General features: G+C 66.5%; 103 protein-coding genes, 3 tRNA genes and 2 pseudogenes (1 of these 108 only partly in view). 68 read left to right on the top strand and 40 right to left on the bottom strand.

Features of this window, described 5'->3' with window-relative positions; all coding sequences use genetic code 11:
* Together htpG and SB786_RS13155 are read right to left on the bottom strand one after the other, a co-directional pair.
* A protein-coding gene (htpG, locus tag SB786_RS13160; RefSeq protein WP_410727848.1) for a molecular chaperone HtpG crosses the window boundary here: on the bottom strand, positions 1–1,503 show its 5' portion. It extends 396 nt beyond the left edge of the window; the window shows 1,503 of its 1,899 coding nt (coding positions 1–1,503); the start codon lies at positions 1,501–1,503; its stop codon lies beyond the left edge, outside the window.
* Positions 1,504–1,658: 155 nt separating this feature from the next.
* Positions 1,659–3,119 carry a PLP-dependent aminotransferase family protein gene (locus SB786_RS13155; RefSeq protein ID WP_166724888.1) on the bottom strand — a complete coding sequence of 487 codons (1,461 nt, stop codon included), beginning with the start codon at positions 3,117–3,119 and terminating at the stop codon, positions 1,659–1,661.
* Positions 3,120–3,335: 216 nt separating this feature from the next.
* On the opposite strand from SB786_RS13155, the gene SB786_RS13150 reads away from it, so the two are divergent.
* The 7 genes from SB786_RS13150 (at position 3,336) to SB786_RS13120 (ending at position 11,728) form a co-directional block, all read left to right on the top strand.
* A complete protein-coding gene (locus SB786_RS13150; RefSeq protein ID WP_410727847.1) occupies positions 3,336–4,028 on the top strand; it encodes a VOC family protein in 693 nt (230 codons plus the stop codon).
* A 66-nt stretch (positions 4,029–4,094) separates the two neighbouring features.
* On the top strand, positions 4,095–5,003 hold the full coding sequence (locus SB786_RS13145; protein ID WP_410727846.1) for a DMT family transporter: 909 nt from the start codon (positions 4,095–4,097) through the stop codon (positions 5,001–5,003).
* A 151-nt stretch (positions 5,004–5,154) separates the two neighbouring features.
* On the top strand, positions 5,155–6,336 hold the full coding sequence (locus tag SB786_RS13140; RefSeq protein WP_006752872.1) for a PLP-dependent aminotransferase family protein: 1,182 nt from the start codon (positions 5,155–5,157) through the stop codon (positions 6,334–6,336).
* Positions 6,337–6,380: 44 nt separating this feature from the next.
* The gene (locus SB786_RS13135; RefSeq protein ID WP_410727844.1) at positions 6,381–6,839 is read left to right on the top strand and encodes a RidA family protein; all 459 of its coding nucleotides are present in this window, start codon (positions 6,381–6,383) and stop codon (positions 6,837–6,839) included.
* 22 nt (positions 6,840–6,861) lie between these two features.
* Positions 6,862–7,743 carry a PhzF family phenazine biosynthesis protein gene (locus tag SB786_RS13130; protein ID WP_410727843.1) on the top strand — a complete coding sequence of 294 codons (882 nt, stop codon included), beginning with the start codon at positions 6,862–6,864 and terminating at the stop codon, positions 7,741–7,743.
* Between the two features lie 227 nt (positions 7,744–7,970).
* Positions 7,971–10,310, top strand: a complete 2,340-nt coding sequence (locus SB786_RS13125; protein WP_410727842.1) for an EAL domain-containing protein — start codon at positions 7,971–7,973, stop codon at positions 10,308–10,310.
* A 209-nt stretch (positions 10,311–10,519) separates the two neighbouring features.
* Complete coding sequence (locus SB786_RS13120; RefSeq protein WP_410727841.1) at positions 10,520–11,728, top strand: chromate transporter; 1,209 nt, start codon at positions 10,520–10,522, stop codon at positions 11,726–11,728.
* Between the two features lie 33 nt (positions 11,729–11,761).
* Here the strand turns inward: SB786_RS13120 and SB786_RS13115 are convergent, their stop codons facing one another.
* Positions 11,762–12,208, bottom strand: coding sequence for a multidrug/biocide efflux PACE transporter (locus tag SB786_RS13115; RefSeq protein WP_410727839.1), 447 nt, complete (start codon positions 12,206–12,208; stop codon positions 11,762–11,764).
* A gap of 113 nt (positions 12,209–12,321) precedes the next feature.
* Between SB786_RS13115 and SB786_RS13110 the strand changes: the two genes are divergently transcribed.
* Positions 12,322–13,206, top strand: a complete 885-nt coding sequence (locus SB786_RS13110) for a LysR family transcriptional regulator (RefSeq protein WP_410727838.1) — start codon at positions 12,322–12,324, stop codon at positions 13,204–13,206.
* Between the two features lie 55 nt (positions 13,207–13,261).
* Here the strand turns inward: SB786_RS13110 and SB786_RS13105 are convergent, their stop codons facing one another.
* The 5 genes from SB786_RS13105 to SB786_RS13085 form a co-directional block, all read right to left on the bottom strand.
* Complete coding sequence (locus tag SB786_RS13105) at positions 13,262–13,720, bottom strand: CopD family protein (RefSeq protein ID WP_410727836.1); 459 nt, start codon at positions 13,718–13,720, stop codon at positions 13,262–13,264.
* Positions 13,721–13,964: 244 nt separating this feature from the next.
* A complete protein-coding gene (gene parC, locus SB786_RS13100; RefSeq protein WP_410727834.1) occupies positions 13,965–16,286 on the bottom strand; it encodes a DNA topoisomerase IV subunit A in 2,322 nt (773 codons plus the stop codon).
* 61 nt (positions 16,287–16,347) lie between these two features.
* Positions 16,348–18,330, bottom strand: coding sequence for a DNA topoisomerase IV subunit B (locus tag SB786_RS13095; protein WP_410727833.1), 1,983 nt, complete (start codon positions 18,328–18,330; stop codon positions 16,348–16,350).
* 274 nt (positions 18,331–18,604) lie between these two features.
* Complete coding sequence (locus SB786_RS13090; protein ID WP_410727831.1) at positions 18,605–20,590, bottom strand: ATP-binding cassette domain-containing protein; 1,986 nt, start codon at positions 20,588–20,590, stop codon at positions 18,605–18,607.
* Positions 20,591–20,786: 196 nt separating this feature from the next.
* The gene (locus SB786_RS13085) at positions 20,787–21,191 is read right to left on the bottom strand and encodes a DUF4399 domain-containing protein (protein ID WP_410727829.1); all 405 of its coding nucleotides are present in this window, start codon (positions 21,189–21,191) and stop codon (positions 20,787–20,789) included.
* A 197-nt stretch (positions 21,192–21,388) separates the two neighbouring features.
* Here SB786_RS13085 and SB786_RS13080 point away from each other — a divergent pair, with 197 nt between their 5' ends.
* From SB786_RS13080 to SB786_RS12955, 26 genes are all read left to right on the top strand, one after another.
* On the top strand, positions 21,389–21,571 hold the full coding sequence (locus SB786_RS13080) for a rubredoxin (protein WP_012364402.1): 183 nt from the start codon (positions 21,389–21,391) through the stop codon (positions 21,569–21,571).
* Positions 21,572–21,717: 146 nt separating this feature from the next.
* Positions 21,718–21,792 (top strand) — tRNA-Arg (locus SB786_RS13075).
* A gap of 175 nt (positions 21,793–21,967) precedes the next feature.
* Entirely contained in the window at positions 21,968–23,185 is a 1,218-nt protein-coding gene (locus SB786_RS13070) for a tyrosine-type recombinase/integrase (RefSeq protein ID WP_410727828.1), read from the top strand.
* A gap of 9 nt (positions 23,186–23,194) precedes the next feature.
* Positions 23,195–23,956, top strand: a complete 762-nt coding sequence (locus SB786_RS13065; RefSeq protein WP_410727827.1) for a hypothetical protein — start codon at positions 23,195–23,197, stop codon at positions 23,954–23,956.
* Between the two features lie 104 nt (positions 23,957–24,060).
* Positions 24,061–24,321 (top strand): helix-turn-helix transcriptional regulator, encoded by a 261-nt coding sequence (locus SB786_RS13060; RefSeq protein ID WP_410727936.1) that lies wholly within the window; start codon positions 24,061–24,063, stop codon positions 24,319–24,321.
* A 3-nt stretch (positions 24,322–24,324) separates the two neighbouring features.
* Positions 24,325–25,047 carry a Rha family transcriptional regulator gene (locus tag SB786_RS13055; RefSeq protein WP_410727825.1) on the top strand — a complete coding sequence of 241 codons (723 nt, stop codon included), beginning with the start codon at positions 24,325–24,327 and terminating at the stop codon, positions 25,045–25,047.
* Positions 25,044–25,280 (top strand): transcriptional coactivator p15/PC4 family protein, encoded by a 237-nt coding sequence (locus tag SB786_RS13050; RefSeq protein WP_410727823.1) that lies wholly within the window; start codon positions 25,044–25,046, stop codon positions 25,278–25,280. Before SB786_RS13055 ends, SB786_RS13050 begins: the two co-directional genes overlap by 4 nt.
* A gap of 152 nt (positions 25,281–25,432) precedes the next feature.
* Positions 25,433–25,699 (top strand): XRE family transcriptional regulator, encoded by a 267-nt coding sequence (locus tag SB786_RS13045; protein ID WP_410727821.1) that lies wholly within the window; start codon positions 25,433–25,435, stop codon positions 25,697–25,699.
* Complete coding sequence (locus tag SB786_RS13040; protein ID WP_410727820.1) at positions 25,696–26,049, top strand: hypothetical protein; 354 nt, start codon at positions 25,696–25,698, stop codon at positions 26,047–26,049. The genes SB786_RS13045 and SB786_RS13040 overlap by 4 nt, the downstream gene beginning before the upstream one ends.
* On the top strand, positions 26,046–26,345 hold the full coding sequence (locus SB786_RS13035; protein WP_410727819.1) for a hypothetical protein: 300 nt from the start codon (positions 26,046–26,048) through the stop codon (positions 26,343–26,345). The genes SB786_RS13040 and SB786_RS13035 overlap by 4 nt, the downstream gene beginning before the upstream one ends.
* A complete protein-coding gene (locus tag SB786_RS13030) occupies positions 26,338–26,553 on the top strand; it encodes a hypothetical protein (protein WP_410727817.1) in 216 nt (71 codons plus the stop codon). The genes SB786_RS13035 and SB786_RS13030 overlap by 8 nt, the downstream gene beginning before the upstream one ends.
* Entirely contained in the window at positions 26,546–26,947 is a 402-nt protein-coding gene (locus tag SB786_RS13025) for a hypothetical protein (protein ID WP_410727816.1), read from the top strand. The genes SB786_RS13030 and SB786_RS13025 overlap by 8 nt, the downstream gene beginning before the upstream one ends.
* Positions 26,947–29,340 (top strand): AAA family ATPase, encoded by a 2,394-nt coding sequence (locus SB786_RS13020; RefSeq protein WP_410727815.1) that lies wholly within the window; start codon positions 26,947–26,949, stop codon positions 29,338–29,340. Before SB786_RS13025 ends, SB786_RS13020 begins: the two co-directional genes overlap by 1 nt.
* Complete coding sequence (locus SB786_RS13015) at positions 29,337–29,825, top strand: hypothetical protein (protein ID WP_410727813.1); 489 nt, start codon at positions 29,337–29,339, stop codon at positions 29,823–29,825. The genes SB786_RS13020 and SB786_RS13015 overlap by 4 nt, the downstream gene beginning before the upstream one ends.
* A 174-nt stretch (positions 29,826–29,999) precedes the next feature.
* A complete protein-coding gene (locus SB786_RS13010) occupies positions 30,000–30,371 on the top strand; it encodes a single-stranded DNA-binding protein (protein WP_410727935.1) in 372 nt (123 codons plus the stop codon).
* 7 nt (positions 30,372–30,378) lie between these two features.
* Complete coding sequence (locus tag SB786_RS13005; RefSeq protein ID WP_410727811.1) at positions 30,379–31,065, top strand: hypothetical protein; 687 nt, start codon at positions 30,379–30,381, stop codon at positions 31,063–31,065.
* Positions 31,066–31,206: 141 nt separating this feature from the next.
* Positions 31,207–32,190, top strand: coding sequence for a hypothetical protein (locus SB786_RS13000; protein ID WP_410727809.1), 984 nt, complete (start codon positions 31,207–31,209; stop codon positions 32,188–32,190).
* Positions 32,191–32,546: 356 nt separating this feature from the next.
* Entirely contained in the window at positions 32,547–34,199 is a 1,653-nt protein-coding gene (locus SB786_RS12995; protein ID WP_410727807.1) for a hypothetical protein, read from the top strand.
* Positions 34,200–34,207: 8 nt separating this feature from the next.
* Positions 34,208–35,389: a hypothetical protein gene (locus SB786_RS12990; RefSeq protein WP_410727805.1), complete on the top strand. Its 1,182-nt coding sequence runs from the start codon at positions 34,208–34,210 to the stop codon at positions 35,387–35,389.
* Positions 35,390–35,428: 39 nt separating this feature from the next.
* The gene (locus SB786_RS12985; protein ID WP_410727803.1) at positions 35,429–37,183 is read left to right on the top strand and encodes a phage tail tip lysozyme; all 1,755 of its coding nucleotides are present in this window, start codon (positions 35,429–35,431) and stop codon (positions 37,181–37,183) included.
* Positions 37,184–37,186: 3 nt separating this feature from the next.
* The gene (locus SB786_RS12980) at positions 37,187–38,263 is read left to right on the top strand and encodes a tyrosine-type recombinase/integrase (protein WP_410727801.1); all 1,077 of its coding nucleotides are present in this window, start codon (positions 37,187–37,189) and stop codon (positions 38,261–38,263) included.
* 244 nt (positions 38,264–38,507) lie between these two features.
* Complete coding sequence (locus tag SB786_RS12975) at positions 38,508–39,101, top strand: hypothetical protein (protein ID WP_410727799.1); 594 nt, start codon at positions 38,508–38,510, stop codon at positions 39,099–39,101.
* Between the two features lie 63 nt (positions 39,102–39,164).
* A tRNA-Met gene (locus tag SB786_RS12970) sits at positions 39,165–39,241 on the top strand.
* A 353-nt stretch (positions 39,242–39,594) separates the two neighbouring features.
* Complete coding sequence (locus SB786_RS12965) at positions 39,595–40,569, top strand: ImmA/IrrE family metallo-endopeptidase (RefSeq protein WP_410727797.1); 975 nt, start codon at positions 39,595–39,597, stop codon at positions 40,567–40,569.
* Between the two features lie 20 nt (positions 40,570–40,589).
* Entirely contained in the window at positions 40,590–41,213 is a 624-nt protein-coding gene (locus SB786_RS12960; RefSeq protein ID WP_410727796.1) for a hypothetical protein, read from the top strand.
* A 336-nt stretch (positions 41,214–41,549) separates the two neighbouring features.
* Positions 41,550–42,347, top strand: coding sequence for a DUF6602 domain-containing protein (locus SB786_RS12955; protein ID WP_410727795.1), 798 nt, complete (start codon positions 41,550–41,552; stop codon positions 42,345–42,347).
* 221 nt (positions 42,348–42,568) lie between these two features.
* On the opposite strand, the gene SB786_RS12950 is transcribed toward SB786_RS12955, so the two are convergent.
* From SB786_RS12950 to SB786_RS12935, 4 genes are all read right to left on the bottom strand, one after another.
* Positions 42,569–43,291 carry an O-methyltransferase gene (locus SB786_RS12950; RefSeq protein ID WP_410727794.1) on the bottom strand — a complete coding sequence of 241 codons (723 nt, stop codon included), beginning with the start codon at positions 43,289–43,291 and terminating at the stop codon, positions 42,569–42,571.
* 97 nt (positions 43,292–43,388) lie between these two features.
* Entirely contained in the window at positions 43,389–43,685 is a 297-nt protein-coding gene (locus SB786_RS12945; protein WP_410727793.1) for a 4Fe-4S dicluster domain-containing protein, read from the bottom strand.
* Positions 43,686–43,687: 2 nt separating this feature from the next.
* Positions 43,688–43,996, bottom strand: a complete 309-nt coding sequence (locus SB786_RS12940) for a hypothetical protein (RefSeq protein WP_006761686.1) — start codon at positions 43,994–43,996, stop codon at positions 43,688–43,690.
* A 12-nt stretch (positions 43,997–44,008) separates the two neighbouring features.
* Complete coding sequence (locus SB786_RS12935) at positions 44,009–44,590, bottom strand: RNA polymerase sigma factor (RefSeq protein WP_410727792.1); 582 nt, start codon at positions 44,588–44,590, stop codon at positions 44,009–44,011.
* Between the two features lie 173 nt (positions 44,591–44,763).
* On the opposite strand from SB786_RS12935, the gene SB786_RS12930 reads away from it, so the two are divergent.
* Together SB786_RS12930 and SB786_RS12925 are read left to right on the top strand one after the other, a co-directional pair.
* Positions 44,764–44,840, top strand: a tRNA-Met gene (locus SB786_RS12930).
* Positions 44,841–45,050: 210 nt separating this feature from the next.
* On the top strand, positions 45,051–45,383 hold the full coding sequence (locus SB786_RS12925; RefSeq protein ID WP_410727791.1) for a hypothetical protein: 333 nt from the start codon (positions 45,051–45,053) through the stop codon (positions 45,381–45,383).
* Between the two features lie 53 nt (positions 45,384–45,436).
* Here SB786_RS12925 and SB786_RS12920 read toward each other — a convergent pair.
* Positions 45,437–46,071: pseudogene (locus SB786_RS12920) on the bottom strand (SDR family oxidoreductase); the annotation flags it as partial.
* A complete protein-coding gene (gene eco / locus SB786_RS12915) occupies positions 46,014–46,514 on the bottom strand; it encodes a serine protease inhibitor ecotin (protein ID WP_410727790.1) in 501 nt (166 codons plus the stop codon). The gene eco and the pseudogene SB786_RS12920, both read right to left, overlap by 58 nt.
* A 144-nt stretch (positions 46,515–46,658) precedes the next feature.
* Here eco and SB786_RS12910 point away from each other — a divergent pair, with 144 nt between their 5' ends.
* Positions 46,659–46,988, top strand: a complete 330-nt coding sequence (locus SB786_RS12910) for a hypothetical protein (RefSeq protein ID WP_410727789.1) — start codon at positions 46,659–46,661, stop codon at positions 46,986–46,988.
* Between the two features lie 201 nt (positions 46,989–47,189).
* On the opposite strand, the gene SB786_RS12905 is transcribed toward SB786_RS12910, so the two are convergent.
* Positions 47,190–47,591, bottom strand: a complete 402-nt coding sequence (locus SB786_RS12905; RefSeq protein ID WP_041491238.1) for a hypothetical protein — start codon at positions 47,589–47,591, stop codon at positions 47,190–47,192.
* A gap of 117 nt (positions 47,592–47,708) precedes the next feature.
* Between SB786_RS12905 and SB786_RS12900 the strand changes: the two genes are divergently transcribed.
* A complete protein-coding gene (locus SB786_RS12900; RefSeq protein WP_175696672.1) occupies positions 47,709–48,089 on the top strand; it encodes a DUF5594 family protein in 381 nt (126 codons plus the stop codon).
* Between the two features lie 188 nt (positions 48,090–48,277).
* On the top strand, positions 48,278–49,645 hold the full coding sequence (locus tag SB786_RS12895; RefSeq protein WP_410727787.1) for an MFS transporter: 1,368 nt from the start codon (positions 48,278–48,280) through the stop codon (positions 49,643–49,645).
* 25 nt (positions 49,646–49,670) lie between these two features.
* Here SB786_RS12895 and SB786_RS12890 read toward each other — a convergent pair whose 3' ends face one another.
* The 3 genes from SB786_RS12890 to SB786_RS12880 form a co-directional block, all read right to left on the bottom strand.
* Complete coding sequence (locus SB786_RS12890) at positions 49,671–50,252, bottom strand: AAA family ATPase (RefSeq protein ID WP_410727786.1); 582 nt, start codon at positions 50,250–50,252, stop codon at positions 49,671–49,673.
* Complete coding sequence (gene otsA / locus SB786_RS12885) at positions 50,245–51,666, bottom strand: alpha,alpha-trehalose-phosphate synthase (UDP-forming) (RefSeq protein ID WP_410727785.1); 1,422 nt, start codon at positions 51,664–51,666, stop codon at positions 50,245–50,247. Before otsA ends, SB786_RS12890 begins: the two co-directional genes overlap by 8 nt.
* Before the next feature lie 150 nt (positions 51,667–51,816).
* On the bottom strand, positions 51,817–52,014 hold the full coding sequence (locus tag SB786_RS12880) for a hypothetical protein (RefSeq protein WP_410727784.1): 198 nt from the start codon (positions 52,012–52,014) through the stop codon (positions 51,817–51,819).
* Between the two features lie 285 nt (positions 52,015–52,299).
* Between SB786_RS12880 and SB786_RS12875 the strand changes: the two genes are divergently transcribed.
* Together SB786_RS12875 and SB786_RS12870 are read left to right on the top strand one after the other, a co-directional pair.
* Positions 52,300–52,851 (top strand): hypothetical protein, encoded by a 552-nt coding sequence (locus SB786_RS12875; protein WP_034177115.1) that lies wholly within the window; start codon positions 52,300–52,302, stop codon positions 52,849–52,851.
* Positions 52,848–53,342, top strand: coding sequence for a hypothetical protein (locus SB786_RS12870; RefSeq protein ID WP_410727783.1), 495 nt, complete (start codon positions 52,848–52,850; stop codon positions 53,340–53,342). Before SB786_RS12875 ends, SB786_RS12870 begins: the two co-directional genes overlap by 4 nt.
* 73 nt (positions 53,343–53,415) lie before the next feature.
* On the opposite strand, the gene SB786_RS12865 is transcribed toward SB786_RS12870, so the two are convergent.
* Together SB786_RS12865 and SB786_RS12860 are read right to left on the bottom strand one after the other, a co-directional pair.
* Positions 53,416–54,753, bottom strand: a complete 1,338-nt coding sequence (locus tag SB786_RS12865) for an AAA-associated domain-containing protein (RefSeq protein WP_410727782.1) — start codon at positions 54,751–54,753, stop codon at positions 53,416–53,418.
* Between the two features lie 22 nt (positions 54,754–54,775).
* Entirely contained in the window at positions 54,776–56,533 is a 1,758-nt protein-coding gene (locus SB786_RS12860; protein ID WP_410727781.1) for an ABC transporter permease, read from the bottom strand.
* 500 nt (positions 56,534–57,033) lie between these two features.
* Here SB786_RS12860 and SB786_RS12855 point away from each other — a divergent pair, with 500 nt between their 5' ends.
* Entirely contained in the window at positions 57,034–57,300 is a 267-nt protein-coding gene (locus SB786_RS12855; RefSeq protein ID WP_410727780.1) for a hypothetical protein, read from the top strand.
* A 34-nt stretch (positions 57,301–57,334) separates the two neighbouring features.
* Here SB786_RS12855 and SB786_RS12850 read toward each other — a convergent pair whose 3' ends face one another.
* Positions 57,335–58,651, bottom strand: a complete 1,317-nt coding sequence (locus SB786_RS12850; RefSeq protein ID WP_410727779.1) for an ATP-binding protein — start codon at positions 58,649–58,651, stop codon at positions 57,335–57,337.
* On the bottom strand, positions 58,635–59,360 hold the full coding sequence (locus tag SB786_RS12845; protein ID WP_012364426.1) for a response regulator: 726 nt from the start codon (positions 59,358–59,360) through the stop codon (positions 58,635–58,637). The genes SB786_RS12850 and SB786_RS12845 overlap by 17 nt, the downstream gene beginning before the upstream one ends.
* Before the next feature lie 220 nt (positions 59,361–59,580).
* Between SB786_RS12845 and SB786_RS12840 the strand changes: the two genes are divergently transcribed.
* The gene (locus SB786_RS12840; RefSeq protein WP_212100187.1) at positions 59,581–60,132 is read left to right on the top strand and encodes a periplasmic heavy metal sensor; all 552 of its coding nucleotides are present in this window, start codon (positions 59,581–59,583) and stop codon (positions 60,130–60,132) included.
* 70 nt (positions 60,133–60,202) lie between these two features.
* On the opposite strand, the gene SB786_RS12835 is transcribed toward SB786_RS12840, so the two are convergent.
* The gene (locus tag SB786_RS12835) at positions 60,203–60,901 is read right to left on the bottom strand and encodes a pirin family protein (protein WP_410727778.1); all 699 of its coding nucleotides are present in this window, start codon (positions 60,899–60,901) and stop codon (positions 60,203–60,205) included.
* A 360-nt stretch (positions 60,902–61,261) separates the two neighbouring features.
* Here SB786_RS12835 and SB786_RS12830 point away from each other — a divergent pair, with 360 nt between their 5' ends.
* The 4 genes from SB786_RS12830 to SB786_RS12815 all read left to right on the top strand — a co-directional run bounded on the left by SB786_RS12830 (position 61,262) and on the right by SB786_RS12815 (position 64,463).
* Positions 61,262–62,038: an ABC transporter substrate-binding protein gene (locus SB786_RS12830; protein ID WP_410727777.1), complete on the top strand. Its 777-nt coding sequence runs from the start codon at positions 61,262–61,264 to the stop codon at positions 62,036–62,038.
* 229 nt (positions 62,039–62,267) lie between these two features.
* Positions 62,268–62,957 (top strand): ABC transporter permease, encoded by a 690-nt coding sequence (locus tag SB786_RS12825; RefSeq protein ID WP_410727776.1) that lies wholly within the window; start codon positions 62,268–62,270, stop codon positions 62,955–62,957.
* Positions 62,954–63,667: an ABC transporter permease gene (locus tag SB786_RS12820; RefSeq protein WP_410727775.1), complete on the top strand. Its 714-nt coding sequence runs from the start codon at positions 62,954–62,956 to the stop codon at positions 63,665–63,667. Before SB786_RS12825 ends, SB786_RS12820 begins: the two co-directional genes overlap by 4 nt.
* Before the next feature lie 16 nt (positions 63,668–63,683).
* A complete protein-coding gene (locus SB786_RS12815; protein WP_166724205.1) occupies positions 63,684–64,463 on the top strand; it encodes an ABC transporter ATP-binding protein in 780 nt (259 codons plus the stop codon).
* Between the two features lie 68 nt (positions 64,464–64,531).
* Here SB786_RS12815 and SB786_RS12810 read toward each other — a convergent pair.
* A pseudogene (locus SB786_RS12810) lies at positions 64,532–64,744 on the bottom strand (GNAT family N-acetyltransferase); the annotation flags it as partial.
* A 559-nt stretch (positions 64,745–65,303) separates the two neighbouring features.
* Here SB786_RS12810 and SB786_RS12805 point away from each other — a divergent pair.
* On the top strand, positions 65,304–66,389 hold the full coding sequence (locus SB786_RS12805; RefSeq protein WP_410727774.1) for a porin: 1,086 nt from the start codon (positions 65,304–65,306) through the stop codon (positions 66,387–66,389).
* A gap of 157 nt (positions 66,390–66,546) precedes the next feature.
* Here the strand turns inward: SB786_RS12805 and SB786_RS12800 are convergent, their stop codons facing one another.
* Positions 66,547–66,885, bottom strand: coding sequence for a P-II family nitrogen regulator (locus SB786_RS12800; RefSeq protein WP_006398637.1), 339 nt, complete (start codon positions 66,883–66,885; stop codon positions 66,547–66,549).
* 83 nt (positions 66,886–66,968) lie between these two features.
* Positions 66,969–68,711, bottom strand: coding sequence for an NAD+ synthase (locus tag SB786_RS12795; protein WP_410727773.1), 1,743 nt, complete (start codon positions 68,709–68,711; stop codon positions 66,969–66,971).
* 109 nt (positions 68,712–68,820) lie between these two features.
* Between SB786_RS12795 and SB786_RS12790 the strand changes: the two genes are divergently transcribed.
* Positions 68,821–69,999 carry a GNAT family N-acetyltransferase gene (locus SB786_RS12790; RefSeq protein WP_410727772.1) on the top strand — a complete coding sequence of 393 codons (1,179 nt, stop codon included), beginning with the start codon at positions 68,821–68,823 and terminating at the stop codon, positions 69,997–69,999.
* Between the two features lie 71 nt (positions 70,000–70,070).
* Here the strand turns inward: SB786_RS12790 and SB786_RS12785 are convergent, their stop codons facing one another.
* Entirely contained in the window at positions 70,071–72,317 is a 2,247-nt protein-coding gene (locus tag SB786_RS12785) for a glycoside hydrolase family 3 C-terminal domain-containing protein (protein WP_410727771.1), read from the bottom strand.
* A 149-nt stretch (positions 72,318–72,466) separates the two neighbouring features.
* Here SB786_RS12785 and SB786_RS12780 point away from each other — a divergent pair, with 149 nt between their 5' ends.
* Positions 72,467–73,501, top strand: coding sequence for a helix-turn-helix domain-containing protein (locus tag SB786_RS12780; RefSeq protein ID WP_410727770.1), 1,035 nt, complete (start codon positions 72,467–72,469; stop codon positions 73,499–73,501).
* Positions 73,502–73,550: 49 nt separating this feature from the next.
* Positions 73,551–74,384, top strand: coding sequence for a GIY-YIG nuclease family protein (locus tag SB786_RS12775; RefSeq protein ID WP_410727769.1), 834 nt, complete (start codon positions 73,551–73,553; stop codon positions 74,382–74,384).
* A 55-nt stretch (positions 74,385–74,439) separates the two neighbouring features.
* Here the strand turns inward: SB786_RS12775 and ppa are convergent, their stop codons facing one another.
* On the bottom strand, positions 74,440–74,967 hold the full coding sequence (gene ppa / locus SB786_RS12770; protein WP_006753432.1) for an inorganic diphosphatase: 528 nt from the start codon (positions 74,965–74,967) through the stop codon (positions 74,440–74,442).
* 208 nt (positions 74,968–75,175) lie between these two features.
* Between ppa and SB786_RS12765 the strand changes: the two genes are divergently transcribed.
* The 3 genes from SB786_RS12765 to SB786_RS12755 all read left to right on the top strand — a co-directional run bounded on the left by SB786_RS12765 (position 75,176) and on the right by SB786_RS12755 (position 78,899).
* Positions 75,176–76,615, top strand: coding sequence for an aldehyde dehydrogenase family protein (locus tag SB786_RS12765; RefSeq protein WP_410727768.1), 1,440 nt, complete (start codon positions 75,176–75,178; stop codon positions 76,613–76,615).
* 74 nt (positions 76,616–76,689) lie between these two features.
* On the top strand, positions 76,690–77,448 hold the full coding sequence (locus SB786_RS12760; protein ID WP_126228310.1) for an SDR family oxidoreductase: 759 nt from the start codon (positions 76,690–76,692) through the stop codon (positions 77,446–77,448).
* A 146-nt stretch (positions 77,449–77,594) separates the two neighbouring features.
* Positions 77,595–78,899, top strand: a complete 1,305-nt coding sequence (locus tag SB786_RS12755; protein ID WP_410727767.1) for an MFS transporter — start codon at positions 77,595–77,597, stop codon at positions 78,897–78,899.
* 276 nt (positions 78,900–79,175) lie between these two features.
* Here the strand turns inward: SB786_RS12755 and SB786_RS12750 are convergent, their stop codons facing one another.
* Genes SB786_RS12750 through hemC form a run of 3 tightly spaced genes read right to left on the bottom strand, consistent with a single transcriptional unit; the run spans position 79,176 to position 83,319 of the window.
* A complete protein-coding gene (locus tag SB786_RS12750) occupies positions 79,176–80,363 on the bottom strand; it encodes a heme biosynthesis protein HemY (protein WP_410727766.1) in 1,188 nt (395 codons plus the stop codon).
* 2 nt (positions 80,364–80,365) lie between these two features.
* The gene (gene hemDX, locus SB786_RS12745; RefSeq protein ID WP_410727765.1) at positions 80,366–82,333 is read right to left on the bottom strand and encodes a fused uroporphyrinogen-III synthase HemD/membrane protein HemX; all 1,968 of its coding nucleotides are present in this window, start codon (positions 82,331–82,333) and stop codon (positions 80,366–80,368) included.
* Positions 82,333–83,319: a hydroxymethylbilane synthase gene (gene hemC, locus SB786_RS12740; RefSeq protein WP_410727764.1), complete on the bottom strand. Its 987-nt coding sequence runs from the start codon at positions 83,317–83,319 to the stop codon at positions 82,333–82,335. The genes hemDX and hemC overlap by 1 nt, the downstream gene beginning before the upstream one ends.
* Positions 83,320–83,536: 217 nt before the next feature.
* On the opposite strand from hemC, the gene ppc reads away from it, so the two are divergent.
* Positions 83,537–86,533, top strand: coding sequence for a phosphoenolpyruvate carboxylase (ppc, locus tag SB786_RS12735; RefSeq protein WP_410727763.1), 2,997 nt, complete (start codon positions 83,537–83,539; stop codon positions 86,531–86,533).
* Positions 86,534–86,684: 151 nt separating this feature from the next.
* Here ppc and SB786_RS12730 read toward each other — a convergent pair whose 3' ends face one another.
* Positions 86,685–87,437: a class I SAM-dependent methyltransferase gene (locus tag SB786_RS12730; protein ID WP_410727761.1), complete on the bottom strand. Its 753-nt coding sequence runs from the start codon at positions 87,435–87,437 to the stop codon at positions 86,685–86,687.
* 182 nt (positions 87,438–87,619) lie between these two features.
* Between SB786_RS12730 and SB786_RS12725 the strand changes: the two genes are divergently transcribed.
* A complete protein-coding gene (locus tag SB786_RS12725; RefSeq protein WP_059680463.1) occupies positions 87,620–88,429 on the top strand; it encodes a helix-turn-helix transcriptional regulator in 810 nt (269 codons plus the stop codon).
* 6 nt (positions 88,430–88,435) lie between these two features.
* On the opposite strand, the gene SB786_RS12720 is transcribed toward SB786_RS12725, so the two are convergent.
* On the bottom strand, positions 88,436–89,431 hold the full coding sequence (locus SB786_RS12720; protein ID WP_410727760.1) for a spore coat protein U domain-containing protein: 996 nt from the start codon (positions 89,429–89,431) through the stop codon (positions 88,436–88,438).
* Between the two features lie 298 nt (positions 89,432–89,729).
* On the opposite strand from SB786_RS12720, the gene SB786_RS12715 reads away from it, so the two are divergent.
* From SB786_RS12715 to SB786_RS12695, 5 genes are all read left to right on the top strand, one after another.
* Positions 89,730–90,266: a spore coat U domain-containing protein gene (locus tag SB786_RS12715; RefSeq protein WP_410727758.1), complete on the top strand. Its 537-nt coding sequence runs from the start codon at positions 89,730–89,732 to the stop codon at positions 90,264–90,266.
* Between the two features lie 6 nt (positions 90,267–90,272).
* Positions 90,273–90,986 carry a molecular chaperone gene (locus SB786_RS12710; RefSeq protein WP_410727757.1) on the top strand — a complete coding sequence of 238 codons (714 nt, stop codon included), beginning with the start codon at positions 90,273–90,275 and terminating at the stop codon, positions 90,984–90,986.
* A gap of 25 nt (positions 90,987–91,011) precedes the next feature.
* A complete protein-coding gene (locus SB786_RS12705) occupies positions 91,012–93,402 on the top strand; it encodes a fimbria/pilus outer membrane usher protein (RefSeq protein WP_410727756.1) in 2,391 nt (796 codons plus the stop codon).
* A gap of 109 nt (positions 93,403–93,511) precedes the next feature.
* On the top strand, positions 93,512–94,921 hold the full coding sequence (gene argH / locus SB786_RS12700; protein ID WP_006762488.1) for an argininosuccinate lyase: 1,410 nt from the start codon (positions 93,512–93,514) through the stop codon (positions 94,919–94,921).
* A gap of 94 nt (positions 94,922–95,015) precedes the next feature.
* On the top strand, positions 95,016–95,699 hold the full coding sequence (locus tag SB786_RS12695; protein WP_410727755.1) for an HAD family hydrolase: 684 nt from the start codon (positions 95,016–95,018) through the stop codon (positions 95,697–95,699).
* An 89-nt stretch (positions 95,700–95,788) separates the two neighbouring features.
* Here SB786_RS12695 and SB786_RS12690 read toward each other — a convergent pair whose 3' ends face one another.
* The 5 genes from SB786_RS12690 to apbC all read right to left on the bottom strand — a co-directional run bounded on the left by SB786_RS12690 (position 95,789) and on the right by apbC (position 101,505).
* Positions 95,789–96,619 (bottom strand): lysozyme inhibitor LprI family protein, encoded by an 831-nt coding sequence (locus tag SB786_RS12690; RefSeq protein ID WP_410727754.1) that lies wholly within the window; start codon positions 96,617–96,619, stop codon positions 95,789–95,791.
* Positions 96,619–98,898, bottom strand: a complete 2,280-nt coding sequence (locus SB786_RS12685) for an arginine/lysine/ornithine decarboxylase (RefSeq protein WP_006762462.1) — start codon at positions 98,896–98,898, stop codon at positions 96,619–96,621. The genes SB786_RS12690 and SB786_RS12685 overlap by 1 nt, the downstream gene beginning before the upstream one ends.
* 81 nt (positions 98,899–98,979) lie before the next feature.
* Complete coding sequence (gene dcd / locus SB786_RS12680) at positions 98,980–99,549, bottom strand: dCTP deaminase (protein ID WP_059782675.1); 570 nt, start codon at positions 99,547–99,549, stop codon at positions 98,980–98,982.
* A gap of 195 nt (positions 99,550–99,744) precedes the next feature.
* Complete coding sequence (sodC, locus tag SB786_RS12675) at positions 99,745–100,281, bottom strand: superoxide dismutase [Cu-Zn] (RefSeq protein ID WP_105787525.1); 537 nt, start codon at positions 100,279–100,281, stop codon at positions 99,745–99,747.
* A gap of 132 nt (positions 100,282–100,413) precedes the next feature.
* Entirely contained in the window at positions 100,414–101,505 is a 1,092-nt protein-coding gene (apbC, locus tag SB786_RS12670) for an iron-sulfur cluster carrier protein ApbC (RefSeq protein WP_410727753.1), read from the bottom strand.
* A gap of 356 nt (positions 101,506–101,861) precedes the next feature.
* Between apbC and SB786_RS12665 the strand changes: the two genes are divergently transcribed.
* Positions 101,862–102,509, top strand: a complete 648-nt coding sequence (locus SB786_RS12665; protein WP_410727752.1) for an OmpA family protein — start codon at positions 101,862–101,864, stop codon at positions 102,507–102,509.
* 376 nt (positions 102,510–102,885) lie between these two features.
* Positions 102,886–105,051, top strand: coding sequence for a methionine--tRNA ligase (gene metG, locus SB786_RS12660; protein WP_410727751.1), 2,166 nt, complete (start codon positions 102,886–102,888; stop codon positions 105,049–105,051).
* Positions 105,052–105,136: 85 nt separating this feature from the next.
* Here the strand turns inward: metG and SB786_RS12655 are convergent, their stop codons facing one another.
* Positions 105,137–109,222 (bottom strand): translocation/assembly module TamB domain-containing protein, encoded by a 4,086-nt coding sequence (locus tag SB786_RS12655; RefSeq protein ID WP_410727749.1) that lies wholly within the window; start codon positions 109,220–109,222, stop codon positions 105,137–105,139.
* 28 nt (positions 109,223–109,250) lie between these two features.
* Positions 109,251–111,086, bottom strand: coding sequence for an autotransporter assembly complex protein TamA (locus SB786_RS12650; RefSeq protein WP_410727748.1), 1,836 nt, complete (start codon positions 111,084–111,086; stop codon positions 109,251–109,253).
* A gap of 272 nt (positions 111,087–111,358) precedes the next feature.
* Between SB786_RS12650 and SB786_RS12645 the strand changes: the two genes are divergently transcribed.
* The 5 genes from SB786_RS12645 to SB786_RS12625 form a co-directional block, all read left to right on the top strand.
* Complete coding sequence (locus SB786_RS12645) at positions 111,359–111,547, top strand: DUF3460 family protein (RefSeq protein WP_410727747.1); 189 nt, start codon at positions 111,359–111,361, stop codon at positions 111,545–111,547.
* A 4-nt stretch (positions 111,548–111,551) separates the two neighbouring features.
* Complete coding sequence (locus tag SB786_RS12640) at positions 111,552–112,424, top strand: segregation and condensation protein A (RefSeq protein ID WP_410727746.1); 873 nt, start codon at positions 111,552–111,554, stop codon at positions 112,422–112,424.
* Positions 112,425–112,694: 270 nt separating this feature from the next.
* On the top strand, positions 112,695–113,534 hold the full coding sequence (gene panC, locus SB786_RS12635; protein ID WP_410727745.1) for a pantoate--beta-alanine ligase: 840 nt from the start codon (positions 112,695–112,697) through the stop codon (positions 113,532–113,534).
* Positions 113,535–113,575: 41 nt separating this feature from the next.
* Complete coding sequence (gene panD, locus SB786_RS12630) at positions 113,576–113,962, top strand: aspartate 1-decarboxylase (RefSeq protein ID WP_006754524.1); 387 nt, start codon at positions 113,576–113,578, stop codon at positions 113,960–113,962.
* Between the two features lie 113 nt (positions 113,963–114,075).
* Positions 114,076–114,264, top strand: a 189-nt coding sequence (locus SB786_RS12625) for a hypothetical protein (protein ID WP_410727744.1), incomplete at its 3' end; no start/stop codon positions are given.

Here is a 114,264-nt window from a genome sequence, read left to right as displayed (position 1 = left end):
GTTCAGCTCGCCGAGGTCGAGATCGCCGCGGGCGACGCTCGCGAGCGGCTTGCCGTCGAATTCATGCAGGAACGACAGCATCCACTCGTCGACGCGATCGGTCAGCAGCAGCACCTCGACGCCCTTCTTGCGGAACACTTCCAGATGCGGGCTGTGCTTCGCGGCCTGCCACGTATCGGCGGTCACGTAGTAGATCTTGCTCTGCTCCGGCTTCATGCGCGCCACGTAGTCGGCGAGCGACACGTCCTGCGCGTCGGTGTCGCCGTGCGTCGATGCGAAGCGCAGCAGCTTCGCGATGCGCTCGCGGTTCGCGTGATCCTCGCCGAGGCCTTCCTTCAGCACCTGGCCGAACGCGCTCCAGAACGTCTTGTACTTCTCCTTGCCGGCATCCTCTTCCGCGTTCGCGAGTTCCTCGAGCATCGATAGCGCGCGCTTCGTCACGCCTTCGCGGATCGCCTTCACGTCGCGGCTTTCCTGCAGGATTTCACGCGACACGTTCAGCGGCAGGTCGGCCGAATCGACGACGCCCTTCACGAAGCGCAGGTATTGCGGCAGCAGCTGCTCGGCGTCGTCCATGATGAACACGCGCTTCACGTACAGCTTCAGGCCGCCGCGGTAGTCGCGGTTCCACAGATCGAACGGCGCGTGCGCCGGCACGAACAGCAGCTGCGTGTATTCGCTGCGGCCCTCGACGCGGTTGTGCGTCCACGTGAGCGGATCCTGGTGGTCGTGCGCGATGTGCTGGTAGAACTGCGTGTATTGCTCGTCGGTGACGTCGCTCTTCGAACGCGTCCACAGCGCGCTCGCCTGGTTGACGGTCTCGTCCTCGTCCTTCAGGACCATCTCGCCCTTTTCCTGATCCCACTCTTCCTTCTGCATCAGGATCGGCAGCGCGATGTGATCGGAATACTTCTGGATGATCGACTTCAGGCGGTGCGACGACAGCAGCTCGTCCTCGCCTTCGCGCAGGTGCAGCGTGATCGTCGTGCCGCGCTGCGCGCGCTCGATCGCGTCGATCGTGAAATCGCCCTCGCCCGCGCTTTCCCAGCGCACGGCTTCGTTCGCCGGCAGGCCGGCGCGGCGCGTTTCGACGGTGATCTTGTCAGCGACGATGAAGCCCGAGTAGAAGCCGACGCCGAACTGGCCGATCAGCGCCGCGTCCTTCTGCTGGTCACCGGACAGCTTCGTGAAGAATTCCTTGGTGCCCGAGCGCGCGATCGTGCCGAGGTTCGCGATCGCCTCGTCGCGGCTCATGCCGATGCCGTTGTCGTCGATCGTGATCGTGCGTGCGGCCTTGTCGAAGCCGATGCGGATGCGCAGGTTCGGATCGCTCTCGTACAGCGCGTTGTCCGCGAGTGCTTCGAAACGCAGCTTGTCGGCCGCGTCGGACGCGTTCGACACCAGTTCGCGCAGGAAAATTTCCTTGTTGCTGTAGAGCGAATGAATCATCAGGTGGAGGAGTTGCTTGACCTCTGCCTGAAAGCTCATCGTTTCGTGTGCCATGGATGCTGTTTCCTCTTACTTGAACTTGAATGGTGTGACGCGGGCGCCCGGCGCGCGATGCCGGAGGGCCCGTCAAGGACGACCGCCTGGCGCAAGCGGTTTGCGCGGGTATCTGGTGCCGGGCGGGCGGATTTCAAGGGGCGGTGTGGCGCCCGTCACGACGCGCGCCGCGCCGCCGACTCGATATAGCGCGCGAGAAAGCCCGGCAGCGCCGGATCGCCGCAGTTCGCGACGTTGAAGCGCGTCCACGTCGACGACGACTGCTGCGGCGAGAACAGGCTGCCCGGCGTCAACAGGAATCCTTCCTCGTGCGCGGCGGCCGCGAGCGCGTCCGAATCGACGCCCGTGTCGGCCCACAGGAACATCCCGGCTGCCGGCATCGTGAACAGCCGCAGCCCGGTGCGCTCGAGCATCCGCGCGGTCTTGTCGCGCACGCCGTCGAGTCGCGCGCGCAGGCGCTCGACGTGGCGCCGGTAATGCCCTTCGGTCAGAATCTTGTAGAGCACGCGCTCGTTGAGCTCCGGCGTCGTCATCCCGACCAGCATCTTCTGGTCGGTGATCGCCTTCGCGATCTCCGGCGCGCACGCGACATAGCCGACCCGCAAATTCGCCGCGAGCGTCTTCGAGTAGCTGCCGAGGTAGATCACGCGCTTCAACTGGTCGAGGCTCGCGAGTCGCGTCGCCGGATAGCTCGGCGGACACAGGTCGCCGTAAACGTCGTCCTCGACGACGAGAAAGTCGTACGCCTCGGCGAGCTTCAGGATCCGGAACGCCTGCGCGGCCGACAGCGACGTGCCGGTCGGGTTCTGCAGCACCGAATTGATCACGAGCATCTTCGGCCGCCACATCTGCACGAGCGTTTCCAGCGCGTCGAGATCGGGACCGTCGGGCGTATACGGCATGCCGACGAGCTGCGCGCCCTGCGACGCGAAGCGGCCGAACATCTGGAACCACGCCGGATCGCCGACGATGACCGCGTCGCCCGGCTGCACGTAGATGCGCGAGATCAGGTCGATCGCCTGCGTGATGCCCGACACCATCACGAGTTGCTCGGGCTTCGCGCCGATCTCGACTTCCGCGAGCCGCGTCTGCAGTTGCTGGCGCAGCGGCAGAAAACCCTGCGGCGTGCCGAAACCGAGCATCTGCGCGCCGGACTGGCGCCCGAGCGCGCGCAGCGAGCCGGTGATCAGCTCGCCATCGAGCCAGCGGCCCGGCAGGTAGCCGAGACCCGGCCCCTTTTCCGGGCTGGCGGTGTGCAGCATGTTGCGCAGCAGCCAGACGACGTCGATCGTGTTGTGCACGGGCGCGGCCTCCGCCACGCGCGCCACGTTGTCGACCGGCTGCGGGCCGACGGCCGTGCGCTCGCGCACGTAGAAACCGGAGCCGCGCCGCGAATCGAGATACCCCTGCGCGACGAGCCGCTCGTATGCCTCGACGACGGTGAAACGCGACACGCTCTTGTCGAGCGCGAGCTTGCGGATCGACGGCATGCGCATGCCGGGCCGGAACACGCGCTCGTCGATGCGGCGCCGCGCCCACTGGACAAGCTGGTCGACGAGCGTGAGCGTGGCCGTATCATGCGGCGCGGGAATCTGGGCGAGAGGAACGGTGGACACGGGCGGCAACTCCAACTGTACCGAAGGCTATCGCGCCGATTGTACCGTTACTGTGCCGGTGCCGACGATTACAGTTGACCTCAAATGGCGACGTGCGACCGTCGTTCCGGCCCGGCCGCGCGCGGGGCCGCACCGCGCGGCGCAGCCCGGCCCGGGCACCGGCCGGTCGCCCTTCCGTCCGCCCACCATGACACTTTCGCTTCCCGACCGACGTTCATGCCAGCCCGCTCCCTGACCCTCGACCATCTCGTGATCGCCGCGCGCACGCTCGACGACGGCGTGCGCCACGTCACCGACGCGCTCGGCATCGAACCGGCCAGCGGCGGCCGGCATCCGCTGATGCGCACCCATAACGCGCTGTTCGGCGCGTGGGGCGGGCTGTACCTCGAGGTGATCGCGATCGATCCCGACGCACCGGCCACCGGCGACGACGCCACGCCGCCGCGCGCGCGGCTGTTCGGCCTCGACGATCCGGCGATGCACGCACGGCTCGCGCAGGGCCCGTTCCTCGCGCACTGGGTCGCGCGCGTCGACCGCCCGCGCCAGCTCGCGCTGTGGCAGCGCCAGTACCCGGCGCGCATCGCGCCGGTCGTCGCGATGCGGCGCGGCGACCTGAGCTGGGGCCTCACGGTGCCCGACGACGGCGCGTTCCCCGCGTGGCAAGGCGCCGGCGACGGCCTCGTGCCGTCGCTGATCCAGTGGGACAGCCCGCGTCATCCGGCCGAATCGCTGCCGGACAACGGCGTCGCGCTGAAGTCGCTCAAGGGCGTCCACCCGCGTGCGGACACGATTCGCGAGCAGCTCGACTGGCTCGGCGCCGGCCATCTGCTCGACGTCGAAACCGGCGACGGGCCGCCCGCGCTCGTCGCGGAATTCGACACGCCGCAAGGCGCCCGCACGCTGCGCTGACGGCATGGCCGCCCCTTCGATTACACGAACCCAGCAAAAACCCAGCAATCCGGAGACACCCAGTACATGAATTCGCGCGAAACCCGGGGCATGCTGCTCGGCCTCATCGGCGTGATCATCTTCAGCCTGACGCTGCCGATGACGCGTATCGTCGTCTCCGAGCTCAATCCGCTGCTCAACGGGCTCGGCCGCGCGCTCGCCGCGTCGGTGCCGGCCGGCCTGTTGCTGTGGTGGCGCCGCGAACGGCTGCCGACGCGCGCGCAGCTGAAAAGCCTTGCCGTGGTGTCGGCCGGCGTGATCATCGCGTATCCGGTGTTCTCCGCGTGGGCGATGAAAACCGTGCCCGCGTCGCACGGCGCGGTCGTCAACGGCCTGCAGCCGCTGTTCGTCGCGCTGTACGCGGCGTGGCTGTCGCACGAGCGCCCGTCGAAGGCGTTCTGGGTCAGCGCGCTGGCGGGCAGCGCGCTCGTGATCGCGTTCGCGCTGCGCGACGGCGGCGGCACCGTGCAGGCGGGCGACGCGCTGATGCTCGTCGCGGTCGGCATCGGCGCGCTCGGCTATGCGGAAGGCGCGCGCCTCGCGCGCCAGATCGGCGGCTGGCAGGTGATCTGCTGGGCGCTCGTCGTGTCCGCGCCGTTCCTCGTGCTGCCGGTCGGCTGGCTCGCGTGGACGCAGCACGTCGCGCATCTGGCCCCGCTTGCGCCGCGCACGTGGCTCGCGTTCGGCTACGTGACCCTTTTTTCGCAATTCATCGGCTTTTTCGCGTGGTACGCGGGGCTCGCGATGGGCGGCACCGCGCGCGTCGGCCAGGTGCAGTTGCTGCAGATCTTCTTCACGATCGCCTTCTCCGCGCTGCTGTTCGGCGAAACGGTGACGCCGTCCACCTGGCTGTTCGCGGCCGCCGTGATCGCGACCGTGATGCTCGGCCGGCGCTCGGCCGTGGCCACGGCCCCGCGTCCCGCTCGCGCCGGTTGATGAGGTGCGCCATAATGTCCGTTTTGCCAGAACGGTTTTGCCCACCCGGCCGCGACGGCACGACCGCGCTCCCGCATGCCCACCCGGCCGCGTCGACGCGCTCTGCCTGATCGACCTTTCTTGACTGACCCGATATCCGAACGAGGAGACTATGAATCCGACCGACCTGCATCCGCCGCACTGGCAGCTTTCCGAACGCGCCCGCAAGCTGACGAGCTCTGCGATTCGCGAGATCCTGAAGGTCACGGAACGCCCCGAGGTCATCTCGTTCGCAGGCGGCCTGCCGGCTCCGGCGACGTTCCCGGCCGAACGCATGCGCGCCGCGGCCGATCGCGTGCTGCGCGATGCGCCCGCCGCCGCACTCCAGTACAGCGCGACCGAAGGCTACCTGCCGCTGCGCGAATGGATCGCCGAGCGCTACAGCGTGCGCGTGTCGCAGGTGCTGATCACGACCGGCTCGCAGCAGGCGCTCGACCTGCTCGGCAAGGCGCTGATCGATCCGAACAGCCCGATCCTCGTCGAAACGCCGACCTACCTCGGCGCGCTGCAATCGTTCTCGCTGTACGAGCCGCGCTACGTGCAGGTGCCGACCGACGAGCAGGGCCTGCTGCCCGAAGGCCTCACGCCCGAGCTGACCCAAGGCGCGCGCCTGCTGTACGCGCAGCCGAACTTCCAGAACCCGACCGGCCGCCGCCTGCCCGTCGAGCGCCGCCGCGCGCTCGCCGCGTTCGCGCAGTCGAGCCCGTTCCCGGTGCTGGAAGACGACCCGTACGGCGCGCTGAACTACCAGGGCGAGCCGCTGCCGACGATGCTGTCGATGGCGCCGGACCACATCGTGCACCTCGGCACGTTCTCGAAGGTGCTCGCGCCGGGCCTGCGGATCGGCTACATCATTGCCCCCGAAGAACTCCACTTCAAGCTCGTGCAGGCCAAGCAGGCCACCGACCTGCACACGCCGACGCTCACGCAGCGCATCGCGCACGAAGTGATCAAGGACGGCTTCCTCGACGAGCACATCCCGACGATCCGCCAGCTGTACGGCGCGCAATGCGAAGCGATGCTCGCGTCGCTCGCACGCCACATGCCGGAAGGCGTCACGTGGAACCGTCCGGAAGGCGGGATGTTCATCTGGGTAAACCTGCCCGCGCAGATCGACAGCATGAAGCTGCTCGCCGCGGCCGTGGACAACCACGTCGCCTTCGTGCCGGGCGCGCCGTTCTTCGCGGACGATGCTCAACAGAACACGCTGCGCCTGTCGTTCGTGACGGTGCCGCCCGAAAAGATCGAGGAAGGCGTCGCGCGGCTCGGCAAGCTGCTGCGCGAGCGCCTCTGACCCCCGCTTTTTCCTGTCACGACTCTCTACGAGGAATCGAACGCATGGCTAACGTCTACGACAAACTGAAGTCGCTCGGCATCGAGCTGCCGAGCGCCGGCGCACCGGCCGCCGCCTACGTGATGAGCGCGCAAAGCGGCAACACGGTCTACCTGTCGGGCCACATCGCGAAAAAGGACGGCAAGGTCTGGGCCGGCAAGCTCGGCGCGGATCTGCAGACGGAAGACGGCAAGGCGGCCGCGCGCTCGATCGCGATCGACCTGCTCGCGACGCTGCACGCGCACACCGGCGACCTGAACAAGGTCACGCGCATCGTGAAGCTGATGAGCCTCGTCAACTCGACGCTCGACTTCACCGAACAGCACGTCGTCACGAACGGTGCGTCGGAACTGATCGCGGAAGTGTTCGGCGATGCGGGCAAGCACGCACGTTCGGCGTTCGGCGTCGCGCAGATTCCGCTCGGCGCATGCGTCGAGATCGAGCTGATCGCCGAAGTCGCGTAACGCGCGTCACGCAATCGTCACGATGACCAGCCGCCGCGTCCGGTTCAAGCAGGTCGACGTCTTCACGTCGGTGCCGTTCAAGGGCAACCCGCTCGCGGTCGTGTTCGACGCCGATTCCCTCGGCGACGACGACATGCTCGCGATCGCCCGCTGGACGAACCTGTCGGAAACGACGTTCGTGTGCACGCCGACCGATCCGCAGGCCGATTACCGCGTCCGGATCTTCACGCCGGGCGGCGAACTGCCGTTCGCCGGCCACCCGACGCTCGGCACCGCGCATGCTTTCCTGGAAAGCGGCGCGCGACCGCGCACGTCGGGCGTGCTGATCCAGCAATGCGGCGTCGGCCGGGTCGAACTGCGCGAACAGGCCGACGGCTGGGCATTTGCCGCGCCGCCGGCTCGATTCACGCCGCTCGACCGGGCGGACTATCCGGTGCTGGCGGCCGCGTTGCGCAGCGATGCGATCGATCCGGAGGCCGAACCGTGCGCGGTCGACAACGGCGCACCGTGGCTCGTCGTGCGGCTCACGTCGGCCGACGCCTGCATCGGCCTCGCGCCCGATCCGGCCGCGCTCGCGGCCCTCACCCACCGCTACGGCGCGCACGGCCTCGCGGCCTATGCGCCCCACCCCGACGACGGCCCCGCCACGTTCGAAATCCGCTGCCTGATGACGGGGGACGGTTTCGGCACCGGCGAGGATCCCGCCACCGGCAGCGCGAACGCCGCGCTGGCCGAGCTGCTCAGCCGCCAGCAGCGCCGCCCCGGCACGTCGTATACGGCCCGCCAGGGCACGGCGATCGGCCGCGACGGCCGCATTGCCGTTCGCTATGACGACGACGGCACGATCTGGATCGGCGGCCACGTCGTGACGGTCGTGGACGGCACGTTCCAGATGCCCGCCTGACGTTTCGAGGTTTCGCCCGTGCGATGGCGCCGGCCCGGCCGGCGCCCTGCGGTTGCCCGGCTATCGCAAAAACGTTCCAGCCAGTAATATCGGGCCTAATCCGTCGCTTCGGCGGGTCTGTCCATGGTTGCGCATCCCGCGAACGAACAGACGCCGGGGCGCCCCAAAACCATAGCCGGCCATCCCGACGGGGATGGCGCAAGCGAGCAGGACGCCGCCCTTCTTCAATGAGCTCCGCCCGGTCCAACCACACGCCGCCGACCCGGCCGCTGCGCGCGCCGCGCAAATCGCGCCGGCGTGCACTGTTCGCGATCCCGCTGCTCGGGATGCTGGCGCTTGCGCTGCTGTGGGCGGTGATCATCGCGCGACTGTCGGTCGAAAAGGACAGCGCGTACAAGGAAGCGGCGGCATCCGCGGCGATCCTGTCGTCCGCGCTCGAGCAGCACACCGTCAAGGCGATCCACCAGGTCGACCAGATCACCCGCTTCGTCAAGTTCGAATTCGAGAAATCGCCCGCGCACTTCAACCTCGCGAGCGCGGTCGAAAAAGGCGTCGTGCCGAGCGACACGCTGATCCAGGTCTCGCTCGTGAACGCGAAGGGTATCCTGTTCGCGAACACAGCCGAAATCCATCCGCAGCCGATCAACCTGGCGGATCGCGAGCACTTCAAGGTCCATCTCGCGCACAACGACGACCGGCTGTACATCAGCAAGCCGGTGCTCGGCCGCGTGTCGAGCCACTGGACGCTGCAGATGACGCGGCGCCTGAACAACCCGGACGGCAGCTTCGCGGGCATCGTCGTGGTGTCGGAAGACCCGAGCTACTTCACGAACGACTTCTACAACAACGCGGCAATCGGCAAGGAAGGCGTGATCTCCGTGGTGTCCGATACGGGTGCCGTGCTCGCGCGGCGCACCGGCTCGCTCAGCAACGCACCGGGTGCGTTCTCCGCATCGGGCGTGTACCCGATCGCCGAGCGCGTGACGGGCACGATCATCGATCCGATCGATGGCGTGACGCGCATCGTGTCGTACCGTCACCTCGACGGCTACCCGCTCGCGGTGATGGTGGGGCTGTCGCAGACCGAGGAATTCGCGGACTACTACCACACGCGCAACGTCTACCTGCTGATGACGAGCTTCATCACGCTCGCGATGCTCGCGTTCTTCAGCGTCGCGACGGGGTTGATCGGCAAGCTGCTCGGGCGCGAGCGCGAGATGACCCAGCTCGCCGAATACGACCTGCTCACCGGCCTCGCGAACCGCTACGCGACGCTGCGCGGGCTGCGCAACGACGTGTCGATGCCGGCTAGCCTGTCCCGGCTCGGCCTGCTGTTCATCGACCTCGACAACTTCAAGACCGTCAACGACACGCTCGGCCACAACGCCGGCGACATCGTGCTGCAGATGACCGCGTCGCGCCTGTCGGATGCGGTCGGCGACGAAGGGTCGCTCGCGCGGATCGGCGGCGACGAGTTCGTGGTCGTGATGAAGGGCGACGACGTCGAACGGCGCGCGGTGCGGCTCGCGGAGGCGATCATCCGGATGTTCGGCGAGCCGTTCGACGTGCGCGGCAGCTCGTTCGTGCTGCACGCCAGCATCGGCATCGCGCTGCACAGCGTCGCGAACGAAAGCGAGATCGACTTGCTGAAGAAAGCCGACCTCGCGATGTACAGCGCGAAGGACGCCGGCAAGAACTGCTACCAGTTCTACGCGCCGCACCTGTCGCACCGCGCGGACCACCTGATGCGCTGGGAACAGCAGTTGCGCGTGGCGCTCACCGAAGGGCAGCTGTTCCTCGCATACCAGCCGAAGATCGATCTGACGCACCGTACGATCACCGGCTTCGAGGCGCTCGCGCGCTGGGACCACCCCGAGCACGGGATCATCTCCGCGAACGAATTCATTTCGATCGCCGAATCGACGGGCCTGATCGTGCCGATCGGCGACTTCGTGATCCGCACCGCGTGCGAACAGATCGCGCGCTGGCGCGACGACGGCCACGACACGCTGACGCTCGCGATCAACATCTCGCCGGTGCAGTTCTGGCGCGGCGACCTGATCGAGACGATTTCCCAGGCGCTGCAGGACACCGGCATCGACGCGAACCGGCTCGAGATCGAGATCACCGAGACCGCGATGATGGAATACCCGGAGCTCGTGTCCGAGAAGATCGTCGCGCTGAAGAAGCTCGGCATCCGGATCGCGCTCGACGATTTCGGCACCGGCTATTCGTCGCTGTCGTACCTGCACCGCTTCTCCGTCGACACGCTGAAGGTCGACCGCTCGTTCGTGCAGGCCATCCCGAACGATCGCAGCGTGTGCGTGATGGTCTCGTCGATCGTGCATCTCGCGCGCTCGCTCGGCCTGACGGTCGTCGTCGAGGGCACCGAGACCGAGGAGCAGATCGCGTGGCTGTCCGCGCTCGGCGAGATCGAGGCGCAGGGCTTCCTGTTCTCGCGCCCCGTGCCGGCCGACGCGATCCCCGCGCTGATCGCACGCTTCGGCGTGCGCGGCGCTCGGCCGAACGTCCTCACGCACCGCGCGACCGGCAGCACGGGCGCCTGAGCCCGCGACACGTGCGGCACCTCGTGCGGCACCTGTTGCGCGGCACACCGATTGTTTCGGCTTCCGATCCGATTGTTTAGTCCATTAACTAGCGTTTTCGCGCATGGCAGTGTCACGATGCGCGGCGGACAATCGGGAGGGCCATCGTGTTGGCGGGCCGCCGGCACGTTTTCAAGCGCGAGACCAGGCCCTGCGCCAACAGCATAGTCATGACAACCGTCGAAGTCGAAGCGGCCGAACGTGTCGAACAGGCACAGGCCTCCCTATGGACCTTGTTCAAGGTCATCGCCGGCATTTCCGCCGTGTCGTGGGGCGGGCTGTCGATGATGGCGCAACTCGAACGCCACTACGTCGACCGGTTGCAGCGCATCGAAGCGCACGTGTTCGCCGATTTCATCGCCCTCGCATGGCTCGTGCCCGGCCCCGTCGGCTGCAATGTCGCGGTGCAGGTCGGCCAGACGCTGCACGGCCGCGTCGGCGCGTGGATCGCCGGCATCGCGAGCGTGCTGCCGTTCTTCGTGCTGATGACGCTGTTCGCGATCTTCTACCGCACGCCGATCGTGCGCTCGCTCGCCGCGCCGATGCTGATCAATCACTTCGGGATGGTGCTCGCCGCGCTGATCGGCGTCACGTGGATCAAGCAGTTGCGTACGCTCGCACGCACGCGGCTCGAACAGTCGATTGCCGCGCTATCGACGATTCTGCTCGCTTTCGCGCATAGTCCGGCGGCCTTCGTCGGGATTCTTTTCGCCGCGTTCGCAGCCGGCTGGCTGACCGGGCCGCCGCAAGACGACGCGGTCGACTTCACGCTGTCCAGGCGCGACCGCAATCTGCTCGTGTTGCTCGCCGTCCTCGTCGCGCTGTTCGCGCTGCCGCTGTCCGGCGACTACCAGATGACGCTGCTGTGGCCGCGGCTCGCCGGCGCCGGGATGACGCTGTTCGGCGGCGGCTTCTCCGCGCTGCCCGTGCTCAAGACGCTGTTCGTGTCGCCGGCGACCGGCATCTCCGATCACGACTTCACGCTCGCGTTCGCGCTGTCGCCCGTGTCGCCCGGCCCGCTGCTGAACGTCGTGCCGTTTCTCGGCTACCTGACCGACGGCTGGACCGGCGCGCTGCTCGCGACCGCCGCGCTGTTCATTCCGTCGGGATGTCTCGTCGTGTTCGCGCAGAACCATCTGTTCCGGTTCAAGCGCCACTCGCGCTTCGAGCACGGGATGCGCCTGATGCGCGCGGCGACGACGGGCTTTCTCGTCGTCGCCGTCGTGAAGATCCTGCATCGCGAGCCGGCCGATCCCGTCTATTGGCTCACGGGCGCCTTTGCAATGCTGTGCTTCGCGCGCTTCAAGGTGCCCGTGTATGCCGTCTACGGTGCGGTCGCGATCGCGTGCGGCGCATGGCTGTGGGCCGTCGCGCATTGACGGCAGGCTGCAATCGCCGCCACCGCCTGCCGCTCAGCCTGCCTGCACCGCGACGCGGCGTGCGACCCGGCGCGCCCACAGCGCGTCGTATGCGAGGTTGAAGCAGAACGTGTAAGGCAGGAAGAACAGCACGATGCCGAGGTCGAGCAGCAGCGCCTCGACGAGGCTCACATTCAGCCACCACGCGGCGACCGGCACCACCAACGCGACGAGGCCCAGCTCGAACGCGACCGCATGCGCGATCCGCATCCCGAGCGTGCGCGTGAGGCCGGCCCGCCGCTCGAAACGGTCGAACAGCGTGTTGAACGTCATGTTCCAGGCCATCGCGATCAGCGACACCATCACCGTCAGCACGCCGACGTGCGAGACCGGCATGTCGAGCAGCCACGCACCGATCGGCGCGCACAGCGCGATCGCCACCAGCTCGAACGTCAGCGCGTGAACGAGGCGTTCCGTCACCGTTTTGTTCATCTGTTTCATGATTCTCTCCGATTCGTTTGTTCAGCTCATGTCGGCTATTCTGATCGGCACAACCGTATGAATCCAGTTTGATATCATCGGTTTTACCGATATAACGCCGTGAGGTCCACCGCATGCGCCACGCACCCGAAGCCCTCCTCGCCTTCGCCGAAGCCGCGCTGCTCGGCTCGTTCACAGCCGCCGCGCGCAAGCTGGGCAAGCGCCAGTCGACGGTGTCCGAAGCGATCGCGAACCTCGAGATCGATCTCGGCGTGCAGCTGTTCGACCGTTCGACGCGCACGCCGACGCTGACCGATGCCGGCCGCGCGCTGCTGCCGCAGGTGCAGCGCACGCTCGAAGCCGGCGCGGCGATCGACCGCACTGCCGCGCGGCTCGCGCAGGGCGAGGAAGCGCGGCTCACGCTCGTCGTGTCCGATACGTACCAGTCGAAGCGTTACGAGGAGACCTTGATGGCGCTCGAGCGGCGCTTTCCGGCGCTCGAGCTCGAATGCCAGATCGCCGAGCACGAGGACGTGCTCGACCTGATCCAGCAGGGCCGCGCCCAACTCGGGCTGATGGCCGCGCGCGCCGTCTATCCGCCCGATATCGGTGCGGCGACGGTGGCGGAGGAATCCGAGATCGGCCTGTTCGTCGGGCGCACGCATGCGCTGGCCACCTATGGCGACGCCGACGTGCCGCATGCGGCGCTGCGCGACGCGCGCGAGCTGCGCCTGAACACCTACGTGAAACCGGAGGATCGCGGCGCCGACGATCGGATCGTCGTCGGCACGCAGCGCTGGCTCGCGCCGAGCTATCTGATGCTGCTGGAGATGGCGGTGCTGGGGTTCGGCTGGGCCGAGCTGCCGCGCTGGATGGTCGAGCACTTCGCGCGCGACCGGCTGTGCGAGCTTCGCTCGCGCGGCTGGCCGCGCCGCGTGCGGGTCGATGCGGTCTGGTCGCGCAACCGGCCGCTCGGCCCGGCCGGCGCGTGGCTGCTCGACGCGATGCTGGCCGCGTAGCGGCGCGCGGCACCGCGCCGGCGGCGGGCGTCGAGCGGCGCCGCGAAATCGGAGGTCAGAAGCCGCGCGACAGCACCGCGGCGCCGATCGTCACGACGCCGAGCACGAGATTGACGATGACGAGCAGGCGCACCGCGTTCACCGCGCGCGCGCCATCGGGCCAGTTCTGCGCCTGCACGGCGCGGCGGATGCGCGGGAACAGCGCGAAGCGGATGTGGCCGAAGATCAGCATCATCACGACGCCCAGCCCCGCCATCGCATGCAGCGTCCACGTCGCGTGCGCGCCGCCGAATGACATCAGCAGGAACCCGCCGGACAGCAGGATCACGATCACCGAGCCCGACACCCAGTTGAAGAAGCGGCCGAACACGCTCTCGATCAGCGGCAGCCGGAGCTGCGGCGTCAAGTCGGACAGCGCCGGGCGCAGGCAGAAATTCGCGAAAACCATCCCGCCCACCCACACGGCGACGGCCAGCAGGTGAAGAAACAGCGCGACGGCAACAGCGTGGGACATGGCGGCAATCCTGATAGGGGTTGGGTGCAACGAACAGCCGCGTCATACGCGGTCTCGAGCGACGTTCGACCGGCGGACCGCCGCTCGGTTCGGACCCCGCGCGGCATTTCACACTATTTTGCAAGTTCCGCGTGACGCCGCCACTGTCGCTTACCTGAATACGACGCGCAAAAGAACAGGCCGCACGCCCGCCGAAGCGGAGGTGCGGCCTGCGTGCCGGTCGAACCGGCGAGCGAATGCGGCGTCAGCCGAGCAGCGGACGCAGTTCGCTGACGACCTTGAGCTTCGTCTCCGGCGCACGGCCCTTGCGTGCGCGCTTGCCGATGTGCGGCGCGAGCCCCGCGTACGACAGCGTTTCGTCCTGCGCCTTGCCGCCGCGACCGGTGCCGATCAGCACGACGCCGGCCGGGTCGATCGCGAGCGCCTGCACGAGCGTTTCCTTGTCGTCGAGCGCCATCAGGATCACGCCGCGGCCGCCGCCGGACAGCGTCTTCATCTCGTCCATCCCGAACACCAGCAGCCGGCCGCCGCTCGACAGGCACGCGACCTGCGTCGCGTTCGGCAGCACGGGCATCGGCGCGAGCGGCACCGCGCCCATATCGATGGTCATGAACGCCTTGCCGGCCTTCACGCGGCTCACCATGTCGCCGACCTTCGCGAGGAAGCCGAATCCGTTGCTCGACGCGAGCAGCAGTTGCTGGTCGACCGGCGCCGCGTAGTAGTGCATCAGGTGCGAGCCCGATTCGAGCTCGATCAGCGACGTCACCGGCACGCCGTCGCCGCGGCCGCCCGGCAGCACCGACACGTCGACCGAGTACACGCGCCCGCTGCTGCCCCACGCGATCAGCCGGTCGGGCGTGCGGCACTGGAACGCCGCGTACAGGTGGTCGCCGGCCTTGAACGTGAAGCCGGCCGGGTCGAGCCCGTGCCCCTTCAGCGCGCGCACCCAGCCCTTCTGCGACACGACGACCGTCACCGGCTCGTCGACCACCTTCGCCTCGAACGTCGCGCGCTTTTCCTGCTGGATCAGCGTGCGGCGATCGTCGCCGTACTGCTTCGCGTCGGTCTCGATCTCCTTGATCATCAGCCGCTTCATCGCGCTTTCGTTCGCGAGCAGTTCCTCGAGCTTCGCCTTCTCGTCGCGCAGCGCCTCGAGTTCCTTCTCGATCTTGATCTTCTCGAGCCGCGCGAGCTGACGCAGCCGGATTTCAAGGATGTCTTCCGCCTGGCGATCGGTGAGGCCGAACGCGCTCATCAGCGCGGCCTTCGGCTCGTCCGCCTCGCGGATGATGCGAATCACCTCGTCGATGTTCAGGAAGACGATCATCCGCCCTTCGAGGATGTGGATGCGGTCGTCGACCTTCGCGAGACGATGGCGGCACCGGCGCGTCATCGTCAGCTGGCGGAACTTCACCCATTCGTCGAGGATCGTCAGCAGCCCCTTCTGGCCCGGCCGGCCGTCGGCGCCGATCATCACGAGGTTCAGCGTCGCGTTCGACTCGAGGCTCGTGTACGCGAGCAGCGTGTTCACGAATTCCGTCTGGTCGATCGTGCGCGACTTCGGCTCGAACACGAGCCGCACCGCCGCTTCCTTGCCGGACTCGTCGCGCACCGCGTCGAGCAGGTCGAGCATCGCCTTCTTCGTGTTGAGCTGTTCGGGCGTGAGCGTCTTCTTGCCGAGCTTGAGCTTCGGGTTGGTCAGCTCCTCGATTTCCTCGAGCACCTTCTGGCCCGACGTGCTCGGCGGCAGCTCGGTGACGACGAGTTGCCACTGGCCGCGCGCGAGCTCCTCGATCTTCCAGCGCGCGCGCACCTTCAGGCTGCCGCGGCCGGTTTCATAGGCCGCCGCGATCTCGGTGTCGCTCGAGATGATCTGGCCGCCGCCCGGGAAGTCCGGGCCGGGGATCAGGTTCATCAGCTCGCCGTGCGTGAGCTTCGGATTGCGGATCAATGCGACCGCCGCCGCCGCGACCTCGCGCAGGTTGTGCGACGGGATTTCGGTGGCGAGGCCGACCGCGATGCCCGAGGCGCCGTTCAGCAGCACGAACGGCATGCGGCTCGGCAGCGTCTTCGGTTCCTCGAACGAGCCGTCGTAGTTCGGCATGAAGTCGACCGTGCCCTGGTCGATCTCGTCGAGCAGCAGCTTCGAGATCGGCGTGAGCCGCGCTTCGGTGTATCGCATCGCCGCCGCGCCGTCGCCGTCGCGCGAGCCGAAGTTGCCCTGCCCGTCGATCAGCGGATAGCGCAGCGAGAAATCCTGCGCGAGACGCACGAGCGCGTCGTATGCCGACTGGTCGCCATGCGGGTGATATTTACCGAGCACGTCGCCGACCACGCGCGCCGACTTCACCGGCTTCGCGTCGGGGCCGAGGCCCATTTCGTTCATCGCGAACAGGATCCGGCGCTGCACCGGCTTCTGGCCGTCGCACACGTCGGGCAGCGCGCGGCTCTTCACGACGCTGACCGCGTAGCTGAGGTACGCCTGCTCCGCGTAATTGCCGAGCGTCAGCGCTTCGGCGTCCGGTGCGTCGGACCCGGCGAAGAGATCGGAAGTATTGTCGTCCATCTGAATTCCGTATTCGTAAGTGGCGTGAGGCCGGGCCGGGCGTCATGCCCGGCCGCGCGGGTTAGATGTCCGCTTCGACGTCGTTGCCCTTTTCCTCGAGCCAGCCGCGCCGCGCGGCTGCCTCGCCCTTGCCCATCAGCATCGTCATCCGCGCGACGGTCGCCTCGTAGTCGAGCTCGCCGAGCTTCACCGGCATCAGGCGGCGCGTGTCGGGGTTCATCGTCGTGTCCCACAGCTGCTCCGCGCTCATTTCGCCAAGCCCCTTGAAGCGGCTGATGCTCCATTGGGTTTCACGCACGCCGTCCTTGCGCAGCTTGTCGAGCGTCGCCTCGAGTTCGCCTTCGTCGAGCGCATAGAGCTTCTGCGCGGGCTTTTTGCCGCGCGCCGGCGCATCGACGCGGAACAGCGGCGGCCGCGCGACGTGCACGTGGCCGCGTTCGATCAGCTGCGGGAAGTGCTTGAAGAACAGCGTGAGCAGCAGCACCTGGATGTGCGAGCCGTCGACGTCCGCGTCCGACAGGATGCAGATCTTGCCGTAGCGCAGGTTCGACAGGTCGACGGTTTCGTCCGGGCTGTGCGGATCGACGCCGATCGCGACCGAGATGTCATGTACCTCGTTGTTCGCGAACAGGCGGTCGCGCTCGGCTTCCCAGGTATTCAGCACCTTGCCGCGCAGCGGCAGGATCGCCTGGTATTCCTTGTCGCGGCCCATCTTCGCGGAGCCGCCCGCCGAGTCGCCCTCGACGAGGAACAGTTCGTTGCGCGCGATATCTTCCGTCTCGCAATCGGTCAGCTTGCCCGGCAGCACCGCGACGCCCGAGCTCTTGCGCTTCTCGACCTTCTGGCCCGCGCGCGTGCGCGCCTGGGCCTGCTTGATCACGAGTTCGGCGAGCTTCTTGCCGTGTTCGACGTGCTGGTTCAGCCACAGCTCGAGCGCCGGCCGCGAGAACGACGACACGAGCTTCACAGCGTCGCGACTGTTCAGGCGTTCCTTGATCTGCCCCTGGAACTGCGGATCGAGCACCTTCGCGGACAGCACGAACGACACGCGCGCGAACACGTCTTCCGCGAGCAGCTTCACGCCCTTCGGCTGCAGGTTGTGCAGTTCGACGAAGCTTTTCACCGCCTGGTAGAGACCGTCGCGCAGGCCCGACTCGTGCGTGCCGCCGGCTGGTGTCGGGATCAGGTTCACGTACGACTCGCGCACGAGCGAACCTTCCTCGCTCCATGCGACGACCCATGACGCGCCCTCTCCTTCGGCGAAGGTTTCGTCGGTCGAACGCGCATCGGCGAAGCGCTCGCCCTCGAACAGCGGGATCAACAGCTCGCTGCCGTTCATCTCGTCGAGCAGGTAGCCGCGCAGGCCGTCCTCGTATTTCCACGTCTGGCGTTCGCCGGTCTTCTCGTTGACGAGCACGACCTCGACACCCGGCAGCAGCACGGCCTTCGAGCGCAGCAGGCGCTGCAGCTCGCCCAACGGCAGGTTCGGCGAATCGAAGTACTTCGGATTCGGCCACACCTGCACGCGCGTGCCGGACTTCTTCTCGCCGCGGCCCGCGCCTTGCGTCGCGAGCGGCTTCACGACATCGCCGTCGGCGAAGCCGAGTGCGGCGATCTTGCCGTCGCGCCAGACCGTCACGTCGAGGCGTGTCGCGAGTGCGTTCGTCACCGACACGCCGACGCCGTGCAGGCCGCCCGAGAACGTGTACGCGCCGCCGGCGGCCTTGTCGAACTTGCCGCCCGCGTGCAGGCGCGTGAACACGATCTCGACGACCGGCACGCCTTCCTCGGGGTGCATGCCGAACGGGATGCCGCGGCCGTCGTCCTCGACCGACACCGACTGATCGGTGTGCAGCGTGACGATGATCTGCTTGCCGTAGCCGCCGAGTGCCTCGTCGGACGCGTTGTCGATGACTTCCTGAATGATGTGCAGCGGATTTTCGGTACGGGTGTACATGCCGGGCCGCTGCTTGACCGGCTCGAGACCCTTGAGCACCTTGATCGATGCTTCGCTATAGGCCGCGCTGGGCTTCTTCGTTGACATAGGCGCTGAATTTCGTCATTCATCGGGACGTTGTCCACACCTGGTGTGGATAACGTCGTGGACAAAACGTTGAGTTCCGCAAAAAAGCGAATCGAAACAACGCTGTGCTTGGACTGCTTCGAAAGCGGGCGTGCGGCATGCGCTGCGCGACCCGGGACGCGCGGTATTTTACTGGTTCCACGTGGCGCGCCGTCGCAAGATCGTCGCGCGGTGCGTGCCGGCCATACGGCCGGCGCTACGACGCGCCGGCGTGCGACGCGCCGCGCGCCATGCGTCAGACCGGTTTGCGCTTCGCCTCGAGCGTCTCCCACCGCTCGAGCGCGGCGAGCAGTTCGTCGTCGATCGCCGCGAACCGTTCGGTCAGGCGCGTGCCTTCCTGCGGATCCTTCGCGAAGATCGCGCCGTCCTCGAGCTGCGCGTTGATCGTCTTCTGTTCTTCCTCGAGCGCCGCGATCTTCTGCGGCAGCGCATCGAGTTCGCGCTGCTCGTTGAACGACAGCTTGACCGTGCGCTGCGCGTTGCGGCCGGCCGCGCTTTTCGCCGGATCTTCCTTGACCGGCGCCGCTTCCTTCACCGCGCGCTTCACCGCTTCCTGCTGCGCGAGCTGCTGCGAACGCTCGCTCTGGATCTGCCAGTCGGTGAAGCCGCCAACGTATTCGCGCCACTTGCCGTCGCCCTCGGCCGCGATCACCGACGTCACGACGTTGTCGAGGAACGCGCGATCATGGCTGACGAGCAGCACCGTGCCGTCATAGTCGGCCAGCAGCTCTTCCAGCAATTCGAGCGTCGGGATGTCGAGGTCGTTGGTCGGTTCGTCCAGCACCAGCACGTTGGCCGGACGCGCGAACAGGCGCGCGAGCAGCAGCCGGTTACGCTCGCCGCCCGACAGCGACTTCACCGGCGAGCGCGCGCGTTCCGGCGCGAACAGGAAGTCGCCGAGATAGCTCATCACGTGCTTGCGCACGCCACCGATCTCCACCCATTCGCTACCCGGGCTGATCGTATCGGCCAGGCTCTTTTCCTGGTCGAGCTGCGCGCGCATCTGGTCGAAATACGCGACCTGCAGGTTCGTGCCCGTGCGCACCGTGCCCGTGTCGGGCTTCAACTCGCCGAGGATCAGCTTGAGCAGCGTGGTTTTACCCGCGCCGTTCGGGCCGACGAAACCGATCTTGTCGCCGCGCATGACCGACGTCGAGAACGTGTCGACGACCGTACGATCGCCGTAGCGCTTCGTCACGTCCGTCAGTTCCGCGACGATCTTGCCCGACTTCTCGCCCTGTGCGACGTCGAGCTTCACGTTACCCTGCGAATTGCGGCGCTCCGCGCGGTCGTTGCGCATCTGCACGAGCCGCGCGATGCGCCCGACGCTGCGCGTACGGCGCGCCTCGACGCCCTTGCGGATCCACACTTCTTCCTGCGCGAGCAGCTTGTCGAACTTCTCGTTTTCCACGCGCTCGACTTCGAGCTGCTGCGCCTTGCGCGTCTGGTACGCGGAGAAATTGCCCGGATACGACAGCAGCCCGCCGCGATCGAGCTCGACGATGCGTGTCGCGACGCGGTCGAGAAACGCGCGATCGTGGGTGATGAACAGCAGGCCCGCACGCTGCGAGACCAGCAGTTCTTCCAGCCAGCGGATGCCGTCGAAATCGAGGTGGTTGGTCGGTTCGTCGAGCAGCAGCACGTCGGGCTGCAGCACCAGCGCGCGCGCTAGCGCGACGCGCTTCTGCATCCCGCCCGACAGCGCGTCGACGCTGGCGTCGCCGTCCGTCAGGCCGATCTGCGCGAGCGTCATCGACACCCGCGTGCGCCAGTTCCACGCGTCGTGCATGTCGAGCGACGACTGCAGCACGTTCATCCGCGCGAGCAGCGCATCGTGCTCGGCGCCTTCGGGTGTCTCGGCGAGGCGGTGCGCGATCGAATCGTATTCTTCGAGCACTTCGCGCGTGTGCGTGAGCCCCGATGCCACGGCCTCGAACACCGTCGCGCCGGGTTCGAATTCGGGCTCCTGCGGCACGTAGACGGTCACGAGCTCCTGCTGGCGCGTGATCAGCCCGTCATCGGGCTTCGCGAGCCCGGCGACGATCTTCAGCAGGGACGACTTGCCCGCGCCGTTGCGGCCGATCAGGCCGACGCGTTCGCCGGCCTCCAGCGAGAAGTCCGCGTGATCGAGCAACGCGACGTGACCGAACGCGAGTTGCGCGCCGGTAATGGAATAAAGCGACATGGGGAGACGGCGAAGAGAGAAATCGGAAGCGCCCATTGTACCGGTGGCGGAGGCCTGCGCCGGGATGGCCGGACGGACTATGCCGGTGCGCGGTGCTTTTCGTGCTGTGACTGCATGCGACGTGCGCTTGGCGGACGGCGCCGGCATGGCGCGCTTCGCCGCCGCGCAGGGCCGGCACGGCGGGCATCCGGCCGCGGCTTCCCGGCCGGGCGCCCGCACGCGGGAGGTGCGATTACTTCACGTTGACCGTGATCGTCGAGCTCAGCTCGGGACCGTATGAGCGATGTGCGCCGTCACCGAGCTGCAGCGTCAGCGTGTGCTTGCCGGGCGGCAGCTTCACGTCGGTTTCGGTCTGGGCCTTGCCGAAGTGCAGCGAATGGTCGGAGGCGGGAATCACGTCGCCCTTGGGCACCGGCTTGCCGTCGATCAGCAGGTGATGGTGGCCCGTGTCCGGCGTCATGTCGCCGGCCGGCCTGAGCGCCATCCCTTCGAGGCCGAACTGCACGTGCACGGGGCTCGACACCGTCGCGCCATCCTTCGGCTCGACGAAGAACACGCGCGCCTCGGCACGCGCGAGCGTCGACACGGCCAGTGCCGCGACACATACCGCACCCGCGATCCATTTTTTGTTGAGCATCGTTTCCTCCTTCAGATTGAAAGGCTCACGAAGCATACACTGCGTGCCCGGCCGGTGCGATGGCGGCCGTTGTTCGCGATGCGTACGTTTAAAAGGACGTTGCGCAGGTGTTCGGCGAAATTCCGGTACTATTGCGGCTTTCGTCCGTTGGCCGCGCCGCGGACGGCATGACCGACTTTCATCATCCCGAACGCCCTATGAGCGAAGTAATCGAATACCAGAGCTGGGTCTGCCTGATTTGCGGGTGGGTCTACAACGAAGCGGAAGGGCTGCCCGACGAGGGCATTCCCGCCGGCACCCGTTTCGCCGACATTCCCGCCGACTGGCGGTGCCCGCTGTGCGACGTGGGCAAGGAAGATTTCGTCGTCGTCGATTTCTGATTCTGGTTTTTGGACGCACTGAGCACGCGCGCGGCGCATCGGCACGCATTCCGTCCGCCGATGCGCCGCGCGTTTGCTATACTCTGCGCGCTGTCCACATCGCCGTCCCGGTCGCGTTTTCTGCACGCGATATCGCGGACCCGGCTCTCCCCGTAGTTCAATGGATAGAACAAGCGCCTCCTAAGCGCTAGATACAGGTTCGATTCCTGTCGGGGGGACCAGAGATCCCCCAAAGTTTCACCAGCTTCGCCACATAAACCCCGTCACACTTGGCTGTGCGGGGTTTTTTGTTGCAAACTTCCACCAGCGACCACCAGTGGAAACAACCCCCGACTTGGGGTTCTTTTGGGGGCTTCGCAAAACACCCCCTTCAGACAACCCCCGAGGCACCAGCACATGGCGCTCACCGACCTCAAGGTCCGCACAGCAAAGCCCGCAGAGAAGCAGCAGAAGCTCTATGACGGCGGCGGACTACTGCTCCTGATCACACCGGCCGGCGGGAAACGTTGGATTTTCAAATACCGCATCGACGGCAAAGAAAAGAGCCTAGCGCTCGGCACATATCCGGACGTATCGCTCGCTGATGCGCGCGGTCGACGTGATAACGCGCGCGAAAAGCTTGCCGCAGGCCTTGATCCAAGCGAAGCCAAGAAAGCTGACAAGCGGGCTGCGCAGTTGGCCGCTGCCAGCTCGTTCGAACTCGTCGCGCGCGAATGGTTTGAGACTCAACGCGGTGGATGGTCCGCGGTGTATGCAGGCAAGGTCATCAACTGCCTCGAAGTCGACGTATTTCCTCGACTCGGTGCCCGCCCTATCGCGAGCATCGATGCCCCCGAACTGCTGGCAATCATCCGCACCGTCGAATCACGGGGCGTTCGCGAAACGGCCAAGCGGGTACTTCAGCGATCGCGCGCAGTGTTTCAGTACGGCATCATGACCGGACGCTGCGCTCGCAATCCGGCGGCCGACATCGACGCCGAAACCGTTTTGAAGAAAAGCACTGGCGTCCAGCATATGGCGCGAGTGAAAGCGACCGAGATCCCGCAGCTCATGCGCGACATTGACGAATACTCGGGCGACTTGGTCACCCGGCTCGCCTTGCGGTTCATGGCCTTGACGTTCGTGCGGACAAAGGAAATGATCCAGGCGGAGTGGCCAGAGATCGATGTCGACGTCGGGGAATGGCGGGTGCCGGCGGAACGCATGAAAATGCGCGATCCTCACATTGTGCCCCTTTCGCAGCAGGCGCTCGATGTGCTGGCCCGGCTCCGCGAAATCAACGGCCAGCAACGCTTTGTTTTCTACAGCGTGCAAGGTCGAAGCCACATTTCGAATAACACGATGCTATATGCACTGTATCGAATGGGCTACAAGTCACGCATGACCGGGCACGGCTTCCGCGGCCTTGCTGCAACAGCACTGCGTGAACTGGGATACAGCCGCGACGTCGTCGAGCGCCAGATGGCGCACGCGGAACGCAACCAGGTCACTGCCGCCTACGTTCACGCCGAGTATTTGCCTGAGCGCCGCAAGATGATGCAGCACTGGGGTGACCATCTCGAAAATCTGAAATCCGATACCTTGGTTGTTCCGATTGCTGCCACTAATCGATAAATCAATGTCATGAAGCCGGCTCGCATAACAGAATCGCGTGAGATCGATCCCAGTTACTGGGCCGAGTGCCATTTCCCTACGGTGATTGCCGCTCACTTGGCCGAATGTTGCCACAATGCTACCCCTCGCTCACTTCGCGTGATTGAACGCGGTCGCCGCTTTCGCTCGTTCTGGGAGGCCCACCCCGAAGAGGACGATCAACTCAGGAGACGGTGGAGAACTCTCGAGAAATTTTCCGTCTCTGAAGAGCAACTTCTGGCACTTTTCCTGGTGCTGCCAGATACGGCGCAGCGCAATCCATTCCCACTTTTAACCGGCGTCCGAAAGCATGGCACCAAAGACATTTCGGTTAAATATGAACGTAAGCGCTACCACGAACTCGCGGGTCAGGTCCACGAGATTCGCACTTTTCTCTTCTCCGGTGGCGCCAACAACTTTCGTAACCTATTAAGTGACGCAAGCGCAACCGGCGGGGAGGCAGCCAAAGAAGCACAAGCATTCCAGGCATCTAATAGCACTCTCCGTGCGGCGCTGTTTCATTTAGAGAAGCTGCTGACGCTTGCAGATCCCGCAGCAAAATATCCATACGGACAACCAGATAGCCATGACGCAGCGACGCAAGCCTACGTTGCAGTTCTCGCATCACTAAACTCTCGCTTGACAGCGCCCCAGCACGCTGCAATTGCGTATATCGCCCAAATCAACAATCCGCTCACCGAAGTCACCAACACTGCGCTAGGCGCTGCATGGAAGAAGCGACGCGCTAACTAAAACGTCCGAAAATAATTTACTTTAGTTCGCGCTTTGACTGGCCTCCTCCTAAGATATGACAATAATCGGGAACCATGTTCAACAACCTTTTGCGAGGTTACAACATGGTTGCCAAAGCACCGTCACTTCCACCCAATGCCGGCCCGCTAAACCCGGCACCCCAAGGGCTCCCGCTCGACGGTTACTCCCGTTGGGCGGATCTGAGTCGCTTGGTCCCGCTCTCTCGAGAATCCATTCGTCTGCGTGAGAACGCCGGCCGCTTCCCGCGTCGCGTTCAACTAGGTTCGCAGCGTTGCATTGCATGGCCGAATCGCGAAATTCACCGCTGGCTCGCCGACCCGTCGAACTACCGGGTGGAGGGCTGAGCAATGCAAAAAGAAAACGCCCGACCCAGCAAAGCCGAATCGAGCGCCGTCGAACAGCGCCAGCTTACCGCACTCACCCTCCAGCAGTCACGCGGTGAATCGCGCGTCGATAGCCGAGTGCTGGCAGAACACCTCGGCAACTCTCACAAGCATGTCCGCGAATTGCTCGAGGACTATAGCGGCGATTTTGAGGCACTGGGGGTTCTGCGGTTTGAAACCGCTAAACCCCTCCCGGGATCGGTCGGCGGCCGGCCGGAGCGCTTCGCGTTGCTGAATGAAGACCAGTGCTACTTGCTCTTGTCCTATAGCCGCAACACCGACCGCGTACGCGCGCTGAAACTGCGTCTGGTCATCGCGTTCCGTGACGCTCGCAGCCGCCAAGCGCTCCATGACGGCGTGTACCTGCCGAGCTATCACGCACTGCACGACGAAGTGGCAGAGATGGCCCGACGCGCGCACGAGGCCGGGAGCATGGCCGGCGATGAGGTGTTCCACTGCAACGTCAACAAGCTCGCCAACAAGGTTTGCGGCTTGCGGGCCGGCGAGCGTCGATCGTTGAATCCGACCCAGAGGGCAATCCTGACGGCCACGCAGGAGGTGATCCGCGCATCGTTGCAGCGTTCGATGGGCGCCGGCGACGATCACCGTGGTGCCTACCGCGCAGCCAAGCAGGCTGCGGAGGAATACGCCTCTATGGCTGGCCGTCTGCTCGGGGGCGCGCAATGAGCCACTCCACCGAATTCCTCGACCTCCGCCGCTCTGATTCGGAGCGCCTCCGCGTATCCGTGGGTGAGTACCGCGGCCGCGTTCTCGTTGATCTCCGGATCTGGTTCGCAACCGAAAGCGGCGAATGGAAGCCTGGCCGTGCTGGCGTCTCACTGCGCCCCGACCAGGTAGGTGAAGTAATGCAGGCGCTGCACCTCGCGGCACAGGCAGCCGATTCGGCAGCAATGAACTAGCGTTCTCAGCGGGCGGCGCATTCGATTGACAAATAGACCTTAAGGGTCTAAATTGAGCCGCATTGGGTAACGCACCGCGTAGCCCGCTACCTCCGAAAGGAATGAAATGAAAAACATCATCGCATTCGCGCGGACGACGCGCGACCAAATCTATGACCCTCAAATATTTCCCGCCGACGCCGGAAGACCTGCGTGCGCTGAAAGCGGAGCTCGGATTTACTGGCGAGCAGATGGCTCAAATGTTCGGATTGGCCGGAAACAGTCAGTGGAGAAAGTACACGGGAGGAGTCGAGCCGAGACCAATGTCGTTGCCGATGCTGTTTCTAGCGCTCGCGCTGCAGAACCGATCCGCGACTGTCGACCAAGTACTCGAGATGTGCCGAAAGGTCGGCGCGACGATCGACCTGGACAGCGAGTGACCGCCGGCGGCACGTTCACTGCCGCGACCCCGAACACCCTCACACGGTCGGCTGACCCATTCGACCTTATCCCGAGCGCCTGGCGCACCGGTCGGCAAGCAAAACCGACGCTCACTGTCAGCGCGGATCTGTTTGCGATTGCCGGCACCCGTGCCGCTGAAAACTGGTTGGCGGTTCGCCCGACCTCACGCCCGAACCAATGGTGTCGGTCGACGTTCGACAATCTCGTCGCCGGCCTCGGCCGCATCCCCTCCTACGCAGATTGCCTCGTGGCTTTCGAACGCTCGTTCAAGCGTCGCATCGAAGCTGCCTCCCACGCCGACCGTAAAGCTCCGGGGGTGCGCGCATGACCTCGTCAATTCTCGAAATTGTGCGCGCATCGCTGCGCGATTCGGCGGCCGTCGAACAGGCGCATGCCGCCGGCCTGCAATTTCCCCTCTTCGTTCGTGCTGGGTCTCGAGCAGCTGAGCTTTGGCTCGGACAGTCAGCGCGGAGCATGGCCGATTTCCGCGATCACCGCTTCGCGTATCTGTTGGACGGCCTGGCGCCGGCACCGTCCGACGAGGATCGCCGGACGGCCTTCAACGCCGCATTCGCGCGTCGCATTGCTACAGCAATCGTTCATGGAGAGGTGTCGCATGGCTAAGATCGCTCTCAATAACCAAACGCTCGACATCATTGCCGGCAAGCTCCAACAGCTAGAAGCACTGTTCGAATCCATCCAGGATGAGGTTACGGGTTCGCACTTTCGCGCATGCGTGCTGTGCGACATCGGGCACGACATCGTCGAGCGCGTCGGTTGCGAGCTCAACGAGCTGCGCGGCACTTTGCAGTCGGAGGTTCACCATGTCTAAGAGACAGCCTGATGCAGCGGGGATGCTCGCCTTCTTTTGGGACCACTTCGATGCGGCCGCAGCATCCGATGAGGATCTGGAGTATTTGTCCGTGGCAACCGACGAGGCAGCGAGCGCCGCATTCAAACTCAGCACTCTCATCTCGGGTATCGGTTGCCTGATTGACGAAGACCGGGGCCCCGAAGACGCGCCGGAGTGCGGCGCTCTTCAAGACGCACGTCAGACGACGCTGCTTTACCACATCGCCGACGAAGTCGAGACGATAGCGCGCCTTGCCCGCATTGGCAGCGAATCGGAGGGACGATTGCGCTCTCGCCTGAAGGAGAGGCTCACAGTGGGGAGATCTCGTCGTACGCATACCCCTGAGCAGTCCTCAACGCTCGAGGAGGTTTAATGAGCGTTTATGCAGAAGAAGAACGCATCCGCGCAGCATTGAGCCACGTGCCGGCGGATGACCGCGATACGTGGGTCCAGATGGGTATGGCTATCAAGGCCGAGCTCGGCGAAGCCGGATTCGAATTCTGGGACGACTGGTCACGTTCGGCGTCGAGCTACAGCGAGGCCGATGCGAAATCGGTCTGGAAATCGTTTCGCTCAGGCGGCATCACGATCGCCAGTCTGTTCAAGCAAGCGATCGAGCATGGCTACCGTGAAAGCGAGCCCACGACCGCGCTGTCGACCGACGAGCGCGAACGCCGCCGAATTGAACGCGATCGCGAAGCGGCTACCGCAGCCGAGATCCGCAAGCACACTCAGGCAGAGGCGGCCGCCAAGGCACGCAACCTCTGGGAGAGAGCCGGGACCGTTCGCGCGGATCACGCCTACGTACGCGCGAAGCGGATCAAGCCCTACGGAGCGAAGCAACTGCGCGACCAGCTCGTCGTCAAGCTGCAGGACATTGATGGCGGGCACCACTCCGCGCAATACATCCAGCCGGATGGTCAGAAAACGTTCCAGACAGATGGCCGAATCAGCGGTTGCTTCGTCGCGGTCAGTGCCGGAGTCAAGCCGAATGGCAAGACACCGCTGCTGATCTGCGAGGGCTACGCGACGGCATGTTCACTTCACGAAGCAACGGGTTATCCCGTCGCTGCGGCTATGAATGCCGGCAACCTTCCGAACGTCGCGCGCGCCTGGCGCCAAAAGCATTCTGAGCTGCGTATTGTGCTCTGTGCGGACGACGACACGGAAACGGCCGGTAATCCGGGCATGAGCAAGGCAACCGAGGCAGCGCGCGCGGTCGGTGCTTTTCTGGCGGTGCCTGACTTCGGTAAAGACCGCCCTAGACACGCATCGGATTTCAATGACCTGCACTGCCTCGCCGGGCTCGAGGCGGTGCGACGCTGCGTCGACGCGGCAACTGCGCCGGAAGATGCCGCCGCCCCGAAGAAGCGCACTGCGCCGACCGTCAACCTGTCCTGCGCGGCCGACATTGTGCCGGAGCCGATTCACTGGCTCTGGCCTGGTTGGCTGCCTGCCGGCAAGCTCTCAATCCTCGCCGGGCAACCTGGGTGCGGAAAGACGACCATCGCCATTTCGCTGTCGTCTGCCATCTCCAACGGCGCAGAGTGGCCGGACGGTACACGCTGCAAAGCGCCGGGGAACGTTTTGATCTGGACCGGAGAAGACGGGCTCGCCGATACGCTCGTCCCTCGCCTCATGGCTGCCGGCGCTGATCTCAGGCGCGTTTTCTTCGTGGAGTCGATCACGAATGAGGCGGGCGGGCTCCAGCCATTCGATCCAAGCCGCGATGTTCCCATTCTGGCCGAGCGCGTCGAGCAGATTGGCGGTGCGAGCATGCTTGTCGTCGATCCGATCATCAGTGTGGTGAACGGCGACTCTCACAAGTCCGGCGACGTTCGGAAATCGCTTCAGCCGCTGATCGACCTCGGGGCTGCCCACGGCTGCGCAATCCTCGGTATCACGCACTTCTCGAAGGGCTCGAAGGGCTCATCGCCGACCGAGCGCATTCTTGGCTCGCAGGCGTTCGGCGCCGCTGCGCGGATGATTCTTGTGGCCGGCAAGGATGACGCGTCCGACCGCCGGATCTTCGCCAAGTCGAAATGCAATATCGCCGGCGATTCCGGGGGGTTCGAGTATGCGATCGAAACGCTCGACGCTCAGGACGGTCTCGCATCAAGCCGAATCGCATGGGGCGAACCTCTCGATGGCTCGGCGCGCGAGATCCTCCGCGAACTGGAGGCCGATGACCTGGACACCGACGAGCAGAGCGAGCGCGAATCGAAGTTCGAGCGTGCTCGTTGCATGCTCTATGAGTGGCTGACGCCTTTCATGAGCACCAAGGAGATGAAAGCGGCAGCCCAGGCCGAGGGCGTAAGCTGGCGCATGGTGGAGGCCGCCAAGGCCGCCGAGGTGAAGGCCGGCAACAAAATCCGAGCCGTGAAGCATGGTAAGGATTGGGGATGGATTTGGGATAATCACGACGCCAAGTACGGCGATTCAACTCCGCACTCGCAGATCGTCTCAAGTCCGCAAGGAATTCAAGTCCGCAAAGGCGATTGCGGAGTTGAATCCTTTATCCAGCAAGGCTCAGAAGCCAAGTCCGCAAGTCCGCAGTCGGTTGGCGGGGTTGCCGGCATTGCCCCCACATGTCCGCAATCCCCCGTCAACTCCGTACACTCAGGAAATCATTGCGGAGTTGCGGACTTGACGGCAAACCCTTACCCATCAAGGGAATCAACTCCGCAGTCAAGTCCGCGGCCCGTCTCAGACTGCGGACTTGACGGTGATGTCGCGGCGGCAGCCGAACTGGAGGACGACGTATGAGCATTGTTGCGATTTTGAGCAAAGCCAGATCGCTGGGCATACGGCTGAGCGTCGCGGGAGACGTTGTGAAAATGAAGGGGCCGCCCGATGCGATCGCAGCAATCAAGCCGGAGATCGCTGCGCGCAAGCCGGAAATCATGGCGTACTTGCTCGCTGGGACAGACGGTTGTCAGCAAATACCGGCCGACTGCATTGGTGCACTGCGCTCTTCGGATGGTGGCCTGTATTTGCCGTGGATGCCGGTCCTCGGGCCAGAGCAGCTGCAATTGATGCAGCGGGAGCTATTCGACGTCGTCGACGAGCTCGCGCGGCTTGAGCGCTGGCCCGACGATGATTACGACATCATCATTGGGGCTATCGAGCGCCAACCTCCCTCGACGTTGCGCCCGGATCTTGCACACTTCCGTGAGCGGCTTCGGGTTGCTCGACTCGAAGCGGAAGCTAGGCAGACAGCGAACCGGCGAGCATGGAAGTTCGACAGATAATCCACTGATTGCTCGTTCATTCGGCGAGCCGGCCCCGCGCCGGCAAAATCCGATTTTCGATTTGAGGTACTCGTGCACTTCTACACGCGCACGGAATCTGCCGCGGCAATTGCTGCGGAGCTCTATCCTGCGGCAGAGCACCACTCGACGCGACACACGACCAGGGGGGAAATGATGATCGATGGATTAGTAAGTGGCCGCCTCTACGGCGAAGCCCAGATCGGAACAGGACAGAATGGAAAACGATTCGTGACATGCAAGGTGCGCGCGACTGCTGGCGACGGTGAAACGCTTTTTGTGAACGTAATCGCATTCAACGACGACGTACAGACTGAGCTTCTGGCTCTCGGAGACGCAGATAGCGTATCGCTCTCAGGCGCGCTCACGCCGAAGGTTTGGACTGACAAGAATGGCCTGGTGAAGCCGGCACTCGATATGGTCGCTCACGGGCTTTTGACGGCGTACCACGTGCAGCACAAGCGGAAGGCCATTCGGTCGCCCACGTCAGACGGGCACGCGGCGGTCGGCACGGACGACGACCTTTGAGGGAAAAATGAATTTCTACACGCTCAAGGAGGCCGCCACGGAGATCGCGGCGGCGCTCTATCCTGCCGATGCTGACGACGACAGCAACGATCCGCGTGGCGATGTCCAGCTGCGCTACGTCGCCGCACTTCAGAACGCAGTCTGCGAAAACGAGATCGTCTATCGCGAGCCGGATGGCAGGCTGCCTATCAGGCAAGAGGGAATCGCCGCTTTTATGACCTCTCACTGGTGCGTCGTCAGCGTTGCAGATCTCAACGCATGGTTGCAGTTGAAGGGTGTCGGCATTCAGTTGCCGTCCGTCCCGAACGATTCAGACATCTCGGATGCATCAAGTGACGCGGCCCCGGGGAGCGACGGGGCCGAATCCGAATGGCCGACGAGCGCCCAATTGGCCGATGCCCTCGGCCCCTATCTGGTAGCTGGTCGCGACGGCGAATGGCTGAAGCGTCGGTTGAACGATGCAGATCGATATGCTGAGCTTGTGAAATTCAGGCGGAAAGAAGGAAAAAGGCCTGTCGCCAGATGGAACGTCGGCGGTGTGACCGTCTACCTGCGCTCGCTAAATGAGTTGACCTGGAAGGGCGCAAAGGCTGCGCTAGAAAAGCACTATCCCGATTCGCTGCCCGTGCTCGACGGTCTCGGGCAGAGCGAGGATATTGCGCCTGAACAATGGTTCCCCATCCCTCGTGATTAACCGCAGCGCTCACCCTCCCCTGCATTACACACTGCGGTGGCCATACGGTCACCGTACGGTCGCGCTGATCGACCACCGCAACTAGAGTGTCCTCAACATCTTGCGACCGCCTCACGCGGGCGCCCAGACCGAGAGGACTCTATGCCACGCCCCCACCAGTCCGGTACCGCCGCCCAGGCGACGCCCAATCTGAGCATCGACGCTGAGACGATCAGCAATCTGCGCGAGCTACTCGACCAACGCAAGAAACTCGACGACGCGGTCAATGCTGCCCCGTCGGAAATCAAATCCCTCGAGGACGAGCTCTCGAATCTTCGCCAACAAATGGCATCCCTCGAGGCGGACATCGTGCTCGTCGACGAGGCCCAATTGTCGGCGAAGCAGAAGCAGATCAAGGCGCTGGATATGGCCGTCGCAGAGAAGGATCTCGCAGTACGTCGCGCAAAGGCGCGTCTCGACGCGCTCGAATCCCGTGCGCCGGATCTCGACGAAAAAATCGAAATTGCCATTGGCTTCGTCCGAGTCGAGACCAATATCGTGTCGCAATCGCTGCGATCCGACATCGCGGAAGAGCTCCGCGGAAAGCTGCACGAGCTGCAACTCGTCTACGCCAAGGTTCGTGCGCTGCACGGCCTCGTACGGGACGACCGAACGGGAGACTTCCTGCGGAGCGCGCTCATCCCGGACCTCGACCAATGCATGCGCATCATTACGAGAAACGGGACTTACGAAGCGTCTCCCAATTTGCTGGACACCCGGAACGACGACACCGCAGCGGTAGAGGCGCAAATCTCTGAAGCAATGCGACCCATCACGGAAGTGTTGACGCTCGCGCGAAAGCACCGCCCATACGTGCCGCTCGCCAAGCGCCCCGCCCCGTATGTCCGCAAGGGTGCGTGGGACGGCCCCGGCGGCCGCGTCGATCGATCGGAGGAGCCAGAGGAACCGCCGGTGCGCATGAAGACGATCGAAGAGGCACTCGCCGAGCCGTATGAAATCAAGGGCGATTCCAGCGGTTTCCGGACGTGGAAGCAAGCTCAAGAAATGAATATGGCGAAGGCGATGGAAGAAACCCATCAGTTTGCTGAGAAGCATGGATTGAGCGATGAGCAAAGCGGCCTCTAATTCGATTTCCGACGCGCGGAAGGAAGCGATGAACAAGAAGATCTCGTCGCATCCCAACACCTATGTGATCACCGAGAACAGACGCAAAGGTCTTGTCACGGTCAGAACAGCAAGCGGGGTCCACATAGTGACCATGCGAAGAAGCGCCGCAATCCGAGATGGGCTGATTGACGCCGATAGCAGTCCCCCACGAAACAGCCGTCGGCGCTGAGTGCGAAGCCCCAGCCGGCGGTGGGTAAAAACACCGGCAACTGCTGACGTTCATGGAAGCGGGCACCCTTCCGGGCCTTTCGGCCGGCCAACCCCGCGGCGGCCGGCAGTACTTCACTTAACGTGCCCTGAGATTTGGAGGTTCAATGACGACGGGTGTTGGCAAACAGCTCAAAGATTTCGACCCAGCGGCGGCCGCATCGGATTCAGACATTCTTTTCGCGGCGCAGGCTGGCCTCGAGAAGAAGATGACTGCCGCGCAGCTGGCGGTTTACATGCAGGGCAAGGTCATCCAGAACAAGAACGTTGAGACGTTCCTTGCGGGTGATGGCGTGACGCCCGGCACGTTTCTTCCTGGCGGCGCGTCGATCACTCTGGCGAACGGCTATGGGTCGATCAACAACATTGATGTCTTCGCCGACGGGGCGCCGCAGCTCGACTGCACGCTGACCGGGAATGTGCTCGGTTTTCCGAATGGAGGCATCCCGAACGTTGCGAAGATCACCGTCAAGGGCGCGCTGACGGTGCCAGTGGGTGCTATCGGCACCGGAGCGGTGGGTGATGCGCAGCTCGAAAACGGATCGCGCATCTTCTATATCAACAAGAACACGCAACTCACACCGGACTACTACGAATGCATTGCGGATTGGAACGGCGTAGTAGGGACCGATAACACGCTCAATTTGCAGCGGCTCGTCAATGACATTGCTGCGATCGGAGGCGGTGAGATCGACCTCGGGAACAATGGCTTTTTCGCATTCAAGAATTTGATTGTCCCGGACGGCGTACGCATCTACGGGCGGGGTCGCTATAGATCCGGCCTGGTCACAACGAACGTGTCTGGTGGCGGCACCGCGAATGGCGGCGTCATCCAGTTGGGCAATTCGTCGATGCTCCGAGGGCTTTCGCTGACGGCCGCGACACCCATGACCGGCGGCATCCTGGTACTCCTGCTCGGCAATCTGGCGGAGGTCAGCGATTACCAGATGACGAACTACTACACCGGCGTACAGGCCGGGAGCGCCGCACTGGAAGTGATCAATGCCCGCGTGGCGGAAGGCAACATGTTCTCCCCATCGCTGGTATCGGGTGGCAATGCAATCATCGGCGCGAACTTCGGCAATCTCGTCGTAGAGGGTGTCGTTGGTAGCGGCCCAGCCAGTGGACCCCAGCCGTATTCGGGCCTTCGATTGTTGAATGGCGATACTGCCTTCATCAAGGCTGTCAACATGACCCGCCATGGCGCGGGCCTGTTGATGAATCCCTCCTCCGCCCAGAATTTGTATTCCTGCGTTTTCTCAGACAGCGATTTCGATAGTGCGGTCGGTCAATCTTCTGCGCAGATCGCTCCGCTTGGCGGGGCAGTCTGGGGAGCCAAGTTCAACAACGTCTGGTTCGGACTGTCGACTCAGGACGGGCTGCTGATCTCTGGCGCCGGCGGAGGCACCGTCGACGGCGTAGGGCTCTCGAACTGTGAATTTCCCGGTAATGGCGGATGCGGCCTGAATGTCTCGGGAGCCAACGTTTCCAACGTGATCGTCAACGGCGGATGGGCGACGGGAAATACCCAGGACGGCTATCGCTTCGCGAATGGTACGTCGCACTTCCAGTTGAACGGTGTTACGGGAGGCCCCTGCTCGGGTCGCGGCCCCAACGGTGGCTATGGATGCCAGGTCGTGACCGGTGCCAGTAACGCGTACGTGATCGCCAATAGTCTTTTCGCTGGCAACTCCACCGGAGCGCTGCTCGACAACGGAACAGGCAGTTCCAAGTTCGTCAACAACAACCTTCTTTCGTGACTCTCACCATGAAACGTCTCCTCATCGCGCTCATCGCTAGCGCAATCTCGGTCGCGTCTGGCGCAGCGACGTATGTTCCAGTCACTCTGCTGAATCCGGCTGGCTCGACTGCAGGTCAGGCCATCATTTCGAATGGCCCGTCGAGTGGTCCGGCCTGGTCCTCGATCGTCGATTCGGTTGTGGCCGGCTCCGGGGTCGCTGTCAGCGGCGCCACCGGCAACGTCACCGTATCGGTTGCGACGAATGGTGTTGCGCTCGGCCAGATCGCGCAGCAGGCCGCGAACTCCGTGCTCGCAAATGCGACGAGCTCGACCGGCAACGTGACCGCATTCACGATGCCGAGCTGCAGCAGCTCGGCAAACGCGCTGCAATGGGCGAGCGGAAGCGGATTTGCATGCAACTCGAGCATCAATGCGGCGAGCCTCGGTGGCACCGCGGCCGCATCCTATGCTCTGCTCGCCTCGCCGTCGCTCACGGGCACGCCGACGGCGCCGACTGCGACCACCGGCACGAATACGACTCAGCTCGCGACGACGGCGTTCGTCAACAGCTCGATCACGGCGGCAACCGGACGCCTGCTGAACATTCAAGTGTTCAGCTCAAGTGGCCCCTATACGCCGACTGTAGGAACTACCCATGCCCTGGTTCGGGTGCAAGCGCCGGGCGGCGGATCGGGCGGCACATCAACCACGACGTCGTCGACCATCAGCATCAGTGCATCCGGTTCTGCCGGCTCGTTCGCGGAAGTGTGGTGGAGCTCTCCGACATCTCAGACCGTAACCATTGGCTCCGCCGGAACCGCTGGTGCGACTGCGGGTGCAGGCGGCACCGGCGGCGCCACTAGCGTCGGATCGATCGTTTCGTGTCCGGGCGGCATTGGTGGCAGCGCGGGTGCAGCCAGCACACCACCGTTTGTGGTTGCGCCCGCAGCGTCGCCCTCTGCCTGCACGATTTCCGGGGCCACTGCAATTCTCTCGATCGGTGGCGGCCGCGGCCAGTTCGCGCACGCTCTTTCGACATCCGCCGCCGACGTGCCAACAGGCGGATCTGGATACCTCGGCACGGCCAGCTATGGGACACCGCCGGGATATGGCTCGGGAGCGAGTGGCGCATCGATCGGTGTCAGCGCAACGGGATCAACCGGTTTCACTGCAAGTCCGGCGATCGTGGTCATCTACGACTATCAGTAGTCGACGGGGCAACAGAACCCACGATAAGGAAATTCGACGATGACATCACCTTCCTTCAATCTCGTCATAACCGCGACCGACAAAGCTACCGCCGTTGCAAAGCGTGTCAACGAATCGATCGCGAAGATCACGAAGCCGATCGCAGATGTTAAGTCGTCCGTGGCTGCCTTCAATAAGGAAACCGGCCTCGATCAGCTCGGCAAGAAATTCGAATCGGTCGGGAAGTCGGCGCAGACCGTAGCACGCAGCGTCGCGTCGATTGCGCCTCCGCTTGCGGCGATCGTCGGGGTTGGAAGCGTGGCCGGGATCGCTGCATTTGCGACCAGCTGGGGCCGTACTGCGGCCGAGATCGCCAATACATCGAGCGTGATAGGCGTCACGACGTCGGACCTGCAGCGCTATCGAGGCGCAGCTCGCGTGGCGGGTCTGTCAGCCGATGCGATGACGAGCAGTATGCAGTCGCTCGGCGATGCGTTTGAAGATGCGTCGGCGGGCCGGAACAACTTCGTCGCTGGCGTGCTCTCCGACAAGGGGATCGGCATTCATCGCCTGAAGGACGGCACGATCGACGTGGTGCGCGGGCTTCATGACGTCGCGTCGGCTGCTTCGAAGATCACGAACACGCAGGCGCAGAGGAAGTTTCTCGACATTTTCGGGCTCGGCGGCATTCAGGCGATGATTCGCCGCGGCACGATCGACCAGTTCGTCGCGAAGTTCGACGAATTGAACGCGACGATGTCACCGGAGCAGATCGCGCAGGGGGAGAAGTTCAATCAATCCATGATCGCGCTCGATGCGTCGGTCGACAAACTGAAAAATTCGGTCGGATCGGCGCTCGCGCCAGCAATCGGCCGTGCGGTCGACGAGCTTGCACGGCTCGCCGACGATTACGGCCCGAAGATTGCGCACTGGATCGACAACGTCGACTGGGACAAGACCGCGAAATCGGTCGCGGGAGTCGGTGAGGCTTTGGGGGGCGTCAAGGGTGTCGCGCTCGCGATCGCGGGCGTGACTTTCGCAGGCCCGATTGCGGGGCTCGCGACTCTTGTGGGGAAAGCGACTGCACTTTCCGGGATCCTGATACCGCTTGCGGCAAATCCGATTGTGGCTGGTGCGCTCGGGCTGCTCTACAGCAAGGGGCTGAACAAGGGCGAAGGCGATATTCGCTTGACGCAGCCTGGTGACGTATGGGACGGCGACCCGATCGGAACGAAGCGCCGCAACGGTGCCGCGAAAGATCCAATGACGCCACATGTAGTGAACTACATGATGATGAAGGGTTGGACTCGTCAGCAGGCGTCAGGGATCGCAGCAAGCTTGTGGACTGAGAGTGGATATGATCCGCGCGCCGTTGGTGATAACGGCCATGCCTATGGGGCGGCTCAGTGGCATGAGGATCGCCAAGCAGAATTCAAGAAGCTTTTCGGGATCGACATCCGAAAGTCGACGCTCGAGCAGCAGCTGGATTATGTCGATCGCGAGCTTCGGAGTGGCCCAGACAAGGGCGCGATCCTCGCCGGTAATGCGCTGTCGAGCGCTAGCGATGCAGCTCAGGCAGGCGCGATTGTGTCTCGTCTTTATGAGCGACCTGCTGATGCAGATGGAGAGGCCGCTAAACGCGCGCGTGCCGCCGATTCGATCGATTCCGAGGTTCGGAAAAATTACGCAACGCAGAAGCTCGAGGTCACGATTCACATGCCGGGTGCGCCGCATGGCACACGCGCGAGCGTGAACTCGAACGGCGAGGTTATGGCGACCGGCCAAATCGGTCATTCTTTGCTGATGGGGCCGTAAGGTATGAGCGTGCATCTCTTCCGTATTGGCAAGGTTTGGCACTACCGCTTCCAGATCAACGGCGCGCGCCAGCAGCGATCGACGCGTGAAACGGATCGACAGCGCGCCGAGCAGGTCGCGGAGCGAGCATTTCGGCAGGCGAAGCTCTGGACGCGCGAAAGCAAGGAATTGCCGACCTTGCGTGAGCTCGTCGCGCAATGGCTTGTGATTCATCAACCCACGGCCAGTCGCGCACACGTCAAGGTCGTCGAGACATTCGGCCGCCTCCATCTCTACGAGCTCGCCGACGTGCTGATCGACGAATTGTTGACCGATCGCGTCGAGCTCGCGCGCGTGCGGCATCTCGAATCACATGCGCCGGTGTCGGCGAACCAATGGATCAAAGTGTTGCGCCTGCTCTGCAACTGGGCCGTGCGTCGCGGCATCCTGCCGGCGGTCCCGTTCCGTGTCCGGGCGCTTAAGGTCCAAAAGAAGCCGCGTGCGATCCTGCCCGTGAAGCTGGCTCAGGATTGGTTGGCAGCCATCGACGCCGCGGAAGGTGAGCGAAACGGCGTTCGAACCGCGGTGCGACTGATGCTCGGCATGGGCCTGCGAGAATCCGAGACCATCACGGCTCGATGGGAATGGCTCGACGTCGGCCGCCAGACATACACGCCTGGACGTACGAAAGGCCGCGAAGCCGACCCCATCCCCGTCCCTGCCTGGTTGATCGATTACCTGATGGCCGACTGGAAGCCGGCCGGCCTGATCCTGCAGAAGTCGAACGGGCGCCCCTATCCGGCCGGCTTCACCCGCTCGGCAATGCTGGCTGCCAACCAGGCGGTCGGCGCGCCGCACATTACGGCCCATCGCCTGCGCGGTACGTTCGCCACCCTACTCAGCGAGGCTGGCGTCCCGGTGCAGTCGATTCAGCGTGCACTGCGCCACAAGAACCTGAGCACAACAGCGGCGTATCTCGAGGTCGACATGGGTACTGTCGCGGCAGGTCAGCAACGCATCGCGGAGAAAATCGGCTTCGGATTACGCCCTGAGACCAGTGGCGCGCCAGTGGCGAACTACACCCGGCAACCCCAGCAATGACAAGGAATCACGATCCCAAATGGTCATCGCGAATTTTCGGGCCAGTCGATCAAGTCTCGATCGCAAAATGGCCGCCGCCGACGCGAAATTCGGCCCTTCGGACAACCGGGCCTGCCCACAAAACCGCCCGGGTCCTCCGGCGGGATCTCCGAACGGGCGGGCCCTAAGACTCGCGATTTCCGTCTAGCTACAAACTTTTTGAATTTGGTTGACAGGTTGACAGAGCCACTTATAGGAGAAATCTATGACGGCAGTTTCGCAGTCTGCATTCGCGTCGATGTGCGGCGTATCGCGGCAGATGGTATCGAAGTGGAAAAGCGCCGGATGGCTTGTGCTGCAAGGCTCAGCGGTCGATGTCGGCGCGACTCACGCTCGCATGAAGCAGTACTACAGCAAGGGCTCGCCGGTCCCCGCGTCGGCGCTCACAGCGGTTGACACGAGCGCGGCACCGGTTGACAAACCCGTGTCAACTGCGCGGCGTTCTGTCAACCAGGCGCCAGCCGCCGTAACTGCTGGTGAGCGTCTGGAGCTACTCGACGGCACGCTCAGTTTCGAGTTTTCGCGAGAGGCGCTGACGGCACGCGTCGAGAAGGCTGCGCGGTTCCTCGGCTTCGAACCCAGGTTCGACGGCGACGACATCCGGTTAATGCTCAATGGGCATCCGCACTTCGAGCTCGTCGACGACGGTTTCGTAGTGAACGCCTACTGCGCCATCGAAATGCTGCGCTGGTGGCTCGATCCGGATCTCCCGCTGCGTTCTGAATTCGAGCCGGCGTTGCCCTTGTTGGCACGCCCCTTCGGGACGTCCGAAACGGAGCGAGCCTGCAACGCCGAGTAGGCATCGGAAAGGGATTGCCCCATGCGTTTGACATGGAGATGACCGTCCACGTACACTTCGCGCCGCGGGGTGGAGCAGTCTGGCAGCTCGTCGGGCTCATAACCCGAAGGTCATAGGTTCAAATCCTATCCCCGCAACCAACATTGAAGCCCGCTCTGCGAAAGCAAGCGGGCGTTTGCTATCGATTGGCCATCCCTGATGTCGGGCTGCACTCAGAGTGCATACGTCGGCACCCCGAACGAACAAGCCGCCGCGGATCTCCCCCCCCAGATTTGAATCTCGGCACCGACCTACGGCCGCGCGAGCAAATTGGCAGCGGCGTCAGCGAGGGATCGCAAAGCCATATTGACAATTGACGAACAGCGTACAAGTTTGTAGACTACGCGCGCGCGGCCACGTCTCCGCTTAAAGTTCACGCCCGAGAACGCTCTCCGTATGAGCTGCTCTGGTCGTGTGGTTATTTCACGCATTGCTAACAAATTGAGGGGGAAATATGCCGGCCATCAATCCGATGCAAGCTCTTTACTCCCGTTTGTCCGGCTGCGGGATCAATCGGAAGTTCGCCAAGCGGCTCCTACCAGAATGGTGGGACGACTCGATTGCCGAAAATCCGAGTGGCTTATTGCAAGCGCAGATAATAATCGCGCACAGTCTCAACCTTGACTTGAACTCACTACGGGATCCCGGCTCGGTTGTCCAGTTCCGGAGTGCGCAGCGGAAATTCAAGCACAGCAAGGCGGTTGACAAAGTCAGTATTCAGTTGAGTGCCGAATATGCAACTGGGATGGCAAAACTCGCCGTTCAAGCGATGGAGACTCCGTTTTCGGCCCCTCCCCGCGACGCAATTGCAATTAGAAATACAATTCTCAAAGCCCGTCCTCAAGTCGATTTGGAGGGTCTGCTGGCATACTGTTCTGCAGCTGGTATAGCTGTCTTGCACATCGGTGAATTACCGGGCAAGAAGATGGATGCCGTCGCAGTCAAACAAGCAGGTCGAGCGGCCATTGTTTTGTCCAGAAAGGCCAAGTCGTCCTATCTGCTGTTCCACCTTGCGCACGAGATTGGGCACATAGCGATGGGGCATCTCGGCGATACGGATGGAACCCTTATCGATGCCGCGATCGTCGCAGACGGTGATGCAGATGAGCGCGAAGCTGATAAATTCGCGATTCAGCTTCTGAACGGATCCGAGGTCAAGTACACCTCAAAAAATCGGTTCATGACAGGTGCCGAATTGGCGGCCGCCGCAGTGCGACTTGGAGCACAGCAGCACATCGATGCCGGTCATATCGTGCTCAACTATGGCCATGTAGCTGGTAATTTTCCGCTTGCTAATGCTGCGATGGGGTACCTGCCGGGCAATCAAAGCGGTCCTCAACTTGTGAACTCTCATCTCAGGACTTCGCTCAATTGGCAAGATCTGTCCGAAGATCAAGCTGCGCTTCTCGATCGAGCGCTGACGCCCTAATTTAGAAGATCGGGGCATCAGTGATTGTTCTGTCTGATAACGACATCCTCTTCAAGCTTGCACATTGCAATCTGCTTGACGCACTCCCAGACTACCTAGGAGTTCCGGCAGCTGACATTTGCATTCTGCCGAGTTGTTTATTTAAGCTGCGGCGCGTGCTGAAAAACGACGCCGTAGTTCTCGGTCGGATCGAGACGTTTTGTGGAAAAGTGACCACACTGGCCGATGACGACATCGATCCAGATACGCTGACAGCACTGGTAGATACTGGCGCAGACGCCGGCGAGGCTCTATTGGCTGCGAAGGTATGCTGCACTTCGGAATCGTATATGGTGACGGGGGACAAGCGTGCAATCAAGGCGCTCTGCAGACTCCCCGAGGGAAACGTCCGCGCTGCGCTCTCCCGAAAAATTCTTTGCTTCGAGGCATTAGTTCTAGGGATGCTGCAGCGATATGGTTTTGCTGCTATGGAGCAATACTTCGTCTCCGGCCGGCACTGCGATAGTGTGCTCTCGATGGCTTTCGGCGCCAATCGGGACGAACAGCATGCCATTCAATGCCTGACATCCTATTTGCAAGAATTGCAGTCAACTTCCGAATGGATACTGATCGGATCTGCGCCTACACAAACCCTCGCCGCATAAAATTACGTACAGACAGCCCGCGTAGCGCGGGCTTTTTGTTGCACCGCCATCTTGCGCCACCAATCGAAACGCGAATCAGCACTCAGCAAGCTCCAGCGCGTCTGCGCATCCGCTCAACCTGCTCAGATGCATCTCTTACTGAGATTCGGGAGGGTGCTCGGGCCGATACCGCGCCGCTATGTGGGTCACCCGACAATTGCGTCGATCAACGAATAGCATCTGGTGTGCGGGCTGTTTTCGGCGGTGCGACGGAATGAGGATTTGTGGACGCGCAAACTCAGACAAACCGGTATACGCTAGGATCGCAACGTCTCGATACTACGAAGCGTCTCCATAATGAAACCAATGCTGGAAGCCCATTTCGACGCTGTCGAAGCCACGCTGTTGCAAACATCGAAAATTTCTGCAAATGCAGGGCACACGTTGCACCGAGGAACGCCTCGCGAAAATTTGATTGCAAACTTCCTTTCGACCCATCTGAGTTCCAACGTTTCAATCGGAACCGGTGAGATTATTGATCATCGCTCGGCTCCGCGAGAGCAACGCAATCAGTATGACATTATCATCTACCGCAACAACTACCCGAAATTGGACTTCGGTGGTGTTTCAGGCTTCCTCGTCGAATCGGTTCTAGCAACGATAGAGGTAAAATCGCTCCTCGATGAGGCAGCGATGCATCAAGCGGTATCCGCCGCGGCAAATCTGAAGCGCCTGGAGCCTCAATATTCTCGGCACGTATCCCTAGGTTGGTTTCCGCCAAAACCCCTTTCGTTCGTAATTGCGTATGCGGGTCCCGCGCAAATGGACACAGTCAAAAATTGGCAAAAAAAGGCGTGTGCCGCACTCGACCTCCCGCGCGACGAGTGGGTTCATACAGATAGGTTGAAGACTCCGGGCCACTCCTTGGATGGCGTTGCCGTGCTCGGTCGCGGCGCGCACTTTCTCTGCAACACCCCACTCTTTCCATCGTCGTTGGATCCACGAGCCAGGACTTTCCTATGGGAGGGTGAGCGAGGCGCCTTGATGTTTTTCTTTCTCGCACTGCAGGACGCGTGCATGGCCCATGAAACGGCAAACATGAACACCAAGCCGTACCTGACCAGCCACGCATTTAACGGTACGTTCTATGATTAATTTTTGGTAGGTTGATCCAGCGCCCCCCCGTCACCCCCTTGTCATACAATTCCAATTGGCCGACACCGCTGCCCCTCTGTCATGGGCTCATCGTCAAGGGGGTTGTTTTGGGGGTCTTTTTACGCGCTGCACCAGCCAGTCCCTCTCCTCTCATATAGACATGAATTCTGTCGGGGGACCAGCCAAGCCCATCGCCGCCCCGGCTTCCCAAGAAACTTCCCTCAAGCCACAACCACCGTAAACTCGACCCCCGACTCAAAATCCAGCGTCGTGGTCAAAAACCGCGGATCCTCGTCGAGGTAGTGCTTGTACGGTCGAACGGCGTCCTCGGACGTGTACATGTTGTCGGCGAGTACGACCGCCCCCGGCCGCAACAGGCGCTCGATCTGCTTGAACAGCGTCAGATAGGCGTCGGCCCATACGTCGATAAACACCATGTCGACAGCCCCTTCCAGTTCGGCAACCGTCTCGAATACATCGCCCTCCCGCACGTCGACATAAGCGTCCAGGCCCGCAGCTTCGACATGAGCCCGCAAACGCGCACACTTGAGCGCATCGCATTCGGTTGCAATGACCGCGCCACGGTCCAACGTCCGCAGCGCGTCGGCGAAATACAGCGTCGACACGCCGCAGGAGCTGCCGAGTTCAAGGATCCTGGTCGGCCGTTGCGACAGCACCATGTTGCGCAAAAACCTTCCCGTTTCCGCCGACACTGCCAACGATAGAGCACTGCCTGCCGAGGACTCAAAATCTTCGGTGAACAGGCCGAACGTTTCGAGAAACCGTCCTCGCAACCTCGGGGCGAGCGCTTCGTATTCGTCGACGAGCGTCGGAAACGCCTCATTCGGCCCCTGGAACTGGGCGCGTGCGCGGGCGATGATTTCGCTCTGGCTTTCTTCATGAAGCCGTTTCAAAAGCGCGTTGGTGGTTGAAGCCAAGTGCATTCCTTCACGAGTTTGATTACGTAGACGGCGTATCCAGCGACTGCTATCCGCCGTCAGGCTTGCTGCGCTGCCGCTCCATCATCGGCGAGCACGGACGCTACGCCCTCCTGGCGAGCGTGATCGCGCGTTCAGGACATGCCGTCACGCAAAGCCCGCATGACCGGCAGGCTTGCGCATTCGGCGTGTACGCGACTTTCATTCCGTGCACGCGCAACTTCAGGCGATGCATCAGGCCGAGATCGAGGTAATCGGCCTGATCGATGCGCCGGATTTCGAACACGTTTTCGGGGCAAACAGTGACGCAATCTCCCTTGCCTTCGCAACGTTTCAGATCGACGACGGGCGCAATCACGCCCGCCTTCTGCTTGCAGTCGGCCGTTGATCTCCCGCGCATGTTCATTCCTCCGTGGGCCGCTTGCCGCGTGATCGCCATGCGGCCCGAAAATGCTCGCGCTCTTCCGGCGTCATGGCTTCCCACTTGCGCCAATGACGCCGGCCGTGCCAGCCGCGATGTCCGCGGAATCCGCCGAACAGGATGCGGCTCAATACGAGCAGGCCCAGCGCATGGGCGAAGTCGATCGCACGAGCACCGACGAATAACCCCGGCATCACCCAGTTCCACAGCGTCATGACGACCCATCCGAGCACGCCGATAGCGACCACCACGAGCAGCGCCTTGCCCGCACATCTGATTCGAAAATTCATCCGTCGACTCCTCTAGATATCCAGTTCGTCATAAATGGGTTGCAGTCGAGCACGCAGATGCACGACCGCGTAGCGTTTGCGCGCGAGCAGCGTATTGAGCGTGACGCCGCTCTGCGCGGCCATCTCCTTGAAGGGCAGCCCTTCCAGTTCGTGTGCGATGAAAACTTCGCGCTGATTCGCCGGCAACTCGTCGAGCGCATCCTGCAACGCCTTGAGCAGCAGCGTGCGAGCGTAGAGCGCTTCAGGGCCGGCATCGTGTGCCGGTAGCGCGAGATCCAGGCGATACTCGCTGTCCGCTTCGTCGTCGGCATCGGGCAGATCGGTCAGCGGCTGCTCTTTCTTCTTGCGAAAACGATCGATGATGCGGTTGCGCGCGGTACGGAACAGCCACGCGCTCGCCTGTTCGATCGGCGCAGGAAGGCGATAGGCCTGTACGAATTCGTGAAGGACGTCCTGCAGAACATCCTCGGCGTCGTCCGGGTCGCGGATCCGGCGCCGAATGAAGTTCCCTAGCCTCGTTCGTTCACGCATCACTGTCGCAGTGATGTCACGGTCTGAGTCGGTCATCGGTTGCGAAGTGAGTGGCGGTTCCATGCGTCTGAAGACGTTTCAGGCGCGCGAATATTGTGGCGAATGTGAAAAATTTTCGGCTGTACGCATCGGCTTCCCTGCGTTGCAGTCGTTTCAAGGAACAGGCCCGATATGACATCGCCCCGTCTTCGCACGAATCGTTTGACTCTGCGCACCTACCCAAGTACACTTCGCGCCGCGGGGTGGAGCAGTCTGGCAGCTCGTCGGGCTCATAACCCGAAGGTCGTAGGTTCAAATCCTACCCCCGCAACCAAATACCGAAGCCCGCTCTGCGAAAGCAAGCGGGCTTTTTGCTGTCTGGGAAATGGTGCTTGCGCGCGCAGCGCAGTACACGAAGATGGTGCAATCGAGCGCTCACCACGACGTGCGACACACGATCGCACGTCGTCCATTCGCCGTGGACATGCACCGAACATTGCGTAGAATTCCGAACCTTCTTCGGTTCAGCACACGGACTTCTCGAATGATTCGAACGATCGCGGCGCTCGCCGCGCTTTCAGCGATGACCGCTACGGCCAACGCTGCCGACACCGGCACGGCCCCCGCCAAACAGCGCTACGTCAGCCCGGGCATCGCCAACGTCACGGCTTCCGCAGCCCCGCGCCCGGAAAGCACCTCCCCCGACGCCCGCTGCCGGGAACTGGCCGCCGGCATCGACGCGGTCACGCACTCGCCCGACCGCGGCCAGAAGGTCGTGCGGGGGGTGGGCCCGGACGGCAAGCCGCGCAACGAACTACGCGCCTACGACAAACGGGCCGACCTGGAAGCCGAGCACCAGCGCCTCGGCTGTCAGTAACGGGCACACGAACACACACCACCACCCGGCCAACTCACGCCGGGCATCGGCCTTTACGCATTCGCACCGCCATCGATTGTCAACCCGGTCCCGTTAATCGATCGCCCTTCCGGCCCGACGACGAACGCGACGAGTGCAGCCACGTCCTCAGCCTTTCCGTACTGCTGAATCGCCATCCGCGCACGCTGCGCATCGGCATGCTCGCCATCGGCCGGTTCATGTCGGTATCGGTCGACCCGGGATGCACGATGTTGACCGTGATGCCGCGCGCACCGACATCGCGCGCGAGCCCCTGCGTCCAGCCGATCAGCGCGGCCTTGCTCGCCGCATAAAGGCTCATCCCCGCATCGGGCACGCGCGTCGCGAGGCAACTGCCGGTCGACACGATGCGCCCGCCCTCCGCGAGATGCCGCGCGGCCGCCTGCGACGCGACGATCACCGCGCGCACGTTCACGTTCAGCGTCGCGTCGATATCGTCGAGCGCGATCTGGAAGCAGTCGCGCAAGCCGCGCTGGCCGCGTGGCCGGCGCTCGCGGGCGCGCGCGGCGGCTAACGGCGGGCCCCGGAAAGAACCCGCGAAACCACGCACGGCCGGCCGGCGGCAAGCGCCCGGCATGACCGCGCGGGATCTTACTGCGTAACGGCGTGCTGCACGTCCTTCGACGCACGCCACACACGGTAGCGCACGTCGAAGCCGTCCGGCACGTACACGACGAGCGGCAGGCGGCTGTTGTAGCGCAGCAGTTGGCCGTCGCTCCGCACCTGCACGAACCGCTGTTGCGGCGCCTGGCCCGGGCAGGCCATCAGCGTCGACGCCGGCCCCTTCACGTCGGTCAGCCGATAGTACGTATAGCCCCAGCCCTTCACGTCCTCGGCGGTCAGTTCGCCGCCGAACCACTGCTGGTTGCAGTCGGTCTGCAGCGTCTTGCCGATCATCAGTTCGACGCGCGCGTCGCCTTCGTTCTCGAGCGCGGGCAGCGCGATCACAGCGCGCTGCTGGCCGGCCGCCGGCTGCGGGAACATCTTGATCGACTCGGCCGGCACGGCGGGCGCCGATGCGGGCCCGGCCGCGCAGGCGGCGGCGGTCGTCACGCACAAGGCGGCCAGGGCGGCCCGGATCGCGAATTTCATCGATGTGCTCCTGATAAACAAAATAGGCCCTGGATGCTAACACTTTGGTCGCAAGACCTTACGGCGCTGTAATTTGACGACACAATTGCAAACAGCCGGCGATCCCCGCGCGCGGTACTTATAGGAGAACTCACGGAGAACATCATGCTGAAGCTCATTGCCGCCGCCGGCGTCGCCACGCTGCTGGCCGGTTGCGTCGTCGGCCCGGACGCCGGATACGGATACGGCTACGGACAGCCCTACTATTCGGATCCCGGCTACGCGTACGGGCCGGCCTACGGGGCCGCCCCCGTCTATGGCACGGTCAATATATGGGGCGGAGGCGGCGGGCGCGACTGGGATCGCGGCCACCGCCGCTGGGATCGCGATCGCGGCGATCGCGGTGACCATGGCGGCTGGGGACGCGGCGGCGGACGTCGGGGCGACTGGAACGAAGGCGGAGGCGGGCGCGGCGACGGCGGCCATCGCCACTGAACCGGCTGATCCCGCGGATCGAATTGCAACCGTTTGTATCCGCACGCGGCCCCGGCACCGCCGCTGGATGGGGGTGCAAAAACGGGATCCCCGACATGACAAAGGCCCTCGCAACACGCGAGGGCCTTTCCTTTTGTCATCTTGCGTACCGGCGCTCAGCCGGCGCCGATCATGCGGCGCCGAGCCCGAGCACCCGCCCGCTCACCAGCCGGCCGGCTGCGCATAGCCGCCTGACACGGGCGCGCCGCACACATACGCGCGCTGATAGCGGTCGTAGCAATAGTTCGGGCCGCCGTCCTGGTACTGCGCCTGCTGGTAGCTCGGATAAGCCGGCTGCTGGTAGGCCGGCGCCTGGTAGTACGTCGGCGGCTGATAGGCAGGCGCCTGATACACGGGCGCCTGGTACGCGACGGGCGGATTCATCGCGGACGTCACGATCGCGCCGAGCACCGCGCCGCCGATCAGCGCGCCGATGACGGCGCCCCCGTCGCGGCCATGCGCGGACGCCGGGCCCGCCACGGCGAGCGAACCGGCGAGGACACATACAGCGGCAATTTTTTTCATCATGGACTCCCACGCGAAGTGGTACTGGATGCGATGCATTGTGGCGGGACGCGGCCGTAATAGATGCAGCAAGTGGTAACGCGCCATTACGGGTATCACGCACACCGAAACGCGGTACGGCCGTGCTACGATTTTCGGCCCACAGGAGACGCGTTCATGCAGCCCGAAACCGCCCGACGTTTCGATACCGAATTCGCGCCGCGCATTGCGCGGGCGATCGCCGCCTTCTTCGCCGATCACGTCCAGGCCGACGTCGTCCCGTACGGCGGGCACGGGCAACCGACGCGCGTGCGGATCCGCAGCGCGCCGCACGAGCACGTGAGCGGCTTCGTGCATCCGCTGAATCTCGAGCTGACCTGGGACACCGACGAGATCGAGCGGCTGATGGAGCCGGACGGTCCGCAGCGCTTCGAGCACTACCTGGCCGCGCTGCCGAAGAAACTGGGCGCGTGGCAAAGCGCGCGCGACATCGATCTCGCGTCGCGCACGCAGGCCGACCCGCTCGTGCGGCTCGGCGGCCTCGATTTCGAAGGCTGAATGCGCGCGCCGGCCGGCGGCCCCTGGGTGCGTCGGCGTCGCGCGATGCGGCCCGGTGATACACTCGATCGGTCCCGCGCCGGCGCCGCCAGGCCGGCCGGGCCACTCACCGCCGCCTCGACCCGCAAGCATGGTTGCGCACACAACCGACGCGCGGGCGCGCGGACAACCACGCTTTCGCTCCCGCCATGAACGCCGATACCGGCCTGCCGCTTCCGCAACGCTACTGGGCGATCGTCTGCGTCGCACTGGGCATCACGCTCGCCGTGCTCGACGGCGCCATCGCGAACGTCGCGCTGCCGACGATCGCGCGCGACCTGCACGCGTCCAATGCCTCCTCGATCTGGATCGTCAACGCGTATCAGCTCGCGGTCACGATCACGCTGCTGCCGCTCGCGTCGCTCGGCGAGCGGGTCGGCTATCGCCGCATCTATATCGCGGGGCTTGCGCTCTTCACCGCCGCGTCGCTCGGCTGCGCGCTCGCCGGCTCGCTGCCGATGCTGGCCGTGATGCGTGTGATCCAGGGGTTCGGCGCGGCCGGCATCATGAGCGTCAATGCGGCGCTGGTGCGGATGATCTACCCGTCGTCGATGCTCGGGCGCGGGCTGTCGATCAACGCGATGGTGGTCGCGCTGTCGTCGGCGATCGGGCCGACGGTCGCATCGGCGATCCTGTCGTTTGCGTCGTGGCCGTGGCTGTTCGCGGTCAACGTGCCGATCGGCATCGCCGCGGTACTCGGCAGCGTGCGCGCGCTGCCGGCCAACCCGCTGCACGACGCGCCGTACGATTACCCGAGCGCGCTGATGAACGCATGCGTATTCGGGCTGTTGATCACGGCCGTCGACGGGCTCGGCCACGGCGAACGCCACGCTTATGTCGCGGCGGAGCTGGCCGTCGCGTTCGTCGTCGGCTACTTCTTCGTGAAGCGCCAGTTGTCGCAGCCGGCGCCGCTGCTGCCGGTCGACCTGATGCGTATCCCGATGTTCGCGCTGTCGATCTATACGTCGATGGCGTCGTTCACGTCGCAGATGCTCGCATTCGTCGCGCTGCCGTTCTGGCTGCAGAATTCGCTCGGCTTCTCGCAGGTCGAAACCGGCCTCTACATGACGCCGTGGCCGCTCGTGATCGTGTTCGCCGCGCCGCTCGCAGGTGTGCTGTCGGACCGCTACTCGGCCGGCATCCTCGGCGGAATCGGGCTTGCGCTGTTCGCGGCCGGCCTGCTGTCGCTCGCGACGATCGGCGCGCACCCGGGCACGGTCGACATCGTGTGGCGGATGGCGCTGTGCGGCGCGGGCTTCGGGCTGTTCCAGTCGCCGAACAACCGCGCGATGCTGTCGTCGGCGCCACGCGAGCGCAGCGGTGGCGCGGGCGGTATGCTGAGCACGGCGCGCCTGACTGGCCAGACCCTCGGCGCCGCGCTCGTCGCGCTGATTTTCGGGCTCGCGCCCGACCACGGTCCGACGATCGCGCTCTATGTCGCCACGGTGTTCGCGGCGATCGCCGCGGTGGTCAGCATGCTGCGCATCACGTCGCCACGCCCGGACGCGGCGACTTGACGCCGCCGCGCGCCGCGTGCGCGCGTCATGCGGCGTCGAGCGCGTCCATCACGAAGCGCACGCGCGCCTTCACGCTCGCACGCGGCAGTTCGATCAGCCGATACCCGTACGCCGTATAGCAGTCGACCATCGCGTCGTAGGTACGCACGGCCTCAGCGAAATCCTGCCGCCGTTCGGGGTCCTGCGCGTAGATCTCGGGCCACGGCGGCGCGATGAATACGCGCCGGTGATAGCGAAAGCGCCGCGCCGCGGCCTCCGCATGCGCGGGCACGGCGAGGCCCATCAGCCGCAGGTAGCCGATCACGTCCGGCACGCCGCGGTCGAAGAACACGGGTGCGCGCGCATCGTGCGCGAGACGGTACGAACGCATCTCCCAATTCAGCATCTGCTCGGCGAACGCGGCCCGGTCGCGCCACGGCAGCGCCGGCCCGTCGATCGCCATCTGGTCGCGGATCACGCCGCGCCCGGCCTCGTGCGAGCGCACGAAACCGGTGCGTTCGAGCGCATCGAGCAACGTGCTCTTGCCCGAGCCGGGGCCGCCCGTGACGACGAAGAAGCGGGCCGACGCTTCGTCCGCCGCGCCGCCCTCCTCCACGCGTTCAGACATGCGCGGCCCGCCGGCCCGCGCGCTGCGTGACCGACGCGGCCGCCGCGACGCTGCGCAGGTCGGCGACGAACGTGTCGCGCCAGACCGACAGGTTGTTCTCGCGCAGCCGCGCGAGGTTCTCTTCGTGTCGCGCCTGGCGCTCCGCGAGCGGCATCGACAGCGCGCGCTCGAGCGCGTCGGCCATCTGCGACAGGTCGTACGGATTGACGAGCAGCGCGCCGGTCAGCTCGGCCGCCGCACCGGCGAACTCCGACAGCACGAGCACGCCCGGATCGGCCGGGTCCTGCGACGCGACATATTCCTTCGCGACCAGATTCATCCCGTCGCGCAGCGGCGTCACGTAGCCGACCTGCGACATCCGGAAGAACGCCATCAGCAGATTGCGCTCGTATTTGCGGTTCAGGTACTGGATCGGCGTCCAGTCGAGTTGCGAGAAGCGGCCGTTGATGCGGCCGGCCTCGCCTTCGAGCGTTTCGCGAATGTTCTGATAGGTCTTCACGTCGGAGCGGGTCGGCGGCGCGATCTGCACGAGCGATACGCGCCCCTGCCACCCCGGCGCGTTGGCGAGCATCCGCTCGAACGACTGGAAGCGCTCGACGAGCCCCTTCGAATAGTCGAGCCGGTCGACGCTCATCACGAGCTTGCGGCCGTCGAGCGCGTCGCGCAGCATCTTCACCGGCTTGCGCGAGCCGTACTGGACGGCGGCCTCGGCAATCGCATCCGGATGCACGCCGATCGGATAGGCGGCGACCTTCACGACGCGGCCGTGCGCATGCAGCATCCCGTCGTCGCTCGCCGCGCCGATGCCGCGCCGCTCGATGTAGTCGGTGAACGCCTGCTTGTCGGCATCGGTCTGGAAACCCGCGATGTCGTACGCGCACATGAACTTCACGAGCTCCTCGTGCGGCGGCACGACGCGCAGCATGTCGGGCGACGGAAACGGAATGTGCAGGAAGAAGCCGATCGGGTTCTTCACGCCGAGCTCGCGCAGGCAATGCGCGAACGGCAGCAGGTGATAGTCGTGCACCCAGATCAGATCGTCGGGCCGCAGCAGCGCGGCGAGCTGCTTCGCCAGCATCGCGTTCACGCGCAGATAGCCCGCGTACTCCTGCCGGTCGAAGCGCGTGAGATCGCCGCGGTAATGGAACACCGGCCACAGCGTCGCGTTCGAGAAACCGCGGTAGTACTGATCGTAGTCGCGCCGGGTCAGCCCGACGGTCGCATACGTGACGTTGCCGTCCCGCTGGATCGCGGGTGCGGCGTCGGGCGTACCGACGATCTCGCCGTTCCACCCGAACCATACACCGCCGGTGTCCTTCAACGCATCCATCACGCCGACCGCGAGACCACCTGCACTCGGGCGTGTGTCCTCGCCGGCGGCGACACGGTTCGATACCACGATCAATCTGCTCATGCGGCTTCCCCTCCTCGATTCGATTGGTTGACGCGCGACGCGCGCCAAGGCGGACGCGACGGCCCGCAGGCAGTCGCGCGGCGATTCAGATGTGAGCGATGCAACAAAGAGCGCAATGAAATGCGGCAGCGGAATGCAACGGCGACAGGATCAAGCGTCCTGCTCCTGACCGAGATCGCGTTGATAGTCGAGCCCTTCCGGGCGTGCGCCGCCCTGGTTGTGATCGCCGTCGGCCGGCGTCTCGCCGGGCGCGCCGGCAGGCGGTGCGGCGGGCGCGTCGGGCTGCGGACGCTGACGCTCGGCGCCCGCATCGGGCGGCCGGGGAGAAAACCGTTTCGAACGGCGCATGGCTGGGTGTCTCATAGGCAGCGCGGCTCGGAGCCGTCGTAGAAACATTCCATAACAAAACAGTCTAGGCCGCTTCCTCGCATGCGAAGGTAACAATTACCTTCAATTTGTAACGTTTCGACCCCTCTCCAATCGTCTGCCCGACAATACCGCGGCGCGTATGCGCGGAGCCGCCAGCGCGATTTGTCAAAGCTTTGCAGTTTTCCTATGACAATTGCGAAACAATGACGCGGCAAGGGGGCGCGCATGCGTCGCCGCTCACCCAGACAGGACTTGCACTCAGGGATGAACACACGTTTCGAACCGCCGCGCCGGGCCATGACGGCGCGCATCGTGTTGGCCACACTCGCCACGGCCACACTGCTGTCCGGCTGCAACTCGCTGTACAGCGAAGGCGCGACCGCCGGCGCCGGTATCGCGGGCGCCGCGATCGCCTCCAAGGTCACCAACAACGCCGCCGTCGCGACGGGCATCGGCCTCGGCGCCGTGGCCGGCGCGCGTGCAGGCGTGCAGTACTCGCAGCGCGTCGCACACCGTTACACGCAGGAACAGATCGCGAAGGCGGCGGCCCCGCTCGATGTCGGCGGCGTCGCGCCGTGGTCGACGCACCATTCGTTCCCGATCGAGGACGACGAACAGGGCCGCGTGACGGTCAGCCGGATGATCAGCGTCGGTCCGCTCGACTGCAAGGAAATCGTGTTTGCGGTCGACACGCCCGCGAAGGCCGACAAGGCCGCGCAGTCGGCGTTCTATGTCGCCACGATCTGCCGCGACGGTCCCGTGTGGAAATGGGCGTCGGCGGAGCCGGCGACCGAACGCTGGGGCGCGCTGCAATGAGCATCGCGATCCGTATCGCGACGATCGGCGCGCTGTGCGCAGCCAGCGCCGCGCTGTCGGGCTGCGGGTCGGTCGGCGCGGCGAGCGGCGCGCTCGCCGGCGCGGCGACGGGCCTCGTCACCGCGAATCCGGCCATCGGCGTCGGTGTCGGCATTGCCGTGCAGGCGGCGACGGACGAAGCCGTCAATCGCACGATGAAGCAGCTCCATCAGAACCAGCAGGATGCGATCGCGAAGGCGGCCGGCAGCTTGGCCGTCGGTGAAGTCAAGCCGTGGAAGGTGAAGAACACGCTGCCGCTGGAAAACGGCGAAGGCGAGGTGCGCGTCACGCGTGCGTACTCGACGGCGCTTGCGCTGTGCAAGGAATTCGCGTTCTCGGTGAAGGACGGCGACAAGGCCGACTGGTATTTCGCGAATGCGTGCCAGCAAGGTACGCACTGGAAGTGGGCGTCTGCCGAACCGGCCGTCGACCGGTGGGGCAACTTGCAGTAACGATGCGATGCGCGGCGCGTGACCCCAGCGCGGCGCAGGCGGATGCCGGGCCGCACGGCCCGGCCCATTGGCCTCAGGACTCGACGTCCTCGAGACTGAAGATTTCGGTCTGGTCGTTGTACGAGAAGATCTCGCCGTAACGGCCCCAGTCGATCACCGCGTCGAGCGTTTCCTCCGCCGCGCCGTCCGACAGGAAATCCTCCAGCTCCTGCTCGAAGCGCACGCGCGGCGCACGATGGCCCGGGCGCTCGTTCAGCACCTTCTTGATCCGCGCGGCGAGCGGCACGTGCTTGAGCAGATGATCCGCGAACATCAGCTTGCGCTCCTGCGTGCCGAATTCCGCGAACACGCGCCCCGGTGGCGTCAGGAATACGTCCCCTTCCCGCACGTCGGCGAAACCAAGGTACTGCAGCACTTCGGCGATCGGGAACAGGTCGTCCACTTCCAGATGCAGCGTGCGCGCGATTTCGGGCATGTCGGCGCGGCCGTGGTACGGCGCCATCGCGAGCGTCTCGATCAGGCCGGCCATCAGGTTGGTCGACACCTGCGGCAGCCAGCTGCCGAGCTCCAGCCCCTTCTTCGTCGCCTCGCCGGTCTGGCGCGCGGTCATCTTCGCGTAGATATCGTCGACCAGCTTGCGGAAGGCCGGGTCGAGCCGGTTGCGCGGATGCTTGAACGGCACCTTGATCTCGGCGATCACGCGGCCCGGGTTCGACGACAGCACGAGGATCCGGTCGCACATGAACACCGCTTCCTCGATGTTGTGCGTGACGATCAGCACCGACTTGATCGGCATCCGGCCTTGCGTCCAGAGATCCAGGAGGTCGGTACGCAGCGTTTCGGCCGTCAGCACATCGAGCGCCGAGAACGGCTCGTCCATCAGCAGGATCGTCGGATCGACGACGAGCGCGCGCGCGAAGCCCACGCGCTGGCGCATGCCGCCCGACAGCTCGCGCGGATACGCGTTCTCGAAGCCGTCGAGACCAATCAGGTCGATCGCGGCGAGCGCGCGCTCGCGGCGCTCACGTGCGCCGACGCCAAGCGCTTCTAGCCCGGCTTCCACGTTCTGCAGCACGGTCAGCCACGGGAACAGCGCGAAGGTCTGGAACACCATCGCGACGCCTTCGGCCGGGCCGCGCAGCGGCTTGCCGAGATAGGTCACTTCACCGCCGGTCGGCTCGATCAGCCCGGCGATGATCCGCAGCAGCGTCGACTTGCCCGACCCGGAACGGCCGAGCAGCCCGACGATCTCGCCTTCGCGCAACGACAGGTTCGCATCGTCGAGCACGAGCAATTCGCCCTGCGTCTTGTTGAAGCCGCGGCAGACGTGATCGACACGCAGGATTTCATCGCCGAGGCGCGGCGGCTGGGACGTCTGGACGGGGGCGTTTACAGCATTCGGATTGTGCATCGCGTTTCGCTCTCAATCGGTCTCAGTCGAGCCGCAGCTTCGCTTCGGCGAAGGCATACAGCGGGCGCCAAAGCAGGCGGTTGAACAGGGTAACGAACAGGGACATCACGGCGATGCCCAGGATGATCTTCGGAAAGTCGCCGGCGGCCGTGGTCTGCGCGATATACGCGCCGAGGCCGTGCGCCTCGATCTTGGTCGTACCCCACTGCACCGCTTCCGACACGATGCTCGCGTTCCACGCGCCGCCCGACGCGGTGATCGCGCCGGTCACGTAGTACGGGAAGATGCCGGGCAGGATCGCCTGGCGCCACCACTGCCAGCCGCGGATCCGGAAGTTCGTCGCCGCTTCGCGATAGTCGTTCGGATAGGACGTCGCGCCGGCAATCACGTTGAACAGGATATACCACTGCGTGCCGAGCACGATCAGCGGCGACAGCCAGATGTCGGGGTTCAGGTGAAAGCGCGCGATCACGATCACGAACACCGGGAACAGCAGGTTCGCCGGGAACGCGGCGAGGAACTGCGCGAGCGGCTGCAGCTTCTCCGCCAGCCGCGGACGCAGCCCGATCAGCACGCCGATCGGCACCCAGATCACGGACGCGATCGTGATCAGCACGACCACGCGCAGCAGCGTGATGAGCCCGAGCACCAGCACGTGGCCGACGTCGGCCATCGTCACGCCGGTCGCGACGAAGCTGAAGACGCGCCACACGATATAGGCCGTGCCGATCAGCACGAAGCCCGACCACGCGATGTCGACCGTGCGCGACGCCTTCTTCTCGACTTTCGGCAGCGTGAAGCGCATCCTGCCCGACAGCGGCAGGCGCAGCGGAATCCGCGCGGCCTTCGCGAAGAACCAGCCGGCCGGCACGAGCAGCTGATGGATCAGGCGCGTGCGGCGCACGAGGTCGAGCAGCCACGATTGCGGCGCATCGCCCGACGCGGTGTTCTCCATCCGGAACTTGTCGGCCCACGCGATCAGCGGGCGGAACAGGAACTGGTCGTACGCGAGGATCACGACGGTCATCGTGAGAATCACCCAGCCGATCGCGCCGAAGTTCTTGTCCGAGATCGCCTGCGCGAGATACGCGCCGATCCCCGGCAGCGTGATCGTCTGGTTGCCGACGGTGATGGCCTCCGACGCGACGACGAAGAACCAGCCGCCCGACATCGACATCATCATGTTCCAGATCAGCCCGGGCATCGAGAACGGCACCTCGAGCTTCCAGAAGCGCTGCCACGACGTCAGGTGGAAGCCGCGCGACACTTCGTCGAGGTCGCGCGGCACCGTGCGCAGTGACTGGTAGAAGCTGAACGTCATGTTCCACGCCTGGCTCGTGAAGATCGCGAAGATCGCCGCGAGCTCGGCGCCGAGCACGCGGCTCGGGAACAGCGCGAGGAAGAACGTGACCGTAAACGAGATGAAGCCGAGCACCGGCACCGACTGCAGGATGTCGAGGATCGGGATCAGCACCATCCCCGCGCGGCGGCTTTTCGCGGCGAGCGTACCGTAGACCAGCGTGAACACGAGCGACGCGACCATCGCGGCGAGCATCCGCAGCGTCGTGCGCAACGCGTATTCGGGCAGGTTCGACGGATCGAGCGAAATCTTCTGGGTCTGAAGGGTCCCGATCGGCGCCATCGTTTCATGAAAGCCGACGACCGCCATCGCGATCAGGCAGATGATCAGCGGGAATGCGATGAAGTCCCACCGGTTCGGCAGAACGCGCCACGCAGACGCGTTGGCGGTCCGGTTCGGATTGAAGAATCCGACGTCCATCAGGCGCCCTCCCCGGTAAGGCCGAACGAAGCCGGCAGACGATGTTGATTCATGGCAAAGCGCACGGGCGCGGTAATTCGACGCGGTAATTCGATTGATTCACGATGTCACGCCGGCGCGACGCGCCGTGCGGGCAAGCTGCGCCCCGGCACGGCGAGTCGGCCGCGACGGCACGACACTACACCAACCTGTATTTCAGATACAACCGTCCGGGGCCAGTATGGCGCCGCGCGACGCGTGGGCGGTGTGTGGATCGTGCCCGGCGCGCGGGCGGACGGCGGCGCGCGGGGCGGTGCAGCCCGGCCGCAGTCGTTCGGCCAGCGTGCAGGCCCCGAATTATGCCGTGATCCGGGCCGGCCGGGAACCCGCCAGCCGCACACGGGCGCAAACCATGCCGGACGTCAGCGGACGATCGCGGCGAAGCAGGTATGATCGGGGCTAGCCCCTGCGGTGTGCCGACCAACGGCCCCGGGGATTGACCGACCAGCTGGAGGAAGGGAATGGCAGGAAATTTGGTGATCGTCTGCCGCGATCAGGACGCCGACGCGTTCTACGAGCTGATGCAGGAATACGGGTCGTTCCAGACCCGGCTGTCGTCGACGGCGTGGTACCTGAACATGAACGTCGTGCCGGAATCACTGCAGGAGGAAATCCTGGAGCGCCTCGGCCGCTATACGACCGTCTATATCTTCGAGGCCACGAGCGTGACCTACAACACCGTCGACAGCAACGCCGCCGAGACGCTCGGCTCGCTGTTCGGCGAATGATGCCGCGCGGCGCCTGCCCGGCAGGCGCCGCTTCTTACGCTGCCTGTGCGTGAAGTTCGTCCTTCGGCACCACGTCGAACGGGAACGTCATCGCCACGCGCAGGCCGCCCTCGGGACGGTTGCCGATCTCGCACGTCCCGCCCTGCCTCAGCACGAGCCGCTCGACGATCGCGAGCCCCAGCCCGCTGTGGCCGTTCCCGCCGCGCGCGGGGTCGAGCCGCACGAACGGCCGCGTCGCGGCCGCCAGGTCGCGCGGCGCAATCCCGCCGCCGCTGTCGCTGACCGACAGCACATAACCGGTCGGCGTGCGCGCCGTCTCGACCAGCACCGGCGGCGCGCCGTACGCATGTGCATTGTCCAACAGGTTCGACAGGATCCGGTCGAGCGTCGCGGTCGGCAGGCGGAAGCCCGCGTCGGCCGTGAGATGCGTCTGGACCGCCGGCGCGTTCGGTGCGACCGCACGATAGCTGCGCGCGATCCGCTCGCAGGTCTGGTCGACCGGCACGGGCTCGCTGCGGTCCGCGCCGCCGTGCGCGAACGCGAGGAACTGGTCGACGATGTGCGACATCGAGTCGACATCGCGCACGACGCCGTCGCGCAGCCGCGCGTCGTCCATCATTTCAGCGCGCAGGCGCATCCGCGCGAGCGGCGTGCGCAGGTCGTGCGCGACGCCGGCCAGCATCACCGCGCGGTCGCTGTCGGCCTGCGAGACCTGTTCCACCATCTGGTTGAAGCCGCGCGTGAGCTGCCGCAGCTCGCGCGGGCCGCGCTCGCGCACCGGCGGCACCGGCTGGCCGCGGCCGAAGCGCGCGACCGCGCGCGCCAGCGAGCGCAGCGGCTGCTGCAACTGCCAGGCCGCGAACAGCGCGGCGATCACGCCGGCCGAGAAGATCGTGCCGAGCCACAGCAGCATCCGGTCGAGCGAGCGCGGCGGCCGCAGCGGCTGCACCGGCACCACGATCCAGTTAGGGTCGGTCGGCTCCTTGACCCACAGCACCGGCGGATGACCCGGCGCGCCGATCTCGACCTGGGTGCCGTGCGGCATCCGCTCGCTCACGTCATCGCGGAAGCGCTTGAGCGGCGCCGGCAGGTTCGTGTCGGCATCCTTCGGCACGTCGGGACTGCCCGGCGGCACGAGCCGCACCCGCGACGGCAGCGGCTGATCGGGCGTGCGCTCGACGTGCTGGCGCACCGCGTCGACGAGGAACGCGGCCTCCTCGACCGCGTAGCGCGTCTGCATCTGGCTGCGCTCGATGCGCATCGCGAAGAACCACGCGAAGTGCGACAGGAGCAGAACACCGACGACCAGCAGCGCCAGCCGCCCGAACAGTGAATCAATGGGCTTGCGCATGGGCCTCGCCGTCGGGCACGAACACGTAGCCGCGCCCGCGGACCGTCTGGATGAAGCGCGGCGCGGACGGATCCGTTTCCAGGATGCGGCGCAGGCGCCATACCTGGACGTCGATGCCGCGGTCGGTGCCGTCGTACTCGGGCCCGTGCAGCAGCTCGAGCAGCCGCTCGCGCGTGAGCGTGCGCAGCGCATGGTTCACGAAAATCTTCAGCAGCGCGAATTCGCTGCTCGACAGCGTCGCCGGCTTGCCGTCGACCGACAGCGTGCGCGCCTGGAAGTCGAGCACGAAGCGGCCGAACGCGAACGGCTCGCGCTGCTCGGGCGCCGCCGCCGACGGCGTCGCCCGGCGGCGGCGCAGCACGGCCTGCACGCGCGCGAGCAGCTCGCGCGGGTTGAACGGCTTGCCGAGATAGTCGTCCGCGCCGAGTTCGAGCCCGACGATGCGGTCGACGTCGTCCGCGCGCGCGGTCAGCATGATCACGGGGATGTCGTCGCCGGCCGCGCGCAACTGGCGCAGCGCGGTGAGGCCGTCCACGCCCGGCATCATCAGGTCCAGCACGATCAGGTCGGGCCGCTCGCGCTCGAGGCGCTTCTCGAGCGTCGCCGCGTCGTGCAGCACGGACACTTCCATCCCCTGCCGCACGAGATAGTCGCGCAGCAGGTCTCGGAGTTCTTGGTCGTCGTCGACGATGAGGATCTGGGTAGTCATGGCTGAAGTTTACCGCGCGAGTGTGGCGTCGAAGAACGAAACAAAGGGACGAAAGGGTTACTGCGGGTTACGGCGCAAGGGAACTGTAATGCGCCGTAACCCGCCGGCCACCCCGCGTAACACCGGCGCGGACCCGCGCCGCTAACCTGCGTCTTACCGGATGCGGACACGAATCACCGCGACCCGCATCGCCGGACCTTTGATACAAGGAGTTTCTGAAATGTATAAGAAGACTTCCCGCGTGGCCATTGCGGCCGCCACCGTGCTCGCTCTCGCATTCGGCACCGCGCATGCCGCACAACCCAACGACATGCCGCCGCCGGGCGGCCCCGGCATGCACCAGATGCACGGCGGCCATGACGGCGGCCCGTTCGGCGTGATCATGAAGCTGCACGACCAGCTGAAGCTCAACGCGTCGCAGGAACAGCAGTGGCAGACGGCCGTCAACACCATGAAGCAGAACCATGAAGCGATGCGCAAGAGCCACGAGCAGATGCGCGAGCAATTCAAGGCGCAGCAGAACCAGCCGATCCTCGACCTGAACGCGATGCACGCCGCCCGCCAGCAGGCCGAGCAGCAGAATGCGCAACTGCGCGAGCAAAGCTCGGCCGCGTGGCTCACCTTCTACAACGGGCTGAACGACCAGCAGAAAACCACGGTCAGCACGGCGCTCAAGCAGCAGTTCGCACGGATGGAGCAGCGCCACGAGACGATGAAGGAACGCTGGCAGCAGCACCGCGCCGCCAAGGGCGCGTCGGCGCCGGCGCAGTAAGCCGGCAGGCCGCCTCCCGGGCGGCACCGCGGGGGACGCGCGCGCTCGGCGCCGCGTCCCCCGTTTCATTTCAGGCGACGTCGAACAGCAGCACCTCGGCCGCCCGGCCGCGGGCGAACGCAACCGCGTCCACGCCGGCGATCCGCGCGCCGTCGCCCTCGGCCAGCGCGTGGCCGTTGACCTCCAGGTCGCCGCGCGCCACGTGCACGTACGTGCTGCGCCCGGCCGGCACGCCGAAAACCGTCTCCTCGTCGCCATCGATCAGCCCCGCGAAGATCCGCGCGTCCGCACGGACCGACAATGCACCGTCGCTGCCGTCGGGCGACGCGACGAGCCGCAGCCGGCCGCGCTTCTCGTCGTCGGCAAAGCGCCGCTGCGCATAGCCGGGCCGCCCGCCCCGCTCGGCCGGCTGCAGCCAGATCTGCAGCAGATGCAGCGGCCGGTCGCAGCACGCATTGGTTTCGCTATGCATGAGCCCCGTGCCAGCGCTCATCCGCTGGATGCCGCCGGCCCGCACGATCGCGCCGTTGCCGAGGCTGTCGCGATGCGCGAGCGCGCCGTCCAGCACGTAGGTGACGATCTCCAGGTCACGGCGCGGCTGCATGCCGAAGCCGCGCGTGGGTGCGATCCGGTCCTCGCTCAGCAAGCGCAGCGCGCCGAATGGCGGATGTGTGGCCCCGGCATGGCCGGCGAGCGGGAAGCTGCTGCTCGATTCGAGCCAGCCTTGACGCGTGTGGCAACGGTCGGCGGCGCGGCGAATCTGGAACATGGGGGCACTCCGGCGGGCGGCGATTCTTTTTCGGGTTTACCTGTACTTTAGGCCCACCCCCATCCGGCCACAATCCGCCGCCCGCGCACCGCATCGTTGCGCTCACGAATCCAATGCGCGCAATACTCGTTGCGAATACCACGATTGCCGCAACGGCCGATTCGAAGAATCGATCGGTCGCGCCGGATTGCCGTTTTCCGGGTATCGCGTTCGGGTAAAATACCGCCCTTTTGGCGTTCGCCCGTCCGGCGAGCGCCGTTGCCAGCGCGCCGAAACACGAATTTTGGCCGTCTAGAATACGCGGCGCCCGGCCCGACCGGCCGCGAGCGCCCCCCGGAAGTGAGCGACAAAAGGATGGAAATGAAGAAGGCCGCCCTGTGCGCCGCCCTCGCCCTCGTGGCGGGCAGCGCCTTCGCGAAGGAGTGGAAGACCGTGCGGATCGGTGTCGATGCCAGCTACCCGCCGTTCGAGTCGACCGCGCCGAGCGGCGAGATCGTCGGTTTCGACGTCGATCTCACCAAGGAAATCTGCAAGCGGATCAACGTGAAGTGCGTGTGGATCGCGCAGGATCTCGACGGGATCATCCCCGCGCTGAAGGCGAAGAAGTACGACGTCATCGTGTCGTCGCTGACCGTCACGGACAAGCGCCGCGAGCAGATCGACTTCTCCGACAAGGTGTACGACGCACCGGCACGCATGATCGCGAAGGCCGGCTCACCGCTGCTGCCGACGGTCGCATCGCTCAAGGGCAAGCACGTCGGCGTCGAGCAGGGCTCGACGCAGGAAACCTACGCGAAGGCGTACTGGGAACCGCAGGGCGTGACGGTCATCCCTTACCAGAACCAGGACCAGGTCTATACCGATCTCGGCTCGGGCCGCCTCGACGCGACGCTGCAGGATGAACTGCAGGCCGATTACGGCTTCCTGCGCACGCCGCGCGGCAAGGGCTTCGCGTTCGCCGGGCCGGAAGTGAAGGATCCGAAGACGATCGGCGACGGCACCGCGATCGGCCTGCGCAAGGAAGACACGGACCTGAAGCTGAGGATCAACAAGGCGCTGGCCGACATGCACAAGGACGGCACGTACGACCGGCTGTCGCACAAGTATTTCTCGTTCAGCGTCTACTCGGCTCGCTGAGCGCCGACAATGACGGGAAGCGGATGCGGGGGCGGCCCCGCGTCCGGCAGCACAGGCAGTCAACCACGCGCCGCCCGCCCCCTTGCCCGCCGCTCGCGCGACGGGCGGGCCCGGCACCGTTGCCGGGGCGGACGGTCATGATACGCACGGGGCGTTCCGCGCAGCTTGGCGGGCGCGTATTTCGCGGTGCACCGCATGCGCCCTCAGGGACCACACCAGGGACCACTCTATGTTTCTACAAGGTTACGGCCCGCTGATCCTCGCAGGCACCTGGCAAACCGTCAAACTGGCGGTGCTTTCGCTCGCGTTGTCGTTCCTGCTGGGCCTGCTCGGCGCGGGCGCGAAGCTGTCGCGCAACCGCGTGACGAACGGCGTCGGCACCGTCTACACGACGCTGATCCGCGGCGTACCCGACCTCGTGCTGATGCTGCTGCTGTTCTACAGCCTGCAGATCTGGCTGAACTCCGCGACCGACGCGCTCGGCTGGGACCAGATCGACATCGACCCGTTCCTCGCCGGCGTGCTCGTGCTCGGCTTCATCTACGGCGCGTACTTCACCGAGACCTTCCGCGGCGCCTTCCTGTCGGTGCCGCGCGGCCAGCTCGAGGCCGGCAGCGCGTACGGGATGACCAACTGGCAGGTGTTCGCGCGGATCATGTTCCCGCAGATGATGCGCTTCGCGCTGCCCGGCATCGGCAACAACTGGCAGGTGCTGGTGAAGTCGACCGCGCTGGTATCGATCATCGGCCTCGCGGACGTCGTGAAGGCGTCGCAGGACGCCGGCAAGGGCACGCTGCGGTTCTTCTTCTTCACGCTGATCGCCGGTGCGGTCTACCTCGCCATCACGACGATCTCGAACTTCGTGCTGATGTGGCTCGAAAAGCGCTACTCGACCGGTGTCCGCAAGGCTGACCTATGATCGAACTCATCCAAGAATACTGGCGCAACTACCTCTACACCGACGGCTTCCGGACCACCGGCGTCGCGATCACGCTGTGGCTGCTCGTCGTGTCGATCGGCCTCGGCTTCTGCCTGTCGGTGCCGCTCGCGGTGGCCCGCGTGTCGAAGAAGAAGTGGCTGTCGCGCGCCGTGTGGCTCTATACGTACGTGTTCCGCGGCACGCCGCTCTACGTGCAGCTGCTGCTCTGCTACACCGGCCTCTACAGCCTGCAGTTCGTGCGCGACACGCCGCTGCTCGATTCGTTCTTCCGCGACGGGATGCGCTGCACGCTGCTCGCGTTCACGCTGAACACCTGCGCGTACACCACCGAGATCTTCGCGGGCGCGATCAAGGCGACCTCGTACGGCGAGATCGAAGCCGCGCGCGCATACGGGATGTCCACCTTCACGATGTATCGCCGCGTGATCCTGCCGTCCGCGCTGCGCCGCGCGCTGCCGCTCTACAGCAACGAAGTGATCCTGATGCTGCACGCGACCACCGTCGCGTTCACCGCGACCGTGCCGGACATCCTGAAGATCGCCCGCGACGTGAACTCGGCGACCTACATGTCGTTCCATGCATTCGGCATCGCCGCGCTGCTCTATCTCACGATCTCGTTCATGCTCGTGTGGCTGTTCCGCCAGGCCGAGCGTCGCTGGCTCGCGTATCTGCGCCCGCAGGGCAAGTAAGTTTTCGCAGGACTATATGAATTCCCAGACTCAGAAGCTTTTCGTCGACGATCTGCACAAGCGGTACGGCGACAACGAGGTGCTCAAGGGCGTGTCGCTGAAGGCGAACTCGGGCGACGTGATCAGCGTGATCGGCTCGTCCGGTTCCGGCAAGAGCACGATGCTGCGTTGTATCAACTTCCTCGAACAGCCGAACGCGGGCCGCATCGTCGTCGACGGCGAGGAGGTGCGCACCACCGCCGACAAGACGGGCGCGCTGCGCGCGGCCGATTCGAAGCAGTTGCAGCGAGTGCGCACCAAGCTGTCGATGGTGTTCCAGCACTTCAATCTCTGGTCGCACATGAACGTGATCGAGAACGTGATGGAAGCGCCCGTCAACGTGCTCGGCATCCCGAAGAAGGAAGCCGAGGATCGCGCCCGCGCGTATCTCGAGAAGGTCGGCCTCGCGCCGCGCGTCGAGAAGCAATATCCGTCGCACCTGTCGGGCGGCCAGCAGCAGCGCGTCGCGATCGCGCGCGCGCTCGCGATGCATCCCGACGTGATGCTGTTCGACGAGCCGACGTCGGCGCTCGACCCGGAGCTCGTCGGTGAAGTGCTGAAGGTGATGCAGAAGCTGGCCGAGGAAGGCCGCACGATGATCGTCGTCACGCACGAGATGGGCTTCGCGCGCAACGTGTCGAATCACGTGATGTTCCTGCACCAGGGGCGCGTCGAGGAAGAAGGCGTGCCGTCCGAGGTGTTCGCGAATCCGAAGAGCGAGCGCCTGCGCGGGTTCCTGTCGGGCAGCCTCAAGTAACGCGCGCGACGCGGTACGACACAGCGGTACGACACACGAGCGGGCGCCGGGCGGCGCCCGTTTCGCGTTTACGCGGCGTCCACCGGCGCGCCGTCCGCGAACGCGCGCAGCGCATCGCCCGCGAGCCGGTAGCGCACCCATTCGCTCTGCGGCGTCGCGCCGACGCTTTCGTAGAAGCGGATCGCCGGCTCGTTCCAGTCGAGCACGCTCTCGAACCGCCCGCAGCCGGTGTCCACGGCGATGCGCGCGAGCGCCTTCGGCAGCCGCAGCCCGGCGCCCGCGGTCAACAGCTCATGCCGCGCAAGCGTTTCAGCGTCGTTGCAGACGCGGCCCGGCGTCGTTGGGCCACGCCCGCATTATTACGAAATACTTACCAATTTCGCTTCCCCGACGCTTACGCTCGCGCCTCGGCAACGTCAATAGTGGCAATCCTTGACCCAACCCAGCCGAATCCGTGTCTGCCTTGCCGGACAAGGGTTTCCGGGAACCGGCGGCCCTCCCGGCCATCGTCGCGCACTCTGTTGCATGGCAAATTGGCGACACGTGTTAGTCAAACAACGATTTCCATCGCCACAAAATTGTATTTTTGCTAAATTAGTAACCAAAGTAGCAAAACGAAGTTCGTGAAATGTAGTTTAGCTTCACGACACAACAAGGAGACCCCGCAAGCCGACCCGGCCGCGCGGGCCGCTCAACGGTTCTTCCGTCCGCTTGCCCGTGCCGCGCTTACCGGCCTGCACGAGGTCTCCCTGGTTATCCCGCTTTTCGCTTTTGCCCGACGCTCGCAGCGCCGGGCATCTCGTGCAGTCTGGGTTGACTTTTTGACAGGGTATGGAGGAGATGATGAAGAAAGCTTTGGTCGCGGCCGCGCTGATGGCTGCTGGGGTGGTGACGGCGCACGCGCAGAGCAGCGTCACGCTGTACGGTCGCCTGGATGCCGGCCTTGAGTACCTGAACGGCCTGCAGAACGGCCACCAAGTGCGCGCGGAAAGCGGCGACTGGGGCACGAGCCTGTGGGGCTTGAAGGGCAGCGAGGACATCGGCGGCGGCAACAAGGTCCTGTTCCACCTCGAAGGCGCGTTCAACACGATGAACGGCGGGCTCGGCACGAGCGGCTCGATCTGGGATCGTTTCGCGACCGTCGGCATCTCCAACGACCGCTACGGTACGCTGCTGCTGGGTCGCGAACTCGCGATCGCGAACGGCGTGTGGGACTTCGATCCGCTGGGCCAGTCGAGCTGGTCGTCGGCATCGCTCGTGCGCGGCCGCAACTGGAACAAGACCAGCAACAACGTGTCGTACCAGTCGCCGCAGTTCTACGGCCTCGACTTCTACGGCCAGTTCGCATTCTCGAACTCGACCAGCTTCAACGGCAACACGACGGCCGGCCAGCCGGGCCGTGCGGCCGGTGCGCAGGTCACGTACACGAACTCGCTGTTCCAGTTGCGCGGCATCTACGACGAAACGCGCGACAGCAACGGCCGCTTCTCCGACGTGTTCAACTACTCGCGTGAATACTTCGCGGGCGTGAACGTGTTCCTCGGCCAGTTCAAGCTGCAAGCGGCTTATCAGTCGTCGCACGCGGACGGCAGCGGCGGCCCGGCCGTCAACAACGGCATCACCGGCACCCAGCAGGTCTGGGGCGGCGTGACGTGGCAGGCCACGCCGGCGGCCGCGCTGATCGCAGCCGTGTACCACGTGAATGCGAACCACGGCGGCGGCAACGCGAACATCTACACGGTCGGCGGTTCGTACAACATCTCGAAGCGCACGCTGTTCGACCTGCAGGTCGCGACGGTGCGCAACAGCTCGACGGCCAACTTCGGCCTGAACGCGAACGGTGCGGGCACCGCCGTGTCGACGGGCAACCCGCATCCGGGCGGCAGCCAGACCGGCGTCTACGCCGGCATCCAGCACCTGTTCTGATCAGGCGCCGCCCAGAGAACGATTCGACAACACTTTCCACGCTGCTGCGAGAGGCGCGTATCGGTGCGGTACCCAACCGGGTATCGCACCGTTTTTTATTGGCGGGCCGGAATCGTGCGACCGCGGCCCGAGCGACCGGAGCGGCCGAATGCGGCGCTCAGACCGCCGCTTCGTTCTCTTCGCCGGTGCGGATGCGGATCACGCGCTCGACGTCCGACACGAAGATCTTGCCGTCGCCGATCTTGCCCGTGCGCGCCGCGCCGATGACCGCGTCGATCACCTGGTCGACCTGCGCTTCCGCGACGACCACCTCGATCTTCATTTTCGGCAGGAAGTCGACGACGTATTCGGCGCCCCGATACAGCTCGGTGTGCCCCTTCTGGCGGCCGAAGCCCTTCACTTCCGTTACGGTCAGGCCCGTGAGGCCGACTTCGGCGAGCGCTTCGCGGACTTCGTCCAGCTTGAACGGCTTGATGATGGCGGTGATGCGTTTCATGATGGTTGTCCCTCAATGCTCGTTTGGATGCACAATCGCGATCCCGATTGTAAGCCGGCCGGCCGCGTACGGCCCAGCACCGCTCAGTCGAGACGCTCGGTAAAGCGTGACGTGATCGGATAGCGCCAGTCGCGCCCGAACGCGCGATGCGTGACGCGAATGCCGATCGGCGCCTGGCGGCGCTTGTATTCGTTGATCTTGATGAGCCGCGTCACGCGCGCGACGTCGGCCTCCGCATAACCGGCGGCGACGATCTCCGCGAGCGGACGGTCCTCTTCCATGTACATCCGCATGATCGCGTCGAGCACGTCGTACGGCGGCAGGCTGTCCTGGTCCGTCTGGTTCTCGCGCAGCTCGGCCGACGGCGCGCGCGTGAGGATCCGCTCGGGGATCACGTCGCGCTGCGCGTAGTCGGCGGTCGCGTTGCGATAGCGGCACAGCCTGTAGACCAGCGTTTTCGCGATGTCCTTGATCACCGCGAAGCCACCGGCCATGTCGCCGTACAACGTGCAGTAGCCGACCGCCATCTCGCTCTTGTTGCCGGTCGTCAGCACGATCGAGCCGAACTTGTTCGACAGCGCCATCAGCAGCGTGCCGCGGATGCGCGCCTGGATGTTCTCTTCCGTCGCGTCCTCCGCGCGGCCCGCGAATTCGTCCGCGAGCGCCACCCGGAACGCGTCGAACATTGGCGCGATCGCGATCTCGTCGTAGCGCACGCCGACGCGCCGCGCCATCTCCGCCGCATCGGTGGTCGAGATGTCGGCCGTGTAGCGCGACGGCATCATCACCGCGCGCACGCGCTCGGGGCCGAGCGCGTCGCATGCGACCGCGAGCACCAGCGCCGAGTCGACGCCGCCCGACAGCCCGATCAGCACGCCGGGAAAACCGTTCTTGCCGATGTAGTCGCGCACGCCGGTCACGAGCGCGCGATAGACCTGCGCGTCGACCGGCAGCGCGGGTGCGACCGCGCCGGGCAGCGGGTGGGCACCGTCGAATTCGACGATCGCGTGCCCTTCGTCGAACTGCGGCATCTTCGCGACGAGCGCGCCCTGCGCGTCGAGCACGAACGAGCCGCCGTCGAACACGAGCTCGTCCTGGCCGCCGACGAGGTTCACGTACACCATCGGCAGCCCGGTCTCGCGGATCCGCGCGCGCAGGATGTCGATGCGCAGCGCCTCCTTGTTCATGTGGTACGGCGAACCGTTCGGGATCAGCAGCACCTGCGCGCCTGCGGCCTTCGCGATCTGCGCGGCCGACGCATGCCATGCGTCCTCGCAGATGATCACGCCGAATTTGACGCCGTTCAACTCGAACACGAGCGGTTGGGCGTCGGTCGCGAAATAGCGCTTCTCGTCGAACACGTCGGCGTTCGGCAGATCCTGCTTGCGGTAGGTGCCGGCAATCTGGCCGCCGACGATCAGCGACACCGCGTTGTAGGTATCGGCCGGCGGCACGCCGCGCTCGATCGGGCGGTTTGCATTACCATCGACGGCTGGCGCGCGTGCATCGTCGCCGGGGTCGCTGCCCGCACCGCTGCCCGGCCCCCTGCCCGGCCCCCGCAACGGGTGACCGACCAGCACCGCGAGCCCGTCGAACGGGCGCAGCGCGTCGGCGAGCGTGTCGAGCGCGGCAGCGGCCGCCGCGTAGAACGCGGGCCGCAGCAGCAGGTCTTCCGGCGGATAGCCGGACAGCGCGAGTTCGGGTGCGACCATCAGTTGCGCACCATCGTTGTGCGCGGCGCGGGCGGCCGCGACGATCCGCGCGACGTTGCCGGCGAAATCGCCGACGGTGACGTTGATCTGGGCGAGAGCGAGTCGGGTCTTCATGACGGGATCGGCGCAGCCCGGCGGCGCGCCCTGAACGGCTGACGAAATCGTCCCGGACGCGGGCCATGGCGGCACGCATCCGGCGGCATCCAACAGTACGGATTCACGCTTGAAACACGAACGCATCGATTATCGCACGGGCATCCTGTCGTCCCCCGCGGAAGTGCCGGCCGAAGAATGGAACGCGCTGCTCGAGCGCGACGCGCAGCCGACGCCGTTCCTGCGCCACGAATTCCTCGACGCGCTGCACGTCGCGCGCTGCGCGGTCGACGACACCGGCTGGTCGCCCCACTTCGTCACGCTGACCGATTCGCGCACGGGCCGGCTCGCGGCCGCCGCGCCCGTCTATGCGAAACAGCATTCGTACGGCGAATACGTGTTCGACTGGGCATGGGCCGACGCGTACCAGCGCAACGGCCTGTCCTACTATCCGAAGCTGCTGTGCGCGGTGCCGTTCACGCCCGTGCAGGGCACGCGCCTGCTCGCGGCCGACGACGACGCGCGCCGCCGGCTCGCGGCCACGCTGCTCGCGTTCGCCGAGCAGAGCGACGTGTCGTCGCTGCACGTGCTGTTCCCGACCGGCGACGAAGCGCGGCTGCTCGAATCGATGGGGATGATGCTGCGCGAAGGCGTGCAGTTCCACTGGCTCAACGACGGCTACCGCGACTTCGACGACTTCCTCGCCACGCTCGAGCAGAAGAAACGGAAGAACATTCGCGCCGAACGGCGCAAGGTGCGCGATGCCGGCGTCACGTTCCGGCGGCTCACCGGCGACCGGATCACCGATGCCGACTGGCGCTTCTTCTCGCGCTGCTACCGGCAGACCTACCGCGAACACTACTCGAGCCCGTACCTGAATCTCGACTTCTTCCGCGCGATCGGCGCGACGATGCCGGAGAACCTGCTGCTCGTGATCGCCGAAGCCGACGGCCGGCCGATCGCGAGCTCGCTCGCCGTCTACCGGCGCGGCGCAAACGGCGGTGGCACGCTGTACGGCCGCTACTGGGGCGCGCTCGAGCACGTGCCCTGCCTGCATTTCGAAACGGCGTACTACCAGCTGCTCGAATTCTGCATCGAGGCCGGGCTCGATACGTTCGAAGGCGGCGCGCAGGGCGAGCACAAGCTCGCGCGCGGCTTCCTGCCGACCGTCACGCATTCCGCGCACTGGCTCGCGCATCCGGCGTTCTCCGATGCGGTCGCGCATTTTCTCGCACGCGAGACCGAGCATATCCACGCGTACGTCGACGAGTTGCGCGAGCACGATCCGTTCCGGCGCAGCACCGGCTAGCGTCATCCGGCATACCGGCATGCGGCGAGGCCGCGCATGGCCTCGCCGCATGCCGCACGAACGCAGCCGGCTCAGTGCGCGGCGAGCGTCACCGTCTGCGACAGCGCCTGCGGGTCACGCGACGACGCGGCCGCCAACAGCCCGTAGCTGCCCGCGCCGATCCGCCATGCGTGCGCATTCGCATCCCACACCGCGAAGCGCTGCGCCGGCACCGCAACACTGACCGTGCGCGCCTCGCCCGGCTGCAGCGCGACCCGGGTCCAGCCGACGAGCCGCTTCGGCGGCTCGCCGAGCGACGCGGGCAGCGCTGCGTAGATTTGCACCGTGTGCGTACCGGCACGCGTGCCCGTGTTCGTCACCGTCACGCCGACCGTCACGTTGCCCGCTGCGTCCGCCCGCGCCGACATCGCCGACAACGCATACGTCGTGTACGACAGCCCGTAGCCGAACGGAAACAGCGGCTCGATCGCCTTCGCGTCGAACCAGCGATAGCCGTACGCGAGCCCTTCCGCATAGACGTTCCGCGTATTCGACGGGTCGATCGTCGGCTGCGGCAGGTCGGCCTCCTGCTTCGGGAACGTCAACGGCAGCCGGCCCGACGGATTCGCGTCTCCGAACAGCAGGTCGGCGATCGCCTGGCCGCCCTGTGCGCCCGGGTACCATGCGTCGAGCACGCCGTGCACGTTGGCAAGCCACGGCATCAGCACGGGGCTGCCGTTCTCGAGCACGACGATCACACGCTTCGCCTTCGCGGCGACCGCGGCGATCAGCGCGTTCTGGTCGTATTGCTGGTTGTACGGGTCGGCCTTCGCATCGGGCAGCGACAGGCTCGCGAGGTCGAGGCCTTCGGTCTGCCACTGCGTGGCGAACACGATCGCGACATCGGCCTGAGCGGCCGCGGTGGCCGCCGCGTTCGCGTCGGTCCCGTCGAGATAGCTGACCGACGCGTTCGGCGCCTTCGCGCGGATCGCCGCGAGCGGCGCGGACTTGTACCAGGTCGCGCACCCGCCGAACAGCATGTCGGCCGGTTGCTGACAGGACGTCACCGCGTTGCCGTCGATCGCCGGCACCGCACCCGAGCCGCCGCCCGACAGCACGCCCGCATCCGCGTGCCCGCCGATCACGACGACCGACTTGAGCGTGCCGGCGGCCAGCGGCAGCACCGGCTGCGTGTCGCCCGACGCGGCCGCGTTCTTCAGCAGCACCGCCGCTTGCCGGGCGATCGCGAGCGCGTCGGCATTGCCGGCGGCTTCGTCGATCGCGCCGCCCGGCTTCGGCGGCGCGTCCATCACGCCGATGCGGATCAGCGTGCGCAGCTTGCGCTGCACCATGTCGTTCAGCCGCGCGGCCGACACGCTGCCGGCCTGCAGCGCCGCGCGCAGCTTCGAATTGAAGTACGAGCCGAGCGGCGCGTTGCCGTCGTCGGCCGCGCCGGGCTGTTCCTCGTCGAGCCCGGCCTGCACGGCCGCGACCGTCGAATGCGTCGCGCCCCAGTCCGACTGCACGACGCCCTTGAAGCCCCACTCGTTCTTCAGCACGGTCGTCAGCAGATACGGGCTCTCGCACGCATACACGCCGTTGAGCTTGTTGTACGAGCACATCACGTTGCCCGGCTGGCCGTCCTTCACGCCGATCTCGAACGCGAGCAGTTCGGCCTCGCGCATGGTCCGCTCGTCGACGACCGAATCGACCGTCATCCGGTTGGTTTCCTGGTCGTTGAACGCGAAATGCTTGATCGTCGCGATCACCTTCCGCGCCTGCGTGGCCTGCGTGCGCGCGGCGCTCAGCGTGCCCGCGAGCACCGGATCCTCGCCCATGTATTCGAAGGTGCGGCCGTTGCGCGGCTCGCGCGCGAGGTTCACGCCGCCGCCGAGCCCTTCCGCGAACCCGAGCGCGCGCAATTCGAGCGCGATGCGCGTGCCGTAGGTGCCCGCGAGCGCCGGATCCCACGTCGCCGCGAGCGCGACCGGCGCGGGCAGCGCGGTCACGCGCGCATTCTTCACGTTCACGCCGCCCGCCGAATCGGCGCTGCTGAGCGCCGGAATGCCGAGCCGCGGCACGCCCGGGATGTAGCTTGCGCCGTTCAGCGCGTCGGCCGGAAACGGGCCGCCGAGGTTGAGCGCGGGCATGCCGGTACCGTGCACGAGCTGCAGTTTCTCGTCGGTCGTCAGTTGCGCGACGAGTGCGGCCGCGCGCTGGTCGGCCGCCGCGTCGGGGTCGGCCGGCGCATGGATGTCGTCGCCTCCGCACGACGCGAGCAGCATCGTGAGCGCACATGCGGACGCAATCGTCGAACACCGGAACAGCGAAGTTTTCATTGATCCTCCAGAATCGTTCTGTTGTACTGGTCGCCAAACTCTTCCGTCGAGTCTAAAAAACGACCGGTCACCACGCTTGACCGGCAGGAGCATGCGTTGACCTCTCGCAGCGGGGACAAACCCGAACGGCATGACGACAGGGGGCAGACATGGAGTTGAGACAGAAATCGGTATCCGTGCGGATCTACCGCTGGCTGTGCGAGGACGCGCGCGCAAACGGCATCGATCCCACTGCGCTTTACGAGACGCTCGGCATCGGGCCGGCCGAGCTCACCGACGACACGCGCCGCATCGCCGGCGACCGGCACGTAGCCGCGATGCAGCTGACGAGCGGCTGGCCGCTGTCGTGGCATCACCCGCCACCGCAGGTCGTGCCTTGGCTCGTGGCGTTCCCCGAGCTCGCGGGCATCACGTGCAACGCGGCGACGCTGCGCGGCGCGCTGCACGGCTACCTGCGCTATCGCGAGCTGATCGGCAACGTCGACTGGGTCTTCGCACACGAGAGAGGCGACGCGATCGCGCTCGAGTACGTGAACGAAGGAGACGGCCGGCACGCGGGCAGCGCGTTCGCCAATCTCGCGATCCTCGCGGCGCTTGCGCGCCTGTACGATCCGCACGTGCGCATCGACGACGCCGAATTCGCCGGCCGCGCGTTCGCGTCCGTTGCCGCGCTGCGCGACATGCTCGGCGCACCGGTGGCGTTCGAGGCCGCGCACAACCGCATCGTGCTGCGCTCCCCGCACTTCGACACGCCGTTCGAGCGCTACAACGCGCCGCTCGCCGGCATCCAGCGTCATGCGGCCGACGACGCGCGCGAGCGCGTGCGCGCACGCTCGACATTCGGCGCGTCGGTCGAACAATGCGTGCGCGACTGGCTGCGCACCTCCGACGATACCGACGTGCCGGCCGATACGCTGATGCAGCACGTGTGCACGCGCTTCGCGATGTCGCGCTGGACGCTGCGCCGGCGGCTGCATCGGGAAGCGGTCGGTTTCCATGCGCTCGTCGCGCAGGCGCGGCTCGGCGAGGCGCGCGACCTGCTGCTCAATACGCAGTTGCCGATCGGCGAGATCGGCGTGCGCGTCGGCTTCCGTTCGACGAGCGCATTCACGCGCTTCTTCACGCGCGAACTCGGCGCGGCGCCGAGCCGCTTTCGCGACGGGCACGGCGACCGGTGGCGTTGACGCACGCTTTTTCTGAGACACTGGCGGCTTCGCATCCCGCCGCCCTGCCATGTCCTGGTTTCTGTATCTGATCGAATGCGCGGACGACAGCGTCTACACGGGCATCACGACCGATGTCGCCGCGCGCTTCGACGAACACGCGTCCGGCAAGGGCGCGCGCTATACACGCTCGCGCAAGCCGCGCGCGGTGCTCGCGGCGTTTCCTCTGCCCGACCGGTCCAGCGCGTCGCGCGCCGAATACTGGGTGAAGCGGCTCACGCCCGCGAAAAAGCGCGAGTTGGCGGCCGGCTTGCGCACGCTCGAATCAGTGTTGCCGGCGGTGATTGCGCTCGACGAGCGCAACGATGCGGCCAAGGCGGCTAATACCGAACCGGTTGCCGGGAAAACGGCGAAGGCGGGGAACGTCGCCGGGCCTGCAGCGGCCGCGAAGACGGTGAATACAGTGGAAACGGCGAAGCCTGCGAAAGGCAAACAAGCGTCGAAGTCGACGCAATCGAACCAGGCCGCACCGGACGCGAAACGGGCAAAAGCCGACGGCGACGCCGCCGCAAAAAAGACGTCGTTGCGTGGTACGCCGGTAAAGAAGGCCGGCCCGCCTCCAGCAGCGTCGCCAAAAAGGAAGGCATCGACCGCCGTCGGCAAACCGGCAGCGAACGCACGCGAAGACGCCGATTCCGTACCGACGCGGCGCCGCCCATCGACCACGCGATCCGCCGGAGCGACCGAAGCGACCGAAGCGACCAAGGCGGCCACGTCACCCGCCGCCGCGCCCCGCGCGAAGCGCATGAAGCAGGCACCGGCCACCCCACGCCCGCAGGCGTCCGCGTCCGCGCCCGCCCGCCGGAAAACCGTGCGCACAAAACAAAACCGCGCGGCCTCCTGAGGAGACACGCGCGGTTTGCGTTCCGAACGAACCGGCGCGAAGCCGGCCAACGGGCTTACTTCTTGTAGTTCGCGGCGCCGTCGGTGATTTCCTTGTGCGCGGCGTCGATGCCGGCCCAGCCTTCGACCTTCACCCACTTGCCCTTCTCGAGCGCCTTGTACTGCTCGAAGAAGTGCTTGATCTGATCCTTCAGGTACTCGGGCACGTCGTCGATCGACTTCAGGTTCGCCGTCATCGGGCAGACCTTGTCGTGCGGCACGGCGACCAGCTTCGCGTCGACGCCCGACTCGTCGGTCATCTGCAGCATGCCGAGCACGCGCGAACGCACGATCGAGCCGGCCAGCAGCGGGAACGGCGTGATCACCAGCACGTCGACCGGATCGCCGTCGCCCGACAGCGTCTGCGGAATGTAGCCGTAGTTCACCGGGTAGCGCATGCCGGTACCGATGAAGCGGTCGACGACGAGGAGACCCAGTTCCTTGTCCGCCTCGTACTTCACCGGATCGCTCTGCGCGGGGATCTCGATGATCACGTTGAAATCGTGCGGCAGGTCCTTGCCGGCCGGAACATGATTAAAGCTCATAGCGCTCTCTGTTGGTCGATGGAATTCGGGACAGGGGCGCCGCGGGCGCTGCACCGCCGCGGGCGTCCCCGCAGGGAATGCGCCATTATAGCCAATCGACCGGTGGCGTCCGGATGACGATCGGCGCGATAATCGTTCCGGATGTCCGGCCACCGAACCGCGGGCGACGTCATCCGTCGCCGCGAAGCATGGGACCCGAGGAGCAGGCATGGAAGAAGCGAAGCACTTCATCGCGGGCGAATGGACGTTGCCCGCGCAGCTGGAGACAATCCCGGTCGTCGATCCCTCCGACGGCCAGCCGTTCGCGACGATCGCGCGCGGCACCGCACCCGACATCGAGCGCGCGGTCGCCGCAGCCCGCGAAGCGTTCGTGGGCCCGTGGGGCGCGGCGAGCGCCGCCGAGCGCGGCCGCGTGCTGATGCGGCTGTCGGCGCGCATCGCCGACCATCTCGAGGAACTCGCGACGATCGAGGCGCGCGACACCGGCAAGCCGCTGAAGCAGGCGCGTGCCGATGCCGCCGCGCTCGTGCGCTATTTCGAGTTCTACGCGGGCGCCGCCGACAAGCTGCACGGCGAGACCCTCCCCTATCAGGCCGGCTACACGGTGCTGACGGTGCGCGAGCCGCACGGCGTCACCGGCCACATCGTGCCGTGGAACTACCCGATGCAGATCTTCGGGCGCAGCGTCGGCGCGGCGCTCGCGGCCGGCAACGCGTGCGTCGTGAAGCCGGCCGAGGATGCGTGCCTGTCGGTGCTGCGCGTCGCCGAGCTGGCCGCCGAAGCCGGGCTGCCAGCCGGTGCGCTCAACATCGTCACCGGCTATGGCCATGAAGCGGGCGCCGCGCTCGCGCGCCACCCCGGCATCGACCACATCTCGTTTACGGGCTCGCCCGCGACCGGCAAGCTGGTCACGCAGATGGCCGCCGAGAACCACGTGCCCGTCACGCTCGAGCTCGGCGGCAAGTCGCCGCAGATCGTGTTCGCCGATGCCGATCTCGAAGCGGCGCTGCCCGTGCTCGTGTCGGCGATCGTGCAGAACGGCGGGCAGACCTGCTCGGCCGGCAGCCGCGTGCTGATCGAGCACGCGGTCTACGAGCCGCTCGTCGATCGGCTCGCCACCGCATTCAACGGGCTGCGGGTCGGCCCGAGCCGCGCGGATCTCGACTGCGGCCCGCTGATCAACGCGAAGCAGCAGCAGCGCGTGTGGGATTTCCTGTCCGACGCGCAGCACGACGGCATTCCGATGGCAGGGCACGGCCAGGTCGTCGCCGACGCGCCCGAAAGCGGCTTCTACCAGGCCCCCGCGCTGCTGCGCGACGTGCCGGCGTCGCACCGGCTCGCGCAGGAGGAAGTGTTCGGCCCGGTGCTCGCCGCGATGCGTTTCGTCGACGAGGAGGAAGCGGTCGCACTCGCGAACGGCACGCCGTACGGCCTCGTCGCCGGCATCTGGACCCGCGACGGCGCGCGCCAGCTGCGTGTCGCGCGGCGCCTGCGCGCCGGTCAGGTGTTCATCAACAACTACGGTGCGGGCGGCGGCGTCGAACTGCCGTTCGGCGGCGTCGGCCACTCGGGTCATGGCCGCGAGAAAGGCTTCGAGGCGCTGTATGGCTTCACCGCACTGAAGACGATCGCGATCCGGCACGGCTGACCAGTTGAACCCGGCCGGCAACGACCGGCCGCGCACCGACACACCACGCACGCATCCAACAGAGGAGACACACCATGCGGTTGAGCGGCAAGACGGCCATCGTCACCGGCGGCGGCTCGGGCTTCGGCGAGGGCATCGCGAAGACCTATGCGCGTGAAGGCGCGAACGTCGTCGTCAACGACCTGAACGGCGCAGCGGCGGAGCGGGTCGCGAGCGAGATCGCGCTGGCGGGCGGCAAGGCGATCGCGGTCGCGGGCGACGTGTCGAGGGACGCCGACTGGCGCGCGCTGCTGCAGGCCGCGCTCGACGATTTCCACTCAGTGCAGATCGTCGTGAACAACGCCGGCACCACGCACCGCAACAAGCCGGTGCTCGACGTGACGGAAGCCGAGTTCGATCGCGTGTACGCCGTCAACATGAAGAGCCTGTTCTGGAGCGTCCAGACCCTGGTTCCGTATTTCCGCGCGCAGGGTGGCGGCGTGTTCGTGAACGTCGCGTCGACGGCCGGCGTGCGGCCCCGCCCGGGCCTCGTCTGGTACAACAGCACGAAGGGCGCGATGATCACCGCGAGCAAGTCGCTCGCGGCCGAGCTCGGCGCCGACCGGATCCGCGTGAACTGCATCAACCCGGTGCTCGGCGAGACGGGCCTGATGACCGAGTTCATGGGCTGCGAGGACACGCCGGAGAATCGCCGCCGGTTCCTCGCGACGATTCCGCTCGGCCGCTTCTCGACGCCGCAGGACATCGCGAACGCGGCCCTGTACCTCGCATCCGACGAAGCCGAGTTCATCACCGGCGTCTGTCTCGAAGTCGACGGCGGGCGCTGCATCTAGCCGCACGACCGCGATTGCGGCGCGCCGGCATCTCGGGCCGCCTCCACGCACGGTGCATCGACGCATCGGCATTGCTTCGCAAGACACCGGATCGGGTGCCGACGCGCCGGCTCCGGGCATATGACAAAACAAGGACAGGAGACAACATGGCTACATCGATGCAGTCGCTGCCGGGCTCGTCCGGCGCATTCGAGGAAGCAACCTATCGCAAGGTGTCGTGGCGGCTCACGCCGCTGCTGCTGCTGTGCTACGTGGTCGCGTATCTCGATCGCGTGAACGTCGGCTTCGCGAAGCTGCAGATGGCGAGCGACCTGAATCTCAGCGACACGGTCTACGGGCTTGGCGCCGGGATCTTCTTCTTCGGCTACTTCCTGTTCGAAGTCCCGAGCAACATCATCCTGCACAAGGTGGGCGCGCGCGTCTGGATCGCGCGCATCATGGCGACGTGGGGCGTGATCTCGATCCTGACGATGTTCGTCACGACGCCCGCGATGTTCTACGTGATGCGCTTCCTGCTCGGCGTCGCCGAAGCCGGCTTCTTCCCCGGCGTGATCCTGTATCTCACCTACTGGTATCCCGCGCACCGGCGCGGCCGGATGACCACGTTCTTCATGACCGCCGTCGCACTGTCCGGCGTGATCGGCGGCCCGATCTCGGGCTTCATCCTGAAGGCGTTCAACGGCGTGAGCGGCTGGCACGGCTGGCAATGGCTGTTCCTGCTCGAAGGGATCCCGTCGGTGCTGGCCGGCGTGCTCGTGTTCTTCGCGCTCGACGACCGGATCTCCAAGGCCAAATGGCTCACCGACGACGAAAAGGCGCTGCTCGCGCGCAACGTCGACGCGGAGGAAGCGACCAAGGAAGACCTGCCGCTCGGCGCGGTGATGGCGAGCCCGCGCGTGTGGCTGATGGCGCTCATCTACTTCTCGTTCGTGATGGGGCTGTACGGCGTCGGCTTCTGGCTGCCGACGATCATCAAGGCGACCGGCGTGGTCGACACGTTCATGATCGGCCTGCTGTCGGCGATTCCGTATGCGGCGGCGGTGGTCGCGATGATCCTGATCGCGCACAGCGCGGACAAGCGGCGCGAACGACGCTGGCACCTTGCGATTCCGGCCGCGTTCGGCGCGCTCGGGCTCGTGTTGTCGGTGATCTGGGCGCATCAGACGGCGCTCGCGATGCTCGGCCTCACGCTCGCGACGATGGGCATCCTGACGACGCTGCCGCTGTTCTGGAGCCTGCCGACCGCGTTCCTCGGCGGCGCGGCGGCCGCGGCCGGCATCGCGATGATCAACTCGATCGGCAACCTCGCGGGTTTCCTGAGCCCGTACCTGATGGGCTGGCTCAAGCAGGCGACGGGCGCCAACGACGCGGGCATGTACATGCTCGCCGCGTTTCTCGTGCTCGGCGGGTTGCTCGCGCTGTCGGTGCCGAAACGGCTCGTCGACAAGTGATGCGCGGCGCGTAAAGCAGCGCCGGGCACACCGGACACACCTAACGAACAAGCACGCCGGTCGATGGCCGGCTCCGCGAAGCGCCCCGACGGCCGGCATTGCCCGGCCGCCGGGGCGTTTTCGATTTCCGGACAGACAAACCCCGGATTGGCCGGATGCTTCGCCGACCGGATGAAGACACCATGCGTCCCGACCGCCTCGCGCCGAATAGAAAATGCCCCGAAGGCCAACTGGCATTCGGGGCATATCCACGCGCGGCCGACGACCGCCGCCGCGTCAGACCACGGTGATCGCGAGCGCGCTTTCGCGGTAGTGCTTCGCCGCCTTGTCGGTTTCGCCGAGATGCTCGAACAGGCGTGCTAGCGCACGGTGCGCACGCACTTTCAGCGCCTCGTTGTCGGCCTGCTTCAGCGCGGCCTCGAGGAACGACTGCGCCTTGCCCCACAGCTGCTGCTGCTGGCAGAGACGGCCGAGCGCGAACAGCAGGTCGGCATCGTCCGGGTGATCCTTCTTCCACCCTTCGGCCTTCTGGATCAGCGGCAGCGCATCGCCGCCGGCCGTATCCGGATAGCGGCGCAGCAGCCGCGCATCCCAGTTGTGCGCGAGCGCTTCCTCGACGATACGGCGCGCTTCGGGGCGGCGCTCGAGCGGCACCAGCAGTTCGGCCGCAAGATCGGCGAGGCGCGGCGACTGACGCTCGAGCGGCGACAGCGACTGCCACACCTCGAGCAGCGCGTCCGGATCGTGCCGGCGTTCGCGCAGCAGGTTCTCCGCCGCCTGCTGGCGCAGCCGCACGGCCGCGGCCGGATGCAGCGCCTCGCGCTTCTCGAGCGCCTTCGCGAGCTTCAGCACCTCGGCCCAGTTCTTCAACTGCTGCTGCGCGCGCAGCGCGACCTGCTGCGCATGGATGCGCTTGCCGCCCGCCTGCAGATCGGCCAGCGCGGCGAGCGCGCCGTCGGCATCGCGTGCATCCGCGCGCATGTCGGCCGCGGCGAGGAGCCTCGCGTCCTGCCATTCGGGCGCGTCGACCTTCGACAGCCAGTCGTCGCGGCGCGTGTACTCGTGCATCCGGTGCGCAGCCGTGGCCCCGACGAGACTCGCGGCGCCCAGGTTCGCATCGACCGACAGCGCTTCACGCGCGGCCTTCTCCGCCCGCGAGAAACGGCCCGCGTACAGGTTCGCGATCGCATCGCGCAGCGACGCCTGCGCCTTCTCGTTGCGCGAACGCGCACGATACGCGGCGACCCGCTGCGGCATGCGCCAGATGTTGCGCACGATGCGCAGCAGCGCGTACACGACGATGAACAGCACGACGATGGCGATCACGAACAGGTTCAGCGACACGTCGATCCGGTAAGGCGGATAGACGAGCAGCACCTGCCCCGCGTCGAAACGGCCGACGGTGGCGAGCGCCGCGGCGATCCCGAACAGGATCGCGAGCCAGACGATTCCTCGAAGCGTCATCGTTACCCCCGGCTCTTGAACTGCTGAACGGCGTTCAGGCTAGTGTTCAGGTTCGGCACCGCGACCGTCAACGATGCGCCGTCGACCTGCCTGAGCAGATCCTGGACGGTTTGCGTGTCCTTCGATGCCTGGTCGAAATACTTGCCGAGCGACGCCTGGGCCGCATGCAGGTCGGCCTTCATCGCGCCGTCGTTGCGCGCGAGCAGCGACAGCCGCGCGGTGAGCAGGCGCAGCTTCACGTTCTCGCGCACGAAGTAGCCCTGGTCGGGCGACGCGAGCATCGCGTCCGCATTGTCGATCCGGCGCACCTGCACGAGGCCCTTCAATTGCTCGCCGAGGCCCGCCGAGAAGTCATGCCACCACACCTTCCAGCGCGGCGTGTCGGCCGCGACCGACGATGCGGCATCGGCCGGCGCGGCCTTCGGCGCCGCGTGCGGAACGATCGCCTCGCCCGACAGCGGCAGCGCGTCGATCTTCGCGATCGCGTCGTCGAGCTTGATCGCGAGGCCCGTGAGGTCGGCCGACGGTGCGGCCTTCAGCTTCTCGATGTCCTGCGCGAGCGCCTTGCGCACCGTGACGGCCTGCGCGCTCTGCGACGTCGCGAGGCGCGCGTCGGCATTCTGCAGCGCGATCAGCGCGAGCTGCGTGTTGCCGGTCAGTTGAAGCTGCTGGCTCGCGCTCGACAGCATCTGGTCGACTTCTTCCAGCATCCACGCGTCGCGGTTGCGCGACAGGTCCTGGTACTGCTGCTGCAGCGCCTGCTGCGCGCTCTGCGCGTCGGCGAGCTTGCCGTCGAGCTGCGCGAGCTGCGTATCGACCTGGTGCGTGCCCGCGAGCGCCTGCTCGGTCTTCATGCGCGTCTCGGCCGTTTGCGCGTCGAGCGCCTTCTGGCGCGCGACGAACGTGGCGTCGAGCCGGTCGACCTTGCGGTTCAGCGCGTAGGCGCCCACGCCCGCGGCGCAGCCGAGCACGACGACGACGAACCACAGCGCCGCGCTGCTGGCGCGGCGCGCAGGCGCTTGCGCGGGATAAGGGGGACTGGACGGCAGCGCGGATGCAGCGGCCGGCTGGGAAGCGACGCTTTTGGAATCGTTGGTATCTGTCATGCGTTTAGTCACCGGTGCGGCTGTCGCCGGTTGGACGGCCTCGTCGGCCATCGTTCGAAACGCGCGGACGATGCGCTCATCGCCCGCGCCGGTCAGCGTAATCCTATCAAAACCCAGTGCGCGGGCGGTCTGCTCGATGCGCGGGTGCGGCGTCACGAGCGGCGCATGCTTCAGCGCTTCGATCTCGGCGTCGTTCAGGTGCGTGCGCGCGAGTTCATGCAAATTGCGCACCCCTTCCGAGCTCGTGACGAGCCACGCGTGCGGCGCGCCGGCGAGCAGCGCATGCACGCGCTCCCACGCGCCGACGCGCGGCTCGGGCACGACGCGCCGGTACGCGGCGACCAGCGTGACGTCCGCGCCGGCTTCGCGCAGCCGCTCGGCGAGCCATTCGCGCCCGCCGTCGCCGCGCACGATCAGCACGCGCTTGGCCGCAAGCGCCTGCGCGCCGCCGAACGCGGCCTCGATGCTCGCGAACAGGTTTTCCGAATCGTAATGCGGCACGCCGCCGTCGGCGGGCGCCTGCGGCGCGATCACGCGATGCGCGGGCGCGGCGATCCCGTGGCGCTCGAGCGCCGCGACGCTGCCCGGGCCGACGACGCCGACCGGCAGCGCATTCGGCCAGATCGCGCCGTACTGCGCGAGCGCGCGGTCGATCGCGTTCGGCGACACGAAGATCACCAGCGCGTAACGGTCAAGCGCCGCGAACGCGGCGTCGAGCGGCGCCGGATCGTCCACCGGCGCGATGTCGATCAGCGGGAATTCAAGCACGTCGCAGCCGGCCTCGGCCAGCTGGGCCGAGAGTCCGGCCGACTGGCCGTCCGGACGCGTCAGGACGGCGGTGAACGCGCGCGCGCCGCCCGCCATCAGGCGTCGCCCTTGCCGGCCTGCGACGCGGCCAGCAGTGCGTTGACGATGTCGAGCGCGCCCTGCGCCTCGAGCTCGTCGGACACCGCGCGGCCGAGCGCGAGCGCATCGGCGACGGTCATGACGGCGCCGCACTCCTCGGCCGTCAGCACGCGCTGGCCGTCGGTCGTCGACACGCGGCCCGTCAGGTAAAGCTCGCCGGCGCGCCACACCGCGTGCGCGGCGAGCGGCACCTCGCAGCTGCCGCCGAGTGCGCGCGACACCATCCGCTCGGCCTCCACCGCGAGCGCGGTCTGCGGGTCGTGCAGCGGCGCGAGCCAGGCGGCGACGTCCGTGCGATGCGCGGCGATTTCGATGCCGAGCGCGCCCTGACCGGCGGCGGGCGGGCTGTCCTCGACGTCGATCAGTGTACGGATTCGCGCTTCGAGGCCGAGGCGCTTGAGGCCGGCGGCCGCGAGAATGATCGCCGCGTAGTCGCCGCGATCGAGCTTCGACAGGCGCGTGTCGAGGTTGCCGCGCAGCGGCAGCACGTCGAGATGCGGATAGCGCGCGCGCAGCATCGCCTCGCGGCGCAGGCTCGACGTGCCGACGACGGCGCCGGCCGGCAGCGCGTCGAGCGACGCGTAGTCGTTCGACACGAACGCATCGCGCGGATCCTCGCGCTCCATGATCGCGGTAAGCGCGAAGCCGTCGGGCAGCGCCATCGGCACGTCCTTCAGCGAATGCACGGCCAGGTCGGCGCGGCCGTCGGCGAGCGCATTCTCCAGCTCCTTCACGAACAGGCCCTTGCCGCCGACCTTCGACAGCGTACGATCGAGAATCTGGTCGCCGCGGGTCGTCATCCCGAGGATTTTCACGTCGCAAGCTGGATATAATTTGCGCAGCGCATCACGCACATGTTCGGCTTGCCACATCGCCAGGCGGCTCTCGCGCGAAGCAATCGTCAGCGTCGCGGGCACGTGTGCCGAAATAGTCTCGGAATTCATTGCTGGAACATCGAAGGACGGGATGGAAGATCGAACAATGGTAGCACGCACGCTTCGGCCCGCCCGGGCCCGGAGCCCATGCCCGCCGCGCTTCGGCGCGAGCGGCGACACCGACGCGCGGATGTGCCGCACGTAGCTGGTTGCTTGACCGCAGTTCCCGTAGTTTCCGCAGTCCCCGCAGTCCCTTTTGACTCGAGCTTTCCCAAGGAAACCCATCGTGAAGTCTTCCGGATCGGCGCGTACGACGCGCCGCAATGCTGCCCTGCCCCCCTCCGACGCCCAGACGGGCACTATCGCCACCGCCGCGAACGGCCGTGCGAAAACGGCAACGAAACCGAAAGACCCGATACCTCCGACAAAACGCGCGATCAAGACCGCGGGCCCGGCTGCCCGCACGGCGAAGCCCGGCGTGCGCACGCGCGAGGACAAGGACGGCCCGCTGTTCGAGGACATCCGCTTCCTCGGCCGCCTGCTCGGCGACGTGGTGCGCGAACAGGAAGGCGACACGGTGTTCGACGTCGTCGAGACGATCCGCCAGACCGCGGTGAAGTTCCGTCGCGAAGACGACAGCGAAGCCGCGCAGACCTTGGAAAAGAAGCTGCGCAAGCTGACGCCGGAGCAGACGGTGAGCGTCGTGCGCGCGTTCAGCTATTTCTCGCACCTCGCGAACATCGCGGAAGACCGTCACCACAACCGCCGCCGCCGCATCCATGCGCTGGCCGGCTCCGCGCCGCAGCCCGGCACCGTCGCGTACGCGCTCGAACAGCTGAAGACGACCGGCAACGCGTCGAAGCGCCTGCTGCAGCGCTTCTTCGACGATGCGCTGATCGTGCCGGTGCTGACCGCGCACCCGACCGAAGTGCAGCGCAAGAGCATCCTCGACGCGCAGCACGACATCGCGCGGCTGCTCGCCGAGCGCGACCAGCCGCTCACCGCGCGCGAACGCTCGTATAACGAATCGATGCTGCGCGCGCGCGTGACCGCGCTGTGGCAGACCCGCATGCTGCGCGACTCGCGCCTGACGGTCGGCGACGAGATCGAGAACGCGCTGTCGTACTACCGCGCGACGTTCCTCGACGAGCTGCCCGCGCTGTACGGCGACATCGAGGCCGCGCTCGCCGAGCACGGCCTGCCGGCGCGCGTGCCCGCGTTCTTCCAGATGGGCAGCTGGATCGGCGGCGATCGCGACGGCAACCCGAACGTCACCGGCCCGACGCTCGACGAAGCGATCAACCGCCAGTCCGCGGTGATCCTCGAACACTATCTGGAGCAGGTTCACAAGCTCGGCGCCGAGCTGTCGGTGTCGAACCTGCTGGTCGGCGCGAACGACGCGGTGAAGGCGCTCGCGGCCGCCTCGCCCGACCAGTCGCCGCACCGCGTCGACGAACCGTATCGCCGCGCGCTGATCGGCATCTACACGCGGCTCGCCGCCAGCGCGCGCGTGCGGCTCGGCGAAGGCACGGTGCCGGTGCGCAGCGCGGGCCGCGGCGCGCCGCCGGTGCGCGCGATTCCGTACGCGGATTCCGAAGCGTTCGTCGCCGACCTGAAGGTGCTGACCGCCTCGCTCGAAGAACACCACGGCGCGTCGCTCGCCGCGCCGCGCCTGGCGCCGCTGGTGCGCGCGGCCGAAGTGTTCGGCTTCCATCTCGCGAGCATCGACCTGCGCCAGAGCTCCGACATCCACGAAGCCGTGGTCGCCGAGCTGTTCGCGCGTGCCGGCGTCGAAGCCGACTACGCCGCGCTCGCCGAGCAAGACAAGCTGCGCGTGCTGCTGGCCGCGCTCGCCGATCCGCGCCCGCTGCGCTCGCCGTACCTCGAATACTCGGCGCTCGCGCAAAGCGAGCTCGGCGTGTTCGAGAAGGCCCGCGACGTGCGCGCGCAGTTCGGCGCACGCGCGGTGCGCAACTACATCATCTCGCATACGGAAACCGTCAGCGACCTCGTCGAGGTGCTGCTGCTGCAGAAGGAAACGGGCCTGCTCGAAGGCCCGCTCGGCAGCCATGCGAAGAACGGCCTGATGGTGATCCCGCTGTTCGAGACGATCCCCGACCTGCGCGACGCCGCGCGCATCATGCGCGAATACTTCGCGCTGCCGGGCATCGACGCGCTGATCGCGCACCAGGGCGCCGAGCAGGAGGTGATGCTCGGCTACTCGGACAGCAACAAGGACGGCGGCTTCCTGACGTCGAACTGGGAGCTGTATCGCGCCGAACTCGCGCTCGTCGACGTGTTCCGCGAACGCAAGATCACGCTGCGGCTGTTCCATGGCCGCGGCGGCACGGTCGGCCGCGGGGGTGGCCCGACCTACCAGGCGATCCTGTCGCAGCCGCCGGGTACCGTGAACGGCCAGATCCGCCTGACCGAACAGGGCGAGGTGATCGCGAGCAAGTTCGCGAACCCCGAAATCGGCCGGCGCAACCTCGAGACGGTGGTCGCCGCGACGCTCGAGGCGTCGCTGCTGCCGCAGTCGAACGCGCCCGCGCAACTGCCCGCGTTCGAAGCCGCGATGCAGACGCTGTCGGACGCCGCGATGGCGTCGTATCGCGCGCTCGTCTATGAAACGCCCGGCTTCACCGACTACTTCTTCTCGTCGACGCCGATCACCGAGATCGCGGAGCTGAACATCGGCAGCCGGCCGGCCTCGCGCAAGCTGCAGGACCCGAAGAACCGCAAGATCGAGGATCTGCGCGCGATTCCGTGGGGCTTCTCGTGGGGTCAGTGCCGGCTGCTGCTGACGGGCTGGTACGGCTTCGGCAGCGCGGTGAGCGCGTATCTCGACGGCGCGCAGGACGCGGCCGAACGCACGAAGCGCCTGACGCTGCTCAAGAAGATGAACAAGACCTGGCCGTTCTTCGCGAACCTGCTGTCGAACATGGACATGGTGCTCGCGAAGACCGATCTCGCGGTCGCGTCGCGCTATGCGCAGCTGGTCGCCGACCGCAAGCTGCGCAAGCACGTGTTCGAGCGGATCGTCGCGGAATGGGAGCGCACGTCGCAGGCGCTCGCGGAAATCACCGGGCAGGAAGGCCGCCTCGCGTCCAACCCGCTGCTCGCGCGCTCGATCAAGAACCGCTTCCCGTATCTCGATCCGCTGAACCACCTGCAGGTCGAGCTGATCAAGCGTCACCGCGCGGGCGACACGAACGCGCGGCTGCGCCGCGGGATTCACCTGACCATCAACGGGATCGCGGCCGGCCTGCGCAACACGGGCTGATCCGCGCGCGGCGCGGGTCCGCCTCGCGTCGTGCCGGCATCGCGATACGAAAGCCGCGATACGCGCGTCACGCGTATCGCGGCTTTTTTCATCGGATGGCGCGACGGTACGACGGCACGACCGTACGACGACGCGCCGCCGTGCCGCCGCTTCATCGCGCGTCGATCAGCAACGCGTCGTGCTCGAACGATCCGTCCGGCTGCACCGCGTAGTAGCCGCGCACCTCGTCGGGCGCATGCGCCCACAGCGCGCGGATGCCCGCGACGCTGTCGGCCGGCGTGCGGATCCGCTCGACCCACGTCTCGAAATCGATCGGCAGGCGCCAGCGGCGCTGCACGTGTGCATCGAAACCGGCGCCGCGGAACATCGCGAGCCATTCGTCGGCACGGTAGTCGCGCACGTGGGACGCGTCGCGCAGCACTTCCGCGGCCTGCAGATACGTGTCGAGCAGCGGATGGTCGTTGCCCGCGATGTCGATCATCAGCACGCGGCCGCCAGGCTTCAGCACACGGCGCATCTCGGCCAGCGCCGCGCGCACGTCGTGCCAGTGGTGCGCACTCATCCGGCTGACCACCCAGTCGAAGGTGCCCGCGTCGAACGGCAGCCGCTCGGCCGGGCCCTGCTGCGTGCGAATGTTCGCGAGCCCGCGCTCGCGCGCGGCGGCGTCGACGGTCGCGAGCATCGGCGCGGCGAGATCGTAGGCGACCACGTCGCGCACGTGCGGCGCGACCGCGAAGCTCGCGTGGCCCGCGCCGCAGCCGAGATCGAGCACCGCGCCGTCGGGCGTCGCGCGCACGGCATCCGCCAGTGCCTGCAGATCGGCGCCCGTCGCGTGGACCGTGCTCGTCAGGTAGGCGGCGGCCGTCGTGCCGAATGCGTCGGCGACCTGGTCGTGGTGTTTCATCGTTCGCTCCTTCGTTGGGTGGGGCGCGCGCTGGCTGCCAGCGCGCGAATCGCTACAATAGGGCCGCGCTTGTACCAGTACAAGTTAAGCGGTTATTCTGGTATTTGTTACACCTGCCTGATTTCCGGGCCGATCTTCGCCGCGCGTCCCGCGCCCCTTTTTGTCGTTTCAGCCGTTTCCGCATGAGCCAGCCGTCCTCCGCCCCCACCCCGCCGCTCGACGCCACGCCCGCCCGCGCGCTCGGCGAATTCATCCGCGCGCACCGCGAACGGCTGTCGCCGCAGGCCGTCGGCCTGCCGCCCGGCCCGCGCCGCCGCACGCCGGGGCTGCGGCGCGAGGAAGTCGCGCAGCTGTGCGGCGTCAGCCCGACCTGGTACACGTGGATCGAGCAGGGCCGCCCGGTGTCGGCGTCGGCCGACGCGCTCGCGCGGATCGCCGTCGCGCTGCAGTTGTCGAAGGCCGAACGCGCGTACCTGTTCGAGCTGGCCGCGCAGCGCGATCCGGCCGAGCCCGACGTCGCGGCCGGCGACCTGCCGCCGACGCTCGCGGCAACCGTCGCCGCGATCGCCACGCCTGCCTACGTGCTCGACCGGCAATGGAACGCCCTCGCGTGGAACGCGCCGGCCGCCGCGCTGTTCACGGGCTGGCTCGACGGCGAGCACGACCGCAACCTGCTGCGCTTCACGTTCATGGCGCCGGCCGCGCGCACGCTGATCGTCGACTGGGAAACCCGCGCGCGCCGGCTCGCGGCCGAATTCCGCGCCGACTCGATCCGCCACCTCGCCGACGCGCCGACCCGCGCGCTGATCGACGCGCTGATGGCCGGCAGCGACGCGTTCGCGCAGTACTGGGCGTCGCAGGACGTGTTCGAGCGCGAAGGCGGCCTGCGCGAGTTCGACCATCCGGCCGACGGCCGGCTCGTGTACCAGCAGATCACGCTGAAACCCGCGCACCGCGAAGACCTGAAGCTCGTCGTGCTGGTGCGCGATTGACGCGACTCAGAAGCTGATCGTCGCGGTAATGGTGTCGCTGTAGTTGCCGGGCGCCGGCGTCGGCTGTGCGGGGACGCGGCCATACACGGTGATCGCCTGCGCGAACCCGCTGCCGGTGCCGGTCGCCATCGACGTGCCGCCGGTGCCGTCGCCCCACGGCTGCGTGTGGCCGCTGTCCTGATAGAGCTGATAGCTGACCGAGCCGCCGCCCGTGCGCTGCATCGTGCGAGCGATGACACTGCCGCTGGCCCCGCCGTTCAACGCGATCTGGAATGCATCGCCGTTCGTGCACCGCGCACTGATCGAGCCGCTCGCGCTGAGCGCCGACGCCAGCACGCCCGCCGCCGGAAACGCAACGCCGGTCGCGCTGATGATGCAGTTGTTGATAACGGTGGCGGTAGCGGCAAAGCTCATCGTGCCGGCCGTCGACTGCGACGCGCACGGCGTCGGCAGCACCCCGAGCAGCGAAAAACTGAAGCTGTAGGCGGCCTGGTTGCCGCTGAAACTTTGCGTATAGACCGTGCTGGCATTGTTCACGGTCGGCACGGTCGGCTGGTTCGACGCGATGCGGCCATAGATGGTCACGTTGGTACTCGCGGTCGTGCCGAGCAGCGGTTTCGTCAACGAGACCGAGATCGGCGTCGTGCCGGCGCTCACCGCTCCCCAAGGCTGCGAATAGCCGGCGTCCTGATACAGGTCGTACTGCATCTGGTTCGTCCCGTTGGTCAGGTAGCGCGGGCTCGTGCCGCCGAGGTTCACGCAAACGAGCACGCCGGTGTTCAGACTCAATGCGTCCCACGTGCAACTGACCGTCATCGTGCTGTTCGTCGTATAAGCCTGCAGCGTGATCGGACTGACCGAACCGAAGCTCGGCACCGGCGGCGTCACGGAACACGTGTCCGCTCGGGCCGGCATCCACGGCATGCCGAGCAGCGCGGCCAGCAGCACGCACGATAGCGCGCGCATCCAGCGGCGCGCGATGTCGAATTCGTCATCCGCCATGCCTTTCCCCCGAAAATGCTCGTCCGCTCGACCGGGCTTCCGGCCCGGGCGGTGCCCCATCGTATCCGGCCGCGCATCAATCGTTCGCACTGTTACTTGATCCATGTCAAATCGGCCGCTGGCAAGCGGTCCGCAGCCCCGGACAATGCGTTCCGGGTCGGCGTTTTCTCGATTGCGCGCCCCTGAATCCGTGGAGTAGTCTTCCAACAACGACAGAGCGGTTACGGCGACCGGCAACAGACCACGCGGCGGGCACTCCGCGTCCGGACGACCCCTTGAACGGCAGGAGACAATCATAATGAACGATTCCCGACGTCGTGTTCTTTCGGCCATGCTTGCAGCCAGCGTCGCATTCGCGCCCGCGCTGCAGCCCGCTGCCATTGCGGCAGTCTATTCGAACGGCACCGCCACCGCCCAATTCACCGTCACGCTCACGATCCAGGCCAACTGTACGATCGCCGCGAACCCGCTCGCATTCGGCACGGCCGGTGTGCTCGCGTCGGCAGTCAACCAGCAGACCACGGTCTCCGTCACCTGCACGAACTCGACGCCCTACAACGTCGGACTCGACGGCGGCACGGTAAGCGGCTCGACGGTCGCCAGCCGGCTGATGGGCGGCACGACGACCGGCAATACCGGCACGACGGTCGGCTATCAGCTCTACCAGGACTCGGGCCACTCGACGATCTGGGGCAACACGCAGGGCACCGATACCGTCGGCGGCACCGGCACCGGTTCCGCGCAAGTGCTGAACGTGTACGGCCAGGTGCCCGCGCAAGCGACGCCGAAGCCCGACACCTACCAGGCCTCCGTCACCGCCACCGTGTACTTCTGACGCGCCATGGCATGGCTCCCGCGCGCATTGGCCGCGCTGTGCGTCGCGTCGGCGTGCGCGGCCGCATCCGCCGCCACGCTGCAGATCACGCCCGTGACGATCGAGCTGGCGCCGTCGGCGGCCGCCGCGAGCATGACGCTCAGCAATCCTGGCGGACAGCCGATCTACGGCCAGGTTCGCACCTATCGCTGGACGCAGCACAACGGCGACGACGTGATGACGCCGACCGACACGCTCGCCGCGTCGCCGCCGCTGCTGCAGATCGGCGCGAACGCCGAGCAGCTGATCCGGCTCGTGCGCACGGGCCGCGGCGCGCCGGCCGTCGAGGAAAGCTATCGCGTGCTGATCGATGAACTGCCCGCGCCCGGCACGCCGGTCGCGAACGGCGTCACGATCCGGCTGCGCTATTCCGTGCCCGTATTCGTCGAGCCCGATGGCGCACCGGCGTCGCCGAACCTTGACTGGCGCATCGAGCGTGACGGCGCCGGCACGCGGCTCGCGGTCGACAACCGCGGTGGCCGGCGCGCGCAGATTTCCGCGGTTCGGCTCATCGACGCGCGCGGCACCGTGCATGACGTCACGCGCGGCCTGCTCGGCTATGCGCTCGCGGGCAGCACGCGACGCTGGCCGCTCAAGCTGGATGCGGGCCTCGCGACATTCGTCAGGATCCAGGCGACCGTCAATGCGCAGCCGGTCGAAGCCCGGCTGACACCGCCCTGATCCGGCTCGGAAGGATCGCACGACGTTGCCCGTTCCGACGACGCGCACGGCCCTCCAGGCTGCCAGCCCCGCACGAGACGCGCGGCCCGCCGCCACGGCGCTTGCACTGGCGCTGGCACTGCATGCAGGCACCGGCTGCGCACAAACGGCGCCGATGCAGGTGGCAGCCGCGCCCACGCCTGTGCCCGCGCCGCTGCCCGCGCCCCCATCCAACGCACTGTTTCTCGACGTATCGATCAATGGCGAACCGACGCACCGGATCGCACGCTTCCAGCAAATCGGCGGACGACTGTACGCGGCCTCCGCCGACCTGAACGACCTGGGTATCGCGACGAACGACCGGACGCAGGAGCCGTCGAACGCACTCGTCGCGCTCGACACGCTCGCAGGGCTGCGCTACGACTACGATGCGGGCCGGCAGACGCTCGACCTGCGCGTGCCCGATGCGCTGCGCATCCCGCACACGTTCGATACGCGCGCACTCGCGGCCGCGCCGCCCGCCACGTCCGGCCGCGGCTTCGTGCTGAACTACGACGCCTACGCACAGACCATCGCCCATGCCCCGCTCGCGGTCTGGAGCGAGGCGCGCTATTTCGATCCGTACGGCGTATTCAGCAGCACCGGCGTCGCGTATCTGTACGACGACCGCCGGCGCTACGTGCGCTACGACACGTCGTGGAGTCATTCGAACCCCGGCGCGCTCACGACGACCCTGATCGGCGACACGATTTCGTCGTCGTTGTCATGGACCCGCTCGCTGCGCATCGGCGGCGTGCAGTGGCGCAGCAATTTCGGCCTGCGCCCCGATCTGGTCACGTTTCCGGTGCCCGCGCTGTCCGGCAGCGCGGTCGTGCCGACCTCGGTCGACCTGTACGTGAACAACGTGCGCCAGTTCAGCGGCAACGTGCCGAGCGGCCCGTTCGTGATCAACAGCGTGCCCGGCATCACCGGCGCGGGCAACGCAACCGTCGTCACGCGCGACGCGCTCGGCCGCTCGATCGCGACGTCCATTCCGCTGTACGTCGACACGCGCCTGCTCGCCGCCGGTCTCGCCAGCTATTCGGCGGAAGCCGGGTTCCTGCGCCGCGCCTACGGCACCGATTCGTTCGACTACGCGCGCACGCCGGCCGCGAGCGGCTCGCTGCGCTACGGCATCAGCGAACGGCTGACCGTCGAGGCGCACGCGGAAGCGACGGCCGGCGTCTACAACGCAGGCGCCGGCGCGCTCGCACGTCTCGGCGAACGCGGCGTGGCGAACGCGTCGCTGGCGCTCAGCGCGCCGGGCCGCGCGGGCGTGCAGGCCGGCATCGGCTACCAGTACGTGACGCCGCGCTTCTCGATCGATGCGCAGACGCTGCGCGCCTTCGGCGACTACAGCGACCTCGGCAGCCGCGAAGGCGTGCCGGTTTCGCGCGCCACCGACCGCGTCACGGTCTCATTCCCGTTCCTGCGCATGCAGACGCTGTCGTTCAGCTATCTCGGCCTCAGGTATCCGGGCGTCGCCGCCTCGCGCATCGGCTCGATCGCCTACCTGGTCAATCTCGGCGGGCTGACCTCGATCGCGGTCAGCGGCTTCCAGGACTTCCGGCAGCGCGACACGCGCGGCTTCTTCGTGAGCCTGAGCATCGGGCTCGGCGGCAACACGTCCGTCTCGGCGAACGCCGGACGGCAGAACGGCGACTCGACCTACACGCTGAGCGCGACACGGCCGCCCGACTATGGCGGCGGCGTCGGCTGGAACGTGCAGGCGGGCGCCAACGCCGGCATGCGCTACGCGCAGGGGCAGTTGCAGTATCTCGGCCGCGCGGGCGAGGTCACGCTGCTCGCGCAGTCGTTCGACGGGCACCGCAACGCGTCGGTCGACGTCACGGGTGCGATCGTGCTGATGGACGGCCAATTGATGACGGCACGCCGCGTCGACGACGGCTTCGCGCTCGTCTCGACCGACACCGGGCGCGTCCCCGTGCTGCACCAGAACCGGCCGATCGGCGAGACAAACCGGGCCGGCTACCTGCTCGTGCCCGACCTGAATGCGTACCAGAGCAATCGGGTCGCGATCGACGGCACCGCGCTGCCCGCCGACGCCCGGATCGCCGACACGACGCTCGATGTCGTGCCGCAGGCGCGCTCCGGCGTGCTCGCGCACTTCGCCGAGACACGCTACAGCGCCGCGTCGATCGCGCTGCACGCGCCGGACGGCACGCCGCTGCCGCCCGGGCTCGAGGTTCGCCACGTCGAAAGCGGTCAGCGCACGATCGTCGGCTACGACGGCCTGACCTTCGTCGACGGCCTCGTCGCGAACAACCACCTGGAAATCACCGGCGGCGGCAGCGATTGCGCGGTCGCGTTCGCGTACCGGCGCCCGGACGACGGCACGCTGCCGCGGATCGGCCCGCTGACCTGCGGCCCCCGGTGATCCGCGCCCGTTCGCGGCCGGCGCGCACCGGCCGTCAGCCCCGCGAATGTTAGAATCGCGGGATTCCCTCGGCGGCGCACGCCGCCCAACTCCCCTTCGAAGAATCGCCATGACGTCCCAACTGCACAAAAAGGGCGAGGCCTGGTCGGCCCGCTTCTCGGAACCGATGTCGGAGCTGGTCAAGCGCTACACGTCGTCGGTGTTTTTCGACAAGCGCCTCGCGCTCGTCGACATCGCCGGCTCGCTCGCGCACGCGAGCATGCTCGCGGCGCAGAAGATCATCAGCGCCGACGACCTCGCCGCGATCGAACGCGGGATGACGCAGATCAAGGGCGAGATCGAGCGCGGCGAATTCGAATGGCAGCTGGATCTCGAGGACGTCCACCTGAACATCGAGGCGCGCCTGACCGCGCTGATCGGCGACGCCGGCAAGCGCCTGCACACGGGCCGCTCGCGCAACGACCAGGTCGCGACCGACATCCGTCTGTGGCTGCGCGGCGAGATCGACCGCATCGGCGGCCTGCTGAACGACCTGCGCGGCGCGCTGATCGACCTCGCTGAGAAGAACGCGGACACGATCATGCCGGGCTTCACGCACCTGCAGGTCGCGCAGCCGGTCACGTTCGGCCATCACCTGCTCGCGTACGTCGAGATGTTCACGCGTGACGCGCAACGCATGCGCGACTGCCGCACCCGCGTGAACCGCCTGCCGCTCGGCGCGGCCGCGCTCGCGGGCACCAGCTACCCGATCGACCGTCACGCCGTCGCGAAGACGCTCGGCTTCGACGGCATCTGCGCGAACTCGCTCGACGCGGTGTCGGATCGCGACTTCGCGATCGAATTCACGGCGGCATCCGCGCTCGTGATGACGCACGTGTCGCGCTTCTCCGAGGAACTCGTGCTGTGGATGAGCCCGCGCGTCGGCTTCATCGATATCGCCGATCGCTTCTGCACCGGCAGCTCGATCATGCCGCAGAAGAAGAACCCGGACGTGCCCGAGCTCGCGCGCGGCAAGACGGGCCGCGTGAACGGCCACCTGATGGCGCTCCTCACGCTGATGAAGGGCCAACCGCTCGCGTACAACAAGGACAACCAGGAAGACAAGGAACCGCTGTTCGACACGGTCGACACCGTCGCCGACACGCTGCGGATCTTCGCCGAGATGGTCGCGGGCATCACCGTGAAGCCGGACGCGATGCGCGCGGCCGCGCTGCAGGGCTTCTCGACCGCCACCGACCTCGCCGACTACCTCGTGAAGCGCGGGCTGCCGTTCCGCGACGCGCACGAAGCCGTCGCGCACGCGGTGCGGATCTGCGACGACCGCGGGATCGACCTCGCCGACCTGACGCTCGACGAAATGAAGCAGGAACTGCCGAACGTCGCGCACCTGATCGGCGACGACGTGTTCGGCTATCTGACGCTCGAAGGTTCGGTCGCAAGCCGCAACCACGCGGGCGGCACCGCGCCCGACCAGGTGCGTGCGGCGGTCAAGGCTGCCCGCGCCGCGCTCGGCCAGTAAGCCTGTCGTCACGGACGGGCGCCTGCGGCGTCCGTCCTTCATTCGGGCGGCCGCCGCGCCGCCCATTGCCTGCCCCGCTTCCCGGATACCGCCGATGACCTTCTCCGCCGCGCTCTTCGACATGGACGGCCTGCTCGTCGATTCCGAGCGGACCATCATGAACACGTGGATCGACGTGTCGAGCGCACACGGCGTCACGCTGACCGAGATCGACTACCTGCAGATCGTCGGGCGCTCGTTCGCCGAAGGCCAGGTGATTCTCGCGCGGCTGATCGGCGACACCGGCACGTTCGACGCCGTGCGCATCCTCGTGCGCGAACAGCTCGCCGCGCCCGAACCCCATCCGAAGTTTCCGCTGAAAGCGGGCGCGCTCGCGCTGCTCGAGGCGCTCGCGCAGGCCGGCGTTCCGTGCGCGGTCGCGTCATCGTCCGCGCGCGACGTGATCCGTGCACGGCTGGACGCGGTCGGCGTGCTGCCGTTCTTCCGCGCGATCGCGGGCGGCGACGAAGTCGCGCGCGGCAAGCCCGACCCGGCCGTGTACCGGCTCGCGGCCGAGCGCCTCGGCGTGCCGGCGCACGCGTGCGTCGCATTCGAGGACAGCGACTTCGGCGCACTGTCGGCCGCCGGCGCCGGCGCATCGGTCGTCACCGTGCCCGACCTGAAGGCGCCGACGCCCGAGATCGTCGCGCTGAGCCTGCACGTGCTCGCATCGCTCGACGATGCGGTCGCGCTCGTGCCGTCGTGGTTCGGCCGCCTCGACACGCAGCAATCCGCGTAAGCGCCGCACGCGGCACGCCACATGCAAACGGGCACCCTCGGGTGCCCGTTTTGCGTTGCCGCGCCGGATGACCGGCATCGCGGCGATGCCTACTTGTTGCCAGCCGTCTCCGACAGCCGCTTCATCGTCGCGATGCGCGCGCCGATCAGGTCGACGCGCCCGTCCTCGCCGACGAGCGGCGCCGTCGCATCGCGGAACGCGACCCATGCGCGTTGCGCGCGCACGAGCGTCGCGGCCGAATGCGCGGGCATCTTGCGGCGCAGCTTCTGGTAATAGCGGTTCAAGTCGAACAGCGCATGCTCGCACGCGGCATCCTGCACGCACGGCCGCACCCGGCCGGTCGCCGGATCGCGCGGCGCGTTCGCAGGCTTCCCGCCGGCTGCCGCGGCGGCGCCCGGCGCCGCGCTCACACCGCCCTGCGCACCGCTCGTGGCGGCCACCGGCACGGCGGCAGGCGGCGGCGCATAGCGGTCGGCCGCCGCGCGCAGCGCGAGCGCACGATCGCGCACCGGCTGCAGTTGCATGTCGGCGCTCGACATCGCGTATGCCGTGCCGCGCGTCGTGTCGTACACGGCCTTCAGCAGCTGAATTTCATCCTTGCGCCACGTGACCCAGTGGCGCTGGCTGTCCTGCCAGCCGCGCTTCACGTCGGCCGGCGCATCGTCGGACAGGCGCTGGTACGCGCGGTCCATCACCGTCTGCCACTGCTGCTGCGCCTCGCCCATGCACTCGATCTGGCCGGCCGTCGACGACCGGTCGCGCCGCGCGAGACACTGCCGCATCGCGACGTCGATCGGGGCGGCCGCCGCCACTTCCGCCTGCGCGGCATTCAACCCCGCCGGCCCTGCCGACCACGCGGCCCAGACGACGAGCGCGGCCAGCGCCGCGCGCATCGTCCGGATTCGTCCCTGCGTCGCCATCAGTCGCGCACGCAGTCGACGAAGTACTCGACGCGACCGTTCAGTTCTTCCGCGACGAGGCCGTGGATGTCGGTATGGAAGCCCGGGAAGCGCTCGTTGAAGTCGCGCGCGAACCGCAGGTAGTTCACGATCGTCTTGTTGAAGCGCTCGCCCGGGATCAGCAGCGGAATGCCCGGCGGGTACGGCGTCAGCAGGATGCTCGTCACGCGGCCTTCGAGCTCGTCGAGCGGCACGCGGTCGATCTTGCGGTGCGCGAGCTTCGCGAACGCGTCCGACGGCTTCAGCGCCGGCTCCATGTCCGACAGGTACATCTCCGTCGTCAGGCGCGCGATGTCGTTCGCACGGTACACGTCGTGGATCTGCGTGCACAGGTCGCGCAGGCCGACGCGCTCGTAGCGCGGATGCTGCGCGACGAATTCCGGCAGCACGCGCCACAGCGGCTGGTTGTTGTCGTAGTCGTCCTTGAACTGCTGCAGCTCGGTCACCATCGAGTTCCAGCGGCCCTTCGTGATGCCGATCGTGAACATGATGAAGAACGAGTACAGGCCGGTCTTCTCGACGATGATCCCGTGCTCGGCCAGGTACTTCGTGACGATCGCGGCCGGAATGCCCGTCTCGCCGAATTCGCCGTCGACGTCGAGCCCCGGCGTGATGATCGTCGCCTTGATCGGGTCGAGCATGTTGAAGCCTTCCGCCAGCGGGCCGAAGCCGTGCCAGTGGTCGTTCGGCTTCAGCATCCAGTCCTCGCGCGAACCGATGCCTTCTTCCGACAGGTCGTCCGGGCCCCACACGCTGAAGAACCAGTCGTCGCCATATTCGGCATCGACCTTGCGCATCGCGCGGCGGAAGTCGATCGCCTCGGCGATCGATTCCTCGACGAGCGCGGTGCCGCCCGGCGGCTCCATCATCGCGGCCGCGACGTCGCACGACGCGATGATCGCGTACTGCGGGCTCGTCGACGTGTGCATCAGGTACGCCTCGTTGAAGCGGTGCTTGTCGAACGTGCGGTTCTCGGAATCCTGCACGACGATCTGCGACGCCTGCGAGATGCCCGCGAGCAGCTTGTGCGTCGAGTGCGTCGCGAACACGAGCGCGCCCGTGCGCGGACGGCCGTCGCCGATCGCGTGCATGTCGCGGTAGAAGTCGTGGAACGTCGCATGCGGCAGCCACGCTTCGTCGAAGTGCAGTGTGTCGAGCAGGTCGCCGAGCAGGTCCTTGATCATCTCGACGTTGTAGACGACGCCGTCGTACGTGCTCTGCGTGATCGTCAGGATGCGCGGCTTCAGGTCCGGGTTCTCGCGCAGCGCTTCGCGTGCGAACGGGTTCGCCTCGATCTTCTTGCGGATGTTCTCCGGCTTGAATTCGTCGCGCGGGATCGGCCCGATGATGCCGAAGTGGTTGCGCGTCGGCGTGAGGAACACCGGGATCGCCCCCGTCATCGTGATCGCGTGCAGGATCGACTTGTGGCAGTTGCGGTCGACCAGCACGATGTCGCCGGGCGCGACCGTCGCGTGCCAGACGATCTTGTTCGACGTCGACGTGCCGTTGGTCACGAAGAACAGGTGATCCGCGCTGAAGATGCGCGCCGCGTTGCGCTCGGACGCCGCGACCGGGCCCGTGTGGTCGAGCAGCTGGCCGAGTTCGTCGACCGCGTTGCAGACGTCCGCGCGCAGCATGTTCTCGCCGAAGAACTGGTGGAACATCTGGCCGAGCGGGTTCTTCAGGAACGCGACGCCGCCCGAGTGGCCCGGGCAGTGCCACGAGTACGAGCCTTCGTCCGCGTATTTGACCAGCTCCTTGAAGAACGGCGGCGCGAGCGAGTCGAGATAGACCTTCGCCTCGCGGATGATGTGGCGCGCGACGAACTCCGGCGTGTCCTCGAACATGTGGATGAAGCCGTGCAGTTCGCGCAGGATGTCGTTCGGCAGATGCCGCGACGTGCGCGTCTCGCCGTACAGGAAGATCGGGATGTCCGCGTTGCGGCGGCGCACTTCGGTCACGAACGCGCGCAGCTCGATGATCGCGGTGGCCAGCTCGGGCAACTCGCCGTCCGAGCCCGTTTCGCCGAGCATGAGTTCGTCGTCGTCGATCGACAGGATGAAGCACGACGCGCGGCTCGATTGCTGCGCGAACGACGTCAGATCGCCGTAGCTCGTGAGGCCGAGGACTTCGACGCCCTCCTTCTCGATCGCTTCGGCCAACGCCCGGATGCCGGAGCCCGAGATGTTCTCGGAGCGGAAATCTTCGTCGATGATGACGACGGGAAAACGAAACTTCATGGGCGATTCTCCAAAAAGAACGACCGCGGCGCGTCACGCGCAGCGGTCACCCGGAAACCGGTGAGACGATATGCAACCAGATCAGGTTTTCGGCAGCGTGACACCGCGCTGACCCTGATACTTGCCGCCGCGATCGGCGTACGACACGTCGCACACCTCGTCGCTTTCGAAGAACAGCACCTGCGCGACTCCTTCGTTCGCGTAGATCTTCGCGGGCAGCGGCGTGGTATTCGAGAATTCCAGCGTGACGTAGCCTTCCCACTCGGGTTCGAACGGCGTCACGTTGACGATGATCCCGCAGCGCGCGTACGTCGACTTGCCGAGGCAGACCGTCAGCACGGTGCGCGGGATGCGGAAATATTCGACGGTGCGGGCCAGCGCGAACGAATTCGGCGGGATGATGCACACGTCGCCCTTGAAATCGACAAACGAGCCCTCGTCGAAGTTCTTCGGATCGACGATCGTCGAATTGATGTTGGTGAAGATCTTGAATTCGTCCGCGCAGCGGATGTCGTAGCCGTAGCTCGACGTGCCGTAGCTGACGATCCGGCGGCCGTCCTCGGACGCGCGAACCTGACCGGGCACGAACGGCTCGATCATCTTGTGTTCTTCGGCCATGCGCCGAATCCACTTGTCGGACTTGATGCTCATGCGAGCCTCCGCCGGGCTGTCCCAGGAAGGCTGACCGCCCCGTCGGAGGGCAGCGAACAAGGTGAGCGTTGGGGTCGTTTCATATCGGGGCGCCTGGAAACGCTGCGTGACAGTCGGTGACGGCCGTACCCGCGAGGCGGCGGCCGGGAAAGGCGCACATTTTACGCGATCATCGGCTCGCGCACGCGGCGGCAGTCAACGGATCACGCCGCACGCGAGCGCGGCGCCCGCGCCATGCTGCGAAAAGATCGGATCGCTCGGGTCGCGGTGCACCAGCGCCGCGCGGTTCAGCGCGGAGCGCACGCCATCGAGGGCCAGATCGGGCGCGACAATGAAACCGGCCGCGACGCCGTTCGCGTCCGCATGGATATTGCCGAGATCGCCGGCGACCCGCGCGCCCGCGCGCAGCCGCTCGGCGGCCGGCGCGAACACCGGGCCGGCGCTCGAGCCGTCGCCCGCGTTGCAGTCGCCGCGCTCGTGCACCTGCAGCGCGTGGTCGCTGTTCGGCGGCAGGCCGACCAGGTTGTACGTGACCTGGACGCCGTCCGGGCGTTCGACGAACGTCACCGCGCCGCGTGCCTGCGAGCCGACCGTCGGCTGCAACTGCGCGTCGGCGCGCTTTTCGTGCGACGAGGAAAAGGAGGTACAGCCGGCCAAGAGGCCCAGCGCGGCGGCGGCCAGCAGCGCGCGCCGCGCGCGGCCGGCGCGCACGCCGTGATGTCGTTGGTTCATTCGATCCTCATGCCGGCTGGCGGCTGTTGATACGGCCGCCATGCCGGGTGGGTAAAGGGACCCGGGAAAAGTCGCCATGATACCGCGCCTCGCGGCGCCGTAAACAGCGTGAGGCCCCGCCCCGCAAGGGTTTTACGTATTTTGAACAACGATCGACGGGAACTTCGACGTCATGTCGCGCGCGCGCTCGGCAATCGCCAGCGCGACGCCGCGCGCGATGTCGCGGTAGCGCCGCGCCAGCGCGCCGTCCGGCTCGGCGGCGACCGTCGGCGTGCCGCTGTCGGCGCGCTCGCGGATCGCGATGTCGAGCGGCAGGCTGCCGAGCACGTTCACGCCGTAATCCTGCGCCATCCGCTCGGCGCCGCCCGCGCCGAAGATGTGCTCCTCGTGGCCGCAGTTCGAGCAGATATGGATGCTCATGTTCTCGACGATGCCGAGGATCGGAATCCCGACCTTCTCGAACATCTTGAGGCCCTTCTTCGCGTCGAGCAGCGCGATGTCCTGCGGCGTCGTCACGATCACGGCACCCGTCACCGGCACGCGCTGCGCGAGCGTGAGCTGGATGTCGCCGGTGCCCGGCGGCATGTCGACGATCAGGTAGTCGAGCTCGCGCCAGTTGGTCTGGCGCAGCAGTTGCTCGAGCGCCGACGTCGCCATCGGGCCGCGCCACACCATCGGATTGTCTTCCTCGATCAGGAAGCCGATCGAGTTCGCCTGCAGCCCGTGGCCGACCAGCGGGTTCATCGACTGGTTGTCCGGCGACTCGGGGCGCTGGCCGTGAATGCCGAGCATCGTCGGCAGCGAGGGACCGTAGATGTCGGCGTCGAGGATGCCGACCAACGCGCCTTCCGCGGCGAGCGCGAGCGCGAGGTTGACGGCCGTCGTGCTCTTGCCGACGCCGCCCTTGCCCGACGCGACCGCGACGATGTTCTTCACGTTGGGCAGCAGCTTCACGCCGCGCTGCACCGTGTGCGCGACGATCTCCTGCGACACGGCGACACGTGCGTCGCGCACGCCCGGCACGGCCTTCAGCGCAGCGGCGATGCGCGCGCGCACGTCGTCGTGCTGGCTGCGCGCGGGATAACCGAGCACCACGTCGACCACCACGGCGTCGCCGTCGATCGCGACGTTGCGCACGCCCTTGTTCGCCGCGTACGGACGGCCGGTATTGGGGTCGACGACAGCCGCCAGCGCGGCGTCGACTTGTGCCCGGTCAATGCTCATCGAAACTCCGTGAAAACGTTTTTCTCCCGCGCAAACGTCAAAAAATATCAAATTACGCTGCGAAAATCGGGAAAAGTGAAAGAATCTGTTGCACGCCATTGCGCGAACGCGCGCGGCGGCGCACTCTTCGCGTGCGGCATGCTATGGGGCCAAATCGGCCGCCAACCGCCTATATTGTAGAGGCTGACGCGTCACCCTGTCCGTAACAGCCACGCTGGCGAACAGGGCATGCAGCCGCCTCGGCGGCTGCCGCGAGCCCGGGCCTGCCCACCTTTTTCGGGCGCCCGTGGTGGCAGCCGTAACTGTTGTTTGTCGTCGTTGTCGACTCGTTCAACCAAGAAAGAGAGGAATCCAAGATGAACATGAAAATCGCGACCCGCTTGTCCGTCTTCGCATTGGCCGGCGCATTGCTGGCAGGCTGCGCCACGCAGCAAGGCAACAACGCGGCTGTCGGTACCGGCACCGGTGCGGCGCTCGGCGCGGGCATCGGCGCACTGGCCGGTGGCGGCAAGGGCGCGGCGATCGGCGCAGGCGTCGGCGCCCTGGTCGGCGGCGTGACCGGCTACAACTGGCAAGCGATCAAGAACAAGCTCGCACCGTCGGCCGCCCAGACCGGCACGCAAGTGACCGAGCAGCCGGACGGCTCGCTGAAGCTGAACGTGCCGAGCTCGGTGACGTTCGCGACGAACCAGTACGCGATCACGCCGGCCTTCACGCCGCTGCTGAACGACCTGGCGACGACGCTGAACCAGAACCCGCAACTGACGGGCTCGGTCGTCGGCTACACGGACAGCACGGGTTCGGCGCAGCTGAACCAGACGCTGTCGCAGAACCGTGCGCAAAGCGTCGTGAACGCACTTGGGCAGCGCGGCGTCGCGGGCGGCCGCCTGTCGGCACAGGGCATGGGCGCGTCGAACCCGATCGCGGACAACGCGACCGACGCCGGCCGTGCGCAAAACCGCCGCGTCGAGATCTACCTGCGCGCGCCGCAGCAGCATCAGTAAGCATCGCCACGAGAGGGAACGGGGCCGTGCGCCACGCGCACAGCCCCGCCGCACAAGGCTTGCAGCAGGGTCCGTAACAAATCGAAAAAAATTTCGAACTTCCGTCGCGGCCTGCGGTCTGTCTTTACGGTACGCGGCTGGCGCTGCCGGCGCGTCACCATTCTCCTCTTGTCGTTGTTGCTCCGGGGCCGTATCCGCCCCGGTTTTTTTTGCCCGAAAATCGTGTGCTGCGCCGCAGCATTCCACTACCGGGCACGCGTCCTCCGCCCTGTCGCCCCTCGCGGCGCCCGCTCCGGAACACCCGCCCCGGCTGACCGGCGCGCGCCCCTGCTAGAATCGCAGTTTCCGTCGTTTCCGCCGTTCTTCTACAGACCCTATGTCCGCATCCGACCTGACTTCCGTGCAGGCTACGGCGCCGCAAGGCCGCCGCCAGATCCTCGTTACGTCCGCACTGCCCTATGCCAACGGCCAGATCCATATCGGCCACCTGGTCGAGTACATCCAGACCGACATCTGGGTGCGGACGCTGCGAATGCACGGCCACGAGGTCTACTACATCGGCGCCGACGACACGCACGGCACGCCGATCATGCTGCGCGCCGAGAAGGAAAGCCTCACGCCGAAGCAGTTGATCGAGCGCGTGTGGACCGAGCACAAGCGCGACTTCGACAGCTTCGGCGTGTCGTTCGACAACTTCTACTCGACCGACTCGGACGAGAACCGCGTGCTGAGCGAGAACATTTATCTCGCGCTGAAGGAAAACGGCCTGATCGCGGAGCGCGCGATCGAGCAGGCGTACGACCCGGTCAAGGAAATGTTCCTGCCGGACCGCTTCATCAAGGGCGAGTGCCCGAAGTGCCACGCGAAGGACCAGTACGGCGACAACTGCGAAGTGTGCGGCTCGACCTACCTGCCGACCGAACTGCTGAACCCGTACTCGGTGGTGTCGGGTGCGACGCCGGTGCGCAAGACGTCGACGCACCACTTCTTCCGCCTGTCCGACCCGCGCTGCGAGTCGTTCCTGCGCGAATGGGTCAGCGGCCTCGCGCAGCCGGAAGCCACCAACAAGATGCGCGAATGGCTCGGCGACGCCGGTGAAGCCAAGCTCGCCGACTGGGACATCTCGCGCGACGCGCCGTACTTCGGCTTCGAGATCCCGGGCGCGCCCGGCAAGTATTTCTACGTGTGGCTCGACGCGCCGGTCGGTTACTACGCGAGCTTCAAGAACCTGTGCGACCGCGAGGGCATCGATTTCGACGCGTGGATCCGCGCGGGGTCGACGGCCGAGCAGTACCACTTCATCGGCAAGGACATCCTGTATTTCCACACGCTGTTCTGGCCGGCGATGCTCGAGTTCTCGGGCCATCGCACGCCGACCAACGTGTTCGCGCACGGCTTCCTGACGGTCGACGGCGCGAAGATGTCGAAGTCGCGCGGCACGTTCATCACTGCGCAGAGCTATATCGACACCGGCCTGAACCCCGAATGGCTGCGCTACTACTTCGCCGCGAAGCTGAACGCGACGATGGAAGACATCGACCTGAACCTCGACGACTTCCAGGCGCGCGTGAACAGCGACCTCGTCGGCAAGTACGTGAACATCGCGAGCCGGGCGGCCGGCTTCCTGATCAAGCGTTTCGACGGCCGCGTGCAGGACAGCGCGATGAACCATCCGCTCGTCGCGAAGCTGCGCGATGCGATTGCGTCGATCGCCGCGCACTACGAAGGACGCGAATACAGCCGCGCGCTGCGCCACACGATGGAACTCGCGGACGAAGTGAACGCGTACGTCGACGGTGCGAAGCCGTGGGAACTCGCGAAGGATCCGGCCAACGCGGTCGCGCTGCACGAAACCTGCAGCGTGAGCCTGGAGGCGTTCCGCCTGCTGTCGCTCGCGCTGAAGCCGGTGATGCCGCGCGTGGCCGAAGCCGTCGAGGCCTTCTTCGGCGTCGCGCCGCTCACGTGGGCCGACGCCGCGAAGCCGCTGTCGTCGGCGCAGCCGATCAAGGCGTACCAGCACCTGATGACGCGTGTCGATCCGAAGCAGATCGACGCGCTGCTCGCCGCGAACCGCGATTCGCTGCAGGCCGACGCGGCGGGCGCCGCTGCCGCGGGCGCGAGCGCGGCCAACGCCGCTGCAAAGGACGCGAAGAACGCCAAGGCCAACGCGAAGGCGGTTGCCGCGAACGGTGCCGACGACGGTCCGATCTCGATCGACGATTTCGCGAAGGTCGACCTGCGCATCGCGAAGATCGTCGCGTGCCAGGCCGTGGAAGGCTCGGACAAGCTGCTGCAGCTCACGCTCGACATCGGCGAGGAAAAGACCCGCAACGTGTTCTCGGGCATCAAGTCGGCTTACCAGCCCGAGCAGCTCGTCGGCAAGCTGACGGTGATGGTCGCGAACCTCGCGCCGCGCAAGATGAAGTTCGGGCTGTCCGAAGGGATGGTGCTCGCCGCGTCGGCGGCCGACGAGAAGGCCGAACCGGGCCTTTACATCCTCGAACCGCACAGCGGCGCGAAGCCCGGCATGCGCGTGAAGTAAGCAGCACACGTCGCTAACTGAGCAAGAAAGCCTCGCACGATACGTGCGGGGCTTTTTTCATGGCGTGGCCGGCCCGCCCCCTTCATCACCGCTGACTGAACCAGCGATCGAAGCGCCGCGTGTAGTTCAGGTCGACGCCCTGGAACGTGCCGCCATACGCGGACACCGACCAGAAGCGCGTCAGGTTGATCGTCGCCTTGAATGCGTTGCTCGCCGATTGCAGCCCTTGCTCGTAACCGAGCACGAAGCGCTCGTTGATCGCCTTCGAGATCTGCACGACCTGCGAATCGGTCAGGCCGACGTCGCTGCGGCCGATCGAGAATTCGTCGAGACCGATGCTCTGCGCGACACGCTTGCCGGTCGCGCTGCCGAGCAGCGCGAGCGCGGCGGTCATCGCATTCTGCTGGCCGACGTTGTTGCCCTGGTCGGTGCCGTGACCGAACAGCAGCCACGACAGCTTCTCGTTGTCGGTGACGTTCGGCTCGGACACGAGCTTGACCGTCGGCGACTGGATCGTGCCGATAACCTGCACGCCAGCCTCGACCTCCTGGTTGCGCCGCATCGCGAGGATGTTGATGCCCGGATTCGACACCGGGCCGTTGAACGTGAAGAAACCGTTCTCGACCGCCAGCTTGCGGCCGAACGACGTATAGGTCGACCCCTCCGTCACGCGCACGTTGCCGACCGCGCGCAGCGGCACGCCGGGCGCGCTCATCACGGTGATCGTGCCGCGCAGCCCGAGGTCCGCGCCGTGGCCCCGGAAGCGGAAGTCGTTGCCGAGGCCGATGTCGATGTTGGCGCGCGGCGCGAGCGACGGCGCCGGTTTTTCGTCGACCTTCGGCGGCTTCGCGACCGCGGTGCCCGTCTGCACGTCGCCGCGCACCGTGCCGTCCGGGCGCACGATCACGACGTCGTCGGACAGATGCGGCGCCCCGTCCTCCGGCAGGTCGAACAGCGCGCGGTCGACGACGAACTTGCCGTCGATCGCCAGCGCGCCGCGCGGCCCGTCGTTCGCGACGGTCGCCTTGCCCGACAGCGACAGCTTGCGGTCCGGCGCCGCGAACAGCTCGAGTTTGTCGGCGACGATGCTCGCGGTCAGGTCTGGCGCCGCGCCGTCGAGACGCACGCGGCCGATCGCGCGCAGCGTGCCGTCGCCGCCGTGGAACTCGACCTGCTGGAATTCGACGAGGTTCTCCGCGAGCTTCACGCGCACGATGCCGTCCTTCAGCTGCACGCCCTGGTCGACGAGCGTCGCGGACAGATCATCGCCCGTCAGCATCCCCGACACGTTCGGCTTCACCGGCGTGCCCGCGACCGTCAGGTGCAGCGCCGCACGGCCGCCGAGCAGGTAGCTCGGCCCGAACAGGTTGCCGGTCGCCTTCAGCGACGGGATGTCGGCGTCGATGCGGCCCGACAGCGGGCCGTCGTCGACGATGCCGACCACGCCGTCGCGCAGCGCGAACGGGACGGTGACGTTCGCGGCGAGCGAGCCGATCCGGTTCGCCTTCGCGAGCGCCACCACGTTGAGCCGGTTGCCGGGGGCGAAGGTCGCGCGCGCGGACAGGTCGGTCAGCCCGAGCGATGCGATGCCGCGCCCGCTCTCGATCGTCACGTCGCCGCCGCGCCGTTTCATCTGCACGTGGCCGGTCGCATTCGCGCCGAGCGAGAAGTCCCAGTCGGCATCGAGCACGACGTCGGTGCGCACCGGCGGCCGCTGGCCCGTCAGCGCCTGGCGGACCTCGAGGAAACGCGCGACCGATGCATCGCGCACGGAGCCTGCGGAGCGCATCTGGCCGTGATCGAACACGAACGACTTCAGGTCGATCGCCGCGCCTTCGAGCGTGAGCCGCGTCGCGCCGAGCGTCACGCGGCCGGCGCCGGCCGATATGGTGAGCGGCGCCTGCAGCGCGAGCGCCGGCGTGCCGCGGTTCGCGAGGCGCGTGACGGTGCCGTCCCAGCGCATCCCGTCGCGGTTCTCGACCACGCCGCCGTTCGCCGCGAGCGTCAGGTCGATCACGCGGCCGTCGGCGATCCCCATCGCCGATGCGGCGAGCGTGTGCTTCGCGCGCGTGCCGTCGAGGTTCGCGCGCAGCGATTTCAATTGCAGCGAGCCGAGCGCGAGGTCGGTCGCGTCTGCCGTGAACACGAGCGCGCCGTGCGCGCCGTCGCGGATGTCGGCGCGGCCCTGCGCGGCGCCGATCCGGTTCGAGCCGACCACGACGTGCTGGGCCTTGTAGGTGCCCGTCACGTTCGGATGCGCGAAGCTGCCGGTCAGCTCGCCCTGCGCCTGCACGAGCCCCTGCATGCCGAAGCCGAGCCGGTCGAGCTGCGGCGCATCGACGACGAAGCGCAGCCGGTCGCCCGGCGCGCCGAAGCTGCCGCGCAGGTCGACGTGGTTGCCCGCGATCGACAGGGTCGCGTTGCTCGGCAGGATCCGCGGCCCGGCCAGCTGCACGACGCCGGCGCCGGTCAGCGGCACGCCGTCGTACAGGCTGTCGCCGAGCTTGAAGGTCGCCTTCGTCGACACCTGCGGCGCGAACGCGCCGGAGGCCGTCAGCGTGCCCGACACGCGCGTCTCGCCGTGCTTGACCGGCGCCTTGGTTGTCGCTTTGGCCGCGTTCGCCGTCTTTGCCGGCTTTGCCGCCGTTTTTGCGGCCGGCTTGCCGCCAGCCGCCCCCGGCGCATTCATCGCGGCGAGCAGCAGCGGATCGAACGCCGTCAGCGTCGCCTTCGCGTCGTAGCTCGAATGCGCGTCGTGGCGGAACACGCCCGTCAGGTCGATACGGCCCTTGCCAGCCGTCACGCGCGCATCGGTCAGCACCGTCTGCTGCGCCGTCAGCGCGACCTTCGCACGCGCGCCGAGCGCGAGCTTCGGATCGTTCAGGTTGAAGTCGACGGTCGTCACGTCGCCGGCGAGCGTCACGCCGAGCGGGCCGCCGAGCCGCATCGGCCGCAATTGCGAGACGAATGCATTGAGGTCGAGGTTCGCGACCTGCAGGTCGAAGCGGCCCTTGCCGCCCGTCAGCGTGCCGCCGCCGGTCACGCTGCCATCGCGGATCAGCTTCAGCGCGAGGCCGTCGATCCGCTGCGCGTGCGCGTCGAGATTCACGGTCGCATGTGCGTCGACGACCGGCAGCAGGTGCTCGCCGAGCAAGCCGGGCTTCGCGTTGACGATCGACACGGGGCCCGTGACCGCGAAGCCCTTCGCCGGTGCGGCGCCGGCCGGCACAGTCACGGGCGCCAGCTCCGCGCGCACCGCGAGATCGGCGGCCGGCGCGCCCGGCGAGATCGCCTGCGGGTTCACGTGCTCGAACGCGATCGACGCCCGCGTGAGCGGCACGGCGCCGAACGGCGCGGCCTCGACGTGCGCGCGCCCGTTCAGCTTCATCCCGCTCGCGGCGACGTCGGCGACCAGCGCTTCGAGCGAACCCGATACGTTCGCGCTCGCGTTGACCGGCTCGTCGGCGAGCTTGCCCACGTAGGTTGCGTTGCCCGTCAGCGCGAACGGCTTCACGCCGTCAAGCTTCGCGCGCGCGGTGAGCGCGCCATACGGCGTGTCGACGCCGTCGAGCGCGAGTTCATGGTGACGGCCGTCGCTGCGGCCGTTCAGCGCGAGATGGTCGAGCTGCGTCGTCGAACTGCCTTCGTGGATCGCCAGGTGATCGACGCGCAGGTCGTCGATCCGCACCTGCAGCGGCAGGCTCAGGTCCTGCGGTGTCGTGGCCGGTTTCGACGGCCCCGGCACGATCCGCACGTCGATCGTGCCCGCGCGCAGGTACGCGACCGACAGCCGCCATGGCGCGCGGGTCAGCGCCCAGCGGCCATCCAGCCGGTCGATCCGCACTTCGGTGCCGGCGCCGCCGGGGCTCGTCCACGCGAAGCCGCGCAGCCGCACGCCGGTCGCGAGCGCGCCGCCTTCCAGCGTGCCCGCGAGCCGACCGCCCAGCACGCGCACGGCCGTCTGCCACGCGAGCCGCGTGCCGCGCTCGGTCGTCGCGGCGGCCAGCACGAGCCCGAGCGCCAGCACGACGAGCAGCACGACCGTCGCGAGCGTCCACGCGACGACCCGGCCCGCCCGCGCGCGGCGCGGTGCGCGCGGCGGCGCGTCGGGCACGCGCTCGGGCGAATCCGGATCATGAGGCGGCGGCGTGTCGTTCGGGTCCTTCGTCATGCGGTTCGTCGTGGATCGGGCAATAAGGTCAGAAAGCGATGCCGAGCGTCAGGTACGGGCGCACGCTGTGGTTGCGCAGCCCGTACGCGACGTCGACGTTGATCGGGCCGACCGGGCTGCGCCAGCGCGCGCCGATGCCGACACCGGGGTAGAACACCTTCTCGCCCCACGCATCGGTCGCGGTGCCGATGTCGAAGAAGGTCGCGGCGCCCCAGTCGTGGTTGAACCAATGCTGGTATTCGGCGGTGCCCGTCATCAGGTACTTGGTCGGCAGCACCGAGCCGTCGACGCTGTTGCCGATGCTCTGGTAACCGTAGCCGCGCACCGAGTTCGAGCCGCCCGCGCGAAACAGCAGCGACGCCGGCACGCCGGTCGAGCTGCCGCTCGTGAACACGCCGCCGAGCTCCGCGCGGAACACGAACAGGTCGCGCTTGCCGATCGGCACGTACTGCTGGCCGCGCGCGTAACCGCGGATGAAGGTCTGGTCGGTCAGCACGCCCTTGATCGCGAAACCGGCCTCCGCATGGATCAGGTTGCCCGAGCGCGGGAACAGCGGATCGTCGACGTTGCGGCGCGTCCATGACCACTGCGGCACCAGCGCGCGGCTCGTGGTCGGGCCCGCGCCGTTCTGGTCGAGCCGGTCCTGGTAGTACATCAGCGAATACGCGTAGTCGATGAACTGGCCGGTGCGCGTGCGCTGCGCGCCGATCCGCGCGCTGTAGATGCGCGTGTCCGACACGTTGGTGTTCGTGTACGACGCGAGCACGCTGTTGGTCCACCCTTTCTGGCCGGGCGGCATCGATAGCTGCACCTGGCCGAACTGCTGGATCTGGTCGACCCGGCCCGACACGGTGAACGGCCACGCGGCGCCGAACGTGTCGAGGTACGTGTACGAGCCCTGCACGTGCGGGCCCGTGTCGGTCGCGTAGCCGACGCCGCCGCGAATGTTGTTGTACGGGAACTCGCTGACTTTCACGTGCACGGGCGTGAGCTCGGGCTTCGACGTATCGTCGCCGACGTCGATCGCGACGCTCGCGTAGTACGGCGTGTTCTGCAGTTGCCGCTGCAGCTCGGTGATCCGCCGCGCGTCGTAGATCTCGCCCTCGGACAGCGGGTTGACGTTCGTGACGATCTTCTCCGGATAGCGGCGCACGCCGTCGACGTCAACCTTGCCAATCGTGAATGTCGGGCCGCTGTCGAACGCGACGGCCAGCGTCGCGCGCTGCGTGCGCGGATCGATGCGCGCCTCCGACGACGTGATCTTCGCGCCCAGGTAGCGGCGCGACTGCAATTGCTTGAGCGCCTCGCCCTTTGCGGTGTCCCAGCCGGACTGCGTGAACGGATCGCCGGGCTTCAGCGAGAACGCGAAGCGGGTCGCGGCCTCCTGCTTCGGATCCTCGGTGTCGACGGGGCCCTTGAACGTCAGGTCGACCGTCGACACGACGGTCTGCGGCCCCGGATCGACGGCGACACGCACGTCGCGCTTGCCGTCGTGCGTGCGCACGTCGGTGCGCACGACCGGCGAGAAATAACCGGCCGTCGCGGTCAGGTCGCGAACCTGCTGCGGCGTGGCGGTCACGAGGAAGTCGAACTGGTCGTCGCTGATGTCGTCGCGCTTCGCGAAGCGCGCGATGTCGAGATGGGCCTTGAGGAGCTTGCGGATCGAGCGTGGCGCGTCGATGTCGACATCGTACTTCGCGTAGGCCGGCATTACGACGCACGCGGCGAGACACCCCGCGAGGGCAGCCCGGGCCGCGGCAGCGATGCCGCGCCGTGCGCGATCACCCGCGTGACGGGCCGCGCGCGGTCCCCGCGGTCGCGGCTCATGCGCCGGATGTGCTTGCTGGTTCGCCTGACCCGCCAAATATGACCTCGCCCTCGGTTGTCATGGTTTCGTGGAAAGCCCTGTATTTGACCACAGGGCGCCGCCCCTGCCCGCGCGGGCGCCGCTTTGACGCTTGCGCGCAACGACGCGCCCGGCCGGTCACGCCGGGCCGGTCACCCCCGCCCGTCGCGCCACAGGCGCCGGCCAGCGGATTCGACGCGCGATTGCCGCCGGCTGTTCCCCGCGATGCGGTAAAATCCCGCCATCGAGAATCCGGCGCACCGTGCGCCCCCGAAACGGAAAGCCAAGCCATGCCGTACCTGTCCGACGTCACGCAATTCCTGAACCAGCTCAAGCAACAGAAGCCGACGCTCGAAGCCGAGCAACGCAAGGGCCGCTCCCTGCTGTGGGACAAGCAGCCCATCGACCTCGACGAGCGCGCCGAGCAGCAGGAATCGCGCGTGAAGCAAACGTCCTACGTCTACTACCAGAACTTCTGACGACGTGAGCGCCGCCGACGAGGCCAGCGCCGCCCGGCAGGGCGACGCGATCGCAGCGCCCGCGGGCGCCGATTCGACGCCCGACACGGTCGACGGTGTCGCGGCATTCGCGCGCCTGTACGGCGAGCCGCTCTTCAAGCTGCCGCAGGATCTCTACATCCCGCCGGATGCGCTCGAGATCTTCCTCGAGACGTTCGAAGGCCCGCTCGACCTGCTGCTGTACCTGATCCGCAAGCAGAACTTCAACGTGCTCGACATCCCGATGGCGCAGGTCACCGCGCAGTATCTGGGTTATGTCGACCAGATCCGCACGTCGAACCTCGAGCTGGCCGCCGAATACCTGCTGATGGCCGCGATGCTGATCGAGATCAAGTCGCGGATGCTGCTGCCGGTCAAGAAGGCCGACACCGGCGAGGAAGCCGAGGATCCGCGCGCGGAACTCGTGCGCCGCCTGCTCGAGTACGAGCAGATGAAACTTGCCGCGCAGCGCCTCGACCAGTTGCCGCAGCTCGGCCGCGACTTCCTGCGCGCCGATGTCTACATCGAGCAGAGCACCACGCCGCGCTTCCCGGACGTCGATTCGAACGACCTGCGCGCCGCGTGGGCCGACGTGCTCAAGCGCGCGAAGCTCGTCCAGCACCATAAGATCTCCCGCGAGGAGCTGTCGGTGCGCGAACACATGAGCCTGATCCTGCGCCGGCTGCAGAACGCACGCTTCATGGAGTTCGCCGACTTGTTCGACACGTCGCGCGGCGTGCCGGTCGTCGTCGTGAACTTCATCGCGATGCTCGAGCTCGCGCGCGAATCGCTCCTCGAGATCACGCAGGCCGAACCGTTCGCGCCGATCTACGTGCGCCTCGCTTACCTGCCCGCGTAAGGCGCGCCGCCGCGTCCGCGCCGGTCCCGCACACCGCCGCGCATCTCCGCACACCGCATTGCGCCGCCGGGCCCCGCCCGCGCGGCCGGCCAGCGGCATGCCCGATTAAAAAATGAACGATCGTTCTTTTTTCGATGCGCCCGGCGGCCAAATCCTCTACAATCCGCCGACGCCCGATGCGCCGCCCGCGCGCCGGCGTTCTCCGCTTCGACCCCGACGCCGCTGTTGCGGCGCCAACGCGCGCATGCGCGAGGAACCCGCTACCCGATCATGAAAGTCATCAGCTCGATCCAGGAACTGCGCGACCAGTTGCGCGGCCAGAACCGCACGGCGTTCGTGCCGACGATGGGCAACCTTCACGAAGGTCACCTGTCGCTGATGCGCCTCGCGCGCCAGCACGGCGACCCGGTCGTGGCGAGCATCTTCGTCAACCGGCTGCAGTTCGGCCCGAACGAGGATTTCGACAAATATCCGCGCACGCTGCAGGACGACATCGAGAAGCTGCAGAGGGAAAACGTCTACGTGCTGTTCGCGCCGACCGAGCGCGACATGTATCCGGAGCCGCAGGAGTACCGCGTGCTGCCGCCCGACGACCTCGGCGGGATCCTCGAGGGCGAATTCCGCCCCGGCTTCTTCGCCGGCGTGTGCACGGTCGTCACGAAGCTGATGTCCTGCGTGCAGCCGCGCGTCGCCGTGTTCGGCAAGAAGGACTACCAGCAGCTGATGATCGTGCGCCGGATGTGCCAGCAGCTCGCGCTGCCGGTCGACATCATCGCGGCCGAGACCGTGCGCGACGAGGACGGCCTCGCGCTGTCGTCGCGCAACCGCTATCTGACGACCGACGAGCGCAAGGAAGCGCCCGAACTCGCGAAGACGCTGCAGCGCGTGCGCGACAGCGTGCTCGGCGGCGAACGCGACCTCGGCAAGCTCGAGCAGACCGCGCGCGCGCACCTGGCCGAGCGCGGCTGGGCGCCCGACTACATCTCGATCCGCCGCCGCGCGAACCTGATCGCGCCGAGCGCCGCCGAGCTCGAAGCCGGCGAGCCGCTCGTCGTGCTGGCGGCCGCGAAGCTCGGCGCGACGCGCCTGATCGACAACCTGGAAATCTGACGGGCCGCCCGCCCTCGCCTCTCACGCATCACGGAGATACCATGCAGCGCCATATGCTCAAATCGAAGATCCACCGCGCGGCCGTCACGCACTGCGAGCTGCATTACGAAGGCTCGTGCGCGATCGACGAAGACCTGCTCGAAGCGGCGAACCTCGTCGAAAATGAACGGATCGACATCTGGAACATCAACAACGGCGAGCGCTTCTCGACGTATGCGATCAAGGGCGAGCGCGGCAGCGGGATGATCTCGCTGAACGGCTCGGCCGCCCGCCGCGCCCAACTCGGCGACCTCGTGATCATCGCGGCGTTCGCGATGGTCGACGAAGCCGAGCTGCAGGCCGGCTGGAAGCCGAAGCTCGTGTTCATCGACGAAGGCAACAAGATCAAGGGCCACCGCGATCACGTGCCGACGCAGAACTGGACTTGATCGAGGCGGCTGTCGGCGTGTCGCGACACGCCGGGGCCCTGTAGCGGCGCCCGGCGCGCCGTCGCGGCCGGTGTCGTGCAACCGTAGACGTACGAAGGGCCTGATCCGGCGCGATGCCGGATCAGGCCCTTCGTCATTCGACGGGGTTCGCCGCTTCGCCGCGGCCGGGTCGGCCCGGTTCGGCCGGGTTCGCCCGGGTTCGCCCGGGTTCGCCCGGGTTCGCCCGGTTCGCCCGGTTCGCCCGGTTCGCCCGGTTCGCCCGGTTCGCCCGGTTCGCCCGGTTCGCCCGGTTCGCCCGGTTC

This window comes from Burkholderia sp. SIMBA_062 (genome assembly GCF_046534765.1).
Classification (GTDB): domain Bacteria; phylum Pseudomonadota; class Gammaproteobacteria; order Burkholderiales; family Burkholderiaceae; genus Burkholderia; species Burkholderia ambifaria.
This window is presented reverse-complemented; position numbering and strand designations above follow the sequence as displayed.

Bases quoted from the DNA above. Each gene is read 5' to 3' on its own strand.
- SB786_RS12965 (WP_410727797.1), top strand. From the start codon at position 39,595: ATGCCGGCCATCAATCCGATGCAAGCTCTTTACTCCCGTTTGTCCGGC.
- parC (WP_410727834.1), bottom strand. From the start codon at position 16,286: ATGGACGACAATACTTCCGATCTCTTCGCCGGGTCCGACGCACCGGAC.
- metG (WP_410727751.1), top strand. From the start codon at position 102,886: ATGTCCGCATCCGACCTGACTTCCGTGCAGGCTACGGCGCCGCAAGGC.
- SB786_RS12645 (WP_410727747.1), top strand. From the start codon at position 111,359: ATGCCGTACCTGTCCGACGTCACGCAATTCCTGAACCAGCTCAAGCAA.
- SB786_RS12730 (WP_410727761.1), bottom strand. From the start codon at position 87,437: ATGAAACACCACGACCAGGTCGCCGACGCATTCGGCACGACGGCCGCC.
- SB786_RS13060 (WP_410727936.1), top strand. From the start codon at position 24,061: ATGGTTGCCAAAGCACCGTCACTTCCACCCAATGCCGGCCCGCTAAAC.
- SB786_RS12900 (WP_175696672.1), top strand. From the start codon at position 47,709: ATGCAGCCCGAAACCGCCCGACGTTTCGATACCGAATTCGCGCCGCGC.
- SB786_RS12945 (WP_410727793.1), bottom strand. From the start codon at position 43,685: ATGCGCGGGAGATCAACGGCCGACTGCAAGCAGAAGGCGGGCGTGATT.
- SB786_RS13000 (WP_410727809.1), top strand. From the start codon at position 31,207: ATGCCACGCCCCCACCAGTCCGGTACCGCCGCCCAGGCGACGCCCAAT.
- SB786_RS12695 (WP_410727755.1), top strand. From the start codon at position 95,016: ATGACCTTCTCCGCCGCGCTCTTCGACATGGACGGCCTGCTCGTCGAT.
- argH (WP_006762488.1), top strand. From the start codon at position 93,512: ATGACGTCCCAACTGCACAAAAAGGGCGAGGCCTGGTCGGCCCGCTTC.
- hemC (WP_410727764.1), bottom strand. From the start codon at position 83,319: ATGAATTCCGAGACTATTTCGGCACACGTGCCCGCGACGCTGACGATT.
- SB786_RS12935 (WP_410727792.1), bottom strand. From the start codon at position 44,590: ATGGAACCGCCACTCACTTCGCAACCGATGACCGACTCAGACCGTGAC.
- SB786_RS12940 (WP_006761686.1), bottom strand. From the start codon at position 43,996: ATGAATTTTCGAATCAGATGTGCGGGCAAGGCGCTGCTCGTGGTGGTC.
- SB786_RS12845 (WP_012364426.1), bottom strand. From the start codon at position 59,360: ATGACTACCCAGATCCTCATCGTCGACGACGACCAAGAACTCCGAGAC.
- SB786_RS12795 (WP_410727773.1), bottom strand. From the start codon at position 68,711: ATGAAGACCCGACTCGCTCTCGCCCAGATCAACGTCACCGTCGGCGAT.
- SB786_RS12910 (WP_410727789.1), top strand. From the start codon at position 46,659: ATGCTGAAGCTCATTGCCGCCGCCGGCGTCGCCACGCTGCTGGCCGGT.
- SB786_RS12985 (WP_410727803.1), top strand. From the start codon at position 35,429: ATGACATCACCTTCCTTCAATCTCGTCATAACCGCGACCGACAAAGCT.
- SB786_RS13015 (WP_410727813.1), top strand. From the start codon at position 29,337: ATGAGCATTGTTGCGATTTTGAGCAAAGCCAGATCGCTGGGCATACGG.
- SB786_RS12925 (WP_410727791.1), top strand. From the start codon at position 45,051: ATGATTCGAACGATCGCGGCGCTCGCCGCGCTTTCAGCGATGACCGCT.
- panD (WP_006754524.1), top strand. From the start codon at position 113,576: ATGCAGCGCCATATGCTCAAATCGAAGATCCACCGCGCGGCCGTCACG.
- SB786_RS12835 (WP_410727778.1), bottom strand. From the start codon at position 60,901: ATGTTCCAGATTCGCCGCGCCGCCGACCGTTGCCACACGCGTCAAGGC.
- SB786_RS12800 (WP_006398637.1), bottom strand. From the start codon at position 66,885: ATGAAACGCATCACCGCCATCATCAAGCCGTTCAAGCTGGACGAAGTC.
- SB786_RS12975 (WP_410727799.1), top strand. From the start codon at position 38,508: ATGACGGCAGTTTCGCAGTCTGCATTCGCGTCGATGTGCGGCGTATCG.
- SB786_RS12715 (WP_410727758.1), top strand. From the start codon at position 89,730: ATGAACGATTCCCGACGTCGTGTTCTTTCGGCCATGCTTGCAGCCAGC.
- SB786_RS12685 (WP_006762462.1), bottom strand. From the start codon at position 98,898: ATGAAGTTTCGTTTTCCCGTCGTCATCATCGACGAAGATTTCCGCTCC.
- SB786_RS13020 (WP_410727815.1), top strand. From the start codon at position 26,947: ATGAGCGTTTATGCAGAAGAAGAACGCATCCGCGCAGCATTGAGCCAC.
- SB786_RS13145 (WP_410727846.1), top strand. From the start codon at position 4,095: ATGAATTCGCGCGAAACCCGGGGCATGCTGCTCGGCCTCATCGGCGTG.
- SB786_RS12995 (WP_410727807.1), top strand. From the start codon at position 32,547: ATGACGACGGGTGTTGGCAAACAGCTCAAAGATTTCGACCCAGCGGCG.
- dcd (WP_059782675.1), bottom strand. From the start codon at position 99,549: ATGAGCATCAAGTCCGACAAGTGGATTCGGCGCATGGCCGAAGAACAC.
- SB786_RS13050 (WP_410727823.1), top strand. From the start codon at position 25,044: ATGAGCCACTCCACCGAATTCCTCGACCTCCGCCGCTCTGATTCGGAG.
- hemDX (WP_410727765.1), bottom strand. From the start codon at position 82,333: ATGGCGGGCGGCGCGCGCGCGTTCACCGCCGTCCTGACGCGTCCGGAC.
- SB786_RS12950 (WP_410727794.1), bottom strand. From the start codon at position 43,291: ATGCACTTGGCTTCAACCACCAACGCGCTTTTGAAACGGCTTCATGAA.
- SB786_RS13105 (WP_410727836.1), bottom strand. From the start codon at position 13,720: ATGTCCCACGCTGTTGCCGTCGCGCTGTTTCTTCACCTGCTGGCCGTC.
- SB786_RS12980 (WP_410727801.1), top strand. From the start codon at position 37,187: ATGAGCGTGCATCTCTTCCGTATTGGCAAGGTTTGGCACTACCGCTTC.
- SB786_RS13035 (WP_410727819.1), top strand. From the start codon at position 26,046: ATGACCTCGTCAATTCTCGAAATTGTGCGCGCATCGCTGCGCGATTCG.
- SB786_RS12825 (WP_410727776.1), top strand. From the start codon at position 62,268: ATGTTTCTACAAGGTTACGGCCCGCTGATCCTCGCAGGCACCTGGCAA.
- SB786_RS13095 (WP_410727833.1), bottom strand. From the start codon at position 18,330: ATGTCAACGAAGAAGCCCAGCGCGGCCTATAGCGAAGCATCGATCAAG.
- SB786_RS12990 (WP_410727805.1), top strand. From the start codon at position 34,208: ATGAAACGTCTCCTCATCGCGCTCATCGCTAGCGCAATCTCGGTCGCG.
- SB786_RS13120 (WP_410727841.1), top strand. From the start codon at position 10,520: ATGACAACCGTCGAAGTCGAAGCGGCCGAACGTGTCGAACAGGCACAG.
- SB786_RS12805 (WP_410727774.1), top strand. From the start codon at position 65,304: ATGATGAAGAAAGCTTTGGTCGCGGCCGCGCTGATGGCTGCTGGGGTG.
- SB786_RS12860 (WP_410727781.1), bottom strand. From the start codon at position 56,533: ATGGACGTCGGATTCTTCAATCCGAACCGGACCGCCAACGCGTCTGCG.
- SB786_RS13135 (WP_410727844.1), top strand. From the start codon at position 6,381: ATGGCTAACGTCTACGACAAACTGAAGTCGCTCGGCATCGAGCTGCCG.
- SB786_RS13115 (WP_410727839.1), bottom strand. From the start codon at position 12,208: ATGAAACAGATGAACAAAACGGTGACGGAACGCCTCGTTCACGCGCTG.
- SB786_RS12870 (WP_410727783.1), top strand. From the start codon at position 52,848: ATGAGCATCGCGATCCGTATCGCGACGATCGGCGCGCTGTGCGCAGCC.
- SB786_RS12830 (WP_410727777.1), top strand. From the start codon at position 61,262: ATGAAGAAGGCCGCCCTGTGCGCCGCCCTCGCCCTCGTGGCGGGCAGC.
- eco (WP_410727790.1), bottom strand. From the start codon at position 46,514: ATGAAATTCGCGATCCGGGCCGCCCTGGCCGCCTTGTGCGTGACGACC.
- SB786_RS12850 (WP_410727779.1), bottom strand. From the start codon at position 58,651: ATGCGCAAGCCCATTGATTCACTGTTCGGGCGGCTGGCGCTGCTGGTC.
- SB786_RS12840 (WP_212100187.1), top strand. From the start codon at position 59,581: ATGTATAAGAAGACTTCCCGCGTGGCCATTGCGGCCGCCACCGTGCTC.
- SB786_RS12710 (WP_410727757.1), top strand. From the start codon at position 90,273: ATGGCATGGCTCCCGCGCGCATTGGCCGCGCTGTGCGTCGCGTCGGCG.
- SB786_RS12815 (WP_166724205.1), top strand. From the start codon at position 63,684: ATGAATTCCCAGACTCAGAAGCTTTTCGTCGACGATCTGCACAAGCGG.
- SB786_RS13140 (WP_006752872.1), top strand. From the start codon at position 5,155: ATGAATCCGACCGACCTGCATCCGCCGCACTGGCAGCTTTCCGAACGC.
- SB786_RS13110 (WP_410727838.1), top strand. From the start codon at position 12,322: ATGCGCCACGCACCCGAAGCCCTCCTCGCCTTCGCCGAAGCCGCGCTG.
- SB786_RS12785 (WP_410727771.1), bottom strand. From the start codon at position 72,317: ATGAAAACTTCGCTGTTCCGGTGTTCGACGATTGCGTCCGCATGTGCG.
- SB786_RS12690 (WP_410727754.1), bottom strand. From the start codon at position 96,619: ATGGCGACGCAGGGACGAATCCGGACGATGCGCGCGGCGCTGGCCGCG.
- SB786_RS13085 (WP_410727829.1), bottom strand. From the start codon at position 21,191: ATGCTCAACAAAAAATGGATCGCGGGTGCGGTATGTGTCGCGGCACTG.
- SB786_RS13065 (WP_410727827.1), top strand. From the start codon at position 23,195: ATGAAGCCGGCTCGCATAACAGAATCGCGTGAGATCGATCCCAGTTAC.
- SB786_RS13090 (WP_410727831.1), bottom strand. From the start codon at position 20,590: ATGGGCGCTTCCGATTTCTCTCTTCGCCGTCTCCCCATGTCGCTTTAT.
- SB786_RS13150 (WP_410727847.1), top strand. From the start codon at position 3,336: ATGCCAGCCCGCTCCCTGACCCTCGACCATCTCGTGATCGCCGCGCGC.
- SB786_RS12905 (WP_041491238.1), bottom strand. From the start codon at position 47,591: ATGCATCGCATCCAGTACCACTTCGCGTGGGAGTCCATGATGAAAAAA.
- SB786_RS12890 (WP_410727786.1), bottom strand. From the start codon at position 50,252: ATGTCTGAACGCGTGGAGGAGGGCGGCGCGGCGGACGAAGCGTCGGCC.
- SB786_RS13080 (WP_012364402.1), top strand. From the start codon at position 21,389: ATGAGCGAAGTAATCGAATACCAGAGCTGGGTCTGCCTGATTTGCGGG.
- SB786_RS12780 (WP_410727770.1), top strand. From the start codon at position 72,467: ATGGAGTTGAGACAGAAATCGGTATCCGTGCGGATCTACCGCTGGCTG.
- SB786_RS12865 (WP_410727782.1), bottom strand. From the start codon at position 54,753: ATGCACAATCCGAATGCTGTAAACGCCCCCGTCCAGACGTCCCAGCCG.
- SB786_RS12755 (WP_410727767.1), top strand. From the start codon at position 77,595: ATGGCTACATCGATGCAGTCGCTGCCGGGCTCGTCCGGCGCATTCGAG.
- apbC (WP_410727753.1), bottom strand. From the start codon at position 101,505: ATGAGCATTGACCGGGCACAAGTCGACGCCGCGCTGGCGGCTGTCGTC.
- SB786_RS13125 (WP_410727842.1), top strand. From the start codon at position 7,971: ATGAGCTCCGCCCGGTCCAACCACACGCCGCCGACCCGGCCGCTGCGC.
- SB786_RS12665 (WP_410727752.1), top strand. From the start codon at position 101,862: ATGAACATGAAAATCGCGACCCGCTTGTCCGTCTTCGCATTGGCCGGC.
- SB786_RS12750 (WP_410727766.1), bottom strand. From the start codon at position 80,363: ATGACGCTTCGAGGAATCGTCTGGCTCGCGATCCTGTTCGGGATCGCC.
- SB786_RS13005 (WP_410727811.1), top strand. From the start codon at position 30,379: ATGAATTTCTACACGCTCAAGGAGGCCGCCACGGAGATCGCGGCGGCG.
- SB786_RS12720 (WP_410727760.1), bottom strand. From the start codon at position 89,431: ATGGCGGATGACGAATTCGACATCGCGCGCCGCTGGATGCGCGCGCTA.
- SB786_RS12775 (WP_410727769.1), top strand. From the start codon at position 73,551: ATGTCCTGGTTTCTGTATCTGATCGAATGCGCGGACGACAGCGTCTAC.
- SB786_RS12855 (WP_410727780.1), top strand. From the start codon at position 57,034: ATGGCAGGAAATTTGGTGATCGTCTGCCGCGATCAGGACGCCGACGCG.
- otsA (WP_410727785.1), bottom strand. From the start codon at position 51,666: ATGAGCAGATTGATCGTGGTATCGAACCGTGTCGCCGCCGGCGAGGAC.
- ppa (WP_006753432.1), bottom strand. From the start codon at position 74,967: ATGAGCTTTAATCATGTTCCGGCCGGCAAGGACCTGCCGCACGATTTC.
- SB786_RS12765 (WP_410727768.1), top strand. From the start codon at position 75,176: ATGGAAGAAGCGAAGCACTTCATCGCGGGCGAATGGACGTTGCCCGCG.
- SB786_RS13010 (WP_410727935.1), top strand. From the start codon at position 30,000: ATGATCGATGGATTAGTAAGTGGCCGCCTCTACGGCGAAGCCCAGATC.
- SB786_RS12880 (WP_410727784.1), bottom strand. From the start codon at position 52,014: ATGCGCCGTTCGAAACGGTTTTCTCCCCGGCCGCCCGATGCGGGCGCC.
- SB786_RS13055 (WP_410727825.1), top strand. From the start codon at position 24,325: ATGCAAAAAGAAAACGCCCGACCCAGCAAAGCCGAATCGAGCGCCGTC.
- SB786_RS12725 (WP_059680463.1), top strand. From the start codon at position 87,620: ATGAGCCAGCCGTCCTCCGCCCCCACCCCGCCGCTCGACGCCACGCCC.
- panC (WP_410727745.1), top strand. From the start codon at position 112,695: ATGAAAGTCATCAGCTCGATCCAGGAACTGCGCGACCAGTTGCGCGGC.
- SB786_RS13030 (WP_410727817.1), top strand. From the start codon at position 26,338: ATGGCTAAGATCGCTCTCAATAACCAAACGCTCGACATCATTGCCGGC.
- SB786_RS13025 (WP_410727816.1), top strand. From the start codon at position 26,546: ATGTCTAAGAGACAGCCTGATGCAGCGGGGATGCTCGCCTTCTTTTGG.
- SB786_RS12895 (WP_410727787.1), top strand. From the start codon at position 48,278: ATGAACGCCGATACCGGCCTGCCGCTTCCGCAACGCTACTGGGCGATC.
- SB786_RS13045 (WP_410727821.1), top strand. From the start codon at position 25,433: ATGACCCTCAAATATTTCCCGCCGACGCCGGAAGACCTGCGTGCGCTG.
- SB786_RS12760 (WP_126228310.1), top strand. From the start codon at position 76,690: ATGCGGTTGAGCGGCAAGACGGCCATCGTCACCGGCGGCGGCTCGGGC.
- SB786_RS12875 (WP_034177115.1), top strand. From the start codon at position 52,300: ATGAACACACGTTTCGAACCGCCGCGCCGGGCCATGACGGCGCGCATC.
- sodC (WP_105787525.1), bottom strand. From the start codon at position 100,281: ATGAACCAACGACATCACGGCGTGCGCGCCGGCCGCGCGCGGCGCGCG.
- SB786_RS12955 (WP_410727795.1), top strand. From the start codon at position 41,550: ATGAAACCAATGCTGGAAGCCCATTTCGACGCTGTCGAAGCCACGCTG.
- SB786_RS12655 (WP_410727749.1), bottom strand. From the start codon at position 109,222: ATGACGAAGGACCCGAACGACACGCCGCCGCCTCATGATCCGGATTCG.
- SB786_RS13070 (WP_410727828.1), top strand. From the start codon at position 21,968: ATGGCGCTCACCGACCTCAAGGTCCGCACAGCAAAGCCCGCAGAGAAG.
- SB786_RS13130 (WP_410727843.1), top strand. From the start codon at position 6,862: ATGACCAGCCGCCGCGTCCGGTTCAAGCAGGTCGACGTCTTCACGTCG.
- SB786_RS12820 (WP_410727775.1), top strand. From the start codon at position 62,954: ATGATCGAACTCATCCAAGAATACTGGCGCAACTACCTCTACACCGAC.